Here is a 115,343-nt window from a genome sequence, read left to right on the forward strand (position 1 = left end):
CCGCGTGCTTCCATGCGCTGACGCCCTCTCGATTTCAACAAAACTGTGCAGCCCAGACATCGCTCAGCCACCGCTCATAGGCCAACCCTCGGTCGTCGTTCGTGACGACGGTCACTGGGACTAGTTTTCGCCCTGCTCCACCTTTCACCGCGCCGTGGAGAAGCCGCGGGTTGCACCACAAGAGGTAGTCGTTTCTCGCAGACTCCACCGCAGAGCCGTGGGCGACGAGTGTTTGCGGAAGGGTCAACCCGATCGCCTCGTGCAGAGAGTTGCAAACCAGGCGCTTGCCAGGAGTGTCACAATCCGCGCACCAACATCTCTGAGTGAGATTGCCGAACTCCGTCAGTTCCCGGATCCGGTCGTTGTCGAAAAAGGCTTCGGCTTCGACCACAGAGAATGCGTATTCGGGTATCGAAAGGCCGAGCGCCGCCCCAGCGGAGAGATATTCGATGCCGAGTATCCGAGCCTGCCGGTATGCAGCCATTATATTGCCGGCGAGCCAGTCACTCACAGCCTTTCGGCTATCCATGAATGATTCGCCGAATCGGCGCCGGAAAGCGTTCCGAAGTATGCCGAACCAATCGTAAAAAGTCGTAATACTTTCCGCGTCACCCGCCTCGGATATGACGAAGCCGCTGTAGAGAATCGTATTGGAGGTAGGCACGGATGCGGGCGAGCTGAATCTCCGGCAGGCGACGTCGAAGCCGGGGCTGTCGATGACGCTCGGCGACAAGAAGGACCGGTGATGCGCGTCGTGGTGCGGAAGCATGTCGCGTGTGGCCCAGCCAGCATGGATCTTGGCGACCAGCGGTTTCTCCACCTCGACCTCCAGCGCCATCCCGGTCTCGCTGCTCACGGCCTGGACGATCGACTGTGCGACCAGCTGTGCCGCCTCGACTGCGGCTTCGGCGCTCAGCCTGGATTCGGAGAATTTGAACAAGATCGGGTCGCCGGCCGTAAGCGAAGAAATCATGCGGCGTAGATCGCGGTCACTCCAAGCCGAGATACTGTCCCGGAGATCCGACAGTGTTGCACCACTGTACTCGCTCCAGATCTGGACTTTTGGTCGGGCTATCGCGTCCATCGTCCTACCGCCATGAGTCCAAGCAGAAATCGAATGGGAAATCGGTACTTCGCAGTCTGATCCCGGCCAGGGATTCCAAATGTGCGGGTACACTGATCGCACCGCACTCGGCTGCGGCCCGCAAAATAGAAACTCGGGTCGCGAGAGCCGTTTCCAAATCCACATCTCCAATGGCGGGAAGATCGATCCTGGTCAATTCCTCGACGCAATGGACAACGTCACCGATGAACCAGATTTCCCGGCCTCGATGATCGACGGTGATATAGACAAAGCTCCCCGGCGTGTGTCCGGGAGCCGGCAGGGCGGAGAAACCGGGGACCGCCAGTTCCTCGCTGAAGCGAAAGCTGTCACGTAACGGCTTCAGCTTCGACTGCGGGACGCGGTCTTGGTCTACGAAATATTCCCAATCTCGGCGGCCGCACCAGTAGACCGCCTTCGGGAAGGTCGGCGTGCCGTCGGTCGCCGCCCACCCGATGTGATCCCAGTGCAGGTGCGTCAGCAACACATGATCGATGTCTTCCGGGCTCAGTCCCTGCGCCGAGAGCTCGTCCAGCAACCGGCCACCGTGGAACGATCCGGATACCACGGGCCCCACCCCGAGATCCACCAAGACCTTGGCGCCCTCGGTGTCCACAAGAAAGGAGCCGATCGAGAGCTCTACCTCCGCGCCGTCGACATCTATCACTCCCCGACCGTCGATCAGCGCAGTCACCATGCTCGCGGCCCGTCAGCCGAATTCGATGGGCCATCGAGTCCGTCGAGCCCCGAGACAGCCAGCACCTTTGTGAGCTGCTCCACCTGACCGAGATAGTGCTTCACCGCATTGTGGATGGACTCCCGCTTGTCTTCACCACAGGTTGCCGCGAGTTCGACGGATACCAAGGAAGGACTGTCGAGAAGCTGGCCGTTCTCCGCCACGATGGTCACATTGGCCTCGCAACCGGCAATGGTGCTGACGGCGTTCGCGATGCGCTGCGCCAGCGCCAACGTGACCTTTCCACCGTGATAGTGCGGGTTCTTGCCGGCAGGCGCCTCGAGGTGACTGACGCGCATAGGAGCGATGACTCCGTTGATCCGATTCCCGCGGCCCACTGCTCCGACATCGCCCGTCGCGATCGCGCTACCCAGGTGAGCCATGTAGACAGCGTCGGAGGTGTCCCTGGTGTTGAGGCGAATTTCGCCGATCTGCCAGCGCCCGGCTTGTGCGATCATCTGCCGCACGTCCTCTTCGACGGCGAGCTTGAACTCGTCGTATTCACGCCGATTCGCCACCCGTTCGGGCACTGCGGGCACGCAGAGCACGACATCCAGTTGCGTCTGCACGCGGGTGGCGAGAACTTTGACATCGGTGCCCGCCGCCATCACGCGGTCACGGTATTGCCGACTCGTCAGCACCGACTCGATCTCGACTACAAGGTCTTCCAGAGGCGACCGCGGCGAGTAGGCGACACCGATAACGGAGTCGTTCGACCTGCGAACCCGCGCAGATGAGCCCGGCCGCGATGGCCTGAACCACTCGACGGGCCGACCCGAACCGACGTAGTCGTTGGTCCGAACCTCGACGCTGCAAGCCGTGGGGGTGTATCCCACGAGGCCCTCCGCCAGGACATCGTCTACGGCACTCCTGGCAAGTGCATCCAGCGGAACATCCAACTCACCGACTTTGCGGGTTGCTTTTCCGACCACCACGGCCCGGATCGGCGTGATCATCTCACTCGAGCCGAATTCGTTCTTTGATTCCCCGCCGATCAGCATGCACTTGTCGACCCAGTGGTTGAGATCTGTGCCGATGTGCTCCGAAGCCCAGGCGACGTAGCGGGTAACGAATGCCTCGGCGAACGCGTCCGACAACGTATCGGGATGACCCTTACCCTTCCGCTCCACTACTTCAACCGGCGCTCGCTCCGTGCTCCGGATAGCAGATTCGGAAATAATTATCCTCATTGACCTTCTCCTCGATGACTCACAAGCGGTGAGTTGGAGCGCTGATCGCAGGCAGTTCCACTTCGTCAACGCACCATGCGGTGACCGGAAGCGCGGCGCCCACGCTGGGTGTACTACTCGCCGCCGGCCGTTGCCGGCCGATCATCGCCTTCCTTCGGTTCCTGCCCGCCCAATTTCCGGGTCTTTCCGAACGAGAGTATGTCGGCGTCTGTGAACTCCGCGGCTTCGCACAGGAGAACGTTGACGGGAAGATCCAGTTGGTGACTCGCCAGGTCACCCCGCTGCTCTCGCAACAAGTCGGCGGCTTCGTGCTGATCGCGGACGCTCGCTTCATCTCCACAGAGGTTGAGCAGCCACTTGTTGCCGAAGGCAACATGTGTCACCTCATCGAAAACCATGAATTCGAGCATCTCCGCAGAACGTACATCCAACGCTGACTTGAAATCATGCGTCTTGAAAAGGAGTGTGTCTACTCCGATCCATTCCCCGATACGCTGATTGATGGCAAGACGCATGGGCAGCGGCTGATCCAGACTCATCTCCCACATCTTCATATCGCCTCGCGTCATCCCGATGTGCCCGCCCAGCTCCACGATTCTCGTAGCGAGCATTTGAGCATGCCGGGACTCATCCCAGCACTGCCTCGCCATGTCGATGACGAAGTCCCACGGCATGCTGCGGAACCTCGCAATGTTGTCGGCGCATATCTCCAGCGCAGGCAACTCGACCGAGATCAACGATCGGTGGAAGAAGGACGCGGCATAGTCACGTGGGCCGCTCCGGTTCTCGTTACGGACCCGGTCGTCTTCCGCTCGTTGGGCCTGCACGCTCCGCCCCGTACGGCCCGAAACCGCAGCGATGTGATCAGCTCGCGCTGGATACGAGCCATCTCGACGCTTCGTAACAGTGAAGCTCGAATCCCGCGACAGTGCGGTGACAGTTTCGAGCTGCGTGCGAACGGTGGCCAGAGTTCTATCGAGTACTCTCCTGGATGGCTCGTCCCAGAGCTGCCAACTCACGTCTGCGATTCGCGTAAGCGTATCCACAGCTGTCCGGATGAGTAGGAGTGGATCGATGGGAACTTCCATCGGATCCCATTCATCCAGATCCGAGATAGCCGGTGCGGCTGGGCTGCCTAGAAGATACAGCCTGGCCGCTATCTCCGAGACGGCGAGAGCATCTTGGTAGAGCAGGTCGGCAAGAATACATTTGAGATCGAGTTCGGGCTCCCGCAAAATTGCTTCCGCAAGACATGCCGTCACCTCGATCATGGCGTCCCGAGCACGAGTAAGACGTTCGCGCGCGTCTACGATACCTGGAGTCTCGGCAGGCAGGACCGACTCGACTTTCATGATCTCCCCGTATCACCATCAGGCTGGCTTGCGACAAACCGAATACGCCGCTCAGTGCATTCCGGCATACGCCCCCCTTTTTTCTCGTGCAGGAAGATCATCGTCGTGCAGCCCGGCGATATCCGTCGGCGACTACTGAAGACCCACCCCGAAACCAACAGCACTTGACGACAAGGCTAGAACCGTCGCTGAATCGAGGTCAATGATCTTCACGCAATTCCATGACGTCGCCGCAGGACAACAGTGTCGACGTCATGTCCGGACCGGACAAGATCCCGCACAAGCTCCCGGACGGAGATCTCCGCAGCTGCACGAGTAGCGTATCGGCCGGCGCCTTCGCCACCGAGTCCGGCGATACCGCCGAAGGCTTGCGTTCCAATGGAATGGCGATGTATCCTGGCGACAAGGGACATAGTGGGGGTTAACTAATCACGGAATTCGCTGCAAGACCATTGCGCCTGGCGTGCGTTTGCTCGCCCGGATTCCGAATAATTGCGCTCATACTCGGTAATTAATTCGAGGACTTCTGTTACTTCCGCGGAGGTTTCGCGACCAATGCGGTCACAGCCACCTGATCCCGATATGAAGAGAAGGAGGTGAAAGAAATGGAATTCGAGTTCACGAAGGTCGACATCCGGACTCTGTCCGATGCGGACCTCGACGACATCGTCGGTGGCGGTTCCACCGTCCAGAGCGGTGTTGCCTTCTAATCGACCCCGCTGATCGGGCAGTGCGGTGAGCTGGGTCCGCGTGGCTCGGCCACCGCACTGTCCCGGCGACGACCGGTGCTCATCCTCAAAGAACCTGCTGGCAGGACTCGGTGCTCCCGCGAATCCGCACCGACTTCGATGAAACGGGAAGACTGCGGTGTCGAGAACTTCTGGTCCATACGACGAGTACCACTTCGGTGTGACACCCGGACAAGCCGACGTCCTTCTACACCATATGGACCAGCCGCATCTGAGCGTACCCATCAGCTGCCGCTATCTCCTTCGCGGGACGCTGGACGAGACGGCCCTCGCCAGGTCTCTCCGGTACGCCATCGACACCAACGGCGCGTTGTCCGCCCACTTCGGGCGCGATGGGGAGACATTCGTCCAATCCATCAGCCACGACAGCGATTCGAGCGCAATCTCGCTTCTCGATGTCGGCGAAACCGACCTGGAGACACTGATTCGCTATTGCGATAGTTTGATCCATTCTGATGCGGCAAGGTGGGACCTCTGGAACGAACCCCCGGTTCACTTCCGGCTGATACGCGCCGGGGCCGATACTCACATGCTACTGCTGACGTTCCAGCATGCCGTCGTCAACGCCCGTGGCGTTGCCCAGGTCGAGAACGACCTGTTCACCGCATATCGCGCCCTCGTCGACAACGGCAACCTACCGGTCATCACTCGCGCCGACTACCGGAAGGCGGTCGAATCCACGTACCCGACCGCCGCGTCGGCGGCAGCTGATCTCGAATTCTGGGAGCAGGCGGTCGACCGGGAGATCGATTCGATCCCGAACACGGAGACACCGGCGACCGATCGTCCCAGGAGCATTCATCGAATCACTCTAGACCGTCGCACGCCCCTCTCCGGGCCGACGCGGGGAATCCATGACGTGGCCCTGATGCTGGCGAGCTTCACCGGCTTCGTCGCGGATCGATGCCGGCAGGAGCGAGCCGAGCACGTGACCGCCGATGTGCACTTCGAACACCTCAGCGCGCGATACCGCGATGTCGTCGGCATGTTCTCGGTTATTCGTCCGGTCACGATAGACCTGCACGCGAATTCGTGCCCGACGCCGGAGTCAACACTCGACGCACTGTTCGCGACTATGCGGCACAAAGCCGTCGACAGTGCAGTTCTCCGAAACATGGAGCGCGACAGAGGTATTGAACGTGGCCGGTTTCCCGACTTCAATTACATACGGCACCGACCCGCGCAACACACGGTCCAGCTCGGCGATTGCCTCGCGGAACGTGCCTGGTATGCACCACGACGATCGGGTGGGAGGCCCGCCAGCATGCAGATCTACGACGGCGGCGGAACACTCACCGTTGTTCTCGGTACGGATTGTTCCATCTTCCCTGAGGAAATTGTCGTGCATTACTTGGAGTCTTTGAGGGAGATTCTATGAAAATAGAAAGCAGAGGCTCGAGGCAGGCCTTCTTGTGGTCCCCGTGGGAAAGTGCTCGGCGGGCACCGAACGAAGCCGGCATAGTAACCGGCAACGACGTCGTGACCTGGCAAGAGTTGGTCCACATGACAGAAGCATGCGAACGACGACTCAGAGCGGCCGGTGCCGACAGCACCGATCTTGTGCTTACCGTCGGCCCACCAGGCCCTGCCACCTTCTCGACTATTCTGGCGTGTCTGCGCGCAGGAGCCGGAGTTCTCCCCACCACCGGGCACCAGTGGTTCATGCGCGAAAAACAATTCTCCGAAGAAGTCACGTTGAGTTGGGACGGCACCGATATGGTGCGTCACCGCCGCTCCGGTGCGGCCAGAAGCGGAGTGGAGAACGGATACATCGCGTACTTCACATCCGGTACCACCGGGTCACCGAAGCTGGTCAGGCAAACGCCACGGCGTGGGAGATATCGCGGTGTCGCAGTAGTCGAACGATATGGCGCCGGGCCCGCCGCCGGACCGCATCTCATGGGCAATCCGACTTTTCACCTCGGCACGCTCGGACCCGCTCTCTACTCCTTGCAAGCGGGGAGCTGCGTCGTCGTATTGGACAAATGGTCGGCTTCGGGTTTCCTGCACTCAGCGGCGGAACACCGGGCGTCGAGCGGCTTCGTTTCCGCAGGAGACATCTTGGACCTCGTCACAGCACCGGGGCCCGTGCCCCCGGACCTTTCGGTCTTACTACACGGCGGGAGCCACGTGCCGATTTGGCTGAAACGAGCCGCAATCGAAAAGTTCGGCCCGGGACTCATAGAATTCTATGGGACGTCCAACGGCCCAATCTCAGACATCTCCGGAGCCGAATGGCTCGCGCATCCGGGGTCCGTGGGCCGCCCGTATCGAGGAATCACCGTTCAGGTGGACGATACTTCCGGAGTCGGCCCGTTGCGGATAACGCATCGTCGCGGTAACAGCAGAGAAGCTTTGGAGGAGCGAACCGGTGATGTGGGATTCATCCGAGATGGGTTTCTCTACATTGTCGGACGTGACAACGAATCCGCTCGTATTCCATACCTTAGGAAATTGATTTGCGAGGTGGATGGAGTGGTCGAAGCGGTATTGTTTCAAGGCCATGGACAAATCATCGGCGCAGTCGAGGCGACGTCCGAAACGGCCGCCCGGGAAGTAGATCGCATACTTGCCGCGGAATCCGGAGAAGTCGTGCTCAAACACTTTCCTCCGTATTCTCTGCCACGTACGCCATCGGCCAAGGTCGCCTTGCGAGAAGCCCATGCCCTGTTGTCGGCAGATGCCGAACCGGCGCCGGCCTCGCCGAACGGAGAAAATCATGGATCATGACCATTATTTGTCGGCGGTGCTCTCTGCAGTCGAAGGTGTATTGGAGCGATCGGCACGGTCCACCGACGACTTCTTCGACATCGGCGGCGACTCCGTTTCGGCGGTCGAGCTGCTGAACATCTTGGAAGTGAATCTCAAACTGCGGCTGACCCTGCCGGATATCTTCGATGCCAAGTCACTGGACGAGATCGCGCTCGCACTGGAACGGCGCGCCACCCTCGGAACGACACGATGAGAAACGACCAGGTAGCAGAACCGATCGAGACGCAAGAGCCGCGGAGGGGCAGGTTCCGCCAAAACGCGGTTTTCGGACATCCTGAGCACGGTGCCTTCGGCCCCGCCGCCTTCGTTCGGGGACGCGATCCCCTCGGCCGTCGTACCGGCTCTTGGCGGTTCAGCTGGAGAAGGCCCCGGATTCCTTACCGTCCGCAAGTGGAGTACGCGGACTGTGGTCCCGCAAGTCTGCAGATGACGCTGGCCAGCCGGGGCATCCACGTCACACTGCAGACGCTTCGGAACGAAGTCGGCGGCGGAAGAAACGGTTCCTCAGCCTCGAGTCTTCTCAGAGTGGCCCGTCGACACGGGGTAGACGGGCGGGGCGTTCGGACGAACCTGGCGGGACTGCGACATCTACCGACAGGCAGTATCCTTTTCTGGCGGTTCAATCATTTTGTAGTTCTCGAACGCGCGGCACGATCACATCTCGTCGTTGTTGACCCGGCCGTAGGCCGACGGCGTATCACCTGGAAACAAGCCGATGCCGATTTCACCGGTGTGGCGATCGAATTTCCTGCTGTGGAAAGCGACTTCCGAGCCAACCGCGGGCTGCTCAACGGTCTTTCCAACGTAGGTTTCGCTCTGCGATTCATCCCGCGAACCGGTATGTGGGTCACAGCCGCGCTGGTGTCCGGCCTCCTCTTGGCTTTCAATTTGATATTTCCACTGGTTTTGGGTCGATTAGTTGCGCATGGCGGTAGAACTATCGGTTCCGACGGGGCTCTGACTCGCTACATCGTCGCAATCGTCGCCAGCGTCGTAGTGTACGGCCTGCTGCAACTTTGGCGGTCTCGTCTCATCGTCTCGATCCAGAGTCGCCTGGAATCACATATTTCACAGTTGGTGATGGCCCGACTGCTGCGCCTGCCATTGGACTACTTCTTGACGCGTAGCCCAGGCGACCTCGCCTATCGCACCCGGTCCGCAGCGCGATTGAAGCAATTAGCATCGGTGACGACGCTGAGCGGTCTGCTCGACTCCGTCATGGTCCTCGGCTATATCATGGTGATCACCTACGACGCGTGGTGGCTCGCTCTGACGCTGCTGGCTTTCACCGGTATTTTCCTCATTGTCGTCGCCATCACATGGCCCCGTCAGCGTGAACTGTCGGTGGACGCCGTCGAATCGCAGATCAAGACTTCGTCATCCGCACAGGAGATGCTGGAGAACATCGTCACCGTGAAGTCGCTCGGTGCGGAGCGCGCTCTGCACGCGAAGTGGTCGGGCTTGTTCGCCGCCGAGATTTCCGCAGGCACGCGAAAGCGCCGTCACACCGGAACCATTACTGCCGTAATGACCACCCTGCAATTCGCCGCACCTCTGGTAGTACTACTAGCCGGTCTGCTGTCGGCCGATCCTACCGGAAATGACCTGTCGAGAGCCGTCGCGCTGGGTTCGGTTGGCGTCGGCTTGTTCGTGTCATTGTCGAACATATCCCATGCCGTGTCGGCCTTCGTAGATGTCATGCCTGAATTGAGCCGTATCAATGACATTCTCACGCATCCGGCCGAGCTTGCCTCGGCTACGGTCGTCGATCTGAACGTACCGCCTTGCGTCGAGATGGCCCGGGTATCGTTCACCTACCCGGGATCGGCCCAACCGTCTTTCGAAGACATCTCTTTTTCCATCGCCGGTGGCGAATTCCTTGCGATCCTCGGACGCTCGGGGTCGGGCAAGTCGACTGCGGGCATGCTGCTCGCCGGTTTGCTGATGCCTTCCTCTGGCACGGTGACGATTTCCGGTGAGAGCCTGGCAGAACTGGATTGTTCGGACTATCGCAGTCAGGTCGGATACGTCGACCAGCACAGTGGACTCATCGCGGGCAGCATCCTTGAGAACATCAGGATCGGAAACGAGAATTCGACATTCGATGAGGTTCGCGAAGCCGCACGATTGGCGGTGATCGATGAATTCATCTCCAGCCTTCCCATGCGTTACGAAACTATTCTCGGCTCGGGAGGCTCGGGTATATCCGGGGGTCAGCGACAGCGGATAGCTTTGGCACGGGTGCTCGTACGAAAGCCGACACTATTGATCCTCGACGAGGCGACCAGTGCAGTCGATCCAGAAACTGAGCGGCTCATCTTCGATAACATCAAGCGTCTGGGTTCGACCGTGATATCAATCGGACATCGTGACGCCGTCGCGGCCGGTGCCGATGTGGTGCTCCGGATGGATGGCGGCTGCGGGATACTGGATGACCGAAAATCCGGCCGCGGCAAGGAATGAAGTCGCACTCCCCGTCTCACACCTTTCCAAGTAGGCCGGTTGGGGTAGACCGGTGATCCACCGTCCCCGTTGCGGCGAACTGGTGGGTGAGCTGCATCAGGTGCTCACAGCCGGGCAGCGTGAGTTGCTGGAGTTGCTGTTACCGAATCCGAAGGGCGGACGCAGGGGGCTTGGTGCCGGCGCCAGGTGCGACTCGTTGTCTAGGCTATGAACCGGTGGATCTTGCGGTCGGGTGCTCGCGCGTGGTGGGTTGACGAGAGTTCACCTGCTCCACGACCTCCGTGGTCCCGGTGGCCAGTCCCCGATAACGCGACCACCCGGAAGTGGAGCCCGGGTTGTTTCGTCGGTTTCAATCGATCCCACAGCCCACCGGTTGGTGGGTGTGGGTGCAGGCCGCAGCGTACTCGGCCGGTGTCCGGTAGCCCAGGGCTGAATGCCGGTGCCGCAGGTTTGTGCTCGGTTTTGAAGTCACCGATTACCACGCGGGCCTCGCGCAGGGAGGTCCAGTGGTTGCGGTTGAGGCACTCGGTGCGCAACCGGCGGTTGAACGACTCGATGTAGCCGTTGTTCCACGGCGTGCCGGGCGGTATGTAGGGGATCCCGATCCTGTTGGCGCAAAAGCGTTGCAGTGCTGTGGATGTCATTTCCGGGCCGTTGTCGCACCGCAGCGCCTTCGGGACGCCCGGGTGGTGAACACCCGGGCGAGTTCGGCGACGAGTTTCTCGCCGGTGATCGAGCCTTCCACCAGATGCAGCAGCGACTCCCGGGTGTGTTCATCGACCATCGACGCGATCTTCACCGCCCGACCATCGACAGTGGAGTCGAACTGGAAATCCAACGCTCACACCGTCTTCGGTGCGTCTGCGGCGACCGCCGGCACCGACGAGGACCCGAGGCGTTTGCGTCGGTGATGCGCCCGCACCTGCAGGCCCTCCTGCTTCCACAACCGATGCACCCGTTTGCGGTTGACCCGGTGACCTTCGTCGAACCGCAACGCCGCCCACGCCCGACGGAACCCATGACACGGGTTCTTCCTGGCGTATTCGCGCAGCCATGCCCTGGCGCCGGCGTCGGGATCGCCCGGGGTCTGGGCGAGCGGCAGCCGCCGGAACGTGGACGGATGCACCCCGAGGACCTTGCAAGCGAACCGTTCGGACATGGCCTTGACCTGCAAAAGCATGCCCACCGCCCGCCGCTTGGCCGCCGGACCTAGAAGCTTCCGCGAGCGATCTCCCGCAACGCGTCCTTCTCCAGCTCGGTCAGCCAGCAACCGCTTGAGCCGGGCGTTCTGCTCCCGCAACTCCTTGAGTTCTTTGGCGGCGTCGGTGTCCATTCCGCCGTACTGGCGCCGCCAGTTGTACAACGTGGCCGCAGAGATCCCCGGCTCAGCGGCGATCTCCTCGCCCGAAGCCCCGGCGGCAGCCAACTCGTCGGCACGGCGCAGCTTCCGCACGATCTCTTCCGCGGAATGCCGCTTACGTCCTGCCATGGTTCTCAGTGTCCTTTCCAGGCCCTCACCAGGGCCAACAGGACTCTAAATCCGGGCGGTCTCATTTCATTGGGGACAGGCCACCGGGATTGTCGGTGCTGTTCACGCAGGCCGGGCGACTCGCCGATGCTGGAGGCGGTAGCGGTACCCCGCCTCGAGGGGCGCCAGCCATGGCGCAACCCACAGGTGCTGGCGGCCGACAAAGCGTACTTCTCAGCCGCCGATCGGGCGTTGTTGCGGCGCGAACGGACCCGCACCGTCATCCCGGGTGACGTGGACGCCCGTATTGCGGGTGTGTTCGTGCGGGCAGAGCCGCGAGGGTGGGCGAGGGCGTAGTGACGGGATACTGGCGCCGGTGGAGCGGAAGAAGTCCTGGCATCTGGCGGGGCGCCGAGTCCCGACGGCTGTCAGCATCTGCTGAACCGGGCGCGGTAGAGTGCCGATGAGGTGCGCGTAGGGTCCGCGCCTATGTGGTCGAGGCGCTGGCTGGCGATGATTTGCGCATACATACCCCTTCGGCTGGTGGTTGTCCCATTCGCGGTGGCGATGACGACAGCTCATCGACGTCGGCACCGTTCGACCCGTTGCGGCGCACCGCTCCGCACGTTCAGACGAGTTGCTCGGTGACTCGCGCCCAGGCTCGCATGAGGTAGCACATCTCGTGGACATAGGAACGGACCGCATGCGACCACGCCTTCGTGTTCCATGCCTCGCACTGGTCCTCGAGCAGGTCGGCCAACTCGACGTACAACGCCGAGTACGACTCGGTCACCGTAAGGCGTGTCTCGGTGAGCCAGGTCGATATGTCCTCGAGGATTCGGATGAACGGTAGCTCTTGATCCAGGTCGTTCAGTAGGTCGTGCTCATTACGCTGGTGGTCGGTCAACGGCTCGCCGAAGGCAACGGCTTCTCCCATCGCCTTGGCGCAGGCTTGGACAAACAAGCCGCTGAAGATGTCAGCGAAACGGTCGATCCGACGCTCACCGACTTGGTAGGCCATGCGAGGAAAGTAGTATGCCGGGATGGCCCGGTGGGCGACAGCGGTGTTCTGACTGTTCACGGGCGCCCACGTATTGGGGCCCAAGACAACGGTTCTCCCGTTGAATGCGGTCGAGACGGGTGCCTGTGCAACCCGGGTGATGGCGTCCACGTCCGGATCACCGAGCCACAACCCGGCGTTGACCGCTATGCGGCATTCCCGGAGCTCCTTGGTGAGATGGGCTCGAGCACGGGAGAAGTACGGGAAACCGCGGACGTAAACGTCGGCCGGATCGGTGTCGAGCATGGTACATGGATTGAACCATCCCGACGAGGAATTGATCACCGAGTATTCTTTGCTGTCTTCGGCGACGATTCGATGTGCGTTCAGGAAGGTTGCATCGTGCGGGAGGTTGTCATCATCGACCGAGATCAGCAAATCCGCGCCGTCACGATACGCGATCAGGTACCCGATATTGCGGCGGCTGTCGGACCGCCGAGCAACGAGGCATTCGCCGCGCACTGATCGCAGGAAGTCTTCTTGTTGCGTCATCGAGGGGCACAGGATGTTCATACCGGCGTCGATGGCCCGACCGATTCGGTCGTACAGCACGGTCGGCGTATTATCGTCCGGAATCACGATGATACGAGCAGAATTTTCTCTCATGATGTCTGCGTAGTCATCGATGAAATCGCCGGATCCGATGGTGGTCACCACGATGTCGATCTTCATGTCTGTCATCTCACTGTTCCATGCAAGCTTCTGGTCCGGTATATCAAAGACGATCGTTCCAGAATTATTTTCGGCGCGTTGGTATATATCTGCCTGCGGACGGTCTGCTGGATTTGTGCCGCTTCGAGGGCACGCATCTCACTGGACACTGGCGAGGAAACACTGGCCGGGTCCCCATCGAAGCTGGAGACCATCTCCTTGATCCGCTCGACGACTCCACTGCTGCGTATGCTGAATACGAGTTGGAGCCAGTTCGCGGAGTAACAGCGGACACAAGGGTCGCCATCCCGCAGCAGGTCGCCCTCCAACGATTCACCCCACACTATTTCGCGATCGGTCGGACCGCGCCGGATGTGGAAATCTTCGGAGCGAGCACCCCCATCGATATAGAAGTACCATTTCAATATGGCGTAATATAAGGCGATTATATACGGAAAGAAGGTCTGCCTCAGGCCGACGTCAACCACACGGCCGTATAGCAGATATCGATAATTCGGAATTTGACATGCTACCGACGCCATAATGTTGATCGGCAGATCACTGGGCCGCCGTACCGGCAGCACCACCGGGGCGAAGTCCTCGAAGAACACTTCGAGGTCGGGAAAAACTGTGAAGAAAGGGGGAGCAAATCGTCTGACATGCACATAGCTAAGCGGCGTTCCGAACGCACCCTCGAAGCGTCCATCCCCCGATTGGAGTTTCCTGATATCGCGGACGCGCCCACAGAAGGCCTCGTCAGATAAATGCATCACTCGACTGGTATGAAACCAGGGAACCCATATGCGCTCACTGAAAACCGCCGGTACGTCGCTGCGGATACGGTACGGCGATCCGGCACCGCTCAGTACTCGCGTCAGAAGTTTCTCAGCGATAAATCCGTCCGGGCGAAGCTTTAGAACTCGATCGTCCGGTTCCAGTTGGTCCAGTACCGCATTGAGCGACCGAATTTGCGTGTAAGAATTGCCCGGTCCACGGTCACGCATCGGGCGCAATTCTATTACGTTGGCTCCCATCCTGTGCAGCGCTGCCCGGACAGTAGGGTAGGCATCGAGTTCGCCTTTCCAGTCCGCGTAGACCACTTGGTCGCAGACACCGCCGGACAACAAACGCTCACAGGTCTCCAGTGTGCCGAGAAAACGAGCCTCGTCTCGCACCTGCCCGTTGAAGGCTATAACAGTCTTCATACGCAACCGGGGGTGGCATCGGAACGCCCCTCCCCCTCCCCTTTCAGACATGTCCGTATCGCCCCGGGTGTTACTATCCGTTGACGAACCCTTCCATGCGATGTAAGCGCCGACCGATTAACCTGCCGAGAATTCCGAACGCGTGCTGGTATTTCGGCTCCCAACGCCGAGCCGCAGTAGCCGTCACCGTTTCCATACACCGATAATCGACGGCCTCTACGACAATCGCACGCGACTCGTCATCTCACGACTAACGATAGCCCTGGGCATAAAAATGCCTTGAATACAGCCCCTTTCGACTACGCCAGGAAAACCGAATCCGGCGATCATCTCGCTATCGACAGCTTAAGTCACGCGCATGTGACCCGCAATCAGGTCTGGTATGCCGAATGGCATGTATGCACGTCATCGACGTCGGCATAAGCGTCCGGTCCGGACATTCCCATGTCGCGGACCGGGGCCTGTTCACCCGGCAATGGGTAACGCAGGCCGCTCCGCCTCTAGCCACTCGGTTAGACGTGGCCAGGTGAGGACCAGGTCATGACTCAGGCACACGTAGTCCGCAGCGATCGCGACCAGCCTCGACTGAATGAGCTTTTCGAGGACCGCCGCACGAGCGGGAGATTCACCGACGATGCCGCGCAATTCCGAATGCGGGACTCTGCGCCGGGTTTCGTCGGCGTCTCGACGAACCGATATCAGAGCGAGGATGATTCGCTTGGCGTGCGGGCGTTCGGTCACCGAGAGCTCCTCCCAGACCGTGTCAGCCGCGCTGTGCAGCACGCCTTCGACACCTCCCACCCGACGGTAACTGGCGACGGTGAGCCGGGTGGCTTCGCGTTCCGTCCATATGGCGTGCATAGTGGCCGACAAGATCGATAGGGTACTCACCTCACCGTGGCCGTGCCGCCGCCTAGGCGAAATACTGCCGACGATCGCCGTGAGCAATAGCTCCTCGACACCTGGCTCGATTTTGATACCGTGCCGCCTGGCCGGCTCTGTGATCACGGTCCGCAATTCATCCAATTCCAAAGCGCCGAGCTGGTATCCACGGGAGGCGAGCGTGTCGGCAAGGACCGGAAACTTGCCGCAGCCAGCGACGCAATCGGCACGCAGTGAGAGCATCACGACCGCGACCTCGGTGAGCGAGAGCAGAAGTCGAAGCACAGCTGCCTGGGTATCATGATCGAGGCAGGGCGAGGTGAAGATCTCGAATCCGTCGATGATCACCAGCTGACGAGCGGATCTGTGTCCCTCCGGATGCTCTGCGTCCTCCCGGTGGAGCTGGATCGAACGCGCAGCCACAGCCTCGAGCGAGCTGACCGGGTCGTCACCTAAATGAGTCGTGTGCACGCTCCAGCGCCATGTTCCGGACGACCTCAACGCAGGCGCCAATCCTGCTTCGAGCAGCGAAGTCTTGCCGGTTCCGGTGGCTCCGATCAAAGCGACAAGCCTTTCGCTTCCCGTAGCGTTCACCGCCGCATGAACCAGCGCGATTACGTCCTCGACCGCACGGTCCCTTCCGGTGAAATCCGCTTTGTCCGCGTGTGTGTAGTGCGCCGTGCCTCGGAACGGCGAGCCCGCGGCCGACGATGCTCGACGCATTTTTGCCGGTTGGGCGTGCTTCCACAGTGCCTTCCATGCCTTCAGGCTCACGAGGTCCGGCTGGACTCTTTCCTTACGCCGACGGATGTGATCGATGAGGACCAGCAGTACCGGAAGCAGGACCTCGAATCGGGCAGGCACGTTTCGTCCAGTTTTCCAGTCGCTGATCCGCTGGGCAGAGACAGGTCCGACGTGCTGGGTGCTCTTCACAGAGTGTGCTCGCTGCCGTGCTGATGCCGCCAACACCCGCAACGGTGGGCTTCCAGCCGCATTGTAGAGCGCAACGAACTGGCGCTCGAACTCCGCACGCGCTGTGGCGCTGCGCGAGGAAATGGTGCCTTGACCGGCTTCGGTGATGATCATCTGACCCCCGTTGTCCTCCGACGATCGCTGCGTGACAGCGACCGTCTCCCTCCTACTAACTGATAAGACGTCTCCAGTCTCCGAACGGTTCCCACCCGGTGCGCGAGATTCGCAAATTCGCGCCGGCCGGACCCCGGGGCGGAGTCGTCAAGGCGCGCGCGGTCCCGACCCGCCGCGCAACAACGGTCCGCTGCTACCACGTCGTGCGTACCTGAGGCCGGGGCGAAGGAGCAACGCAAGGACATCGAGGTCCGACTACGACCCCGGCATGGGAAGACAAGACGGACTCTGTGCCGCCGAACAGTGCGAGATCCTGGGTCGACGGGAATCGCGGGCCAGCGAGTTCGCCGGGCGAGACCGCTCGCCCAGCTTCACGAACAGCGGACTTCACTCAGCCGCGCAGTCGGCACCACAGAGGACCGAGTATCGGACTTTCCGCACTATGCGAGAGGATGCCGTCCCATCGGAAATGGCGGCCGAAGAACACCTGTGACTCACAGGTTCAAAGAGTGGGCCTCAAGCATCTCCGTCAGTTTTATACATCAGTGCGGGACCACGGTAAGAGCTAATGGCGATTGTGAGTACGAAGTTCACGATCAACGCGCCGATGGGCACGAACGCCATGCCCTCGCCGAACGCCTCCCCGGTGGCCGCCGCCGCGCCACCACCTTGGGGAGGCGGGCCACCAATTGGTGGTAGTTGACGATGACCGGCACCACGATCGCGACGACCAGTCCCATCGTCGGCAGCAGGAGCGCGAGGTCGCCGTTCAGGGCGCGCAGCGCGGCCTCGATCGCGTAGGCGACCGAAGACACCGGGTCGGCCATCACGGCGAAGGCGAATGCGAACAGCAGCACAGGGCGGCTGTGCATCAACTGCGGCAATTCGGTGTGCACGTTAGCGGCTGACCTCATCGACGGGCAGCGCGCCAGACAATCCCACTGCGACGAGCACGACCGCATTCTTGCTCGCCGTCGAGCAGATGCGCCGCGCAGGGCGGCGCATCGATTCGGTCCGACTGGCTACCGCTCGTCGGGGTCCGTGACACGCTGTCCTGATCCGCGCTCAGTGGGTCTCTGGTCTGGGGATACGGATGCCTGCGGAGCGGAGCTTGGTTTCGACCAGCGCGAGCGCCCGGGCGGCGGCTGATCCTTGCTCTTCGCCATGGTGGGCGATCAGCCGATATCGGGTCGCGGCCTCGGTGCGAGCTTGCAGGCCGGTCACGATTTGCAGATGGACGGGGTTGGCGAGGTAGTGGTCGGCCATCGCGGTGGCGAGTTCGTCGATGCGGGGGTCGTCCGGTTCCCACGCCGCGGCCTGGGCTGCGCGTTGTATCAAGGCGACGTATCGGGGGTCGTCCAGGGCGTGTTCGAGGTGGGTGAGGTAGTCGTCGAAGCCTTCTGGGACCAGGGCTCTGGCCAGCACCCAGCCTTCCCTGGTGGATGCCACCTCGTCGGCGGGGAAACCGAGGTCGGGCATGCGCTGTAGCAGTGCCACCGCGCGGTCTCCCAGCAGCGCACGGTCACCATCGGCGAGCCGGCGCAGTGTGTCCCGCCGCGCGATCAACTCCTCGATCCGTGCGGTGAGCTGCTGCTCGGCGTCGGCGAGTGCGGTGGCGAACGAGGTGGCGTCGGCGTCGAGCATGGCCCCGATCCCGGCCAGCGGCACCCCGGCGGCGGCCAACGTCCGGACCTGTACCAGCCGCAACAACTCCGCCGAGCCGTACCGCCGGAAGCCGGAGCTGTCACGGTCCGGCTCGGCGACCAGGCCGAGCTTGTGGTAGTGCCGCACTGTCTTTACGGTGACGCCGACGAATGCCGCTGCCTGCCCGATCGTGACTCCGTTCCTCATCTGCTCAGCCTTCCTCATCAGATGAGGTTCAACGCGAAGGCGGTGGTGCCGAGCGTCGCCACGATCGAGGTCACGCCGACGTGCATCCCGATCGAGAGCCGGACGTCCTTGTGCCGCCATGCAAACCAGTACCCGGGCAATGTGAAGATCACCCGCGATACGAATACCCACGGCGACCAGAAGTGGTAGAGCGCGAACAAGACCGTGTTGAATACCGGCGCCCAGCCGCCCAGGTGGGCGATTCGGGGCAGCAGGAAACCACGGAAGTACAGCTCTTCGATCAGCGGCAGGGAGAAGCCGGTCAATGGCAGGCAGATCACCATCGTGGCGAGCAGCGTCGAATGCGAGTATCCCGGCAGCTCGAGGTAGGTATTGTTGCCGCTGTCGCTGGTGTTCGCGTACGGGAGCCAGGTGAAGTAGTCCTTGAAGAAGTCGTTCAGCGGTGCCAGCGCGAACCCGAGCACCATCATCCACGCGATGAGTGCGATGACCATCGCCTCCAGCTTCCCGCGCGGGACGGGTCTGTTCGTGTAGCGCAGTACGCCGTGCAGCGAGAAGCGGCCGTTGTGGCGGCGGCCCAGCCACAGCAGCCCTGACAGCACCGGCATCAAAATCAGGCTCAGGGCGATCGCCCAGCCCAGGAAGGCCGGATAACCGATGACCTCGACAAACGGTTGACCGATCAGCAGGTAGACGGCGACGATCAGGCCACCGGGGACAAGATGCAACACGACCGACAGGGACAGGGAGTGGCGTTCGCCCAGCAGTCGCTCGACCATTCCGTTCGGTGGCACGTTTTCCAAGGTGTGCATGACAAGGTTCCTCGAACAGTTAGTGAATGGGATATGTGGAATGAGCCGGAAGTGTCGGCCCGCCCGGCCCGAGCCCGGTGGACAGGAGAGGGGACCGGGCCACACCGAGCCGGTCGGGTTCGGTGTGGCCCCGATCGCGCGCTAGTTGGCGGGATCTGTCCGACCGCCGCCGAACACCTGGTGGAGGAGCCTTTGCTGTGCGTTCTGGAACGGCACGCCGATGGACATGACGGAGTCGTCCACACAAGTCAGCGAGGCGGTCATGGTCTTGGCACCGTCGGGTGTGCTGTACATCAGCGTCGCGTAGCCCGCGTGGCCGCCGTTGTGAGTGATGACGGTGCCGACGTCGGGACCCAGATCCCGCACGAACACACCCAGGCCGTAATCCATGGTCGCGATCCCCGTCGGATGCGGTGTGCACATCTGGGCCAGCAGTTCGGTCGGCAGCAGTTCACCACGCAGTAGTGCGGAGATGAACGTGTGCAAGTCTCGGGTGGTCGAGATCATGTCACCACCGCAGGGGTTCCAGGAGGGGTTGTGGCGAGTGACGTCGACGATCTGCTCCTCGCCATCCTCCTCGTACCGGTAATAAGCATGGGCGTGCGGCTCGGGGATCTCCGACGATGTCTCCGGCACCACGGTGCCCGACAGCCCGAGCGGGCCAAGGATCCGCTGCCGCATCTCCTCGGCGAAGGACCGGCCGGTGACCTTCTCGATCAGCAGCCGCGCCAGCACGTAGTTGGTGTTGGAATAGCTCCAGCCCGTCCCCGGCGCGAAGCGGGCCGGCTTCGACAGCGCCAGCTCCACCAGCTCCTGCGGTCGGTAGGTCTTGAACCGGTTGTCCACCCATTCCTTTCCCAAAGGGGTGCCCGGCGCGGGGATCCCGAGCACCAGGGCGCCATCCTCGTAGAGCTCGCCGGTGAAGTTGAAGACCCCGCTGGTGTGCTGCAGAAGCATCCGCACCGTGATCCGCTCATCGAGACCGAACTCGGGCAGGTAGTCCGCCGCCGGTGTGTCCAGCCCGATCTTGCCCTCGGCCACCAATTGCAGCACCAGGGTCGCGGTGAAGGTTTTGGTGTTGCTGGCAATCCGGACATGCCCGTCGATCGGCGGCGCAGCGTCCCCGCCCAGCTCGGCCACCCCGGCGCTGCCGACCCACTCACCCCGCTCATCGTTCACGCGCAATGACACCCCGACGAACCCGGATTCGACGATCTCCTCGATCACCTTCTGCAGCTCCGGGCGCGGTTGCCCGGCAACAATATTCGGCACGGCGGGCTCGCTGTTCGCACCGGCTGTTCCGGCGGTGTCGAGGGCGGCAGCGACCTTGCGGGCCATCTCGGCCGTTACGGTGCTGGGCTTGTCCAGCTCGACCTGGGCGGCTTCGAGGGCGAGGAAGATGGTGTCGCGGAAGTTGTCGGCTTCTGCCGGCGCTTGTTTGCCGAGCAGTTTCATGGCCGCGCTCAGCGCCGGCAGTACGCGGTCGGCGAGTTCGGCGACGGTGTTGCCCTTCAGTTCGATGTCCTTGACGTTCGCGGCGAGCACGTGCCCGACCAGACCAGTCGCTGAGGTCAGCGCGATGGTGGCGTTCGTAGCGACCCTGCGGGGCGAGCCGGTGGCGGCGGCCATCAGCGACACGGCACCGTACGCAGCGGTCCGCAGGGTGCTCTTGTCCTGAGCGGAAAGGGTGATCGACACGGTGGTGCACTCCTGGAAATCGGTTTCGTCACGGTCGGCTTCGTGCCGCTGCAATGAGCGTCCACCCTGACCCAAGGTCAACTTCAATCGTGATCTAGATCACTTCTCTGAGTGTTGTGACAGCTGCGGGCGGCAGTCGCATCTCGCAAGCGTCCAATGGTGCCCCCAAGGCCATGAGCCTGCGCCGAGCGCCGGGTACCCGTCGGATCTGGCCGAGCAGATCGAGGTCTCGCGCCAGATCTGTTGTAATCACCTGGCCCGTTTGCTCGGATGCGGACTTGTCGTCGCGCCCCCGGAGGGCCGACGCGCCCGCTGGTTCGTCACCGCGCGGGCGGCCTGGACAAGGCTACGGCCACAGGCGCTGCCTGAGCGCGCTGATGGTCGTATCCGTCCCTGCCACAGTACTTTCCACGCGGACGCGAAAATTGGCCAATGCAGGGTTCCCGGGAAGAAATGTCCTCCCACCCGGTAGATAAGAGTTCGCTTCTCAGACGAACCCGCCACGAGTTGAACGCACCGGCCACGAGAAGGCTGGCGACGATCAATTCAATTCGCACACGGGCAAGCCGACCCCCTGGCGCTATGAGCCATCTCGGCGCGCTCACCGATGCGGCCCCCTGCCATAGACCGGGGGTCGGAGGATCGAATCCTCGTACTCCAAACGACAGAAAGGCCAGGTCATGCCGACGGGTGAAGAGGTGGCAGCCCCTCATGTCATCAATTAGAGATGACCGTGTCATCACCACAACAGGACAAAATAGACATCAGACAGCCAGAAATGCGTTCTAGCTGGTGTTATAGCAAGTTTGAATGGTGGGCCTAGGAGGACTTGAACCTCCGACCTCTTCGTTATCAGCGAAGCGCTCTAACCGCCTGAGCTATAGGCCCGTAGTGGTGTTGTTCGCGTGAACAACAACGTGTAGAGACTACACAACAGTTCTCCGATGAACCAAAACGGCTGGTAGACGCCCTGTGCTCAACGAAAACGGCCGGCACCCGACCAATGGTGGCGGGTACCGGCCGTCCGTAATGCCTGGCCTTGCTAGTCGGGGTCGGCCAAGGTGACCTGGATACCGCCGACGAGATCACAGCACTGGTTGTAGATGAAGGTGCCGACGGTGCCGAGCGCGGTGAACAACACGACGTTGATCAGGCCGATCACGCCCGCGTAACCGAACACGGTGCCCGCGTCGATCAGTCCCACCGAGCCGCTGTCCTGCGACACCATGTCGGTGAACGTGTTGTTCAGCCGCTCCCACACGCCCATGCCCTCGAGCACGATGTAGAGCAGGCCGACCGCGAGCATCCACACGAAGAACATCGCCACGCTGATGACGAGCGAGATCTTCAGCGTCGACCAGGGATCGATACGCCGAATTTGCACCGTGGCCCGCAGCGGCTCCCCGGAGGCGACTGCGGCGACCGCGACCGGAACCGCGGGCGAAACCGGCCCGGCCTGCGGAACTCCTGCTTCGTTCGGCGGCAGCGGGTGCCGGATCTCGGACAGGTCGGGCATGTCCTTGATCAGTTCCGGGCGCGCGATGCTGCGGGTGGGCCCGTCGATGCCGACCGACTTCACCATGGCCGCTTCCTTGCGCGCCGCCTTGGCCGCCAGGTCGGCGGTGGTGCGTGCGTTGGACGTGCCGCCGCCGAGACCTCCACCGCCGGAGTTCGGGCGTCCGGTGACCGGCGCCTGGCCGGGACGGTACAGATTGGACTGCGGCTCCCGCTGCGGCAGCTGCGCCCACCCGTCCTGGTACGGCGACTGTTGTCCGCCGTTGCCCGCGGCGCCGACCGGTTGCTTGTCCTCGCTCTCGGGCGCGGACTGCGGGGCCTGGTGGTTGATCCGCGCCGTCTTCTGGTCGAACCGGTCCTGGCCGTCACCGCCGAGCGCCTGCTCCGGCGCACCCTGCTGCGGCGCACTCTGCTGCGGCGCACCCTGCTGCGGCGCGAAATCACCCTGCTGGTCGCGGATCTCGCGCTGCTGAGCGTTCGGCTGGTTGCCGCCGGGCTGGTTGCCCGGCTGCCCACCCGGGTGCCCACCGGACTGCGGCCCGTTCGGCTGGCCCGGGTGACCACCCGGCTGCACGCCACCGGGGTGACCGCCGGCCTGGCCACCACCGGGGTGACCGACCGGCTGGCCGCTCTGCTGGCCGCCGCCGGGCTGACCGTTCTCGGCCGAGGCGACCGGCCGTGGGATCGGCCGCGGCGGGATCGGTGACGGTGCGATCCGCTCGGTCACACCGTTCGTCTGGTGCCGCTCGTCATTCGGCTGATTCGGAGTGGTCAATGGGAATCCTTGGGTCCGTTCGTTGCCGCCGCTGATGGGTTACTTCTCGGAGGAGTCGGTGTCGCCGCCACCGGAGACCTGATCGGGATCGGGCTCGTCGGCATTGCGCGCGATCGCAAGCAAGGTATCGCCCTCCGCGAGGTTCATCAATCGCACGCCCTTGGTCTGTCGTCCGGCCTTGCGAACCTGCTTCGCCGCCGTCCGGATCACGCCGCCACCGGAGGTGATCGCGTACAACTCATCGTCGTCGTCGACGATGAGCGCCCCGACCAGGGTGCCACGTTTCGCGTCGAACTGGATGGTCAATACGCCTTTACCGCCGCGGCCCTGCGCGGTGTACTCCTCGATCGCGGTCCGCTTGGCGTAGCCGCCGGAGGTGGCGACCAGCAGATATGTGCCGTCCCGAACCACATTGAGCGACAACAGTTCGTCGCTCTCGTTGAACCGCATGCCCTGGACACCGGAGGTGGCGCGCCCCATCGGCCGCAGCGCCTCATCGGTGGCCGAGAAGCGGATCGACTGGCCGAGCGCGGAGACCAGGAGCAGGTCGTCGTCGGCCGAGCAGAGCACCACGCCGACCAACTCGTCCTCGTCGCGCAGGTTCACCGCGACGATGCCGCCGCTGCGGTTGGAGTCGAAGTCGGTCAGCTTCGACTTCTTCACCAGGCCGTTCCGGGTGGCGAGCACCAAGTATGGCGCGTCGTCGTAGGACTTGATCTGGATGATCTGGGCGATCTTCTCGTCCGGCTGGAAGGCCAGCAGGTTCGCCACGTGCTGGCCGCGCGCGGTGCGGTTGGCCTCGGGCAGTTCGTAGGCCTTGGCCCGGTACACCCTGCCCTTGTTCGTGAAGAACAGCAGCCAGTCGTGCGTCGAGGTGACGAAGAAGTGCTTGACGATGTCGTCCTGCTTGAGCCCTGCGCCCTGCACGCCCTTGCCGCCGCGCTTCTGGCTGCGGTAGAGGTCGGTCTTGGTGCGCTTGGCGTAGCCGGTCTCGGTGATCGTGACGACCACGTCCTCGCGAGCGATCAGATCCTCGTCGGCCACGTCGCCGTCGGCGGCGATGATCCTGGTGCGCCGATCGTCGCCGTACTTGTCGACGATCTCGGCCAGTTCGTCGCGGACGATCGCGCGCTGGCGCTCCGGCTTGTCCAGGATGTCCTTGAGGTCGGCGATCTCGGCCTCGATCTTGGCCAGCTCGTCGATGATCTTCTGCCGTTCCAAGGCGGACAGGCGTCGCAGCTGCATATCGAGAATCGCCGTCGCCTGGATCTCATCGATCTGCAGCAGCTCCATCAAGCCGAGCCGGGCGGTATCGGTGTTGGCCGAACGGCGGATCAGGGCGATGACCTCGTCCAGCGCGTCGAGTGCCTTGACCAGGCCGCGCAGGATATGGGCCCGCTCCTCCGCCTTGCGCAGCAAGTAGCGGGTTCGCCGGACGATCACGTTCAACTGGTGCTCGACGTAGAGCCGGATCATCTGGTCGAGCCGCAGCGTCCGCGGCACGCCGTCGACGATCGAGAGCATGTTCGCGCCGAAGCTCGTCTGCAGCTGGGTGTGCTTGTAGAGATTGTTCAGCACCACCTTGGCGACGGCATCGCGCTTCACCGTCACCACGATCCGCATGCCCACGCGGTCGGAGGACTCGTCGTGGATATCGGAGATGCCCGCGATCTTGCCGTCCTTCACCTGCTCGGCGATCGAGTTGATGAAGTTGTCGGTGTTGACCTGGTACGGGAGTTCGGTGATGACGATCGTCGTCCGGCCCCGGTTGTCCTCTTCGATCTCGACGACGCCGCGCATCCGGATCGAGCCACGACCGGTTGTGTAGGCGTCGTGGATGCCCTGGCCGCCGACGATCAGGCCATGGGTGGGGAAGTCCGGGCCCTTGACGCGCTCCATGCACGCCGCCAGCGTGGCTTCCTCGTCCGCGTCGTAATTGTCCAGCGCCCAGTAGATCGCCTCGGCGAGCTCGTTCAGGTTGTGCGGAGGGATGTTGGTCGCCATGCCGACCGCGATGCCGTTGCTGCCGTTCATCAGCAGGTTCGGCACCCGGCTCGGAAGCACAACGGGTTCCTGGGAACGGCCGTCGTAGTTGGGCGTGAAATCGACCGTCTCATGGTCGATCTCCCGCAGCAGTTCCATCGCCAGCGGGGTCAGGCGGCACTCGGTGTACCGCATCGCGGCGGCGCCGTCGTTACCGCGGGAACCGAAGTTGCCCTGGCCGTCGACGAGCGGATACCGCAGCGACCACGGCTGGGCCATGCGGACCAGGGTGTCGTAGATCGACGCGTCACCGTGCGGGTGATAGTTACCCATGGTCTCGGCGACCGGGCGGGCGGACTTCACGTAACCGCGGTCCGGGCGGTAGCCGTTGTCGTACATCGCGTAGAGCACGCGCCGATGCACCGGCTTGAGGCCGTCGCGCACATCGGGCAGCGCACGGCCGACGATCACGCTCATCGCGTAATCGATATAGCTGCTCTGCATCTCGTTCTGGATATCGACCGGTTCGATACGGTCGCCCGCACCGCCATTCGGGGGCAGCGTGGTCTCGGTCATGCGGTCTCCTTACCGGGCCTGGCGTGAACAGGGCTGGGTGAACTCACGCCGGCTATACGTCGAGGAAGCGAACGTCCTTGGCATTGCGGGTGATGAAGCTGCGACGCGCCTCGACGTCCTCGCCCATCAGGACCGAGAACAGTTCGTCGGCAGCAGCCGCGTCATCGAGCGTCACTTGACGAAGCACCCGCACCGCGGGATCCATGGTGGTCTCCCACAGCTCCTTGGCGTTCATCTCACCGAGGCCCTTGTAGCGCTGTACGCCGTCGTCCTTGTTGATCTTCTTTCCGGCGGCGAGCCCCGCTTCGAGCAGACCGTCACGCTCGCGATCGGAGTAGGCGAACTCCGGATCGCTGCGCTGCCACTTGAGCTTGTAGAGCGGCGGCTGCGCGAGATACACGTGCCCGTGCTCCACCAGCGGGCGCATGAAACGGAACAGCAGCGTGAGCAGCAGCGTGGAGATGTGCTGGCCGTCCACGTCGGCGTCGGCCATCAGCACGATCTTGTGGTAGCGCAGCTTGCTGATGTCGAACTCGTCGTGAATGCCCGTACCGAAGGCGGTGATGATCGACTGGACCTCGTTGTTCTTGAGAACCTTGTCGATACGCGCCTTCTCGACGTTGATGATCTTGCCGCGCAGCGGCAGGATCGCCTGGTACATCGAGTCGCGGCCGGACTTCGCCGAACCGCCTGCGGAGTCACCCTCCACGATGTAGATCTCGGACTTGCTCGGATCCTTGGACCGGCAGTCGGCCAGCTTGCCGGGCAGACCACCCAGGTCGGTGGCGGACTTGCGCCGCACCAGCTCGCGCGCCTTGCGCGCGGCGACGCGGGCCTGCGCCGAGGAGACCGCCTTGTTGACGATGGTCTTCGCGTCGGCCGGGTTCGCCTCGAACCAGTGCGTGAGGTGCTCGTTGCAGGTGCGCTGCACGAACGACTTCACCTCGGTGTTGCCGAGCTTGGTCTTGGTCTGGCCCTCGAACTGCGGCTCGCCGACCTTGACGCTCACGATGGCGGCCAGGCCCTCCCGGATGTCGTCACCGGTGAGGTTGCCGTCCTTCTCCTTGATGAGCCTCTTGTCTTTGGCGTACTTGTTGACCACTGTGGTCAACGCCGCGCGGAAGCCCTCTTCGTGCGTGCCGCCCTCGTGCGTGTTGATGGTGTTCGCGAAGGTGTGTACCGACTCCGAGTAGCCCGAGTTCCACTGCATCGCGACCTCGAGCTCGTGGCCGGTGCCCTTGCCGGTGAACCCGACGACCGAGTTGTGGATCGGCTGCTTGGTGCGGTTGATGTGGCGGACGAAGTCCTCCAGACCGCCCGGGTAGTGGTAGGTCCGAGTCTTCACCTTGTGCTCGGCGGGCGCGGGGCCCTCCTCGGCGTGCTTGGGCGCCTCTGCGGTTTCGCTGACCACCTCGTCGGTCACATCGGAGTCGCTGACGCGCTCGTCGGTGAGCTTGATGGTCAGTCCCTTGTTCAGGAACGCCATCTCCTGCAGCCTGCGGGCCACCGTCTCGAAGTTGTAGGTGGTGGTCTCGAAGATCTCCGGATCCGCCCAGAAGCGGATGGTGGTGCCCGTCTTCTTGGTCGGCTCACCTTGGATCAGCTTGCCGGGGATGGCGTCCTTGTAGGTCTGGCTCCAGTGGTAGCCGTCGTGGTCGATCTCCGCTTCCAAGCGGCTCGACAGCGCGTTGACCACGGAAATACCGACGCCGTGCAGACCACCGGACACCGCGTAGGAATCCGAGTCGAACTTGCCGCCCGCGTGCAGCTGGGTCATGACGACCTCGATGGTCGGTATGCCTTGGGCGTGCATCGCCACGGGAATGCCGCGGCCGTCGTCGACCACTTCGACGCCGCCGTCGGCCAGCAGCGTGACCTCGACCTTCGTCGCGTACCCGGCCATCGCCTCGTCGACGGAGTTGTCGACGACCTCCCAGATCAGGTGGTGCAGACCACGCTCACCGGTGGAGCCGATGTACATGCCCGGACGCTTGCGAACCGCCTCGAGCCCCTCGAGAACCTTGATGGAGGAGGCACCGTAGTCCTGCTTCCCGGTCGTTCTGGTCGAACCCGATGCGGTGGAGTCTTTGGCAGCCACTGGTCGGTAGCTCTCCTTACTTGCTGATCCCGGCATAGAGCGATCGGACAGCACGCGTCGACCCTGGTCATTCTCTCGAGAATCAGGGTCCACGCGCGGACTGTGCGGAACGCGCCGAAGGTATCGCCGCTAGTTACGTCACCATCCTACTGGTACACCCAACTTACAACCCACTTCCGACACCCCTCACAGCGCCGTGGATGCGAGAAATCGGAATTCGGCGACTCGGTTCCGCCTCCCGCTGGTTTTGATCCATCAGAAGTGGCCTGAGAGATGCGTCGGCGGGTCACCGGCCCGGATCAGCGCGGGGCGTCGACCCGAGCGATGAACGCGGCGGTGTGGCGCGCCAGCTCCGCGGGGTGGGAGATCGGCGACCAGTGCCGCGCCGGGATCTCGACCCGGGTCAAACACGGCACCCACCGATCGGCCTCGGCGTTCGCCACGGGCCGCACGGCGCGGTCGCGAGTGGCGACGATCAGCTGGACGGGCACCTCGATCGGACGAGGCCGCGGGTGACGCAGGTGAGGCCGGATATTCGCGCGGTAGAGCTTCAGACTGTTGAGCATATCGGTGCGCAGCGTCGGCGCCGTTTCCACCAGTGCGGGGTCCATGCCATCGAAGAACGCGAGGAAACGCGGCCAGCGGCCGGAGAGCACCCGCAGCACCGGATCCGGCAACTTGGGGATCTGGAAGGCCACGGTATAGGCCGAGGCCACAGCTTGGGTCAGCGCGCCCCGCAGCCGCGCCGCGGTGAGCGGACCACGCAGATAGGCGCCGAGAAAGTCCAGGTTGGGGCCCGACACCGAGGTGAAGGACGCGATCACCGATGCGGCGTCCGCGGCGGCGACCGCTTCCCACCCGATCACCGATCCCCAGTCGTGCCCGAGGATGTGCACCCGTTCGCCGGGCGCGACCGCGTCTATGACCGCGCGGACATCGGCCGCGAGTTCCTCGATCCGATAGTCCTCCACCGCTGTCGGCGCCGAGCTGCTGCCCACGCCTCGGTTGTCGAAGGCGATCACGCGATGGCGGCCGCCGAGCCGGGCCGCAACCCGGCTCCACAGCAGATGGGTATCGGGCCAGCCATGGATCAGCAGAACCGGCACACCGTCGGGGTTGCCGCATTCGTAGACCGCGAGCTCGACGTCATCCCGGCGAACCGTCCGAGTCGCGCTCGCCGGAAACGGACCGACCGCCGTGGTGATCGTCATCGAAAAGTCTTTCTGCCCGCACGATTCCGGTCCGGCGTCGCGAGCTGCTCGGTGCGACGTCGAACCGGGGCGTTCCACGTGAAACGCCACTTTCGGAATAAACGTAACACCAAGTATCAGATACTGCTCGCGATGGTCATCCGTAGGTGTCGCGCGGTCCGCGACCTCTGATATGGCGTTCACCCTTGCGCCAGCTCGGCGCTGCAGGACCCGAGATCTTCAGCGAGGTCACCACGCCATGGCCGACCGCGGCATTGATCTTCGCCAGGATCTGGCTCTGCAGCATCCGCAGCTGCGTCGCCCACGCGGTCGACTCGGCGGAGATGCTCAGTACGCCGTCCTTCAGGGTGATCGGTGTGGCGTGCGCGGCGATGTCCTCACCCACCACTCCCGCCCAGCGGCCGAAGACCATGCCCTCGGCCACCTTGGTCGACCACCCGCGGTTCTTGGCGATGGAGCCGGTCAGCCTGGACAGCGGCTGTGGATCGCGCTCGTCGGGGCCGGCGCCGGACCATCCGGTGCGCCTGCGGGCGCCGGGCCGCAGCCTGCGCTGAGGCGAGGAACGCCCCTGACCGACAGCCTTGCCACTCGCCCGCGCCGCGGCGCGCGCTTCCTCGAGGGCGCGCCGCGCCAGGTCGATGCCGCGCAGTTCGGGCTCCGCTCCTGCGGATTCGGCGGGGCCGGGCTCCGCGGGCTGATCGTTCATCGCCCCGCTCCCTCCGCAGTCGGTAGTTTGTCCCCAGTTTCGATCAAGTTGTCCCCAGCCGTTTCCCGAGGTTGCCAGTACCGGGAATCGTGCGCGCCGCACACCCGGCTAGCCGGAAGAACGATCTGTTCACCGCCCAAATCGCCGGATTCCCGACAAGTCCGGTCGCTTGCTCAGCTGTTGCTGAAATAAGTTACACAGGAGCGGTCACCTCTGACCGGGCGAGTTTTCCACAGGTGTTGGGGAATCGGTCTCAACTGGGGAGAACTCGATCGGTAGCACCGACGACTGGTCACTGTAGTGGACCGGAGCGGCGCATGTGGATGCTGGGATCACCTGTCCACTCCCCTGTGGATGATTACGGCGCCCGCGACTCCGTCGAACCGGTGACCGGATCACGTTCGCTCTCGATCGTCGGTTGCGTGGCCTCGGCGTTCTCCCGTTCGCCGCCGAGATCGTCGCTGCCCGACGGGTTCTCCGCGACGATCCGGGAGACGCGGCCGTCGGGACCGCCCGCGGTTTCCACCCGCAGCGGCACTGCGGCGAGTTCGGCGGGCACGTCCTCCGCCACGGCCGCCGTGATCAGCACTTGCTCCGCGCCGGCCGCGACGGCCGCCAGCGCGGCGCGGCGCCGTCGGTCGAGTTCGGCGAACACGTCATCGAGCAGCAGCACCGGTTCGGCGCCGGTGGCGCGCAGCAGTTCGAACGCGCCCAACCGCAAAGCCAAGGCGAACGACCAGGACTCGCCGTGGCTGGCGAACCCCTTGGCGGGCGAATCCCCCAGCATCAGGTCCAGTTCGTCGCGGTGCGGACCGACCAGGCACACGCCGCGCTCGAGTTCCCTCGGTCGCGCGGCGGCGAGCTCGCGCAGCAGGATCCCCTCCAGCTCCTCCTGGTCCTCCGGGCGCGGCGCCCTGGCCGGGTCCAGGAACTCCGGGGGCAGCGCGGCGCTGCGATAAGCGATCGCCGCGGGCCGCGACTCCGGGGCGATCGAAGCATAGGACCGAGCCAGATACGGCGCGAGCTCGTGCACCAAGCGCAGCCGCTGGGCGAGCAGAACGGACGCGTGCGCGGCGAGGTGCCCGTCCCACACGTCGAGGGTGCTCAGATCGGTCTTGGACCGAGCTTGCCGCCCAGCCGTTTTCAGCAGTGCCGAGCGCTGGCGGAGCACCCGGTCGTAGTCGCCGCGAACCGCGGCCAATCTGGGGAGGCGGGTTGTGCACAACTCGTCCATGAATCGACGGCGCTCGCCCGGGTCGCCGCGCACCAGCGCGAGATCCTCCGGCGCGAACAACACGGTTTGCAGTATCCCCAGGACCTCCCGCGTCCGGCGGACCGGTGAGCGGTTGATCTGCGCGCGATTGGCGCTGCCCTGGTTCAGCTCCACATCGATGCGGAGCTCGCGGCCGGTGTTGACCACCGTGGCGCCGACCCGGGCCCGCTCGGCCCCGGTGCGGATCAACGGAGCTTCCGAGGCGACGCGATGCGAACCGAGCGTGGCAAGGTAGCCGATCGCTTCCAACAGGTTTGTCTTGCCGTTGCCGTTCGACCCCAAGAAAACGGTTCGACCTGGGGATAATTCGAGTTCCGCATACTCCCACGAGCGGAAGTCACGCAGCGACAGAGTTCGGACGAACATCCGCTATCGCGCCCCTGCCTGGGCCGAAGCGGACATTCCCGCCGATCGGTACATCGCCGCCGCCCTGCGCGGATGCCCTACGGTGCGCCGCAGCCCTGTGGAACACCTGTGGATAAAGTGCGCCCCCAACTGCGCGTAAACCGATTTCTCCGACGTCGCTGGGGAGTTTCCAGCGGCATCACCGTGCACCCGCGCTGGATCACGCGGCGCGGATCCAGCCGGAACCAGGTCATGCACAGGCGATCAGCCCGGCAGCCGGACCGGCATCAGCAGATAGATGTACGGGCTCGACAACGCCGCGAACGTTCCGGAGTCGAGCACCTCGGGTTCTTCGTCGGAGGCGGGCAGCAGCACCGCGGGCCTGCTCGGCGTGGTGAAGCCGAAGGTGACACGGTCGGAGTGCAGGGCGGACAAGCCGTCGATGAGATAGCCGGGGTTGAACGCGATGGTGAGCGATTCACCGCGGAAATCGGCCTCCAGCCACTCCTCGGCCCGGCCTGCGTCGTCACCGCCCGCGGACAGCAGCAGGCCGTCGGCGGAGAACTCCAGTCGCACCTGCGCGCCTCGTTCGGCGACCAGCGCGACGCGCTTGATCGCTTCGGTCAGCGCGGCGACGGCGAGGGTGGCGATCGAGGTGTGCTCCTTGGGGAGCAACTGGCGAAACTTGGGGAATTCCGCGTCGAGCAGGCGGGTGGTGGTCCGGCGGCCCGCGTTCACGATGCCGAGCAGGCCGTCCGACCCCGCACCGGTGCCCAGGGACAGCTGAACGGGCGCGTCGGAGGGCCCGAGCGTCTTAGCTGCCTCCGAGAGCGTCCTGGCCGGAATGAGCACCGAAGTCTCGATGTCGGCGCGCGCGGGCTGCCACTCGATGTGCCGGACGGCGAGGCGGAACCGGTCGGTCGCCGCGAGAACGACCTTGGATCCCTCGATCTCGACGCGGATACCGGTCAGCATCGGCAGGGTGTCGTCACGGCCCGCGGCGACGGCGACCTGCCCGACGGCCTCGGCGAAGACATCCACACCCAGTTCACCGGTCTGCTGGGGCACCTCGGGCAACTGGGGATAGTCCTCGACGGGCATGGTCGGCAGCGAGAACTTCGCGCTGCCACAGGTGATCAGCACGCGGGTGCCGTCCACGGAGACGTCGACGGGCTTGTTGGACAGCGCCTTGGTGATGTCGGCCAGCAGACGACCGGAGACGAGTACCCGGCCCGGGCCCGCGACCTCGGCCGCGACCCGCACCTGCGCGGAGACCTCGTAGTCGAAACCGGAGACGGTCAGGCCGTCCTCGTCGGCGACCAGCAGCACACCGCCGAGCACCGGAACCGGAGGCCGGGACGGCAGGCTGCGCGCCACCCAGGCGACGGACTCGGCGAAATCCTCGCGGGCGACCCGAAACTTCATGCTTGCAAGCTCCATCGCCCGATCTGTCCTCTCCCGGTTCCGTGATCTGTTGTCGGCTCGTCAGTGTCGGTGCTCGAAAGGGTCCTGCCGAATCGGCCGCCTTCGCAGTCTGGCACAGGCGACAGACATCAAACCGTACCCGCGCGAGCGACGTGCACCTAGCCCGACCCTCCGGCGCCATGAATAGGCGAGTCCTGAGCGCGGACGAGCGGGCGGAGCACGGGGACCGAGTCGGGGGCATACCGCGGGCACGGACGACGGACGACGGTCCGGCTTCGGCACTCCTGGATCCCCTGGCGTCCTTGCCCGGAAACCGGGACCGCCGGCGAAGGCGCGGTGTCCGACCGACTTTCCACACACCCTGTTTTGAAGAGAGATCTCTAATGAGAAGAACTGAAGTAGTAGTAGGCGCTGTGGATTCTGTGGACTGCGCCCGAATCCGCAGCTCAGGGGGCGTGGTGGCGTGGGGATGGCCATGGAGTGTCTCGAGGATGAACGCGAGGGGTCTGTGGAGGTTCCGCAGTTGTCCCAGATTCATCCTCGAGTGGTCCTCGAGTTGTTCCACCGGATTCACCCGGTTGTTCACACATGTGCACGGAATCGTGGACAGCTCGAGGAATCCTCGAGGACTCCACACGGACTCCTCGAGGATTCCACAAGGCCCGATCCGGACAGGTCCCAGGTCAGCGCCTGTGCGCAAACATGCCTGGGGAAACTGTGGAATTCGCCCTGTGAGTGGACTCGAGGAGGCGATCACCGCGCCCTGTTAGCGGATCGGTGGACAAACCAGTGGATTCCTCGAGGACTCCACAAGGATTCCTCGAGGAATCCACAACCCACAAAAAAGCACCGCCCCAGGTCAGGGGCGGTGCTCGGGTGTGGATACCGCTCAGCGAGAGCGCTGCTTGATCCGGGCTGTGAGTTCCTGCACCTGGTCGTAGACGCGGCGCCGCTCGGTCATCTCCTTGCGTACCTTTTTCTCCGCGTACATCACCGTGGTGTGGTCGCGGCCGAACGCCTGGCCGATCTTCGGCAAAGACAGGTCGGTCAGCTCGCGGCACAGATACATGGCGATCTGCCTGGCTTGGGCCAGCGGGCGAGCCTTACCGGGACCGGTGAGCTCTTCCAACGTGGTGTTGAAGTACTCCGCCGTGACGGCCATGATCGTGGCCGCGTTGATCTCCAGCGCCGCGGTGTCCGGCATCAGGTCGCGCAGCACCACTTCGGCCAGCGGAAGATCCAGGGGCTGGCCGTTCAACGAGGCGAACGCGGTCACCCGGATCAGCGCGCCCTCCAGCTCGCGAATGTTGCGCTCCACCCGGCTGGCGATCAACTCCAGCACGTCGTGCGGCACATCGAGCCGGTCCATGCGCGCCTTCTTGCGCAGGATGGCGATGCGCGTCTCCAGCTCCGGCGGCTGCACATCGGTGATCAGTCCCCATTCGAATCGCGTCCGCAGCCGCTCTTCCAGCGTGGCCAGCTGCTTGGGGGGACGATCCGAGGAGACGACGATCTGTTTGTTCGCGTTGTGCAGCGTGTTGAAGGTGTGGAAGAACTCCTCTTGGATGCCTTCCTTGCCCTCGATGAACTGGATGTCGTCGACCAGCAGGATGTCGGTCTCGCGGTAACGGCGCTTGAACGCGACCTTGCGGTCGTCGCGCAGGCTGTTGATGAAGTCGTTGGTGAACTCTTCGGTCGACACGTACTTGACCCGCATACCCGGGAAGAGACGCTGCGCGTAATGGCCCGCCGCGTGCAGCAGGTGCGTCTTGCCCAATCCCGAGGCGCCCCAGACGAACAACGGGTTGTAGGCGCGGGCGGGGGCTTCGGCGATGGCCACGGCCGCCGCATGCGCGAAGCGGTTGGACGCGCCGATGACGAAGGTTTCGAAGGTGTACTTCGCGTTCAGGCTGGCCGAGGACGTCGACGGAGCGGGCGATTCCTGCGACTTGGCGAAGTAGGTGGGCCACGAGTTGCGGACGTTCACCACGGGCTCGTCGTCATGATCGCCGCGCTGACGTTCGGCGACCGGCGCACGATCCGGTACGTGAGCCGGTCCCGAGTCGTCGTCGGTGGTCTCGCGCAGCGGTGCACGGTGCGGGCCGCGCGCACCGCCCGGCGACGGTTCGGGGTTGAACAGTGACTCCTGCCCCGGCGGGATGGCGGACTCCCGGCGCGGCGGAAGTCCGGGTTCGCGGCGCGGTGCGGCGTCCGGCCCGGACATCATGGGCAGCTCGGCCGTCGTGGAGTACTCACCGTGCTGTGGATAGTCGGTATGGGCGTACTCCGGCTGGCGATACTCCTCCGGCGGGGCGAAGTCCTGCCCGTAGTCGGCGCCGGGGTAGTCGGAGCTGTCGTTGTAAGGAGAAGCCGCGGGGAAGTCGGCGGCGGGTTGTGCATAACGCGGCCCCGGGTACGCGTCGCGGCCGGGGAATTCCGAACCGGGGTAGGAGGCGGGAGGCCGGCCTTCTCGTGGGCGCTCGGGCCTGCTCGTCATCCGCGCGTGCCGTGGGGTGTTGCTCTGGCGGTCGACGGTCGGGGTGGTCGGGGCGGCGATGCGGACGCCGAGTCCTTCCACCTGGGGGCCGAGCCTGCGGCCGAGGGAACGGAGGATGGGCTCGCGCAGATCCCGTTCTATGGCCTCCTGAGCCAGCGACGAGGGCACCGAGAGCAGGGCGAACCCCTGTGCGACCGTCAGCGGCTTGACCAGTTTCAGCCAGGCCTGCTGCGCCCGGGTGACCGGAGGGATGGCGCCGTCCGGCGATCCGGTGGTCAGCTCGCTCACAACCTCGGGCCATACCGTGGCCAGCACGTTCTGCTCGTCGTCCATGCAGTTTCCTCCCCGGAGTAGGTCGATAGGAGCAGACGGCCGGGGCACGCGTGGAATGTGATGCTCGGGGGTGGTCCCGTGATCCTGCGTACGTCCGTAACCGGTTCGGACGCTGTCCGGGTCCCCCATCAGGACAGCGGCGTGGGCACCGTCGGCCCTACGAATATGCCACTCCAGGGGTCTTTCCACACAATTATCCACAGATGTGGAGAACCCTGGGGAGCTGTGAAACGCGCGCATGCGCGGAAAGAGCAACGCTGCGACCTGCGGTTCTACAGCAATCGTCTGGCTACGTACTTTAGTGGCCAGGCTTACGCGATGGCTAGGGGTGTGGACGAACTCACGGGGACGGCCGGAACGCCTGACTCCGGACGACCGATTCCACCTGGTCGCCGGGGCCGCGGGAAGAGGGGGTCGAGTTTGACCCGTCCCGGACCGATCAGTACCCTCGTACAGTCACCCCTTGGTGCGGTGGCGGTCTTGTGCTGACCGCGTTTAGGTCGTGATCGACCGACTGTGCGCCAGGACCGACGCGCGCCGATGATGACCAGACCTGCGATTCATTCGCGCAATATACGTATCACCGACAAGCTTCGGGCACCACCTGGTGCCCGCCTACTCGAGGAGTGTTGACCGTGGCCAAGGGCAAGCGGACGTTCCAGCCGAACAACCGTCGTCGGGCGCGGGTTCACGGCTTCCGCCTCCGGATGCGCACCCGTGCGGGTCGCGCCATCGTCTCGGCGCGTCGCCGTAAGGGCCGCGCCTCCCTCACTGCCTGATCCTCGCTCTCGGACGCTCGGGTGTTGCCTGAGCCGTATCGGTTGCATCATCGTGCCGACTTCTCCCGGACGGTGCGCCGCGGCCAGCGAATCGGGAGGCGTGATCTGGTCGTGCATGCGCTCGCACACGGGTATGACGGAGTTGTGGGCGCGAATGGACGACATGATCAGATCCCGGACGACCTGCTGGTCCGCGTAGGCGGGCCGCGGTTCGGGTTGATCGTCAGCAAGGCGGTGGGCAACGCGGTGATTCGACATCGCGTTGCCCGCCGCCTGCGTCATATGTGCGCCCAGGTGGTCGACGAACTGCCGCCAGGGACCGATGTCGTGATCCGTGCGCTTCCGGGCGCCGCTACGGCTTCGTCGGAGGACCTGCTGCGCCAGGTACGCACCGCGCTGCGCAAGCTCGGCCTCGCCGCCGAGACGGGCGTGTCGACGGGCGGCCGGGCATGAGCCTTTGGGCGAAGATCGCCAGACTGCCCGTGAACGTGCTGATCTTTTCGATCGAGCTGTATCGGACCTACGTCTCCCCCACTCGCATGCCGGTGTGCCGTTTCACCCCGACCTGTAGCGAGTACGCGGTTACCGCACTGCGCACTCGGGGCCTGTTCATCGGGCTCGGACTGACGGTCGTGCGCTTGGCCAAATGCGCGCCCTGGCACCCTGGTGGGTGGGACCCCGTCCCGGAGCGGAAGCGGAGCACATCCCGCGCCGAGCCGGCGGACGGGTCAGCGACCGACGCGGCGACGCAGGAACCGAGCCTGCCCGCCGAACCGCGGTCGGAGCCGAAGGCTTGTAAAGGATCGCCGCACGCGGTGATCGGCGACACGAACGACGGGAGTGCATAGAGCCGTGCTCGACTTCATTTATTACCCGGTGTCCTGGATCCTCTGGTTCTGGCATCGGGTCTTCGGGTTCGCGTTCGGCGCGGACAACGGTCTCACCTGGGCGCTGGCCGTGGTGTTCCTGGTGTTCACCTTGCGCCTGGTGCTCTACAAGCCGTTCGTCAAGCAGGTGCGCACCACCAAGCAGATGCAGGAACTGCAGCCGCAGATCAAAGAGCTGCAGAAGAAATACAAGAACGATCGCCAGAAGATGGCGGTCGAGATGCAGAAGCTGCAGAAGGACAACGGCTTCAACCCGCTGATGGGTTGCCTGCCTATCCTCGCTCAGGTCCCGGTGTTCCTCGGACTCTTCCATGTGCTTCGCTCGTTCAACCGGACCGGCCACGGCCTCGGTCAGCTCGCGATGACGCCGGAGCAGAACGCGAACACCGCGAACTACGTCTTCAGTGCGGCCGATGTCCAGTCCTTCCTGAGCGCCCGTATCTTCGGCGCGCCGATCTCGGCGTTCATCACCACACCCGTCAACGAACTGCAGGCATTCGCCAGCTACGGCGGCGTACCGAGCAAGCTGAGCATCGCGCTCGTCGCAATCCCCCTGATGGTCATCGCGGGTCTGGCAACCCACTTCAACGCCCGCGCGTCGGTGGCGCGGCAGACGCCGGAAGCCGCGGCCAACCCGCAGGCCGCGATGATGAACAAGCTCGCGCTGTGGGTGTTCCCCCTCGGCGTGCTCGTCGGTGGCCCGTTCCTGCCCATCGCCATCCTGCTGTACTGGGTCTCCAACAACATCTGGACCTACGGGCAGCAGCACCTCGTGTTCGGTCGCATGGCGAAAGAAGAAGAAGCCAAGAAGCAGGCGAAGCTGGAGCAGCGCGCGCAGAACGCGCCGAAGCCCGGTGCCAAACCGGTCAACGTGAAGAAGAAGCCGGCATCCGCCGCCGCGGCCGACGCCGGGTCGGACGAGGACACTGCTGTCGCATCGACGAATGGCACCGCGAAGCCGTCGAAGCAGGCCGCGGGTCAACGCCGACCGGCCGGCCAGAAGCGGCCGGGCAACCGGGGTAGGGCGAATCAGAAGCGCAAGCGCTGACGACCGATCGGTGGGCTGACCCGCCCACCTCGACCGCTGAGCAACCCTTGATCGCGAATACCGCCCGGCGGCGATTGCCCGGCGCGCGCGATGAGCAGATGAAGGAAATCAAATGACTGTTGAGACCGACGGAGGGGATGCCACCGTGGCGACGACGATGGCGAACGCCGAGGCGGACACCGGCGATGTCGTGACCGATGCCGAGGAAGCGCTCATCGAGGAAGGCGAGATCGCCGGCGATTACCTCGAGCAGCTGCTCGACGTACTGGACTTCGACGGCGACATCGATCTCGACGTGGAAGGCGACCGTGCGGTGGTGAGCATCGACGGCGGACGTGATCTGACGAAGCTCGTCGGACGCAACGGCGAGGTGCTCGACGCGTTGCAGGAGCTGACTCGTCTCGCCGTCCAGCAGGCGACCGGCGTGCGCAGCCGACTGATGCTGGACGTTGCAGGGTGGCGGGCCAAACGGCGGTCCGAACTGAGCGAGCTCGGAGCGGCGGCGGCGCAGCGAGTGCTGGACTCCGGCGAGCCGGAGTCGCTCGCGCCCATGACGCCGTTCGAGCGCAAGATCGTGCACGACGCGGTGGCCGCTGTGGAGGGCGTCAGCAGCGAGAGTGAAGGCGTGGAGCCGAACCGGCACGTGGTGGTCGTTCCCGCCTGACCCACGGCATCTCCAAGCGGGCGGCATGTTTCGCGGCCCGGACGGGTAGTGGTTGGATAGGGCCTCTGGTCTTCGGACCGGGGGCCTTGTCCGTGTCCGGAGCCCGATTGCTCGCTCGTAGATCGACCCGAGTTCGGAAGGATGTTTCACGTGGAACGAGATCTCGGTGGAGCCGCCGCGGTACCCGCGGAGCTGGAGCCACCCGCGTCGGCGGCCACCGTCTTCGGCGACCGACTCGATCTCGCGCGTCGATATTGCACGGCGCTCGCGACCGCGGGCGTGGAGCGCGGCTTGATCGGCCCCCGCGAGGTGCCCCGCCTCTGGGATCGCCACATCCTCAACTGTGCAGTCCTCGGAGAGTTGATCGCTGAGGGAGCCTCCGTGGTCGACATCGGCAGTGGCGCCGGCTTGCCCGGTATCCCGCTTGCGATCGCGCGGCCGGACCTGCGGATCACCCTGGTCGAACCATTGCTGCGCCGAACCGTGTTTCTGAGCGAGTTCATCGAATCGGTGGACTTGGATGTAACCGTAGTGCGAGGACGGGCCGAGCAGTCCGGTGTGATGAAAGAAGCCGGTGGCGCGGACGTTGTCACCTCTCGTGCGGTAGCCCCGCTCGGCAAACTCGCTCAGTGGTCACTCCCCCTCCTACGCGACCACGGGCACATGCTCGCACTCAAAGGTTCCAGCGCAGCAGAAGAACTGGAACGTGATGGCGCCGCGCTGGCGAAAGCCGGAGCCGGCAATGCGGTCGTGCTGCAGTGCGGTGTCGGCCTGGTGGCCACGCCGACAATGGTGATCAGCGCCGAGCGGCTCCCCCGCGCCGAGCGCAGTTCCCTGCGACGGGCCGAACGCGCGGTCGAACGCGAAGGTCGAGCAGGGCGGACGGAGGCGAAGGAGCGCGGGCGCAAGCGTGCGGTGCGCAAGGCCAAGTAGAAGCTTCGATGCCGAAGGTTTCATGCCCGACCTAGGACGTGGGCGCGTTTCGTCACTCTGACGAAATGATGAAAGTCGCACACGGGCAAGCGGATATGTTCGCTACCCGGAATCCCACCGTCGGCCGCGCGAAAACATCATCCAGGCGCGCCGAGTCGCCCGGCGGTAGATCCGTATCAGGCAGGCGCGCCCCGCATTCGCGCGTCGTCCGCGTCGAGTTCGACGTGGCGGATCCGCGCGGGCTGTGGACTGTTCGGCCTCGAACACCCCGCGTCGCGCGCCACACGTTGCTGGCATACGGATATCAGCCCGTTCCCCCCGGAGGGAGGCGGCAACAACAGGACCGCGTCTGGCGGCGACCGACTGTCAAGGATCTGTTCGACGCAGTGGCGAGGTCGCTTCGTCGTCGGCGTTGCAGGCCGACATTACGACGATCCGGCCGACACCGCATGTTCCACTGGTTGGGGCGACGTCAAGTCGAAGGGCTACCGCCTCCGTATGTTTCACGTGAATCCGAGCCAGAACACGCGGTTCGTAGTCAGCACGCTTGACCATCCCGATGTTTCACGTGAATCACGGTCGGCTTCTTATTGGGCCACGACGCGCCGTGCGTTGTAGCCGCCGCTCGCGGCCGGGTGAGGTCGGAAGGACCATCTTCGGCGAGAGGGTCGGGCACGGGGAGGAGCCGGTGCGATCATCCACCGCGCGACGGTTAACGGAGTCCTCTGCTCCTCTGAAGATCACGGTGCGGCAAGAGACTTGCCGCTTCTAGGAGCGCTGTGCGAACGAGCCTCCGGTGCCCTCTTGCATACGGGCGTTAGCCGAGCGTGACTGCGTGTGCCTCGCGGCGCCCAAGCCAGTCCGTGAAGTAATTGGATAGCGCCCTCGCGTCATGCTGGGTTGCGGAGCAGAACGATCGAGTGTTCTACGCGCGGGGTCATTCCAATTGCGCCGCCCGACTTGGTTCGCGCCAACGGCGAACATGCGGAGCGGCGAGGTGAGTGCGCACAGGCGAAGGTGAGTGCGCGCAGAGTGGATGTGTGCGGCGGCGCAGATGAGAGGAGTGCGCGAATAGCGATAGCGGGGCGCATTCGCGAGGGGCGCAGATTGGTGAACCGCGCAGAAGAGTCAAGCGCGCAAGGCGTGGCGTACGAAAAAGAAGGAGCAAGGCGCGCCAACGCAGTAGATGTGTACGGAACGACAGAGGGCACAGACGAAGGCGAAGGCACGGAACGGTGGAGACGCGGACGTGGTGGGCACGAGAGCCGAGGGGGCACGCACGAGCTGAGCGCGCGGAAGGGCGGAGAGCGCGGAAGGGCAGAAGAACGGAAGAGCGTGAGAACCGAGGCGGGGACGAGCGGTGGGCACGGAAGAGCCGAGGGGCGCGCGAGAACTGAGCGCGCGGAAGAGCCGGGAGGCGCGAGAACTGTGCGCGCGGAAGAGCCGGGAGGCGAGTGAGAGCTGAGCGCGCGGACGAGCGGTGACACGGAGGAGCCGAGCGCACCGACGAGCGGAGAGCGCGGAAGAACTGAGCGCGCGGACGAGCGGAGGGCGCGGAAGAACTGAGCGCGCGGACGAGCGGGAGAGCGCGAGAATTGGGCGCGCGGACGAACGGTGGACACGGAAGATCCGAGCTCACGGACGAGCGGAGGGCGCGGAAGAACTGAGCGCGCGGACGAGCGGGAGAGCGCGAGAACCGAGAGCGCGCATGAGCGGAGATCGCAGAAGGTGAAGAGCGCGCACGAGTGAAGAGCACGCACGAGTGAAGAGCGCGCACGAACGAAAGGCGCGAAAGGCCGGAGGGGCGGTGAGTTTGGAGGGGCAGCGATGGGGGCAGTGGGGTGGACATACAACACGGGCATGATGCGGCTGTGCCCGCGATAAGCAGGTCTTCGTAATGGACAGGCGGTTGGGCCCGAGGTGGTTCCCCCTCCCCTGAGCAAACGCCCACGCTGGAGAATGGTTATCTGCCGGTGGCGCGACCAGTGCACCGAGTCGCGAGCGGTGGGCCATCTGCGGGCGCTGCGTGCGCGAGCTTGGAGATTGCACACGATGATTCACGTGAAACATCGGCCGCGGTGATGAGCAGACGGCCGAACCGCGTGGCTGATAAGCCCTTCAACTCGGGTCGCCAGCGGCCGATCTTCCATTGGCGATGCGGCTGCGTATGCTCCAGCTTTCCCGGCGGAGCGCTTCTCCGGCTCTGCCGCACTAGATCGCTGCCGCATCCCAAGCGGAACGCCGATGGGCTTAGTGCGGCGCGCGCGGAACACTCGACCGCTTCCGCTCAGCAGCCGCGGGATGACGCGAGCGCGATCCAGGCACCCGGCGCCGATGCACTGCCGAGGCATGGTGGAATCCCCTGTCCGTGATCGCCATCGGCCGCTGCAACGTTCATCGCCTCGTCGTCCGCCCCACCGTGCCAAGCGAGCCCATCCCATGGCACGAAGAAGCAGCCGCTGGACGGAGGACGTTCGTCGAGGCGCGCCGGAAGCAGGTCGGCCAAACCGTCGCTGCGACCCAGCTGTCCGGTCTTCGATGCTCAGTCTCGCCACGTCAGGGCGAACCGTCCCGCCCCCTGGTTCGCGGCCAATGTTTCATGTGAAACAGCGCGCGTGGCGGAGTGAAATCGTGCGGATTTGCGTGTCGCTTTGCGCCTCGCCGCGATTCAGCTTTCTTAAACCGCTCAGTGCTGGCAAGCTAGTGTCCGTCGGGCGTGAGCGTAGGTGCCACGGAGGGATCTGGTTGTCACAGCGGCGAGGAGCTCCGCTCGGTCGATCGGGCGCCGCGGACCCGGTTGTGCATCGTGTTCGATCCGACAAAGGCTGTTGCTGGCACGGCGCCGATCTGTCCTATCGCGCGTACGTGTTCTGAAGTTTCTCGGGTTAGGAGCTGTCTATGTCGAGCGGTCCGGCGAATGTTTCACGGGAAACAACGTCGCGCGTGCCGGGGATGCTGGACTCCAGCAATTTCGACGCGGAGGCATTCGGAAATACGCCGTTCGGGCACATCTCCCCTAGTGAGACCCCGATCGCTGCCGAAGCGCAACGTGCAAGTCAGGTCCTCCATCCAGGAAAGGTGACTGTGCCGAAACCGCACGAGCAACGCATCATCACCATCGCCAATCAGAAGGGCGGGGTCGGGAAGACGACCACCACCGTGAATCTGGCGGCTGCCCTGGCGCATCAGGGGATGACGGTTCTCGTGATCGATCTCGACCCGCAGGGCAACGCCAGCACCGCCCTGGGTATCGAGCACCATTCGGGCGTCCCCTCCAGCTACGAGTTACTCATCGGCGAGGTCTCGGTGAGGGACGCGATCCAGACGAGCCCGCACAGTGAGCGTCTTCTGTGCATCCCCGCGACCATCGATCTGGCGGGCGCCGAGATCGAACTCGTGTCGATGGTGGCCAGGGAGGGTCGGCTGAAAGCCGCGATCCAAGAGGCGAACATCGCCGGTTACGACATCGATTACGTGATGATCGACTGCCCGCCTTCCTTGGGTCTGCTGACGGTGAACGCGCTCGTCGCGGCGAAGGAGGTGCTGATCCCGATCCAGTGCGAGTACTACGCGCTGGAGGGCGTCGGTCAGTTGCTCCGCAATATCGGACTGGTGCAGGCGCACCTGAATCCGGAACTTCACGTCTCGACCGTGATCCTCACGATGTACGACGGTCGGACCAAGTTGGCCGACCAGGTCGCCGAGGAGGTCCGCGGGCACTTCGGCGATGTCGTGCTGCGGTCGGTGATCCCACGCAGCGTGAAGGTGTCGGAGGCACCGGGTTACGGCATGACGGTGCTCGATTATGATCCAGGCTCCCGGGGCGCGATGAGCTACCTGGATGCCGGACGCGAGATGGCGGCCCGCGCGGTCCCGCGTGTCGCCGCGACGAAGTCGGCGGAGTGACTCGGCGGGCCGGGTCGACGCCCGGCACAGTCCGGTTTGGTGGCGGAACGAGGAAGGGGTCGGTAGACCGATGAGTCAGGCGAAGAAGGGTGGGCTCGGGCGCGGTCTCGCCGCGCTGATTCCGACGACACCGACGGCCTCTCCGGGCCTCAGCAGCGCCGCTGCGAGTGTCATCGGTCTGGATCCGGTCGGGCCGCAGCCCCCTTCCACCTATCTGCATCGGGTACCGGATCCGGCCGACGACGCCGAACTCGAGGCCGGCGGAGCCATTTACCGGGAGATCCCGCCGGAGCAGATCGAGCCGAATCCGAAGCAGCCGCGCACGGTCTTCGAAGAAGACGCCCTAGCCGAGCTGGTGCATTCGATCCGCGAATTCGGTCTGATGCAGCCGATCGTGGTGCGCCGGACCGAGCCGGGCGTGGACCGCTATCAGCTGGTCATGGGCGAGCGGCGCTGGCGAGCGTGCCAGGAAGCGGGCCTGGCCACCATTCCCGCGATCGTCCGGGAGACCGCGGACGAGTCGATGTTGCGCGACGCCCTGCTGGAGAACATTCACCGGGTGCAGCTGAACCCGCTCGAAGAGGCGGCGGCCTACCAGCAGCTGCTGGAGGAATTCGACGTCACCCACGAGGAATTGGCCGCGCGAATCGGCCGCTCTCGACCGGTCGTGACGAATATGATCCGTCTACTGAAGTTGCCGATCCCGGTGCAGCGCCGGGTCGCGGCGGGCGTACTGTCCGCCGGGCACGCGCGAGCACTGCTCGGTCTCGAAGCGGGTGCGGACGCTCAAGAGGTGCTCGCCGCCCGAATCGTCGCCGAGGGACTCTCGGTCCGGGCCACCGAGGAAGCTGTCATGCTGGCGAACCGAGAGCAGGACGCGGCCGCGCCCTCTCCCGTCGTCCGTCGCAAGCCGATCGAGATGCCGGGCCTACAAGCCGTGGCCGATCGGCTGTCCGGCTCCTTCGACACCCGGGTCCTCGTGAGTATGGGCAAGCGCAAAGGCAAGATCGTCGTCGAGTTCGGGTCGGTCGAAGACCTCGAAAGGATCGTCGCCCTGATGGAGCAGAGCGCGCCCCAGGTGTGACAGAAGTGACGAAATTAAACTTGTGGTTTCGATAGGTGCGAGTTACCGGCCGAAACGTCACTGTGACGGCAGGGTTTCGCGCGGTCGTGGAGCGCGCATCGCTCCCGGCGAAGCAACACAAGTTCTTTTGACCAACAGCACAGCGACATGGAATGAGGCGGGTTCCCCTTGATCGCTTATTCTTGCTGGCGAGCAAACTTTGATGCGACGTGAGCGTGGATGAATCGGACAGCTGGAGGCTGAGCAGAGCGGTGTCGACCAGCGTCACAGCACTAACCCTCGGCGGACTGGAAAAGCTTCCCGCGCATGCGCGGCGCTGTGTCTTCTGGGAGATGGACCCCGCGGTGGCGGAGGACTCGCGCAATTTCAGCGATCCGGTGTTCGAGAAGGAAGCCTGGCTGTCCACGGTCATGCTGGAGTGGGGTTCGTGCGGACAGGTGGCGAACGTCGACGGCAGCGTCGCCGGCTGTGCCTTCTACGCACCGCCGAGGGTGGTACCTCGGGCCGCGCTCTTCCCCACCTCCCCCGTGAGCCCGGACGCGGTGCTGCTGACCACGCTGCGGGCCGAATTTCCGTATCAGGGTGGCGATGTAGCCCATCGCCTGGTCCAGGCCGTGGTAGCCGATCTGGTGCGCCGTGGCGTACGCGCTCTGGAAGCGTTCGGCATCCGTACCGACCCGGCGACGCAGGCACTCGCGGAGCGATCCGGCTCGATGACATTGCTCGAGCGGATCGTCGCACCGATCAAGGGGGCGGGTGCGACGACCGAGTGCTCGCCGGAGAGCTGCATGGTCGACGCCGACTTCTTGGAGGATGTCGGCTTCGAGGTCGTGGCCCAGCATCACCGATTCCCCCGCTTGCGGTTGGAACTCGACTCCGACCACGGCTGGAAGGAAGATGTCGAACGGGCGTTGGATCAGCTGCTCGCGGCGGCATCGATGACCGCGCCGACCCGCATCGGGGCGCGCTGACGGAAACGCCGAAACGCCCCCCGCCGAGAGTCGGAAGGCAGGGGGCGTTTCGTTGCGAGAAAGCCGAGGCTACATACGGTCCGCGGCGGCCAGTTCTTCGGCCAGCAGCTCAGCGAACGTGTAGGTACCGGTCGGCTGGTCGTCCTGCCCGAGCAGGTACAGCCGCTTCACCGAGATCAAGATGGCTTCGGCGATCACGTCGCGCATACGCGGGTTGGTGAGCACCGAGGCATCGTATTCGTTGGTCAGATAACCGATGTCGACCTGCACGGTGGGCATCTTGGTGAGACGCAACAGATCCCAGGTTCGCGCATGGGTTCGGCAGTCCTGCAGAGAGGTTCGGGCGACGACCTCCCGCTGGATGAACCCGGCCAGCACCTGCCCGATCATGGACACCGAGCCGTGCGAGTTGCCGAAGTAGAACCCGGCCACACCGTTGGCCAGCGGGCTGGGGTTGGTGGCGCAGCGCAGCGAGATCATCAAGTCGGCGTCGAAGGCGTTGGACGTGTCCGCGCGTTCGGCGTCGGTGGGGTTGGCGCCCCACGGACGCGACAGGAAGGTCTCCATGCCCGTGGCCGCCATCCGCCCTTCCAGACGGCTGGCCAGGTCCCACAGGATTTCCGACTCGTAGACCTCGCCGTATTCGGAGGGCACGGCGCAACCCTTGTCGGGACCGCCGAGACCCGGATCGATGACGATCCGCTTGCCCGTCAGCTGGGGCCCCGCCCGATGCACCACCTCTTCCTCGGCGATCCGGTGCGGATTGCCTCCGGTCACCCTGGCGCCGAGCAGATCCAGCGAGCGCAGGGTGTCGGGACCGCAGATGCCGTCCGCGGACAGCCCGATCTCCCGTTGGAAAGCGGTCAACGCGTCATGGGTGTGCGGACCGAAGTAGCCGTCGACGCGGTGCACGTAGAAGCCGAGGTCCTGCAGCCTGCGCTGAAGCGTGGCCACGTCGTCGCCGTACAGCGGCGCGGACAACTGGTAGATCAGCGTGCGCGCGCCGAGCCGGTAGGACGCTTCCTTCAGTGCCCGGTAGGTGGCCGGGCCGACCACGCCGTCGACGAGCAAGCCGCGATGCTGCTGGAATGCGCGAACCGCGGAGTCGAGGTGGTGGTCGAAGGAGACCTCGGTGTCCTTCCAATACTCGCGTGTGTCCGCGTGGTCGGTAGCGATATGCGCGTGTAGGAAACCAAGGCTTGCCAGGGTGCTCCGAACCTCTGCTACGGCTGGACCGGAATCGCCGTGACGAAGTCGGTGCATGCGTGAGAGCCCTTTCCTTCCGTCAAACCCGCGGGTACCCACTCATGCGATGGGATACACCTTCGCACGACCGGAACGTCGGTCGATTGTCTCAGACCCGGACCGGGTTTCAACAATCCCCGGGTCCAGGCATCGTACGGCGCGTCGTCGGATCGCGCCGTCAGATGACGTCTTCGAGTTCGCGCAGCAGAGCCGCTTTGCCCTTCGCCCCGACGATCTGCTTGACCGGCTTACCGCCGCGGAACAGCATCATAGTGGGCAGCGAGAGGATCTGATAATCGCGTGCGGTGCTCGGGTTGGCGTCCACGTCCACCTTCGCGACGGTCAGCTTGTCCGCGTACGCGGCCGCGATCTCCTCCAGGACGGGCGCGACCATCTTGCACGGTCCGCACCAGTCCGCCCAGAAATCGACGAGGACGGGCTTCTCACTCAACAGCACGTCGTCGGCGAAGGACGCGTCGGTGACGGTGACCGTGTTGGCGGACTCGGGCATGGGTGTTCTCCTTGCGATACAGCGAGATGAAAGGTGTTGCTCGTTCGCGCGAGCTCAGTTGGCGGGGACGGTGACCGACTCACCCGCGTGGGCGAGGGTGTTCGAGGTGATGTCGCCCTGGTCGGCCAACCAGCGCTCGGCGTCGATGGCCGCCCGGCAGCCCGTGCCCGCGGCGGTGATCGCCTGGCGGTAGGTGTGGTCGACGAGATCGCCGGCGGCGAAGACGCCGGGGATCTCGGTGGCGGTGGTCGGGTGCTGCACCAGTACATAGCCCTCGTCGTCCAAGGCGACCTGGCCCTTGACGAGTTCGCTGCGCGGGTCGTGGCCGATCGCGACGAACAGGCCGGTGGCGGCCAGCTCGGAGGTCTCGCCGGTCCTGGTGTCGCGCAGGGTCAGGTGGGTGACGCTGGTCTCACCGTGCACCTCTACCACTTCGGCGTTGAGCGCGAACTTGATCTTCTCGTTCGCCTTCGCCCGCTCCAGCATGATGCGGGAGGCGCGGAACTCCTCGCGGCGGTGCACGATGGTGACGCTCGCGGCGAACTTGGTGAGGAAGGTCGCCTCTTCCATCGCGGAGTCGCCGCCGCCGACCACCACGATGTCCTGGCCCTTGAAGAAGAAACCGTCGCAGGTGGCGCAGGCGCTGACACCGCGGCCGAGCAAGCGCTGTTCCCCCGGAACGTTCAGGTAGCGTGCGGCCGAGCCCATGGCGAGGATGACGGCGTAGGCCTCGAAGGTCTCCCCGCCGACGACGACCTTCTTGATCGGGCCGGTCAAGTCGACGGCGTCCACGTCCTCGGTGCGGATATCCGCGCCGAACCGCTTGGCCTGCTCGCGCATCTCCTCCATGAGATCAGGGCCCATGATGCCGCCGCGGAAGCCGGGGAAGTTCTCGACTTCGGTGGTGGTCATCAGCGCGCCGCCGAACTGGGTCCCCTCGAACTGCAGCGGTTGGAGCTCGGCACGGCCCGCGTATACGGCGGCCGTGTAACCGGCGGGTCCGGAGCCGATGATGATCAGGTCGCGAACTGGCGTGCCGGTGTCGTTTCTTTGCTCGCTACGCTCGCTCATGGGGCCCTTCCGGGAAAATTCGATCGGACGTGTCGGTCAACAACAGGGTAATGGCTGTTGTTCCCGGCTTGTCCGGGTCACACCCGTGTGCGTGGCGCAGATCGCAAGGTCAGCCGATGTCCTGCAATGCCTTGCGCTGTGGATCGCCGGTGCCGCAGCCGGTGCCGACCACCAGCGCGGTGATCTTGGGCGGTTGCGGGCCGTTGAGCAGGATGAGCACCGCGTTGCCGCCCTGGAATCTGATGTCGGTCGACCCGAGCACCGTGCGGTCGAGACCGTTCGCCCGGACACAACGTTCGAGCGCTTCCGGGCCCGCCAGCGATCCGGTGACGTTGTGCCTGCCGAGCGCGCTGAGGGCCATGGTGGCGGTGAGATCGTCACCCCAGTCGTCGTTCCCCGGGGTCGGTTGTGCCGTGGGCGCGGGGGCATCGCCGTCGAAGGACGTCGAGAACCAGGCACCGACGCCCGCCACCGTGACGATCGCCGCGGCCGCCGCCGCGAGCCAGCGGGATCTGCCGCGCCGATACTCATCGAGAACCACCGGCGCGGTTCCGGAAACCTCTGCTGCCGCAGCGGATTCGCGCGTCCGGGCGGGGGAAAGCTGGTGAGCCGTGGCGTTCTCCGCAGGAGTCTCCTCGGGCGGTTCCAGTTCATCGATGAACAGAGCGAGCCGGGCCGTCACGTCCTCCGGCATCGAATGGACGATGTGCTCATCCCGGCCGAGAGCACGCAACGCGGTGGTGACCTCGTCCAACGCGTCGAGGTACCGCGCTGCCTCCGGGTCGCGCGAGACCGCGGGCCACAGCTGCTCGCGCTGCGCCGATGTCACATTGTCGGCATGAAGGTCGGCCAGCAATTCGGGCGTGAACGGGGGCTGCGGCACGGACCGGGTAGCCATCGCACCTCCGTTGTTCGCATCTGACATCGCGGGGATCCCCTCGCCGACGGGACCTGCCTCTGAATCGTTCAGTGGTTCGTCACTATTAATGACGCATCCCAACTACCTCCGGTTCCCCGGATCACGCAGATAATCCAATTGCTCTTTCAACCGCTGCCGCCCGCGAGCGCACCTGCTTTTGATCGTTCCCTCCGGTACACCCAGCAACGCGGCCGCCTCGGCCACGCTATACCCCTCCACATCCACCGCGACCAACGCCGTCCGCTGCTCCGGCGGCAACGAGAACAACGCACGGTCGATGACCATCGACATCTCCACCGCCGCCATCTCATCGCGCTCATCCCTCGGCTCGGGCATCGACTCCGGCGACAACGACAGCGCGCGCCTGGTCTTGTTGCGACGAATCCGATCCAGGCACGCGTTCACAACAATCGCATGCAACCAACTACGCACCTGGGACTCCGCACGAAACGCCCCCGCCGTGCGATGCGCCGACAACAACGCATCCTGCAACGAATCAGCAGCGTCCTCACGCGTATACGACGTGCGCAACGCCGTCTGCCACAGATGATCGTTATGCCTGCGCAGCAACTCGGCGAACGCATGCCGCCGACCACTCACATGCGCCCGCAACAACTCCACATCGGTGCACTCACCGAGCACGAGGGAACGCTCGTGACACATCACCGGCCGCGACGCCCCCCTGCCCAGCTCCTCGTTCACTTCGGACGACAATGCCAACCCCTTGGACGGCCCTCACGGCGGCAACGGCATGGTTGACCATCACCGAGATCTCGCAGCATCCAGGGCCGAAACGCCCGCACCTGGAACTCCCCTGCTGAGAGCGCTCCAAGATCATATCGTCCGTAACGTTTTGGCAGCAACCAAATGAGCGGCCGGAGTACGGCGGAATACGCGACGATCAACGTCGCGCAACGAGTGGCCCGCACGAAGGAATGTGCGGCGGAAGCAGAGCCGGGCTAGGGCGCGGCGTCGAAACGGATGTCGGCGATAGCCGTCTGGAACTGTCCTCCGGAATTCCCCAGTCCGGTGATCCAGACGAGAACGTAGCGTGCGGCTTGGTCGGCGCGCACCGGGATGTCGGTGACGCCGTTGTCCAGCCGGGCGGAACCGATCAGCTGGGTCTGATCCAGCGTCGGCGAGCCGGTGGGCGAGGTGCGGATCTCCACCGACGTGCCCGCGCTGGCCGAGTTGATCGAGACATTCGTGAGCTTGGCGGGGGCGGGCAGCGTGGCCAGCAGCCCGACCCCCTTCTTGAGCGCCGGGAACTGCTGGAAGTACTGATCGGTGCGCCACTGTGTGCCCGGATCGTTGTCCAGCACCGCCTGGACGTTGGCCACGCCGTCGGCGGTGCCCTCCGGGGAGAACACCGACACGCCGGTCACCGGAACCGGCACACCGGTCGACGTGAGGTTCGGGCCCGCGGCCGCCGGCGTAGGAACCGGCTGGTTGTTCGTGGTCAGGCCGATATTGCGCTGTTCGTTCAGCGGTGCATCCGAAGCGCTCGGCGCGAAGAAGCTGACCATCCACCAGATGACGACGCCGACCACCAGCGCGGCGAGGATGCCGAGGCCGACCATGATCCACATCATCCGCTGCGAGCGCTCGCGTTCGGCCGCGAGCAGTTCGGGATCGGCGAGCGAGTCGTCCATGTTCGCGGGCGCGCGCTGGCCGAGCCGGAGCACCGGAATGAAATCGGTCTTCTGATCGACCACCGACGCCTGTTCCAGCACATGCTGGACCGTCGCCGCCGTCCGCACGCCCTTGTTCGACTCCAGCGAGCGCACGGCGACCGCGGAGATCTCGAACGGCACCTCGGGACGGATCTGGCGCGGCTCCACCGGAGTGCCGTCCGGGCCGAAGTCGGCGAACCGGAGTCCGCCGACGGTCGCCGCGGATCCGCTGACACCGCCCGAGCGGATCGGCCAGCGGGCGGTGATCAGTGCGTACAGCATCGCGCCGAGACCGCGCACGTCGGACTGCGCGTCGGAGTCGGAGAGGGTGCCGGGGAAGGCGAGCACCGCATCACCCGCGGCGCTGATGCGCACCCGGTCGGGATGATCGATGGACAGCGAGCTACCGCCGCGGTGAGCCAGCTCGGCCGCCGAGGCGAGAGCGCGGATGGCCCGCGCCGCGCCGATCGGCGAGGGCACCGTCTCGGCCATCTCGCGCAGCGAGCGACCCGGCGTCCATTCCGCCACCACGATGCCGCCGGAGCTGCCGCGCACGACGTCCAGAACGCGGGCGAGGCCCGGCGAGTTGATCCGGCCGAGGCGCAGCGTCCGGGACAGGATCGCCTGAGGACCGTCCTGCCCGGAGTTCTCCGTCGCCTTCTGGTCGGCGTCGACGAAGGTCAGCGCGACCTCGCGATCGAGTTTGATATCCAGCGCCTGCCAGAATTTCAAGCCGCGGGCGCCGCCGTGGCCCGCCAGCAGACGGTAACGCCCGCCTGCCACCGAAGCGCCTGGAATAAGCTTGGGGCCGCGCGGAATCCGCCGTGCACCCAAGTTCTCGCCGCCCATCGGCGGCATCTCCGGCGAGCCGACCGGGATCATCCCGGTGTCGTACATCGGATCCCTTGGCGGCAGCTGATTCTCCTGCGGTCTCGCCGCGTCCTGTTCCGGCGGAGCCGTACCCGGCTCCTTGTTCGCGTACGCGGGATCCAACGGCTCCCCCGCGGTCGGCGGTACATCGGTGGACAGTCCGCCGGACGTGGTCGCAGAAGAATCGGCGGCCGGGACGCCGCCCACCGCGTCGTCGCTCACCCTCGGTCCTCCTTCGCCCTGATATGTCGAGGTTCCGGCGAATTCGCCACTTGTGCTTCTCTGCCGAACAGGGTACGGGAACTCACCCATGCCGGTGCGGTCAACGGCATCGGCTCTGATTACCGGCAGCACCATGGTCTGGGCGTCCATGTACGGATCGAACCGCGGGTACGCCAAGTAGGGGTCGGGCCTGCGGAGCACCTGCGTGACATAAGGATCTTCGACCGGGCTCTCCAGGTCGAGATCCGGCGCGGGCGGGGTCCAGCCGAGCCGCCGGGAAATGGCCACGGTGATGGCCACGATCTCGGGGATTCCGGCGAGTCGCATCAGGCCGAAGGCCACCGCGAACATGACGACCGCCGTGATCGCCACCCGGATCAGCGAGCCCGGGCCGTGGAAGGACGCGGTCAGCCGATCCAGGCCGAGTACCCGATCCACGATCCACATCACCGCGCCGCCCGCGAGTGACGCAAGCACGACACGGGTCACTGTGCGGCCGACGTTGGCCATCCGGAGATCACCGAGGCTGCGGTGCAGCAGCCAACCACCCACCACGGCGCCGACCGTGAACCCGAGGCCGTTCGCGACGCCGAGCGCGATCACCACGTGCTCGGCGTCGGTGACCACCGGGGCCAGCGCGGAGAAGACGATCTTGGCGGCGGTGATGCCGAGGATGATCCAGGTCGGAATCCACGCCTGCTCCCTGGCGTAGAACACCCGCAGGTGGATCAGCACCAGCGAGTACGGGATCAGCGCGAACGCCGACCAGCTGACCGCGAGGCCGAGGCGTTCGGCGTCGGAGCCGAAGTTGCCGTAGCCGTAGAGCGCTTGCCCGACCTGGGGACCGGCCAGCGTGAGGAAGGTGACCACGGGGACCAGCGCGATCATGGTCAACCGGGTGGCGGCGGAGAGATCGTCGACCACCGCGGGCGTGTCGTCGGCGGCGGCGTTGCGGCTCAGCCGCGGCATGATCGCGGTGAGCACCGTGACACCGAGGACGCCGTACGGCAATTGCAGCAGCAGCCACGCGTTGTTGTAGATGGCCGGACCCGCCGCGTCGGCATGCGACGAGATCCGCGTGGCGAAGACGAAGCCCGCCTGGCTGATCAGCACGTACAGGATGATCGCCGCGCCCATGCCGCCGAACTGCTTGAGGCGAGCGTCGACCCCCCACAGCGGGCGCAGGTCGATGCCCGCCCTGCGGATGGCCGGAAGGAGGCTGACCGCCTGCACCACCACGCCGACCGTGACGCCGACGCCGAGCACCAGCAGCTTCGGATCGCTCATGCGGACCGGATCCAGTGTGATCTCGCCGGGCATCAGGACGTACAAGCCGAGCACCGTGAGCACGACCACGTTGTTCAGCACCGGCGCCCATGCGCCGGGCTTGAACATCTGCCGGGTGTTCAGGATCGCGGTGAGCAGCGCCGACATGCCGTAGAACAGGATCGCGGGCAACAGCAGGAACGCCAGCGCGGTGGTGAGCGCGGTGTTGACCTTGCCGTCATCGGACAGGAAGACATGGGTGGTCAGCACCGGCGCCGCGGCCGTCGCCAACAGCGCGGCGGTGGCCAGGACCACGAAAGCCGCGGTAACCAGGCGCCGGACGAACGCCGCACCACGGTCCGGATCCTCCTGCTCCGCGCGCACCAGCGTGGGCACCACGATGGCGGTGAGCACGGCGCCCAGCACCAGTTCCGCGATCATGTTCGGAATCTGGCTGGCGACGGTGAACGCGCTGGCGATGGCAGGGCCGAGCACCGTCAGCAGCATCAGTTGCTTGCCGAAGCCGGTGATCCTGCTGATCAGCGTCGCGAACGCGATCGATCCCGAGTCGCTGAGTAGCCGCGAGTTCGCGCTCTGCTTCGATTCGTCCGCCTTCGGCGGCTCCGCGGTGTCGGTGGCCGCGGGCCACTCCCTGGTCCGCGGGCGATCCGGTCCGGCGGGGTCGTGCCGGACCGGGCCTGCCGGCCGTTGCCGCGGTGGTGCTGGGAACTGCTGTGGCTGCGGCGGGGCGTAGCGCGGCGGCGGCACGCGGTCGGACTCCGGCGTCGCGACCGGGATCGGCCCGGAACGGGGCGGACGCGGCGCGGCGGGGATCGGACCCGACTGCGGGGGCCGGGGCACCGCGGGGATGGCGCCGGAGCGGGGCGGACGCGGCACGGCCGGGATCGCGCCGGACTGCGGCGCGCGTGGTGGCGCCTGCCGAGGAGCGCCGCCGGGAGGGCCGGAAGGCACAGGTCCCGGGCGAGCCGGACCGGGCGGAACCGGTCGCGGTTGACCGGGCCCGGCCGGTGGCGGCGGAGCGGGATACTGCCGTGGGTTCGGGTTGGGCACCGGGCCGGGGCGCGGCGGTGGCGGCACGGGCGGCCTCGGCTGCGCGCCGGGCGGTGGCGGCGGAGGCGGAGGCATGCGCTGACCCGGCCGCGGCTGCGGTGCGGCCGGAGGACGACTGATCCGCGGCACCAGCGGTGCCTGTTCGTCGTTGTATGGACCGCCGTTCACGTCCGGATGGTCGGCTTCGGCCGGAGCCGGGCCACGTTCCCACGGCGCGACCGGCGCTCGGCGCACCGGCGGCCCGTCGAACCGGTCGCTTGGTCGAGGGCGATGAGCCGATATGTCATCGTCGCTCATCATGCCTCCTGTACCAGCCGGGATATCCGCACCCCCATCGGTGCGGTGAGCCGCGGCTCGCCGCAAAGTTTCGCCGTGGTCGGCGAACATTCTGTCAGTGGCCCCCGTCCGGGCCGGACCGGCTCGGGAACACCGTGATTGTCCTCCACCGTGCCACACGACACCGCACTGCACCACATCAATGCAGGTAGCAGCGGTTTTCGTAACCCGATCGAGCCGGGATCGCTCACCGCGTCTCCTGCAACTGCTCCTGCTCTTGTTCCTGCGCCCGCAGCACGCGCAGGCGCGCACGCCGATAGCGGTTGACCCGACGCCTGGTGCCCGGATCGAAACCCTCGTCGGCCGGATCCGGCTGTCCGCGGAACCGGCGCCACAAGCGGCGACCGGCCAGCAGGAGCAGCAGGAGTGCGGCGCATCCGGTAATTATCGCCAACGCCTTGCCGTAGGCATTCGAACGCACCGAGACCTGGGTGGGATTGCCGAGCGCGACGCCCTCCGGCGTGGTGAGCGAGATCGGAATGACCAGGTTGCGGCTGTCGCTCACCTCGGTCGGGACCTGGAAGGAGCGCGACCCGTTCGCCGGGAGTTGCTGTTCGCCGGGATCGGTGATCTTCGTCTCGGCCGGCGCCTCGATCCGGAATCTCACCCGGATGGCCACCGGCAGGTCGTTGCGCGCGACCAGCAGCAGTGGGCTCTGCTCGGACGCGAGCGTGTACACCCCGCCCGGCGGTAGCACGGTGACCGAGCGGTAGAGCTTGTCCATCGTCCGTGTGTTCTGGTCCAGCCGCCGCTGGGCGAATGTATCCGGCGGCGCCGCATCGTCGGCACGCCGATCGGAGAGGCTGAGCACCCGCAGCAGATCGTCGCGCAGCGGCGTCAGGAAGTCGTGCGGCGTCGGTTCGGCCTCCGGCACGTCCACCAGCGCGCGCATCATCTCGGTGATTCGACGGCTCTGCTCGCGCGCGGGCGGCAGGAACCGGTCCGGCACCGCGTCCTGCGCGGCCTGCGACAGATAGTCCAGCGCGTAGGGCTGCGGGTCCGGCGGCAACGCCACCAGATCGTGGAACGGACGCGCGGTGGCGAGATTGCCGCGCAGCAGCTGGTCGACCTGACGCAGCAGCGCGGTCGCCTCGTCCCGGTTGGCACCCCACTGTTGTGGCGGGACCAGCAGCAGCGAACGGCTCGCCTCCGGGTGCAGCGCGCTCCACGAGATCGCCCCGAGAGCATCCTGCAGGCGGGCCGCACGCGAGTCGTTGGTGACGTCGTAGCGGACCCGGGACGGAGTGAAGGGCGGGGTGGGCGGATTGGAGCCCACCGCGGCGAGCGCCGTCGCGGACCAGATGTCGAAAGTCACCGCGTGCAGTGCCGGGTCGGCGGCGGGAGCGGGTGAACCCGCGGCCGGCGGACTGCCCGGTACCTGCGGTGCTGGTACCGGGGCGGTGGGCTGGATCGCGGTGATCTCGGGCAACCGCACCACTTCGGGACTGACCGCGTCCGCGGTGGCTCCGGCCTCGCTCGCACCGGCCGTGGTCTGGTGGCTCTCACTGCTCGACTGCGCCCAGTCCACGCTGTCCTGCGGAACCGCCGCCGTCGAGGCGAGCACTGCGGTGCTGAAACCATGGCTGCGCAACAGCCGGCCCGCGCCTTCGTCGATGCTGCCGGAATCCGGCAGGCCGACCCCGCGCACCGACCGGGTGGAAAGGATGGAGTCGATGATCTCGGCCGGTTCGCTGATCGCGCGCGCGGACAGCGCCGGATCGTTGACCGCGGCCAGCGCGGTGAGATCGACCTGCGCGAACGGCAGCGCCACGGTGCACATCGATCCGGCCAGCGCGCGCAGCCGGTCCAGCCAGGTCTGGGCCTGTTCGGCGCCCGCGCCCGCCCTGGTCGCGCCGTCCGGATCGGACGGGCTGGCCAGCACGCGGTAACCCCTGGTCATCGCGCGCACGGTGAGCAGCAGGTCGGGGTCGACGGCAAGGCACACGGCCGAAGCCAGATCGGCGTTGCGGCCCGCGCCCGGGCTCAACGTCCCCTCCAGCGCGGCAAGCAGTTGATCGAGACGCCCGCCCTTGCCGAGCGAAGCGGCCAATTCGTCGTCGGTGAGCTCCACCTTGCCGTCCACGCTGCCCGGATGGCCCCCGACCTGCCTGGGCCGGTCGGCCAGCGGCCACAGCAGCGTCGTCGCCACCGGGGCGTGGGTGGGCGCGGTCACCGACGGGGCCTCTTCACCCGCGACGGGCGGCACGCCGAGCACCGGGAGCAGGAACCTGGCGTCGTCGAGCCTGGCCTGCGTGCCGTAAGCGGGTTCGCCGTTCACGTTCAACAACAGCGGGTAGACGCCCGGTTCCGTGATGCCCAGCGACGTGGCGCCGCTCTCGGAGCGCAACGGGATGCTCAGCGTGAACTGCTTGCGCTGCCCCGGATTCAACCGCTGCGCGACATCCTCGAAGTCGCCGTTCACGTCGTAGTTGACCTCGTCCAGGCGCAGCGTGGCACGCAACCCGGCAGGCGCGGTGATCGCCGCCGCCCGCTGGACGCGGATGCTGACGTCGTCCACCACACGGTCGCCGATATTCGTGACCGTGCCCGAGACCGTCAACACCGAATCGCTGCCGGTGGTCACCGTGGTCGGCGTCACCGAGTCGAGAGACAGCTTCAGGAATTTGGGATTCGTAGAGGTGCCGGACCCGGTAGGTTGCGCTGCGGCCGAGGCGGAATCGAGCAGTGGCAGCGTCGTCACCGGGCCGATGATGGTCAGGACCGCCACGAAGATCCGGAACAGTCCACGCGTCATCGCTTGCCGGTCTCCATCCGGTCGATCAGCTTGTTCGCCATCTCCGCCAGCCGCCGCTCGTCGGCGTAGGCCAGCCGAGAATCCAATTCACTCAACGGGACCCAGGCGACCTGGGTCACTTCAACGTCGGCGTCGGACAGTTCACCACCGACCGAACGCAGCAGATAATGATGCACCGTTTTGTGTACCCGCCGACCATCGGTCACGAACCAGTAATCGATGCTGCCGAGTTCGGCGACCACGACACCGTTGATGCCGGTCTCCTCGGCGACCTCGCGGATCGCGGTCTGCTCGGCGGTCTCACCTTCTTCGATATGTCCCTTCGGCAGCGACCACAGTAACCGCCCGCGGCGATCAGTGCGTCCGATGAGTGCCGCACTGCGCGACTCCCGAGGACCGTCCAAGCCGTCGACGACGAGTCCGCCCGCCGAGGTCTCCCGCACCGTACGCATCCGCGGCTTGGCGGCATTGGCGGCATTGGCGGCCGAACCGCGGCGCCGAGGCTGGCGGCGTCGACTGTTCGCACGATCGGCCGGAGACACCTGGCAATCCTACTGTGTTGGATTGGCCGCGCCTCCGCGCGGCGTGTTCGCGGCCCCCTTATGGCTCGCGTTCGCGCGACCGCCGCTTGCTCCTTCGTCGCGTACGCGGCGGCCGCGCAAACGCGAGCCGGGCCGCGAACGGAACATGCTCGGTCTCGCTTCGCTCGAAACCGGGAGTCGAGGTGCGCTGGGCGCATCGGTATCGGCGTTCGGGACATGGGGCGCGCCCGCTCGGCGCGGACGTCGAGGGCGACCGGTACTGGTGGTTCGCGGGGGAAGCGGTGGCCCCGCTTACAGCTGGCTGTTCGTAAGGCGGACGACCTGGGGTTCAGAGCGCAGACACGCTGGATGCTCGGGGTGTACGGCCACTGGATGGCTCGCGGCCGGGCGCGGCGGGCCTTCGCCTTGTTCGAGATCGGCGGGGTGGTGCGGAGGATCGGCAGGCGAGGGTGCGCGGCGCTCACGGCGGCTGATCGTGAGTCGATCCGCGAATCGTGGTTCGCCTCTGGGCGGTGACCACTGGGTGCTCTGTGGCGGGATGGCGGCGAGCGTTGTTCTTCGGCTCTGCGCGGCGCGTTGGGGGGTGGATCGCGAGGGTGGTTGCGCGGTCTTCGGATGCCGCTGGCTGGGTTGATGTCGTTGTCCTTATATATCTGGGCTGCTGCGGGGGCCTGCGGCGCGATAACCGTTGTCGTGGCTCGGTAAGCTGCTGCTTCGTGGTTTCGCCGAAGTCGCAGGACGCTGCGCTGGATAGACGTACCCGATTGCTCGCCGCCGCGGCGGTGACGCTCGGGGGGCTGGCGGATGTGCTGACGCCGCTGGGTGAGATGTTCGCGGCGCGGGGGCACGAGCTGTACCTGGTCGGCGGGAGCGTGCGGGACGCGGTGCTCGGCCGGTTGGGGACCGATCTGGATTTCACCACCGACGCGCGGCCGGAGGTGGTGCAGGACATCTTGCGCGGGTGGGCCGACCATCTGTGGGACACCGGCGGCCTGGCATTCGGCACGGTCAGCGCGTCGAAGGCCGGGCAGCAGCTGGAGATCACCACCTTCCGCGCCGACAACTACGACCGGGTGTCGCGCAACCCCCAGGTGACCTTCGGCGACTCGCTCGCCGAAGACCTGGTGCGCCGGGACTTCACGGTGAACGCGATGGCGGTGAAGATCGGAGCGGACGGCGCGCTGGAGTTCGTCGATCCGCTGGACGGCATGACCTCCCTGCTCGAAGGCGTGCTGGATACGCCTGCCGCGCCGGAGGATTCGTTCAACGATGATCCGTTGCGCATGTTGCGCGCCGCGCGATTCGTCTCCCAGCTCGGCTTCGAGCCGCATTCCCGGGTGCGGGCCGCCATCACCGCGATGGCCGACCAGATCGACCGCATCACCGCCGAGCGGATCCGGGTCGAGCTGGACAAGCTGATCGGGGGCGCGCATCCGATCGACGGCATCAACGTCATGTGTGAGACCGGGCTGGCGCAGCGGGTGCTGCCCGAGGTGCCCGCGATGAAGCTGGAGATCGACGAGCATCACCAGCACAAGGACGTCTACTGGCATTCGCTCACCGTGCTGGAACAGGCGATCGACCAGGAGGAGGGCGACCCCGACCTGGTGCTGCGCTGGGCCGCGCTGCTGCACGACATCGGCAAGCCCGACACCAAGCGCAACGAGCCGGGCGGCGGCGTCAGCTTCCACCACCACGAGGTGGTCGGCGCGAAGATGGTGCGCAAACGGATGCGTACGCTGAAGTACCCGAAGCAGTTCACCGAGGACGTCGCCCGGCTGGTGTTCCTGCACCTGCGCTTCCACGGTTACGGCAAAGGGCAGTGGACCGACTCCGCCGTCCGCCGCTACGTCACCGATGCCGCGGAGCTGCTCCCCCGCCTGCACAAACTCGTCCGCGCCGACTGCACCACCCGCAACAAGCGCAGGGCCGCCGCGCTGCGCGCCACCTACGACGAGCTTGAGTTGCGGATCGAGCGGTTGCGCGAGCAGGAGGATCTGGCCAAGGTCCGCCCGGATCTGGACGGCAACGCGATCATGGAGCTGCTCGGCCTGCCCCCGGGGCCCGAGGTGGGCCGGGCCTGGCGCCATTTGAAGGAACTGCGGCTCGACCGTGGCCCGCTCGATCGGGACGAAGCCGAGGCGGCGCTGCTCGAGTGGTGGAAGACGCAGAGCTGAACAGGTCAGAAGACGATCAGGGTGGTGCCTGCCAGGATCGCGGAGCGCATCTGGGCGAGATCGAACGACCCGGAGATCTCCGGCAGTTCGACGCGGAATCGGATCAGGTCGTCCTCGCGATCGGCGCGCACGATCCGCGCGTCCTTGGGCAGGTGCTCGAGCGGTAGGACGGGAACGTCGATCATGCGTCGCGGAATGCGGACGCCGAACCAGGTGGCCCGGCGTATCTCGATGCGCAGGCGGTTATCCGTGACCGACGCGTCCACCAGGGCGGTGACCAGCCGTCGGCGGTGCCTGGCTCGGATCAACCCGCTGCGGTGCACGTCGAAGTCCCAGTCCAGCGGCTGGGTGTTGAGCCACCCGGCCAGCGCCGCCGTGGTGACGGTGCCGACGAGGTCGAGCCGGGCGGTGCGCACTTTGGTCGGCACGCCCGGAATCAGGCGGACGCCGTGGGCGATCACCGTGACGGACTCGATCGGATGATCGTCCCAGCTCAGCCGCGACAGCACCGTCTTGGTCTGGAAATGCGCGCCGCGGCGGCGCACCTTCAGCACCTGCAAGGTGGCATGCAGGTCGTGGCCGAGCAGTGTCGCGCTGACCTCTTGGCCGCCGAACCGGCTCAGGATGCCCTCGCTGAGCATGGTCATCAGCACGTCGGGCAGCAGCGCCGTGACGGTGCCCGCGCCGAGGTCGGCGACCGGATCCATCCAGGCCGTGCTGAGCGCGACCCACTGCTCCAGCCAGGATTGATCGAACAGGCGCTTTCCGAGATCGACGGCCCGCAGCGGCGACCAGGACTTCGGATCGAAATACGTGGCCATGATTGGAACGAGCGTACTTGGCGCGGGGGCTCGAACCGGCGCGCTGTGACCCAGGTCGCGTGGAACGAGTGTCCTTGCCCGGGGCAAGGCTCGAGCACGAGAATCGAAGGGCCGTCTGTCACGCACTGCTGGGAGGACGCACATGGCGCTGGATCTGAACAGTGATCTCGGCGAGGGCTTCGGACCGTGGACGATGGGTGACGACGCCGCCATGCTCGACATCGTCACCAGCGCGAACATCGCCTGCGGATTCCACGCGGGTGACCCAGCGATCATGCGCAGGACCTGCGCGCTCGCGGTGCGCAAGGGCGTGCGGATCGGCGCCCATGTCGGTTATCGCGACCTGGCCGGTTTCGGTAGGCGAGAGATCGCCGTCGCGCCCGGAGAGCTGCGCGACGAGGTGCTGTATCAGATAGGCGGTCTCGACGCTTTCGCGAAAGCCGCCGGGGATCGGGTGCGCTACGTGAAACCGCATGGCGCGCTCTATCACTCGGCAGCGCGCGATCGGGAACTGGCCGACGCCGTCCTGGCCGCGATCACGGAGTACGACCCGCGGCTGGCCCTACTCGGCCCGGCAGGCACCCACTTGGAGACGGCAGCGGGGGCCGCCGGAGTGCGCTTCGTCGGCGAAGGTTTCGCCGACCGCGCCTATACGGCCGAGGGCTCGCTGGCGCCGCGCGGTACGCCCGGCGCGGTGCTGGAGCCACGGGACGCGGTCGCCCAAGCGATTTCGATCGCCGAGTCGGGAGCCGCGCGGACGGCCGACGGCTCCGGCGAGGTCGCGGTGCGCGCCGCCAGCATCTGTGTGCACGGTGATTCGCCCGCGGCGGTGGAGATGGCCCGGCGCATCCGGGCCGCGCTGGACGAAGTCGGCGTGCCGGTGGAGCCGTTCGGCTGAGGCAGGGACATGAAGACGAAGGGCACGGTGACGCACGCGCAGCGGCAGGCGGCCGAGGAGGCGATCCGCGCGGCGGGTGATCGGGCGCTGTTGATCACCCCCCAACGGTGTGCGGTGGTCGCGGAACTCGTGACCGCGCTGCGGGAGCGTCCGGTACCGGGTGTGCAGGATCTGCTTCCGGCCGCGGAAACCCTATTGCTGACACTCGATTCACCACGCGCCGCGGAATCGGTCCGCCGGGCGCTGACGACGCTCCTGATCGCATTGCACGCCGAGGGGCCGACCGCTGTTTCCCGTGGAACATCGCGCGCTTCGCGGGCCGAGCCGGTGTCGATCCCGGTGCGCTACGACGGGGCCGACCTCGACGAGGTGGCCCGGATGCTGGAAGTCACGACCGCGGAGGTGATCGCCGCGCATACCGGCACGGTGTGGAGGTGTGCTTTCGTCGGATTCGCGCCGGGATTCGGCTACCTGGAATCGCCCGACGGCCGGTTGTCCGTTCCGCGCAGAGCGCAGGCGCGTACGTCGATTCCGGCGGGCGCGGTCGCACTCGCCGGTGGATACAGCGCCGTGTACCCGCGGAGCACACCCGGCGGGTGGCAGCTGATCGGCACCACCGACCTCAGGATGTGGGATGCCGAGCGCGATCCGCCCGCGCTGATCCGAGCGGGCGCCGCGGTTCGCTTCGTCGACGCGAGGGACGGCCGATGATCGTCGTCGAGCAGGTCGGTCCCCTGGCGACCATCCAGGATCTCGGACGGCCGGGCTGGTTCGACTCCGGTGTCGGTCCCGCGGGGGCGGCGGATCGCGCGTCCCTGCGGCTGGCCAATCGGCTGGTCGGCAACCCGGAGGGGCACGCGGCCGTCGAAGTGCTGCTCGGGGGCCTCGCGCTGCACGCGGAAGAGCACGTCATGCTGGCGGTCACGGGCGCCCCCGCGCCCACCACGGTCGACGGCAGGCCGGTCGGTCACGCGAGTGTGCTGGAACTCGAACCGGGACAAACCCTCCGGCTGGCCTACGCGTCCGTCGGCCTGCGCAGCTATGTCGCGGTGCGCGGCGGCATCGACGTACCGGAGACGCTCGGTTCCCGCAGCCGCGACACCATGTCGGGCTTGGGCCCGGAGCCGTTGGAGAAGGGCGATCGCCTTCCGATCGGGCCGTCTCCGCACACGATTCCGGTCGTGGACGTCGCCCCGGTCGCCGACTTGCCCGCGGCCGTCGTCACCGTACGGGCCGTGCTCGGTCCGCGCGACGATTGGTTCACCGACGCCACGGTCTTGTTCGAGGGCGAGTGGGAGGTCTCCACCGATACCGACCGGATCGGCGCCCGATTGGCACGCCGCCGCGGCCCACCGCTGACCCGCAAGGTCACCCGCGAACTGCCGACCGAGGGCATGGCACTCGGCTCGATCCAGGTGCCACCGAGCGGACAGCCGGTCGTCTTCCTCGCCGATCACCCGGTCACGGGCGGCTATCCGGTGATCGCGGTGGTCCTCGACGCCGACGTCGACGCCATCGCGCAGACCCGGCCCGGTCAGCCCGTCCGGTTCATGCGGGTGGGCTGACCACGCTTCGCGCCCGGCTGGAGCCGGGCGTGCATGAGATACACGTTGTAGCTGTCCCACGCCGAGAGCGTGAAGTACAGGTCCTCGCCGGTCGACCACGGATGGATGAATCCGCCGTAGGACTTCGGATAGTCGGCGGTGGACACCAGCGGGATCGCGTCCGTCCACGCCCCCTGCGGGCTCGCCGCGGCACGCAGCACGATCGCGCCCCGGGCGGAATCCAGGTAGACCATCTGCCACTGCTCGGTCTCCCGGTCGTAGCGCACCGAGAGCTCGCTCGCCATACCGAGGATCAGAGGGGTGGCTCGATTCTCGGCCGCGGGCGCCCAGCTGCCGCCCACCCAGTACTGATAGGCGGACCTGTTCAGGATCTGGCGTTTCGGGACCCGGGCCAGTGCGATCGTGCCGATCCGTCCGTTGGGTGTGCCGAACATGTAGACGTAGTCACCGTGCGGCACCATCGCCGCGACCTGGAATTTACCGAGACCGAACAGGTTCTCCCATTTGGCATGCTGATCTTTCTTCCAGGTGCGTCCGCGGTCGTCGGAGTAGGCGATGCCGCCGTAGTTGGTCCACCACAGGCCCGGGATGCGGCTCCACCTGTTCACCGACATATAGCTGAGGTACTGCCGGTTCCCGACGGCGAACCCGGAGGTCGGGATGGTGGTCGTCTCCCAGTTCTTGATTTTGCGGCTGCCCAGGATCTCCGCGGCGTGGCAGCGGCTGTCCTGCGCGAAGGTATCCAAGGTCAGGCCGTCGGACAGCTCGCGGTCGGTGCTGAAACCGATGACGTTGCTGCGCCAGTCCTGGTCGTCGTTGCCCGCGCCACCGACACCCCAGCCTTCGCCGAAGGTGTCGCCGAAGACGACGGCGACCTCACCGGGCGCGGTCTCCCACATCAGGCCGAGATCCGTGCCGTCGACCTGCCAGCGCATGTCGGTGCGGTTCGCCGAACCGTGCCCGGTCACCTGCTCGACCAGCTCGACCGACTCGACCGCAGGCGCGGTCACCGGCGCCGTGAGCGGACCCGGTTCGGCCGGATGGACCACCTCGGGTGGCGCCGGTTGCGGCTCCTCGCCGGGACCACCGGGCACCGGGACCGGAATCGGCTCGACCTCCGGTTTGAACTCGACGCGCGGGAGTTTCACCGGCGCACCGGAACCGCTGCCCGAACCGGATCCCGAGGCGGAGCCGGAACCACTGCCCGAATCGGGCACCGAGGCGGAACCGGAGGAACCGGTTCCCTCGTCGGTGCCGGTCTCGGGCGTCGGGCTCGGATCGGGATCGGGTTCAGGATGCTCGGGATAGTCCCTGATGTCCGGGCACGGGTTGTCGCACGGGTTCTCCGGCAGCGGGTCGGGGACGATCCGCGTGTTGTCCTGCGGCGGATCGGGCACCGGAACCGGCGTGAGTTCCGGGATCGGCACCGGGATGTCGATCTGCGGCGGTAGCGGCGGCGGAGGCGGTTGCGAGGGATCGGGCTCGCGAGCGAGCGGGTCGAACCCCACCTCACCGCAGCTGTTCACCGGAGGCGGCGCCCACGGGAACGGCGCGCTCTGTGCGGTGGGCAGCGGCACGATGAGGACGCCGACGAGCAGCGCGCCGAACAGGACCGGTGCACAGGGGGTTTTGATTCCGCAGGTGCGCATCAGGTCGGCCCGGCCGCGGTCATCACGCGATCGGGCGCCCGGTGACGGACCGAGTTCCCCACGCGCCCAGCAGTTCTCGTACCGCATCGGGGGTGTGCACCGGAAAACCCATGTCGTATCGACTCCTGTCGGTCGGCCGCTGACAGGTCAACTTACCGGAACAACCACCGCGAACGGGGGACGGCGAATCGAAAAAGCGCCGCGTGATGGAACCCGCGCCGTACCGCGCGCGTCCAAGAACATATGAACGAGATCGAGTACGTGTTCGGTACCGGTGACGGACCCGTGCACGTCTGGGCCAGCCAGGCCGACCTGGAACTCGGCGACACTGGCGCGGCCGACGCGGTGCGGCTGGACTTCGACGGGGACGGCATCGCCGATGACGCTCTGTGGGATCCGGCGGGTTCGGGCCGCGCCGGCATCGCGGCGCTGGATCTCGACGACGACGGTGTGCCCGACCATTTCTTCACCGATCCCGCCGGCCTCGGCACGTGGAATCACCAAATCACCGGCCTGCCCGGCGATGCGGCCAGCGAGCCGCTGGACTGGATCGTGCGCACGGAGGCGGACGTGCCGGATCGTGCGCTCGGCGATGCACGATTATCGGAGGCACAGGCGACTTCCGATTCCGCGGCCGCATCGCCCGGCGACTCGGCGGCCGAGAGTATGCCCGAGCACCTGACGCACCGACTGAACCGTGGCGTGCGCAACCTCGGCGACGAACCTTTCATCAACTGATCGTCCGGCGGCGCGTGTTCAACGCGATGGCCGCGATTCCGGCGGCGTAGGCGGCGGCACCGGTCAGCACCACGATCGCCGATCGACCGTCGTCCGGAATGATCAGGGCAGCGGCCGCGATCGCCAGCACGAACGTGATGTTGAAAACCGTGTCCTGCAACGCGAACACCTGACCGCGGCGGGCGTCGTCGATATCGATCTGCATGGTCGCGTCGCCGGTCAGTTTGATCGTCTGCCCGGCGAGTCCGAGCAGGAAGGCGCCGGCCAAGAGGAGTTCGTGGGCGCGCTCCACCGCGGCGCCCGAATCGGCGAACGCGATCGGCGTGACCAGCGTCAGCTGCACCAGCATGGCGGTGATCAAACCGGCGACCACGGTGCGCGCCCGTCCCAGCCGGGGAATGAGCAGGGGCGCGACAACGGCCGCCACCAGCATGCCCGCCGCGGTGGCGGCGATCGCGACGCCGAAACCGACCAGACCACCACTGAGGCCGGTGCCGTCCACCGGGGCCTGGCGCAGCACCAGCACCATGATCAGCGTATTCACGCCGAAGACGATCCGGTGGGTGCCGATGCCCAACATCGCCGTCGTGACCGCTCTCGATTCCCATACCGCCGTGGCACCGGTACGCAGGCCGGTAGCGATCGCGTGCACGGTGTTCTCGCCCTTCGCCGCGTCGGGCGCCGGACCGAGCACCCTCGGCCGGAAACCCGTTGCCAGCGCCGCGCCGATCAGCGACCCGGTCCCGCTGATCGCGACCGCGACCGCCGAGGCGAAGTCACCCGCCCCAATCAGCCCGATCACCCCCACCGCCACGGCCGCACCCGCGCCGGCACACCCGGAGGCGATCGTGGCCAGCACCGAGTTCATCGGCACCAGCCAGGCCTGCGCCAGCACCCGTGGCAGCGCGGCCGAGACGCCCGCCAAGACGAATCTGCTGACGCCCACCACCGCCAAGGCCAGCAACAGCAGCGGTGTCTCGCCGACTCCGGCGAGCAACCCCACGCCGACCAGCGCGATCAGCACCGCGCGCAGCACGTTGGCCACCAGCAGCACGGCCCGCCGGTCCCAGCGATCCAGCAGTGCGCCCGCGTACGGTCCGATCAGCGAATACGGCAGCAGCAGCACCGCGAAGCCCGCCGCGATGGCCAGCGGATCGGTCTGCCGCTCGGGGTTGAACAGGATCGCGCCCGACAACGCCGCCTGGAACATCCCATCGCCGAACTGCCCGGCGAAACGCACCACGGCCAGACGCGACACGCCCGGGCTTTCCCGAAGTGTGGCGCGCAGCCCACCCGGCCGTTGCTCCGCGGGAGTGAGGCCTTCGGCGTGACCAGTCGACACGTCCGCGAGCGTACTGCGTTCACCGACGACGCCGCGCAACCGCGCGTCGGCCGCGAACAATACGGCGCGCGAGTCAGACCCGGTCGACCAGCGAGCTCACCGTCGCGCGCATGTCCGGCGCCATCGGCAGCTCGTCGAGGGCGCCCGCGTCGATCCAGGCGAACGCGTCGTGCTCTCCTGGCGCGAGGACGACATCGCCCGGCTCGGCCTCCACCACGAAGCTGTATTTCCGCACTTTCGACTTGGTGCGGGTGGCGTAATCGAATCCACCGAGGAAGTCGAGCACGGCGCGCAGCCGCAGGCCCGTTTCCTCCAGCAATTCCCGCTCGACGCACTCGGCGAAAGTCTCCCCCGATTCGACTCCTCCGCCGGGCAGTTCGTACATACCGCCGTGATAGTCGTCGGCGACCCGGCGCACCACCAGGAGCCGCCCTTCGCGGAACACCGCGACGCCGACCACGAAATGCGCGATGCCGTCGCGGCGCGCTTCGCTGCGGAGTTGCTGCTCGATCCGGGTCAGGTCATCGGATTCCAGCACGTCGTTCCCTCCGGTCGGCGTTGTGGCGCTTGGCAATCGGGGCCGGACGACGATATCCGGCGAGGTCGCCCGACGTTTCGACGTACCGGTTGGTTCTGCTCGCCTCCCGTTCACCTTCCGGTCGCTCGCGTAAAATGCCGAGTGCGGCACAATTTACTAGGAATGCGGAGTACCGCGGCGGAAGTGCTCCTACCCTGAATGGCGATCGGTGCACGGTCCCGAGAGGAGGACCATGATGTCCACACTCACGACACCACACATCGATGTCCACCGTGGCGGCGACCGTATGAAGACGCGGGTCTCCTGGCTGGATTCGAAGCATTCGTTCTCCTTCGGGGAGCATTACGATCCCGACAACACCCACCACGGCCTGCTGTTGGTCAACAACGAGGACGTCGTCTCGCCCGGGCAGGGTTTCGACACCCACCCGCACCGGGACATGGAGATCGTCACCTGGGTGCTCGGTGGCAGTCTGGTGCACCAGGACTCCCTTGGCCACAGCGGTGTCATCTATCCCGGGCTGGCCCAGCGGATGAGCGCGGGCACCGGCATCCTGCATTCGGAGAAGAACGACTCGTGGCGGCTGGACGGCCGCATCTCCGAACACGAGGAACCCGTGCATTTCGTGCAGATGTGGGTCGTGCCCGACGAGCCGGGTCTGACTCCGGGCTACGAGCAGCTCGAGATCGATGACGAACTCGCGGGAGGCGGTCTGGTCACGGTTGCCTCGGGCTTGCCCCGATACCGGGATAGCACCGCCATCGCCATCAACAGCAGTCATTCGGCGCTGCATGTGGCGCGCATGGCCGGCGCGGAGCCGGATGCCGAGCCGGTCATCGATCTGCCCGATGCGCCGTACCTGCACTTGTTCGTGGCGCGCGGGGAGGTGGACATGGAAGGAGTCGGCCCGCTCTACGAGGGCGATGCGGTGCGTTTGACCAGGTCGGGCGGCCAGCGTGTGGTGGCGCGACGGCCTTCGGAAATCCTGGTCTGGGAGATGCACGCGCGGCTGGGCGCCCAGTAGCCGGTTCGCATTAACATCCGTCCGCGGGGCGCGCGATCAGTAGGCGACGGCCGCGCCGCCTCGGACCACCTCGTCCGGACCGAGCATCGCGAGGCACCGACGGAGAGGAAGTCCATGTCGCAATATCCACCCCCGCCGCCCGGCCACTACCCGCCGCAGGGTCAGTACCCGCAGCCACCCGGCGGCCAGTACCCCGGTCAGCCCTCCTACTGGCAGGAATCGCCGAAGGGTCGAGGTCTGGCGATCACCGCGCTGGTTCTCGGCATCCTCGCGTTGCTGTTCTTCTGGACGATCATCGGCGGCTATGTCTGCGGCATCTTCGCCGTCATCCTCGGCATCGTCGCGATTTTCAAGGCCCGCGCCGGCACCGCGGGTGGCATGGGGATGGCGATCGCCGGTGTCGTGCTCGGTGTGCTGGGCATCGTGGGCGCCGTCCTGCTCACCGTCGTGGGTTACAGCTTCTTCGTGAACTCGGGTGGCAAGGACTTCGTGGACTGCGTGAACAAAGCGGGCGACGACCAGTCCAAGATCGAACAGTGCGAGCGCGACTGGAACGAGAAGCTGCAGGACAAGTACAGCATCACGCTCACTCCGCCGCCCGCGCCGACACCCCGGTAGCCGCGGCGCACGCTCGGGTCGTGGCGATCACCTCGGCGAAGTCGCGGCGGAAGTCGCGGTCGGGCGCCACGACCCAGGTTCGGTAGCCGCCGTGCTCGTCGGCAGGTGACGGCAGTACGAGGTGGCTGCCCGGCAGTGCGATCGCGGCGCAGATCCGGAACAGGTCGGCGAACAGTCCGGTGTCCAGGTACGAGTTGTCGGTGGGGCCGGTCAGGAAGGTCCATCGGTTCGCGCGCGGATGCGCGATGATCGGTCCCGGCCGGGGCTCGGGCCCGGCGGTCAAGCGTTCGCGCACCCGGCGACCGAACTCGGCGGGCATCACGACCGCTCCGACCGAGCCGACTTCCAGCATGATGCGGCCGAGCATCGGGTCCACGAGGCCGTACAACCCGTTGTTCTCGCGATAGGTACGGCAGCGAGCGAACGCGTCCTGGATCGACGGGAAGTCCGTGGACGCGAGATGCCTGCCCGATTCGATGCGCGATGTACTCATGTCGAACAACCTCGCCTCGCTGTGGTGGACGCGTGCTCGGAAGAAACGATCGCTGCCATGACCCTAGCCCTGGGCAAGTCGCTTGACAATAGTCACCCGGAGCGCGCGTCGGCGTGGGCGTAGCATCCTGCCCATGGCACCCCTCTCGCCCACCGTTGCCCGCTGGGAGCTGGTGCTGCGGTTGCGTGAACTGCGGGAACAGCGGGGGTTCGACTCGGCGGGCTTCGCCAGGCGAGTGGGCTTCACGCCGGCGAACTGGTCGCACGTGGAGAAGGGCAGACGGGTACTCACCACCGAGACCATCGGCCCGGTGCTCGAACTGCTCGAGGTGGAAGCCGAGGAGCGGGCGGAGCTGCTGACCCTGTTGGAGGCCAGCAAGCAGCGCGGATGGTGGGCGAAGTCCTCGGCGTTGATCGGACCGGAACTGCAGCGGCTCTACGGCATGGAATACGGCGCGCAGAGCATCCGCAGCTACGACAGCCTCGTCGTGCCGGGCTTGTTGCAGACCGAGGACTACGCCCGCGCCCTGATCAGTGCCGATGTGATGATCCGTCCGGTCCAGGTCGAGCAGTTGGTGGCGATCCGGATGCGGCGCCAAGAGCGGCTGCGCGGCGCGGATCCGGTGGAACTCACGGCGGTGTTCGGTGAGGGCACGCTGTTACAGCAGACCGGGGGTCCGGATGTGCTGCGCGGACAGCTGAACTACCTTGCCGCGTTGATCGAGGAAGTGGACACCGTGGAGGTGCGCGTGATCCCGTTCGCGGCCACCGCGGGCGCGGTGCTCGGCGGCTCCAGCTTCCACCTCATCGACTTCGCCGGTGAACAGCTGCCCACGTTCGGCTGGGTGGAGAGCGCGGTGTTCGGCGGCGCCGTCGAAGACCCGGATCTGGTCCGCGATCTACGCTTCGCGTACCTGCGCGCGGTGGACCAGTCGCTCTCACGAGCGGAGTCATTAGCGCTGATCAGACGCTATTCTCGCGTGTAAAATCCTGCCCATGGCCATCACCGCACGGCCGGCACGCACCGGCTGGTTCACATCGACCAGATCGAACAATGGCAACCAATGCGTCGAGGTCAGGTTCGAGGGTGATGCGGTGCTCATCCGTGACAGCAAATATCGCCGCGACCCGGCGAACCGCCCCGGCGACGAGCCCGTCATCACCGTGACCGCGGCCGAGTGGACCGCTTTCCTCGACGCCGTGCGCACCGGCGGGCGATCGAACGGCGAACTGCGCGCGCACCCCGCCGCCGGCGGTCACACCGCACTGCGTCACGGCGGAATCACCCTCACCTACACCCCTGAGGAGTGGGACGCCTTCCTGCTCGGCGCACGCGACGGCGAATTCGATCGCATCGTCGTGCCCGCCTGATCTCCCCTGCTCGCCACCCCCCGGGCCCGCCGTGCCCGGGGGCCGACTCACGCTTGTCGGCATACTGGACACCGTGACTTCCGAACTGACCCGTCCTTCCGGTATCGACCTGTCCCACCTCGACGAGGACGTGCGGGTGCAGGACGATTTGTTCGCGCACGTCAACGGCAAATGGCTGGCCGACTATCAGATCCCCGCCGACCGGGCGGTGGACGGCGCCTTCCGCGCGCTGTACGACCAGGCGGAGCTGGACGTGCAGGCAATCATCCAGAACGCCGCGGCCGCCGACGCCGAGCCGGGCAGCGAAGCCCGCAAGATCGGTGACCTGTACTCCAGCTTCATGAACACCGACGCGGTGGCCGCCGCCGGGCTCGCGCCGATCGCGGCCGAGCTCGCGGCGATCGCCGAGGTCGGCGACAAGGGGACTTTCGCGTCGCTGCTCGGCCGGTTGCAGCGCACCGGCGTCGGGGGCGCCGTCGGCGTTTTCGTCGACACCGATGACAAGGACTCCAACCGCTATCTGGCGCACGCCACCCAGTCCGGCATCGGCCTGCCCGACGAGTCGTACTACCGGCAGGACGAGTTCGCCGAGATCCGCGCGAAATACATCGCGCACATCAACCGCATGTTCGCCCTGGCCGCCGCCGACCCGCAGGTCGCCGGGCTGCTGCCGGAGGATCTCGGCACCGTCGGAGAACGCGTCTTCGAGCTGGAGCGCAAACTGGCCGCCGGGCACTGGGACGTGGTGCGCCGCCGGGACGCCGAACTCAGATACAACCTGACCACCTTCGATGCGCTGGTCGCCGACAACCCCGAGTTCGATTGGGCTGCTTGGACTTCCGCCCTGGCCGAAGGCGCGGACGCGGCAGGCCCCGAGCTGTTCGCCGAGTCGGTGGTGCATCAGCCGGATTATCTGCGTACGTTCGCGCGGCTGTGGGCCGACGAGCCGCTCGCGGACTGGCAGGCATGGGCGGCATGGCGAGTGCTCCGCGCGCGGGCGCCGTATCTGACCGACGAGGTGGTCGAGGAGAACTTCGACTTCTACGGCCGCACGCTCACCGGCGCCGAGGAGAACCGGGAACGCTGGAAGCGCGGGGTCGCGCTGGTGCAGAGTCTGCTCGGTGAGGCGGTCGGCAAACTATATGTGGCCGAGCATTTCCCGCCCGAAGCCAAAGCGCGCATGGTCGGACTGGTGGCCAACTTGCAGGAGGCCTATCGCCGCAATATCGCCGAGCTGGAGTGGATGGGCGAGGGCACCAGGCTCGCCGCGCTGGCGAAGCTGGAGAAGTTCACCCCGAAGATCGGCTACCCGGACAAGTGGCGGGACTACTCGGGCGTGGTGATCGACCCGGCCGATCTGGTGGGCAACTACCGCAGAGGCTATGCGGCCGAACACGATCGGGATCTGAAGAAGCTCGGCGGTCCGGTCGACCGGGACGAGTGGTTCATGACCCCGCAGACGGTGAACGCCTACTACAACCCCGGCATGAACGAGATCGTCTTCCCGGCCGCCATCCTCCAACCGCCGTTCTTCGACATGAACGCCGACGACGCGGCCAACTACGGCGGTATCGGCGCGGTGATCGGCCACGAGATCGGGCACGGCTTCGACGACCAGGGTTCGAAGTACGACGGTGACGGCAACATGGTGGACTGGTGGACCGACGAGGACCGCGCCGAATTCGGCAAGCGGACAAGGGCACTGATCGATCAGTACGACGTGCTTTCCCCGAAGGACCTGCCGGACGAGCACACGGTGAACGGCCGGTTCACCATCGGCGAGAACATCGGCGACCTCGGCGGCCTCTCCATCGCGCTGGAGGCGTACAAGATCTCGCTGGGCGGCGCCCCCGCACCGGAGATCGACGGGCTCACCGGCCTGCAACGGGTGTTCTTCGGCTGGGCGCAAGTGTGGCGCACGAAAGCCCGTGCGGAGGAAGCCGTCCGCAGGCTCGCCACCGATCCGCACTCCCCGGCGGAGTTCCGCTGCAACGCGGTCGTGCGCAACATCGACAGCTTCCACGAGGCGTTCGACCTGAAACCCGGTGATGCGCTCTACCTGGATCCCGCTGAGCGTGTGAAGATCTGGTGATTCGCCGAGCCGGGGCGGTCGCCAGCGGCCGTCTCGGCTCGGACGGTCGAGTGCCGCGGGACAGCCGGTCACCGAGCCGCACCTGAAAGCGGCGGTCGACTCTCGCGACCACTATCCGAATACAGCGAAAGCCGAACATCACGATCGACTACTGCGAGTCTTCGATCGTAATGTTCGGCTTCGCGCCGATCCGGGGTTACCGAATCGTCAGTTCCAGTCGCCCAGGCCGTCGCTCGCGCTGAGCGTGCCGCCCTGGGTGTTCTGCACGACGACCGGGTCGCCGCGGCGCGCGTTCTCGAAGAACCACTTGGCGTCCTCGGTGCTGACGTTCAGGCAGCCGTGGCTGGCGTTGGACACGCCCTGCTGCGCGACCGACCAAGGAGCCGCGTGCACGAAGATGCCGCTGTTGGAGATGCGGGTGGCGTACTCGACCTCGAGCTTGTAGCCCTCCGGGTCGGTGACCGGCACGCCGTAGGTCGACGAGTCCATGGTCATCTTGCGCAGCTGCTCGCCCACGATGTAGGTGCCGTTCGGCGTCTCGTGCTTGGGCTTGCCCATCGAGGTGGGCATCTCCTTCACCACCTCGCCGTTGCGGGTGATGGTGATGGTGTGGGTCTCGTCATCGGCGGTGGTCACGAAGGCGTCGCCGATGCGGAAGGAGCTGGTGGTGCCGCCCGCCTGGACCTGCACGTCGGTGTTGTCCGGCCAGAACTCGTCCGGACGCCAGCGCACCTGCTTGTCACCGCGCCAGTAGAAGTGGCCGGGGGCGGCCTTCGACGAGGTGATCTGGATGGCCTTCTCGGCGGTGGCGTGGTCGGTCACCGGCTCCTTGAAGGTGATGATGATCGGCTGCGCGACGCCGACGACCTCGCCGTCGGCGATGTTGATCGAGGGCGGGGCGAAGTTCGCCTGCGGCGCGGGCTCGGTGGCCGCGGCGGCCGATCCGGTGCCGAGACCCGGGATCGGTTCGGCGTGAGCAGGCGCGACGAGCAGAACACCGGCCGCCGCGATCGCGGCGGACAGCAGGGCGCCCTCACGCATCCGGCGGGTCAGCCGCGCTCCCTTGCGGCGAGCAGGCAACGATCCGGTGTGCAAAGCGACATGCATAGGTTTCTCGTCCATTCCATCTCTCGCGCGCACGCGTAAGCGCGCGTGGCGAGATCTTTCATTTCAGCGCGGAGCCAGAAGAGCGCCCCACTGGTATCGACGGCCCGACCCGTCGTCCATTCCTACCGTCCCGGCGCGCCCCCTAGCCACCGGCGTTTCAGAGTGATACAGCAACCGTGCTCGTTGTGGCCTGAGTCACAATCACTTCCTTTGGGTATCGGTGCGGGCAAACCTCCCGGTCACGACGGAACGGACAGCATCGGCGCGGAGCCGACGAGCGTGTGAAAGTTGGTTCACCGCAAACCAGTTAGTGACCAAGCTCACTGGTCACCTCGAACGAAATCGGGCGATGCGGACCGGTCGCGATGTTGTGCGGAACCGAGCGCGGGACGCCTCTGCGCGCATATCGCGGGGGCAGCCGCAGGCTTACCCGCCCGAGGATGGTGGCCAGCGCGATCCGCAACTCGTAGTCCGCGAGGGCCGCGCCGACGCAGCGCCGGTGGCCGCCGCCGAACGGGGCGAACTCGAACGGCCGGTAGCGGCGCTCGGTGAAGCGACCTGGGTCGAAGCGCCGCGGGTCCGGCCACACCTCCGGATCGGAGTGCAGCAACGGCACCGCGATCCCGACGGTCTCCCCCGGGGCGAGCGCCACTCCGCGCAGCGCGAAAGGCTCGATCAGGCGACGCAGGACGATCGGAACCGGCGGGTGCAACCGCAGCGTCTCCTGGCAGACGGCATCCAGGTAAGGCAGTGCGGCCGGCTCCGCCGGGCTCGCCTCCGGGCCTGCGTCGCGCAGCTCCCGCCGCAGCCGCGCCAAGACCTCCGGCGCGCGATGCAGCCGGAACAGCGCCCAGACCAGGGTTGTCGCGGTGGTCTCGTGCCCGGCCACCAGCAAGGTGCGTACCTGCTCGCAGAGCTCGTCATCCGCGGCGGCGTCCGGGTACGCGGACAGCAGCACGTCGAGCACGTCGCCGGGCTGTGCGGCGACGTGCCCGCGCCTGCGCGCGATGTCGGCCCGGATCAAACGATCCAGTCGTTCGCGCGCGGCGCGAAACCGTTCCCAGGGTCCGTGCCCGCGCAGTCCGTGCCGCAGCGCGGGTACCAGGAGCAACGGCCCGGAGAACGCGGTGAGGAATTCCGTCACCGCGGTGGCGTACTCCGCTTGCCGCCGCGGGTCGCACACGCCGAACACCGCCGTGGTGATCACCCGAAGTGTGAGCGCACGCGCCGCCGCCCGCGCGTCGACCCGCGCGCCCGCCGCCCACACCTGACCGCTCTCCCCGGCCATCTCGCGCAAGGTGGCTTCCCGGATGAGCGCGCCGTACTCCCGTATCCGTGCGCTGTGGAAGGCGGGGGCGAGCAGCGCGCGGTCGCGGCGGTGGCGCGGCCCCGAGGCCAGGATCAGCGACGCGGCGCCGACCATCGGTTCGATCGGGTTCGGCCGCGGTGGCTCGGAGAAATCCGCCGGTGAGCGAAAGATCTCCTGGGCGCCGACGGCCGTCCCGGTGAACAGCACGGCGCCGAATCCCGGAAAACGGACATAGAACGGATCGCCTTCGCGCGCTCTGCGCCACCGGAAGTACCGGTCGAAATCGATCCCCGCAGCCACGGCGTGCAGTGCGGTCGAGCGCGGCACACGTGGTCCGGCGCGGTGGTCACCCGTATCGGCTCGACGCATGCGCACATCCATATCGAGAACTACGAAGCCGCCGCCGGAGCGGTTCGACGCTAACCCGGGGCCTGCTTGTGCTTGCGCACCGTGGTCTGCGCCGTCGCAGCCAGCCGCGCGAGCCTGGCATCGCCGAGTGCGGTCACCATGCTGCCGAGCCCGTTGGTCACGAACGCGATCGACATGCCGAGATCCGGGTCCGCGTACGCGCCGGAGCCGCCCACGCCGTAGTGGCCGAACGCATGCCGCGGCTGCTGCTTGGACATCAATACCGGGCGGTGATAGCCGAGCGTGAAGGTGATCGGCAGACCGAGCACGTAATCGCGGCTGTGGGCCGACTGCGCCCGGCCGATCGTCGCGATCGTCTCCGGCGCCAGGAACCGCACGACCTGCTGCGAGTGGCCGGTGTAGACCACTCCGCCATTGGCCAGCGCGCCGTACATCCGCGCCAGTGCGCGCGCCGAGAAGACGCCGTTCCAGCCCGGCATCACCGCGTCGTGCACCCGGGGGTCGCGGACCAGCTCGTCGAAACTCTCCGGCATGCCCGCCTCGGCGAGCCCGCGCACCGGCCGCACCCAGGACAGCACCGAGGAGGCGGTGTTCCAGCGGATGCCCGGCGGCCCGAGCGGTCGGAAGATCTTGGCGATCCGGTGTCGCTCGGACTCCGGGACGCGGAACCAGTACTCGTCCAACCCGAGCGGCTCGGCGATCTCGGTGCGCAACACCTCGGTGAACGGTGTGCCCGTCGCCCGCTGCACGAGTTCGGCGACCAGCCAGCCGAAGGTGATCGCGTGGTAGCCGGAGGTGCGGATGCGCCGGGGGTCCGGCGGGCTGTCGGCCAGCGCCCGGACCACGGCGTCGTAGTTCAGGATGCCTTCGCGGCCTGGCACCAGGCCGCGCACCCGGTGCAAGCCGGCGCGGTGACAGAGCACGTCGCGAACCGTGATGTCGTCTTTGCCGTGCGCGGCGAACTCCGGCCAGTACTCGGCCACCGGGATGTCGTAGCCGATCAGACCCCGTTCGGCCAAGCGGTGGACAACGGTCGAGGCGACGCCCTTACCGGTGGAGAAGGTCAGCGCGACGGTATCGCCGTTCCAGCGCCGCTCCTTGTCCGCCCAGCCGGCCCAGATGTCGACCACGGGCCTGCCGTCGAGGTAGACCGCCAGCGCACCGCCGCCGCGCGCGGGTTGGGCGAACAGGCCGAAGAATTGATCGGCCAGTCGGATGAAACGCGGGTCGACCAGCATCTCGCGCGGTGCCGCCAGCTTGTCGCGGGCCGAATCGGCGGGCTCGAAGTCGTCCGCCGCCATTGCCGAAACCATGGGGTCACCTCCTGACCGCCGTTATCCGGGCTGGTCAACCAGGGTAACCCGTTCAGTGGGTCTGCCAGAGCCCAAAAGGGGTGGCAAGGCACGCGTCGCCGCTGTCGGCGTTCCACGCGAAGGCCGCGACGCCCAGACAGACGACCGACTGTTCGGCGGTTTCCACCCCCGCTCGCGATCCTTCGAGTGCGATCGAGATCGCGAACGTCCGTGCCGCCGGGTCGTCGTTGGTCGAGGTCAGCGCGACCGCGTCCGGGCCGAGGCCGACCGCGACCGGAACTCCGCCCGCGCCTTCGCTGGCACCGACGCCGCCCGCCGCACCGATGCCGATGGCCGTGGCGCCGAGGGTCGCGTTGGCGTAGCCGACCCCATCGATCCCGCTGGCCCTTGCCGAGCCGTAACTGTCGGTCGCCGCGCGGCAGGCCGTCTCCCCATCGATGACGGTGATGTCGGTCCCGTGGTCCGATCGGCAGTGCACGTCGGCAGCGGCCGCCACCCCCGGAACGACGAGGGAGCCTCCGATCGCGGCGGTCGAACACACGATTGCGCTGATCAGCTTCACCCGGGGACTCCTCTCGGACCAGAAATCCCACCATACCCAGACTTGTTGGCAGCGGTTCGTTTCCGCCTTCGGCTCGACGTGCGCTCGGTCCATGGTGTATTCATGGCGTGGTATTTCAAGCACAGCCAAGGCAACTTCGGATCACGGGGGCGTGAGTTCGCCGGCGTTACAGCTCGGGAGGACTGTACGTGTCTCGTCAACTGACCTGGGGGCGTCTCGCCTTCGCCGGATTCGCCATCGCGGCGGGATTGTCGCTGGTCGGCTGTAGTTCCACGATCAGCGGTACCGCCCAGCCCGCCGTGGACAACGGGACGATCGACGCGGTGTCGGTGACCAGCACGCCGAAACCGTCGTCGGGCAAGCCCACTCCGAGCACCAGCAAGCCGACGACGAGCAAGCCGAGCGGCAATACCGACTTCGACGCGAACGTCAACGACTGCGTGAAACTCGGCGGCACCACCACCAACGCCACCATCGAGAAGGCGTCGTGCGGCAGCCGTGAGTCGAACTACAAGGTGATCGACAAGAAGGCGAAGAGCTCGCAGTGCAGCAGCGACGCCGACAACTACTACGCCGAGACCATCAACGGCATCGAGCAGGGTGCGCTGTGCCTGGACATCGATTGGGTGGTCGGCGGCTGCATGGATGTCGGTGGTGACGACCCCAAGCGCATCGACTGCGCCGGCTCGTCGCCGTCGAAGGGCGTGAAGGTGGTCAAGATCCAGCAGGGCGCCGATGACGTCAGCGTCTGCGGCAGCGGCACCGGGTACGTCTACGACAAGCGCCGCTTCGTCGTCTGCGTCCAGGAACTCTGACCGGGACTTCCCACCGCCTGCGGGCCGCTAGGTTGGGGTGGTGAGCACCACCGAGCTACCGCGGCTGCAATCCGGCACGGGTCGCTGGATTCTGCTGGCCACCATCCTGGGCTCGTCGGTCGCCTCGCTCGACGCGACGGTCGTGAACATCGCGCTGCCGCGGATCGGCGAATCGCTGGATACCGATGTCGCCGGGCTGCAGTGGACGTTGAACGGGTACACCCTGACGCTCGCCTCGTTCATCCTGCTCGGCGGCTCGCTCGGCGACAAGCTCGGTCGGCGCCGGGTCTTCGTGTGGGGAACCGTGGCGTTCGCGCTGGCGTCGGTGTTGTGCGGCGTCGCGACGACCATCGAGATGCTGGTCGCGGCCCGGATCCTGCAGGGTGTCGCGGGCGCGATGCTCACGCCGGGCAGCCTGGCGCTGATCTCCTCGTCCATCGATCGGCGCGACCAAGGCGCGGCGATCGGCCTGTGGTCCGGTTTCGGCGGCGTGGCGGGCGCGCTCGGGCCGTTCCTCGGCGGCTGGCTCATCGAGGTCGCGGGCTGGCGGTCCATCTTCTTCCTCAACGTTCCGCTGACCCTGGTCGTCGTCCTGGTCGCGCTGCGGCACGTGCCCGAGAGCCGCGATCCCGACGCCGCCGCCGAACTCGACGTGCCCGGCGCACTGGTGGTGGCCCTGGCGCTCGGTGCGCTGACCCTCGGACTGATCGACACCATGCCTTCACTCATCGTGGCCGGTGTCGTGCTGCTCGGAGCCTTCGTTGTGATCGAGCTGCGCAGCGATCATCCGCTGGTGCCGCCCGCCCTGTTCGGCTCGCGGGTGTTCACCGCGGCGAATCTCGTGACGCTCGCGGTCTACGCCGCCCTCGGTGGCGTGTTCTTCCTGCTGGTGCTGGAACTGCAACTGGTGGCCGGATACTCGCCGCTGATGTCCGGGGTCGCGACCGTGCCGGTCACGGTGATCATGCTGGCGCTCTCCGCCCCCGCCGGACGTTGGGCGCAAGTGCACGGGCCGCGCATCCCCATGACCGCCGGACCGCTGCTGGCGGCGGCGGGCCTGGTGCTTCTGCTGCACATCGGACCCGAGACCAGGTACTTCGTCGATGTGCTTCCGGGCGTCCTCGTGTTCGGGCTGGGGCTCGCGGTGCTGGTCGCGCCGCTGACCGGCGCGGTGCTGGGCGCGGTGCCCGCGAGCGAGGCCGGCATCGCCTCGGGGGTGAACAACGCCGTCGCGCGCACCGCGCAGCTGCTCGCGGTGGCGGCGCTGCCCGGGGTCGCGGGCATCTCGGGTGCGCTTGGTGATCCGGCCGCCTTCGACGACGGCTTCGCCACCGCGATGTGGCTGTGTGCCGGGCTGCTGGTGACCGGCGCGGTGCTCGCCGCCGTGCTGCTGCGTCCTGAGCGGCACGCGCCCGCGTTGGACAGCGTCGACTGCATGCCGCAGTGCGCTGTCGCGGGTCCGGCGGTGGCGCCGGCTCCGAGCGAAAATTAAGCGGCCCGAACGGATCGCTCCGCTCGGGCCGCAAGTCGAAAGTGTGGTCCGCTCAGATCGGGACGTAACCCGTGCCGACGCCGCCGCGTGCGTTGATGTCGGCCACGATGGCGCTCATGTTGGTACCGACCTCAGGACCGAAGCACGCGAGGGCCAGATAGGCGTTGACCATGCCCACCAGCGTCGTCCCGACGACCACCGGCGCACCGGAGTCGCCTTCCACCACGCACATCTGGCTCCAGGTCTCGACGTTCGTCCGGAAGACGTCACCCCAGGCGATACCACAGGTGTTGCCGGTGGTGCGCCCTTCCTTGCACACGATCTGCGGGAAGTTGGCCGGTGCGCCCAGCCCGGTGATGGTGACATTGCCGATCCGGTTCACCGGGGTGATCTTGCCCGGATCGAACTGGATGACGGCGTAGTCCAGGTCGTGGTTGGAGTAGGCGAACCGGCCGATCACGCCCGCCTCCCGATCGGCTTCGGCGTAGACCTGCGCGCCCGGGTCGCCGCAGTGGCCCGCGGTCAAGCCGACCAGACGTCCCGCGTTGTCATGGCCGACAGTCGTGACCGTGCACTCGAACTGGTTGTCGATGATGATGCCGGATCCACCGCCCAACACCGGCGGGCCCGTTTGGGCGTTCGCGGCCCCTGTGCCCGTGCCGAGCAGCGCCGCGCCCAGGGCGACGGCGAAGGCGGCGTTGGCCACCTTGGCGAGTTTGCTGAACATGTCCCTCCAGACGTCGGAAGCCCGCACGATATCAATCTGTCGCACCCATCGTGTCAGTAAACGATCTCGGGCGCGTCACCACTACGGGGTTGTCCCCACTGCTCCGCGCTTCAACCCTATTTCGTACAACTGAGATGGAATGTATCTTACGCGCCTAATAGCATTCGGCTATCACAATTGTGAAAAGCCTGTGGCCGTTAGTGTCCGAGTGATAGTAAGGAGCAGTTGTGTTGGTCTCCGGAAACAAATCTGATTTTCGATGAGAATTATCCAAAGAAATTAGTCGAATCGCCGTTGCGGATCCCGGATTCGTGCAGCTGGGCTGTAGCTTGTGCCAGAGCTCGGGCCGCCGTCTTTGGGCTCGTTCCCAATGTTCCACGGCTTAACCATTGCTTTCCGGCAGCGGTGAGCGACATCTATGACTGCGATCACAAGGGGATGGTGTGTTCTGCACTACTCCGTAGTAAGGTGCGTCAAGCAAACGAGTCGCCGGGGCAGCCAACCGGCGTCGAGGAGGATTAGCCAGTGCAGTCGACCGAGAGTCCACCATCAGGGTCACGGTTCAGTGGTGCGGCCGATTGGACGAGGTCTTACTGGCAGGATCATCCGAAGCGTTCGCTGGAGACCTTCGGCAGGCAGATCACGATGGGCTTCGCGGCTGTCGCCGAACTGTTCGTCTCGATTTTTCGCAGGCGCTTCCCCTTCGCCGAGTTCGTCCGGCAGTGCGCGTTCATGGCCAGCGTCTCGGCGGCGCCGACGCTGCTTGTCGCCATCCCGATCGGCGTCATCGTCTCCATCCAGGTCGGATCGGTCGCCGGCCAGGTCGGCGCCACCTCGTTCATCGGCGCGGCCAACGGCCTCGGCATCATCCAGCAGGGCGCCCCGCTGGTCACCTCGCTGATGATCGCGGGCGCCGTCGGCTCCGCGGTCTGCGCCGATCTCGGCTCGCGCACCATCCGCGAGGAGATCGACGCCATGAAGGTCATGGGCGTCGACCCCATGCGCAGGCTGGTCGCTCCGCGGCTCGGCGCGGCGATGCTGGTGAGCGTGCTGCTGTGCGGCTTCGTCGTCTTCGTGGGATTCCTGACCGGCTACATCTTCAATATATTCGCGCAGAACGGCACGCCGGGCTCCTATGTCGGCACCTTCTCGTCGTTCGCCGTGACCACCGATCTTCTTGTCGCGCTGGTGAAATCGCTGATTTTCGGTCTGTTGGCGGCAATCATCGCCTGCGATACCGGATTGAACACCCGCGGTGGTCCCGGCGGTGTCGCGAACTCGGTGAATTCCGCGGTGGTGGGCTCCACCATCATGCTGTTCGGGGTGAACCTCATCATCACCCAGGTTTACAACGCACTATTCCCGTCACAGGTGGTCTGAGCCGGTGTCATCAACCTATGTACCGCCGCTGCTGCGGCCTCTCCAGACGATCCGGAAATCGGCCCAGGCGCCGGTCGATTGGCTCGCCAGGCTCGGCCACCAGGTGTTCTTCCTGTTGCGTTCGATCGGCTCGATTCCGCTGGCGCTCAAGCACTACCCCAAGGAAGTGTGGCGCCTGCTCTCCGACGTCACCTGGGGCAACGGCAATCTCGTCGTCGGCGGCGGCACCATCGGCGTCGTCGTCATTCTGAGCGCCTTCGGCGGCATGACCGTCGGCATCCAGGGCTACAACTCGCTGAACCTGCTCGGTCTGAGCCCGATCACCGGCGCGATCTCGGCGTTCGCCACGACTCGCGAACTCGGCCCACTACTCGCCACGCTGGCCTTCGCCGCTCAGGCGGGTTGCCGGTTCACCGCGCAGCTCGGCGCCATGCGCATCTCCGAGGAGATCGACGCGCTGGAGTCCATCGCCATCCGGCCGCTGCCCTACCTGATCAGCACCAGGATGTTCGCGGCGATGATCGCCATCATCCCGCTCTACTGCCTGGGCCTCACGATGGCCTACGTCTCCTGCTCGCTGACCGTGCAGCTGATCGGCGGTACCGCCGTGGGCACTTACCAGCACTACTTCTATCAGTTCCTCGTCCCGGCCGACGTCGTCTATTCGCTGATCAAGGCGATCCTGTTCGTCGCGATCACCACGTTCATCCAGTGCTACTACGGCTTCTTCGCCTCCGGTGGCCCCGAGGGCGTCGGCGTGGCCGCGGGCCGCGCGATCAAGATGTGCATCATCGCGGTCGTTTTCGCGAACCTGTTCATGACATTGGCGATCTGGGGCGTCAACCCCGGCATCCGGATCTCGGGGTAGACACCAGATGATCATCGATCCCAGTGGGCGCGGGCCCACGATGCGGCAGCTGTTCATCGCGGGCGTGTGCGGTCTGGTCGTGTTCGCGCTGGTGCTCAGCTTCCTGATGCTGCGCTACAAAGGGTTCTTCCAGGAGAAGGTCAATGTCACCGCGAACCTGACCACCACGGGTGACGGTCTGCCCGAGCAGGCCGACGTCAAGTTCCGCGGCGTGCTCGTCGGCGCGGTGAAGACCGTCGACGTCGCGGCCAAGGGCGAACTGCAGAAGGTCCGGATCGAGATGAAGCCGGAGTTCGCCGACGACATCCCGGCCAACGTGACCGCTCGCGTGGTGCCGAGCAATCTGTTCGCCGTCACCTCCGTCGAACTCGTCTTCAACGGCCCCGCCGACCAGTACCTGCACGAGGGTTCGGTCATCGAGGAAGACCGCAGCAAGGGCACCATCGCGTTGCAGGACACGCTCACCACGGTCCGCAACATCCTCGACAAGATCGATCCGGTGCAGTTCGGCCGGGTGCTGGGCACCCTGTCGCAGGCGCTGGACGGCAGCGGCCGGGTGCCCGGCTCCACCGTCGAACGGCTGGACCGCTGGCTGCTGGCCGTGGACGAGTCGATTCCCGATCTCGGTGCGCTGCTGGGTGACTTCTCCGCATCGTTCAACGCGCTCAACCAGTCCGCACCCGAGCTGGTCGACGTGCTCGGCACCTCGGTGCAGACCGCGCGCACCATCGCCGACCGCCGCGGCGAGCTGGTCGCGTTGATCACCGGTACCTCGGGCACCATCGACACGGTCAACGACCTGTTCGCCCGCAACCCGAACGTGGGCATCGAGGTCACCGCGGGCACGAACGACATGTTCGGCGCACTCGCCGCGGACCCGGACGCGATCACCAGGAGCCTGCTGAACCTCAGCGAGACCATGCGCCGGATGGACACCACGTTCAAGTGGGGCCCGCAGAAGCAGCAGGTCTGGGACGCGGGCATCACCCTCACGCCGTACCGGCCCTACACCGTGGCCGACTGCCCGCGCTACGGCGACATGGTCGGGCCGAGCTGCTTCACCGCTCCCGCCGTCGCCGACGTCGGCGAGCTGCCCGAACAGCTGAAGCCGCGCGCGCTCGCGTCGGCCGCCGGGCTTCCCCCGGTCGTGCCGATGCCCGGCCTGCCGCTGATCCCCGGCGTCACCACGCCGGACCCGAACCGCGCCACCGCGGCCGCTCCCACCGGCGGCGCACCCGCTCCGTTCGCGGGCACTCCGCTCGAGGGCCTGTTCCCGATGCTGCCGCCGGGTCTGCTCCCGCCTGCCGCGGCTCCGGCGCCCGTCGCGCCGGCCGCCGCCCCCGAAGGCACCCCGTCGGCGGCGCCGATCTCCTACCGGGGTGACTCGGCGATCACCGCACTGCTCGGCCGCAAGCCGACCACCTCCGAATATCTGCTGCTGAGCTCGATTCTGAAGGGCGGAACCATGCAGGTGTCCGACAACGGTGCCGGACGATGAGCATTCGCAAGCCGCTCATCGGCTTCACCATCTTCGCCATCGTGTCGATTCTGGTCACGGTGGTGGTGTGGAACACGCTGGCGCGCATCGTCAACGGGGACACCTACACCTACTCCGCGACGTTCTCCGACGTGCTCGGTTTGCACGAGGGCGACGACGTCCGCATGGCGGGCGTGCGGGTGGGCAAGGTCGAGAAGATCGAGCGGGGCCGCGACGCGAATCTGAAGAAGTCGGTCGCGAAGGTCACCTTCGTCGTGCAGCGCGACCAGACGATCTACAACGACACCAAAGCGCTGGTCCGCTACCAGAACCTGATCGGTCAGCGGTACGTGGCCCTTGCTCCCGGCAAGGCGTCGAGCCCGGCGCCGTTGAAGAACAACGGTTCCATCCCGATCGATCGGACCGAGCCGTCGTTCGATGTGTCCGGTCTGCTCAACGGATTCCAGCCGCTGTTCCAGGTGTTGCAGCCCGAGCAGGTCAACCGGCTGTCGGAGACCTTCATTCAGGCATTGCAGGGCGACGGCGTCTCGTTGAGCGCGTTCATCGTGCAGGCCGCCCAGCTGGCCACCGACTTCCAGCGCAGGGACGCGATCCTGTCCGATGTGATCACCAACCTGTCGGGCGTGATGTCGGGGTTGGCGAAACGAGGTGATGAATTGGAGACCCTGGTGACCCAGACCCGGGCCTTGATCGGCGGGCTGTACGAACAAGGGCAGTCGTTGCTCGGCTCGACCGAGCAGATCGCGACCGCGACCACGTCGCTGGTCGGCATGATGGATCGGATCCAGCCGAGCCTGCGCACCGCGCAGAACTCCACCAGCGCCGCGTTGACGCTGTTGCTGGACAACGGCGCCAAGCTCGATCAAGCGGCGATCGACCTGCCGAACGTCCTGTCCGCGGCGGGCAGGCACACCTCGGAGGGCGGTTACGCCAACGCCTACCTGTGCGGGCTGGACTTGTCGCTCTACGGTGTCCTCTTCCCCCGTGGTCTGTTCTCGCAGATCGGTGGCACCTCGCACTCGGCGGTGTGCCGCCCATGATGACGAAGCTCAGGTCCAGGTTCGAAAGCAACCGGTTCTTCTGGTTGGGCGTCATCGGCGGTGTCCTCATCGTGGTGCTGCTGGTGGTGTCCAGCGTCTACAAGCTCCTCGGCGTCGGCGAGCAGTCGATCAAGGCCGAGTTCGTGCAGGCCGCGGGTATCAGGGTCGGCGACAAGGTGAACATCGCGGGGGTGTCCTCCGGGCGCGTGGTCGACGCCGAACTCGAGGGCAGTCACGTGCTGCTCACGTTGAGCGTCAGCGACGACGTGAAACTCGGCCCGGACGCGCGCGCATCGATCAAGATGGCCACGCTGCTCGGCGCCAGGTACGTCGACCTCGAGCCGGGCGACGGTTCGGGCCTGAGGGGCAAGCGGATCCCGGTGTCCAACACCACGGTTCCGTACAACCTGGCCGACGTCGTGCAGGTCGGCACGCCGAAGTTCGAAGCGCTCGACACCAAGAAGCTGGCCGACTCGCTGAACCTGATCAACGAGCAGATGAACGGCTCGCCCCAGCTCACCGCCCAGGCGCTGGACAGCGTCGGTGCGCTGGCCAAGGTGATCGACAGCCGCAAGGCCGAGGTGGACACCCTGCTGAAGGACTTGGACCGGGTCACCCGGATCCTCGGCGACAACCGCAACAGCATCCTGCTGGTGATCACCCAGGGTGAGGCCATCGCCAATCGGGTGATGGAGCGCCAGGCGCTGCTGCGCCAATTGCTGGACAACGTCGCCGCGCTGACCAAGCAGCTGGAGGCGATCGGCGCGGAGAACAACGATCAGCTCGGCCCGACCATCCAGCAGCTGAACACCATGGCCGAGGGCCTGCAGAAGAACAAGGACAACCTGGATCGGATGCTGTCGATCATGCCGCCGACCCTGCGTTACCTGGCGAACTCCTGGGGCGGCAGCGGTCCGTACGGCGATGTCGGCCTGCCGTGGCTGTTCCCGGACAACTGGTTGTGCTTCGCCCAAGTCATCGAGGGGTGCCAGGGATGAGATTCCGCACGGGCTTTCCGCTGAAGACCGTCGCGAAGGCGTTCATGATCAGCGCCGCCGCGCTCACGATCGGCAGCTGTTCGCTGCTGCCGAGTTCGGTGAACAACGCGCTGGGCACCACCCTGCAGTTCACCGCGGACTTCGACAACATCGCGGGCATCTACGAGGGCAATCCGATCACGGTGCTCGGGCTCGACGTCGGCAAGGTCGACAAGATCGTGCCCAAAGGCACCCTGATCGAGGTGCACATGTCCATCGACAAGGACGTGAAGATCCCGAAGGACGCCATCGCCGCGATCATCTCGCCGTCCATCGTGACCGACCGGCACATCGAACTCACCCCGGTCTACACCGGCGGCGCGACCTTGGCCGACGGCGCGCACCTGCCCAAAGCAAGGACCAAGACGCCGGTCGAGCTGGACACGATGATCAAGACCATCGATCAGTTCGCCGCCGCGCTGAAGCCGGAGCCGGGCCAGGAGGGCATCGGCCCGCTGTCGGGCCGGGTGCTCTACCCGATGCTCAACGGCAACGGCGAGAAGATCCGTGACACCCTCAACGCGCTGTCCAGCGCGTTGAAGGTCGGTGTGGACAACAAGGACGCGATCTCCAGCATCATCATCAAGCTGAACGACCTCACCACCATGCTGGCCGAGAACGACCAGTCGGTGCGCGATTTCAGCAACCGGGTGACCCAGATGACCGGCCTGCTCGCCGATCAAGCGCCCGGTCTGCAGGCCACGCTCGATCAACTCCTCGCCTTCCTGCGCAACACCAGCACCACGCTGACGCAGTACGAGAGCCAGTTGTCCGGCACGATGACCGGCCTGACCAACGTGACCCAGCAGTTGCGCGACAACGCCTACGGCCTCACCGAAGTCGCCGACCTGGCGCCGATGGTCATGCAGAACGTCGACAACATCATCAACCGCGAGCACGGGTACGTCCGGCTGCACGCGGTGATCGGCACCGCGCTGTCGGGTGAGATCGTCAGCCTGTTCTGTGAGCGCATCCAGATGAAGGCCGACGGCTGCCGTACCGGAAACATGCAGGACTTCGGACCCGACTACGGGCTCACCGCCGCACTGCTCGGACTGACGAAATGACGTACCGAATGACGATCAAGGCACGCAGGACGCTGGTCGCCGTCGCCGCGGTAGCCGGTGTGGCGGTCACCTCCGGCTGCGGGCTCACGGTGGAGAAGCTGCCGTTGCCGAAACCGGGTCAGGGCGGGGAGACCTACACGATCCACGCGGTCTTCGAGAACGCGCTGAACCTGCCCGACCAGGCGAAGGTGAAGATCGGTGGCTCGGATGTCGGCGTGGTCACCGACATCAAGACCAAGAACTTCCAGGCCGTCGTGGACTTGACCATCCGCAAGGACATCGAGTTGCCCAAGGGCAGCACGGCGGAACTGCGTCAGGCCACCCCGCTGGGTGATGTGTTCGTCGCGGTGTCCAAGCCCAAGACCGAGCCCGGCGCGGACATGCTGCACGACGGTGACACGCTCACCCTCGACAGCACCTCCGCGGGCGCGACCGTCGAGCAGCTGCTCATCTCGGTCTCCATGCTGTTCAACGGTGGCGGCATCGCCAGCCTGTCCAAGCTGGGTTCCGAGCTGGACTCCATCGTCGGCGGCCGCGGCGAGCAGCTCGCCCACCTGATCACCGAGATGACCGGCGTGGTCGGCAGTCTGAACGACAACTCCGCCCGGGTGGACAGTGTGCTCGGTGAGTTCAGCACCCTCGCCAACACCATCGAGGGCAGGCGGTCGGAACTGGGCGAGGTGGCCGACACGCTGCCGCAGATGATCGGCGCCATCGCCGAGAACAACCGAGCCCTCGGCGATCTGCTCGCCAAGTTGTCCACCGCCAGCGCCGCCCTCGGCGATTACGCGAACACCTCGACCGAGAGCTTGAACGGGCTGCTGGAGAACACCCACCAGCTGATGGACGCGATAGCCAAGACCGGCGACGGCTTCGGCGTCCTGCTCGATCGACTGCGGGTGCTGCGGCCGAAGGTCGACGCGACCTTCCGCGGCAGCAGCTTCGCGGTGTACGCGACCGCGACCAATCTGGACATCAGCGCGCTCACCGATCCGCAGCACGGCAAGCTCCAGGACCTCAACGACTTGCAGGACTTCGCGGGCAGCCTGATCCAGGTGCTGCAATTGGTGCAGGGCCGGGTGGGAGGACAGCGATGACCTCGGCGCGCAAACTGTTCGGAAGCAAGATCTTCCTGTCGAACGTGGGCTTGGTGCTCGTGCTGCTGGTCGGCGCGACGTACCTGCTGCTGAACGTCATGCGGGTGAACCCGCTGCGGTCCGACTACACCGTCACGGTGAATCTGGACCGTTCCGGCGGTCTGCAACCCGGCAACGACGTGACGTTGCGCGGGTGGCGCATCGGCAAGGTGACATCGATCGAGCTGACCGATCGCGGCCAGGCCATCGCCGCCACCGCGCAGATCGAGTCGAAGTACAAGATCCCGGTGGACACCCAGATCGCGGTGCAGGCCCTGTCCGGCGCGGGTGAGCAGTACATCGACTTCCGGCCGAATGCCGAGCAGGGGCCGTTTCTGGCCAACGGCGCGGTGATCAAGTTCGATCCGGACAGGATCCACACTCCCACGCCGGTGTGGTCGGTGCTGGACAACTCCAGCGCCCTGATCGCGCAGATCAACCCGGAGCACTTCCAGGTCATCCTGAACGAGCTGGACATCGCGCTCAGCGGCGGCCCGGATCAGCTGCGCGGCCTGGTCAACGGGATCAGCCTGGCGACGGCGGGCCTGGACTCGTTGCTGCCGCAGACCACGAACCTGATCACCAACCTGCGCACCATCGCGAGTACCACGTCCAACGCACAGCCCGACCTGGCCACGCTGACCCGCAACTCCGGCGTGCTGTTCGAGCAGTTCAACAACGCGAACGCGGAATTGCAGCGCGTGCTGGACCAGGCGCCGGGCCAGCTCACCAGCCTCGGCGCGGTGGTGGACCGGACGGCCGATCCGATCACCAGCCTGGCGACCAACTTCCAGGCCATCACGAAGGCGGCGCAGCTGCGGCTGCCCGCGCTGCGCGCGCTGTTCCCCTCGCTCGCGCTCGGTGGCGAGGCGCTCGGCGTCCCGGCGCACGACGGCGAATTCCACGCGATGATCGACATCTGGCCGCGGCCGTTCTGCACCTACAACACTCCGAAGATGCGCAACGAGGTCGTGCAGGACGGCACGATCCCGATGTGGAACTACTGCGAGAATCCGCCGCCGGGTCAGCAGATCCGTGGTGCCGCCAACGCGCCGCGGCCCGACGTGCCCAACAACGGCGCGCACATGCCGCCGGGTGTGGATCCGAACGAGCGGACCCTGCCTCCGGTGCGGTGAGTCGTACCCGGCCCTGCGGTCCTCCCGTCGGGCGGGCATACTCGCCGGTGAAACGCGTAAGGTTCGCTGCCGCGGGCCGCTGAAGCCAATCGGTGCGCACCGATGCGCGCCGGGAAAGTGCAGGTTCTATCGATGTCTACCGACGACGCCGAGACCGACAAGGACGCCGAGACCACGGCCGCCACCTCCGACAAGGGCACCGACGCGGTATCCGGGAAGTCGGAGGACGCCGCCGGCGCGGCGAAGCCCGAGCTGTCCAAGGCGGAGAAGGCAGACAAGGCCGAGGCCGGCGCGAAGCCGGCCGCGAAGAGCGACTCGCCCAAGGCGGCGGCCTCCGCACCGTCCGGCAAGTCCACCTCGATTCCGCTGGTGGCCGCGTTCGTGGCCGGCGTGCTCGCGGTCGCCGCGATCACCGCGGTGGTGGTGTTCTTCTTGCAGGGCAAGGACCGCGGCGACAAGCTCGACGCGATCCGCGACTCCACGAGCGCCGCGTGCACATTCGGCAAGGACGTGTCGGTCTACGACTACTCGAAGAACCTGGACGACTACTTCACCACGGTGAAGGCGGGCTCGACGGGCGAGTTCCTCAAGGAGTTCGACGACGCGACCAAGGCGCTGAAAGACGCCATGGTGCAGGCACAGGTCAAGTCCTGGGCCGACGATGTGCAGTGCGGCTACCAGGCCGGTGACAAGACCTCGGCCAAGGTGCTGGTGACCCTCACGCAGTATCGGACCAACTTCACCCAGGCCAACCCCGAGCGTCAGTTCGTCGTGGTGATCGCCCAGCTGCAGAAGTCCGGCGACAAGTGGCTGGTCGAGAAGCTCGATTCGCCGATGCTGAAGGGTGCCGGTACCGGTCTGCCCGGCGCTCCCGCTCCGGGCGCGCCGCAGCAGGCGCCGTCCGGCCAGCCCGCGCCGCAGCCGGGTAACTAGCCGAGCGCCTCCGGCGGTGGGCCGAGCCACCACCGCCGGAGGTCATTCGGGCGGCCTGCGACGATCCGGCGGATCAGAACAGCGTCAAAGCCTGTGGCGCCGACGGCGCGGCCGCCTTCCCCGCGGCCTTGTCTTTCGGCGCTTCCGGCGCCGTCGACGCTTCCTCCACAGTCACCGCGAGCATTTCCACGGTGTTCGCCTCGGCGACAGCCGCGGTGACCGCGGCCTGCCGAGCCGCTTCTCCGGCCAGCGCGTCGGCTTGCTCGTTGAAGTAGTTGCCGACATGACCACGGACCCAACGGAAGCGGACCGGCCCCGGCCTGCTCGAGATGGCCCGATCGATCTGCCGGACGAGTTCGACATTCTTCACCGCGCCACCGGTGGACGTGCGCCAGCCGTTGAGCCGCCAGCCCGATACCCATTCCGAGGCGCATTTGATCGCGTAGAGCGAATCGCTCTCGATGAGCAGGGGTTCGGACCCTGGATGGGCGACGATCGCTTCCAGCACCGCGCGCAACTCCGCGACCTGGTTGGTTCCGGACGCAGCTCCCCCGCTGGCGGAGGAGCCCTGATGATTGACCCAAGCCCAGCCGATGGCGCCGCCGGGATTGCGGAGGCAGGATCCGTCGGTGCTCACGATGATCATGGCTGGCACCCTACGCAATCCGACCGACAAGATCGGTACCGTGGAATTCCTCTATCTCCCTCCGTAACCGGGCCTCCGTACGCCGCAGCGCCGATTTGACCGCGGCGTCCACCAAGCCGGTGCTCAGGCGCCCGACCACTCCGCGAGGTGGACTGTACTCCGCCTCGGAGGTCAGCACCGAGCGCCCGTAACCGAGTGGGTCGAAGCGCAGCCGCAACGTGCCGGAGAACCGTCCGCGCAGCGTATAGCCGATCACCGCGTTGTGGCGGTGTTCGGTGATCTCGCAGGTGGAAGTCGGTTGCCAGATCGCGAAGCGGGTGGTGGTGGCGAAGACCGCGCCGAGTCCGCGGTCCTGGTCGCCGGTCGGTACGAAGTCCGCGATGCCGAACATCCAATCCGGTACGAACAGATGGTTGTCCGTATAGCTGAAAGCGACCTCGACGGGCGCTCCGACGTCACTCGCGTACTTGATGTGGCCCATAGGCCCTCCCTGTCCCACGACTGGCGTTAAAAGTACTACAGCTCTCCTCTTTATTCGAGGGCTCTGCGGGATTTCGTCCGTTATTTCGCCAGGTTGCGACCGAATGGTTGCTTGGGAGGAAGGTCGTTCGCGCCGTCCTCAGAGCTGGTCGACAAGGTGCTCCGCGATCGGCATGGCCGAGGTCGCCGCAGGTGAGGGGGCGTTGAGCAGATGAACCGAGCGCTCGGTGCGCTCGATCATGAAGTCGTGCACCAGTGTTCCGTCCCGCAGCACCGCCTGGGCGCGAATGCCCGCCTCGCGGGGCCGCAGATCGGCGAGCGTCAGCTCCGGACAGTAGCGGCGGCACTGCTCGAGGTATCCGCGCTTGAACAGCGAGTTGCGCAGTTCCCGCAGACCGGTGCGCACATTCGCCTTGGCGACGCGATGGAATCCGGTGAATCCGAGGACTTCTCGCGCGTCGCGCAGGTCGACACTGCCTTTGCGGTAGCCCTCCCTCGACAGTCCGAGCACGGCGTTCGGCCCCACGGTCAGCGCGCCGTCGATCGTCGGGCTCAAATGCACGCCGAGGAAAGGCAATCCGGGATCCGGGATCGGATAGATCAATGTGCTGACCAGACCGTTTCGCTCCTGCGGCAGCTGGTAGTACTCGCCGCGGAAGGGAACGATGCGAAAGTCGGTGCGCAGCCCGGCCGCCCGCGCCATCCGGTCGGCTTGCAGGCCCGCGCAGATCACCGTGCGGCGAGCCGTCCACGAGCCGGCCGGTCCCGCGGCGGTCACGGCATCCGAAGTCTCGGTGAGCGTGGCGACCTCGGCGCCGAGCACGAATTCACCACCCGCGCCGCGGACTTCCTCGGCGAGCGCTTCGGTCACCCGGGTGAAGTCGACGATGCCGGTGTCCGGGACGAAAAGGGCCCCCACGCCGGTGACGTGCGGTTCCCGCCGCGTGAGCTCCGCGGCGTCGATCAGTTCGACGGCCACGCCGTTGGTGATCGAGCGTTCGTGCAGCGCGAGCATGCGTTCGTATTCGGCGTCGTCCGTAGCGACCAGTAGTTTTCCGCAGACGCGGTACGGAATGTCGTGGGCGGCAGCGAATTCCTTGGTCCAGCGAGCGCCCCGGCGGCACAGCGTGGCCTTCAGGCTGCCGGGCGGATAGTAGATGCCGGAGTGGATGACTCCGCTGTTGTGGCCGGTCTGATGGGCGGCCAGCCGCTGGGTTTTCTCCAGCAGCACCAGGCTCGCACCGGGATTGCGCGCCAGGATCCGGTGCGCGGTCGCGACGCCGACGATGCCGCCGCCGATGACGCAGAAGTCGTAGGCGCTCATGCCGAGCAGGGTAAGCGGTAGCTCACATGACGGTGGAATCCGCTCCGCCGTGCGCGGGGGCGGGCGCGCGTTCGGTGGTCCGCTGTTCGAGGTCACGGCTGGGTGCGGGCGTGGAGTGCCGGTTCAAGCGCAGGTCGTGCTCGCCCAGTCGCGGATCGGAGAACGCCATCCGCACTTCACCGCTGTGGGTATCGAGGTCGGTGCGCATCGTGGTCACGGCCGGCATCTCCGACGTGGGGCCGGAGGAGCGGAGGTAGCCCGGCAGCATGATCAAAGCGTTGGTGTCCACGGTGACCGAGACGGTGTCGTCCTCGACCTGTGCGACCTGCGCGCCGACATAGGCATCGCCGAATCGCACCTTGCCGCCGACAGGTGTGGGAGCGGGCCGCGCGGTAGGCGAATCTACGTGCGGCGCGGTGGTTTCCGGCTTGGCGGTGTCCGGCTCGGCCGCACGCGGAACCGAAGCAGCCGCGGGCAGGACGAAACTGGTGCCGGTCAGTACCGGATAGGGGGTGTACCGGCGGCCATGGTCGGGCTCGTCCGGGGCGGGCGGAGTGACCGGCGCGGCGATCCGAGTCGCCGGGCGCTGCATATCGGCGATCTGCTGTACGACATACGCGCCCGCCACGACGGTCAGGCTCAAGCTGGCGGCACCGGCGAGCACGATGGCGGCGTGCCGCGCGACCTGGGCAGGTCGATGTGCTGTCACGATGCGTTCCTTTCGCTGCGACGCTGCTCCCCACAGCGACCAGCACCGTGGGAAGCTGTACGCCCGTCCAGATTACCTGTGGGGTCGGGCGGGGTGTCGCATCGAAGAGAGCAGGATCACAGTCGGCGCGGCGAAAGGTGGCCGGTCGGTGCTGGTCCGGGCAGCGGACGGCCGGGGCGGGCTCGATCACCGGCTGTGTGTCGCGGTGGATCGGCGGCGTGCGAATGGTCTCGTGTGGGAGCAGCGGGCAATCCGGGAAAGGCGCGGCATCGCCTGGCGTCGCCGCGCCGTAAACGGCGTCGATGTTTCCGTGAACGCACCGACGGGTAAATAGTCGGTAGCTGGCGAGCGCCATTCTCGACTGCCACTCGAGACACCCGGCCAACGGCGTCCGGCCGTCGACATGAACACGGCGCACCCAAGTGTGGCGCTCGCCCGCTCCGAAGCGTCGTCGACGGGCCGGGTGTAGGCGGGTCAGGCGAACTGACCCGCTGCCCTTCCCGCGCCGGTCGGACCAGCGAAAGCCTGTGCGAGAGTGAGCCATTCCGCGGCGTCGTCGCCGTGCGTCCCGAGCGCCAGATCGTCGGGATGGCGGCGTTGGGTCACCAGCATGCAGAAATCGAGCGCCGGTCCGGTCACGCGCTGTTCGGCGTCTTCCGGACCCCACCCCCAGATCGTGCGATCCGGGGCGGTCAATTCGACCCGGAATTCCGCTGCGGGCGGCGTCTTTCCGTGCACGGTGTAGGCGAAGTTCCTGGTGCGCACGCCGATATGGGCCACGGTGCGCAGCCGCGCCGTGGGCGTGCGGTGTACGCCGAGGGCATCGGCCACATCCTGCCCGTGCGCCCAGGTCTCCATGATGCGGGCGCTGATCATCGACGCGGCGCTCATCGGCGGACCGAACCAGGGCAACTTGACGCCCGCGGGCGCGGCGCGCAGCGCGGCGATGAGCGAGGCGCGTCCACGCCGCCATCGATCCAGCAGCTCGGCGGGCGGTTCGGTTGCGGCCTTCTCGGCGGCTTCGTCGACGAACGTGAGCGCACGTGGCCCCGCTTCGGTCAGCAACTCCCCGAAGCGCGCGGCATCCGCGGTGGCGATCGTCGCGATCTCGTCGGTCCAGGCCAGATGGCCGATCTGATGGGCGATGGTCCAACCGGGCGCGGGTGTGGCGCGAGCCCACCCCTCGGGCGCCAACGGGCCGACGAGTCGTTCGAGGTCCGCGCATTCGTCGGCGAAGTCGCCGAGCAGCGCCTCTAGGTCAGCCATCAGTTCCCCTGCCGCTACCGGGCGCACCGCCTCGTGCGCCGCCGGGTCCAGCATCGCAGCGAGACCAAAAAAAGGCAAGCGTGCTTGTTTTATATCGGCCGACGCGGGCCCGCTACCAGCCGAAAATCAGCAGGTGGGCGGCTCCCACCACGAGCCCGAGGACCGCGCCGTGCAGATACAACAGCCACGCGTCCTGTTCCACGGACGCGTAGAACATCTCCATGAACTCCCCCGGCGTGAGCCGCCGCAACTTGCGCGCCGCGAATTCATCGATGGTCTTGGCCTGCTCCCGGTTGAACTCCTCGTCCTCGACCAGGGTCGGGGCCAAGCCGACCGCCGCGCCCGCCGCGCCCACCGTGAGGTTGTCGAACTGGCGGCGTCCGAGGGCGGCCCGCACCAGTGTGGTGGTCGGGCCGAGCTGACGATTGATCTCGTCGGCGATCAAGCGCTCCAGCAGCTGCCTGGTCTTGTCCCCGTTCGGGCCCTCCAGCAGTTCCTTGGACAAGTTGGGCAGCGTCAGCACCTGGTAGGCCAGGATGTGTGCCAGATCGGTGGCCGCCTGCGGCTGCCGTTTCGCCAGCAGCGCTTGCTTCCACAGGTACTTGTACCTCGGTTGCGGGTCGCCCGGCTCGAAGACCATCTTCACCGCGATGACGTTCACGATCACACCGATCGCCGCCGAGGCGAGCAGTACGATCACCCAGCCCGGCACCCAGCCCAGCACCGGAATGTTCTGGTGCACATGCATGTACAGCGCCAGCAGCACGCCGAAGGGCGCGCCGAGCAAGCCGACACGGACCATGAACCGCAGCTCGGGCGCCGCGATGGTGGTGGTGAGGTCCTTCAGGATGGTCGGATTGTCCTCCAGGTAACGGATCACGAAGCCCTTGATGCCGATCAGCTGGTCGACGTTGTCGCCGAGCGAGGCGAACGCGCGACGCGACAGGGCGGGCAGTTCGCGATCCACCCGCTGGTAGATCAGCTGCTTGGCGGCGCGCGGCACGGTGCGCCACAGGTCCGGGTTGTCCCGGTACATCAGCTCGTCCACCAGCGGTCGCACCTGCTCCCGCGCCAGCACCGCGATGTAGTCGGCGATACCGTCGAGATCGAGTTCGTGGATGAAGTCCTTCGGACTGCCGATCCGCATCAGCGCCTTGTCCACGCAGATGCTGGCCATCTTCTCCGCGCGTGCCGGGATGAAGCCCTGGAAGCCGAGGCGGCGGCCGTCGCCGGAAAATGTCGGCAGCACCTGGACCCGGCGCGGGAAGTACGGGTAGAGCACGTGCAGGCCGGGAATGCGAACGCCGCGAAACCGGATCGGCCAGAACAGCATCAGCACGCCGGTCCAGTTGGTCAGCCAGCCCGCCAGCGCGCTGAAGATCGGAAACGTGATCAGGTCGACCACGAACTTCGGCTGCCCGGTCAAGCTCTCCCAGTCGATGAACACGCCAGCGGCGAGCGACGACATCGATGGGACTCCCTAAGCCGATCCGGCGGTACCGCCGGTATGAGATACCAAGGTCCCCACGTTCTCATTGCCTTGGACGAGGTGTCAACGCGAAGCGGGACTTCGCCGTCAGCGAACGGACCGGTCGGGGTGGAACAAACCCGAACACCCCGGGGTTGAGTAGGCATCGCTCAACTTTTGGAAGGGTCGAAGACGTGACTACACCACAGAACCTGCCGGTGCTGTTCCTGACCGATCCGATCGTGCTGCCGGGCATGGTCGTGCCCATCGAACTGGACGAATCGGCGCAGGCCGCGATCGATGCCGCACGGGCCGCCAAGACCGAAGCCGTGCTGCTCGCGCCGCGGTTGAACGAGGGCTACGCCACCTACGGTGTGGTCGCCACCATCGAACAGGTCGGCCGTATGCGCGGCGGAGCCCCGGCGGCCGTCCTCAAGGCCGAACGGCGCGCCAAGATCGGGCACGGGGTGACCGGCCCCGGCGCCGCGCTGTGGGTCGAGGCAGAGCCGGTCGAGACACCCACCCCCGACGGCCGCACCAAGGAACTGGCCGCGGAGTACAAGAAGCTGGTCGTCTCGGTGCTGCAACGCCGCGAGGCCTGGCAGATCATCGACGCGGTCAATCAGCTGACCGACCCGTCGGCCATCGCCGACACCGCGGGCTACGCCCCGTACCTGACCGCTGACCAGAAGCGGGAGCTGCTCGAGACCCCCGACGTGGCCGAGCGGCTCACCACCCTGATCGAGTGGACCAAAGCGCACATCGCCGAGGCCGAGATCAGCGAGAAGATCAGCGAGGACGTTCGCGAGGGGATGGAGAAGAGTCAGCGCGAATTCCTGCTGCGCCAGCAACTCAACGCCATCCGCAAGGAACTCGGCGAGGACGAGCCGGACGGCGCGGACGACTACCGCACCCGCGTCGAGCAGGCCGATCTGCCCGGCAGCGTCCGCGAGGCGGCGCTGCGCGAAGTCGGCAGACTGGAGCGCGCCAGCGATCAGAGCCCGGAATCGGGCTGGATCCGGACCTGGCTGGACACCGTGCTGGAGCTGCCGTGGACGGTGAAGACCACCGACAGCACCGACGTCTCGGCCGCCCGCGCGGTCCTGGACGCCGACCACCACGGTTTGGACGAGGTCAAGGACCGCATGGTCGAGTACCTGGCCGTCCGCGCTCGCCGCGCCGCCCGCGGCCTGGAGGTCGTCGGCGGACGCGGGTCCGGCGCGGTGCTGGTGCTGGTCGGTCCGCCCGGCGTCGGCAAAACCTCGCTGGGTGAATCCGTCGCGCGCGCCCTCGGCCGAAAGTTCGTCCGCGTGGCCCTGGGCGGCGTGCGCGACGAAGCCGAGATCCGTGGGCACCGCCGTACCTACGTCGGTGCGCTGCCCGGCCGCATCGTCCGCGCCATGAAGGAAGCCGGATCGATGAACCCGGTCGTCCTGCTGGACGAGATCGACAAGGTCGGCTCGGACTTCCGCGGCGACCCGGCGGCCGCCCTGCTCGAGGTGCTGGACCCGGCGCAGAACCACACCTTCCGCGACCACTACCTGGATCTGGACCTCGACCTGTCCGACGTGCTGTTCATCGCGACCGCGAACGTCATGGAGACAATCCCCGGCCCGCTGCTGGACCGGATGGAACTGATCACCGTCGACGGCTACACCGAGGACGACAAGGTGGCCATCGCGCGCGACTTCCTGGTGCCGCGGCAACTGGAGCGCAACGCGCTGACCGCCGAGGAGGTCACGATCAGCGAGGAGGCGCTGCGCGAGATCGCCGCCAACTACACCAGGGAGGCGGGCGTTCGGCAGATGGAACGACTGGTCGCCAAGGCGCTGCGCAAGGCGGCCACCCGGCTGTCCGAGCGCGTAACCGTCCCCGCGGCGGCGGGTTACGACCCGGACCTGGGCTACGAGGTGGATACCGACACCTTGACGATCGGTCTCGCCGACTTGAAGGACTACCTGGGTCGCCCGCGCTTCACCCCCGATTCGGTCGAACGCACGGCCGTCCCAGGGGTGGCCACCGGTCTCGCCGTGACCGGCGCGGGCGGCGACGTCCTCTACATCGAGGCGAATGCCGCCGAGGGGGAGCGCTCGCTGACCCTCACCGGTCAGCTCGGCGACGTCATGAAGGAGTCCGCGCAGATCGCGCTGACCTACGTGCGCTCGCACCTGGAGGAGATCGGCATCGAGCCGACGGTGCTGGATCGCAACATCCACATCCACTTCCCGGCCGGCGCGGTCCCCAAGGACGGCCCGTCCGCGGGCGTCACGATGGTCACCGCCCTGGTGTCGCTGGCGCTGGGACGGCAGGTGCGATCGGACGTCGGCATGACCGGTGAGGTCACGCTGAACGGACGGGTGCTGCCGATCGGCGGCGTGAAGCAGAAGCTGCTCGCCGCCCAGCGGGCCGGATTGAAGACGGTGTTCATCCCGGCGCGTAACGAGCCGGATCTGGACGACGTCCCGGCGGAAGTGCTGGCCGCGCTGGATGTCCGCCCCGTCGCCGACGTGGCCGACATCCTCGCCTACGCCATCGAGCCGGTGGCCGAACCCGCGTTGGGGCCTGCCTTCGCGGCTACTGCCTGACCTGGGCTGGAACGGCCGGGCACGGAAACTCCGTGCCCGGCCGTTCGCATGCTGCCGAGCGGGCGGACAGACCGTTGGTCAGCCGCCGGTATTCGCACCGGTCAGATCGGCTTCCGCGAGCCGGGTGGTGCCCTGGGCCACCGCACAGAGAACGGGTTCGCGGCCCGAGCTTTCCGCGTAGATCTCGCAGTGGGCGACCGCTTGGCGGCGCGTCGCGCCGGTGACAGCTGCCTCGACGCGCAAACGCTCGCCCGCGGCGGGGCGGAGGTAGGTGATGGTGACACCGCCGGTGAGCACATTCGCGCCGAGCACCGTACCGGCGGCGAAGGTGAGGGCGTTGTCGGCGGCGTAGGCGAGCACGCCGCCGTGCACGTAACCGAATTGCTGGGTCAATTCGCGGCGGAGGGGGATGACCAGGGTGGCCGCGCCGTCGCCGAACGCGGTGATCTGGGTGCCCACCAGTGTGGCGAAGGGCTGCGCGGCCAGTATCTTCTCGGCGCTGTCCAGGTCGAGGGCGATGGTTGTCGTCATCGGGAGACCTCCGCTGCGGCTCGGGTGCGATCGGCGGCGAGGGCGAGCCAGGCGGCGTCGGCGAGTTCGCCCGCGACTTCGGCCGGGCCGACGCGCATTTCGCCGCCCAGCCACTGTCGCGTGTATTCCTGCGCCGGGCCCAGCCACAGCGCGTAGACCAGATCGATCGGAAGATCACGCACCGTCCCGTATCCGGCGTGCGTGCGCCACCACCGCGTCACGTCGGAAAGGAAGCGGCGATTGCTCTCGCTCTCGCGCACCCCTGGTGGACGCGCGGAGGTGAGCACGGTTGCGCGGTATTGATTTTCGCCGACCCACCGCAGGTGCTCGCGCACGCCCTCGGTGACGCCCGCGCGCGCGTCGGTGCTGTCGCCGACCGCTGCCCAGAAATGCTCCTGGTAGTCCGCGAGCGCGTTGGCCCACACCTGCCGGTACAGGTCGGCCTTGTCCGGGAAGTGGTGATAGAGCGCGCCGACGCTGGCGCCCGCCGCGGCGCGGATCTGCGTCAGCGTCGCGTCGAGCGCCCCGTGCTCGGCGAACTGTCGCTCGGCCGCCAACAGCAACCGATCTCGAATCTTCATAACCAGAATTTAATTCTGTTCTGTGATCAGCGCAATGCGCGATGTCGCAGCACTGGGGTAAGAACGGGGTGTGGCCAGATGGCTGTTGCACGTCGATCTCGACCAGTTCCAGGCGGCGGTGGAGTTCCGCCGCCATCCGGAACTGCGGGGACTGCCGGTCATCGTCGGCGGCCACGGCGATCCCACCGAACCGCGCAAGGTGGTGACCTGCGCGTCCTATCCGGCGCGCGCGTTCGGCGTGCGGGCCGGGATGCCACTGCGCAGCGCCCAGCGCAAGTGCCCCGAGGGCGTGTTCCTTCCGCTCGACATGACCGCCTACGAGGACGCCTCGGACGAGGTCATGGCGCTGCTGCGGACGTTTCCGGGACGGGTCGAGGTGTGGGGCTGGGACGAGGCGTTCCTCGCCGCCGACACCGACGACCCGGAGGCCCTCGCCCAGCGGGTGCGCGGCGCCATCGCCGGACTCGAACTGACCTGCTCGATCGGCATCGGTGACAACAAACTCACCGCCAAGCTCGCGACCGGGTTCGCCAAGTCGGCGGGCAAGTCGTCGGCCGAGCCCGACGCCGGTGCGGGCGCGGCGGCGGGCGTCTTCCGGCTCACCGCCGAGAACTGGACCGAAGTGATGGCCCATCGCCCGACAGATGCGCTGTGGGGTATCGGCACGCGCATCGCCGCACGTCTGGCCGAGCTGGGCATCCGAACCGTCGGCGACCTGATGGCCGCCGACCGGCATCGTCTCGCCGCGGAATTCGGGCCGAACACCGGGCCGTATCTCTGGGTGCTCGGCCACGGCAAAGGCGATACGGACGTCACCACCGAACCGCGAATACCCGTGGGCCGCAGCAAGTCCGAGACGTTCCCGCACGACCTGACCGATCCAGGCGAGATCCGCGCGCAAGTGGCGCGGCTTGCCACCGAGGTCGCCGAGGAGATGGCCGCGGCGGGCCGGATCGGCATCCGGGTTTCCGTGACGGTGCGCACCAACACCTTCTACACCCGCAGCAAGCAGGAGAAACTGCCCGAACCGACCATCGACGTCGCGCGGATCGCCGAGACCGCGCTGCGCATCATCGAACGGTTCGACCTCGACCGCCCGGTTCGTCTGCTCGGCGTCCGGCTCGAACTCCTGCCGCAGTAGCTCCCGGACCCGTCCGGACCCTCGTATGCTCGTGCGCATGGAGTTCTGGGCGATGGTGGCACACGAGACGGACAGCGGGATCGTCCTGACCCGGCAGCAGGTCAACGAGGATTTTCTCGGGCCGGGCGACGTGACGATCAAGGTGCACTACTCGAGCGCGAACTACAAGGACGGTCTGGCGATCACCAAGGGCGGCGGGGTGGTGCGCAACTACCCGATCGTGCCCGGGATCGATCTCGTGGGCGAAGTGGTCGAGTCTGCCGACGACGATTTCGCCCCCGGCGACCAGGTGATCGCGCACGGATACGACATCGGGGTTTCGCACAACGGCGGCTTCGCCGAATACGCCAGGGTGCCGGCCGAATGGGTGGTCAAGCTGGCGGACCTGAGTCCCCGTGACGCGGCCTCGCTCGGCACCGCGGGGTTCACCGCGGCCCTGAGCGTGCAGGCCCTGCTCGATCGCGGCCTCACCCCGGACGCGGGCCCGGTGCTGGTCACCGGCGCGACCGGCGGGGTCGGCAGCGTGAGCATCGACATCCTCTCCGGCCTCGGCTTCGAAGTGATCGCTTCCACCGGCAAGACCGACGCGAACGATCTGCTCAGCGAGATCGGCGCGAACGAGGTGATCGGCAGGTTGCCCGAAGACCCGAACGCCAAGCCGCGGCCGTTGACCAAAGCGCGGTGGGCCGCGGCCGTGGACAGCGTCGGCGGCGCCTCGCTCGCCTATGTGCTGAGCGCCATCGGATACGGGGGCGTGGTCGCGGCCAGCGGGCTCACCGGCGGAGCGGAACTGCCCACCACGGTGATGCCGTTCATCCTGCGCGGCGTCGCGCTCGAGGGCATCGACTCGGTCAACCTCCCGATCGAACGTCGCCGCGAGGTATGGTCCCGGCTCGGCAAAGAGCTTCGCCCGCAGCACCTGTCGTCCCTGGTGAACCACGCTCCGATCACCGAGGCCGAGAAGGTGTTGCGCTCCATCCAAAGCGGCAGCCATCGCGGGCGCACCGTTATCGGCGTCCTCGGCGAATTCTGACCCGCCGGTTCTCGGTGTACTTCGGCAGGGCTCGGACGAATCCGCACCCGGCGGACGCATGGTCGTAGGACCGACGAAGCCCGGCTCGAACGAATCGAGCCGGGCTTCGCTGATCGGTCTCACGCTGCGAAGGACTACGCGCGGTGATCTTCGCACCGTGGATGGCCCGCGAGCCGAACACGCCGCGCGGGGGAAGACGCTGCCACCGTCGCGGGCACTGATCCGATACGGTTCTTCGGCAAGCATGTGATCGCACCGGCCGAGAGGCGAACTTCGTTGTCCGCGAATCTGTTCTGGCGTTCGATGTCGATAGTGGCGGTTACCGCGCTGCTCGCCGTGCCCACATACAGCCGGGCCGATCCGGTGGCCGACCCGCAGCCGAACAGCTCGGACCGGTTCTATCACCAGACGCTCGAATGGAAGCCGTGCGGCGTCGAGAATCTGGACAAGGCCGGGGGCGAGTGCGCGAACGTCCAGGTGCCGCTCGACTACGCGCGGCCCGGCGATCGCACGATCACCCTGGCGATCTCCCGGGTGAAGGCGAGCGATCCGGCACGGCGGCGGGGAATCCTGCTGTCCAATCCCGGCGGTCCGGGCGGCCCGGGACTGGACAGTGTCGATCTGCTCGGTGATGTGCTGTCGCCGGACGTGCTGGCCAGCTACGACCTGATCGGGATGGACCCGCGCGGGGTCGGCGAGTCGAGCCGGAGTCCGCGGTGCGGGTGGCCGGTCGGCGAGATGATCCGGTCGGCGGGCCTCGACCCGCTCGGCTTCGTGCACGACACCGTCCAATCCGCCGGCATGGCCGCCACGTGCGTGGTTCGCGATCCAGAGCTGGTGCGGCAATTCACCACTCGCAACACGGCGCGGGACATGGACGTGGTCCGAGCCGCCTTGGGCGAGCAGAAGGTCAACTTCTACGGCTTGTCCTACGGCACGTATCTCGGGGCGGTGTTCACCCAGATGTTCCCCGAGCGCAGTGATCGCATCGTGCTCGACAGCGCGATCGACCCGGACCGGTACTGGGAGGGCTTGGTCCAGGACTGGGGTCCATCGGACGAGATCGCGCTGGACGATTGGGCGGTGTGGGCCGCCGCCCGGGACGAAGAGTTCCGGCTCGGTGCGACGCCGCAGCAGGTGCGCGCGAAGATCGAGGAGCTGGTCCGCGTCGTCAATCGCACGCCGATCGTCGTCGATGACTTCGCGATCGACGACCACTGGTTGCCGTTCATCCTGCACTCCTTGCTGTGGAACTTCCGGTTGAACGAACCGTTGGCCGCGACGGTGCGCGAACTCGCCGACGACGCAGGCGGTCCGCCCACCGCCTCGCGCACACCGCGGTTGCGCGCCATCGTGGCGGCGCTGCGGGACAACGAGAACTCCGTCCTGGCGCAGATCGCCTGCGGTGATGTCGGCGCACCCATCGATCCCACCTGGTACTGGCGCAACATCGAGGAGAGCCGGGCCACGCAACCGGTGTTCGGCGCGCTGGCGGGCAACATCCAGCCGTGCGCTTTCTGGCCTCGGCCGGTCGAACCGCCGACCGTGGTCCGGAATGCGGTGCCCGTGCTCATCGTGCAGGCGGCGGGAGATCCGCGAACTCCCTACGCCCACGCCGTCCGGCTGCACGAGTATCTGTCGGCGTCGCGGATGGTCACGCTGGAAGACGTCCGCATCCACATGACCTTCCGGCCCGAGTTGAGCAGCTGTGTGAACCACGCGATCAACGCCTACTTCGGCGCGGGAACCCTGCCGGACACCGACACCACCTGTACCGCGGACCGGACGGCGAGCTAGAACGACGGGGTCAGGCCGCCGCCGTAACCGGCTCCTCGGCGAACTGGGTGCGGTACAGCTCCGCGTAGCGGCCATCGGCGGCCAGCAGTTGGGTATGCGTGCCGCGCTCGATGATCCGGCCCTCCTCCAGCACCAGGATCTGGTCGGCGGCGCGGATCGTGGACAGCCGGTGTGCGATCACCAGCGCGGTCCTGCCCTCCAGCGCTTCGGACAGCGCCTCCTGCACAGCGGCTTCGGAGGTCGAATCCAGTGACGCCGTCGCCTCGTCCAGGATCACCACGCGCGGTTGCTTGAGCAGCAGGCGCGCGATGGTCAGCCGCTGCCGCTCACCACCGGAGAGCCGGTAGCCGCGCTCGCCCACCACCGTCTCCAACCCGTCCGGCAACGACGCGACCAGGTCGCGCAGCCGGGCGCGTTCCAACGCGTCCCACAACTCGTCCTCCGTGGCCTCCGGGCGCGCGAGCAGCAGATTGGCCCGGATGGTCTCGTGGAACAGGTGCCCGTCCTGGGTGACCAGGCCGACCGTCTCGCGGATCGATCGGGTGGTCAGCTCGCGCACGTCCGCGCCGTTCAACCGCACCGCGCCGCCGTCGACGTCGTAGAGCCGGGAGACCAGCTGTGCGATGGTCGACTTGCCCGCACCGGACGAACCGACCAGCGCGATCAGCTGACCGGGCTCGGCGCGCAGCGACACCTCGTGCAGCACCTCCACCCCGCCGCGAGTGTCCAGATTCGCCACGTCCTCCAGCGAGGCCAGCGACACCTTGTCGGCCGACGGGTAGCCGAAGCTCACCGCGTCCAGCTCCACCGCCACCGGACCCGCGGGAACGGGCTTCGCGCCCGGCGCGTCCTCGATCAGCGGCTTCAGGTCGAGCACTTCGAAGACGCGCTCGAAGCTCACCAGCGCGGCCATGATCTCCATCCGGGCGCTGGCCAGCGCGGTCAGCGGGCTGTAGAGCCTGGTCAACAGCAACGACAGCGAGACAACCGCGCCCGCGTCCAACTGCCCGCGCAGCGCGTACCAGCCGCCGAGCCCGTACACCAGGGCGATCGCCAGCGCCGACACCAGCGTGAGCGAGGTGACGAAAACGGTTTGCAGCATCGCGGTGCGCACGCCGATATCGCGCACCCGGCGGGCCCGCAGCGCGAACTCGCCGGACTCCTGCTCCGGACGGCCGAAGAGCTTGACCAGCGTCGCGCCCGGCGCCGAGAACCGCTCGGTCATCTGGGTGCTCATCGCCGCGTTCAACCGCGCCGCCTCCCGCTGCATGTCCGCCAAGCGGTTGCCCATCCGGCGCGCCGGAAACACGAACACCGGAAGCAGAACCAGCGCGAGCAATGTGATCTGCCACGAGATGCTCAGCATCACCCCGAGTGTCAGCGCGAGGGTGACGAGGTTGGCCACCACGCCGGACAGGGTGTCGCTGAACGCGCGCTGAGCGCCGATGACGTCATTGTTCAAGCGGCTGACCAGTGCGCCGGTCCTGGTGCGGGTGAAGAAGGCGACGGGCATCTTCTGGACGTGATCGAACACGGCGGTGCGCAGATCGAGGATCAGCCCCTCGCCGATTCGTGCCGACATCCATCGGGTCGCCAACCCGAGCCCCGCGTCGAACACCGCGAGCACGCCGATCACCAGCGCGAGGACGACCACCACCCGCGGCGCCGCGCCGCCGACGATGTTGTTGACCACCCGGCCCGCCAGCACCGGCGTCGCCACGGCGAGAACCGCGGACACCACGCTGAACAGCAAGAACGCACCGATCCTGCGGCGGTGCGGCGCCGCGAACCGGATGATGCGCCGGGCGGTGGCGAAGCGGAACGGCCGCTGTTCGAGCGGCGCGTTCGCCCGCCGGTACATCTGGCTCCACGCCACGGATTCGATGCTCACGTTGCTCTCCCTCTCGCTCCCCACCCATCCAAGACCTGGCCACCGACACTAGGACCTCAACAATGGTTGAGTTCAAGTCGATTCCGGACGCACGCCGTTTCCGCCGAGAGCGAAACCGGCCGTAGCCCGAATCTCGGTCCATCCCGGCGGTCACTCGGACGCGAGCCACAAGGGGCCGCGAACACCGAGCACCGCGGGCGCTGGGAAAATCAACACTGTGAACCGGATGGCGGCGCTGCGCGGCACGATCGCGGGTGAGGTCGACACCTCCGAGCGACGGCGCGCGGAGTACTCCTCGGACGCGTCGAACTATAGGGTTCTCCCGGCCGCCGTCGTCTTTCCCCGCACCGACGAGGACGTCGCGATCACCCTGGAATTCGCCCGCGATCACGGCCTGCCGGTGACCGCACGCGGCGCGGGAACGTCGGTGGCGGGCAATGCGATCGGTCCCGGACTCGTCCTCGACTTCAGCAGGCATATGAACCGGATCGTGTCGATCGATCCGGCCGCGCGCGTGGCCACCGTGCAGCCGGGCGTGGTGCTGTCGGAGTTGCAGCGGGCGGCTCGTCCGCACGGGCTGCGCTTCGGGCCGGACCCTTCGACCCAGAATCGCTGCACGCTCGGCGGCATGATCGGCAACAACGCCTGCGGGCCGCGCGCCGTCGCGTGGGGCCGCACCTCCGACACCGTGCGCGAACTGCGCATCCTGGACGGCACCTGCACCGAACGCGCGTTGACCGCCGACCTGTCGGCGGTGCCGGGTCTCGCGGAATTCGGCCGGGCCAATCTCGGCGTGCTGCGCACCGATCTGGGGCGCTTCGACCGGCAGGCGTCCGGGTACGGCTTGGAACATCTCCTTCCCGAACGGGGCGCGTCGGCGGCGAAGGCGTTCGTCGGCAGCGAGGGCACCTGCGGCCTGCTGCTGGAGGCGACGGTCGACCTGGTCGCGCTGCCCGCGGCCACCGTCCTCACGGTGCTCGGCTACCCGGACATGGCCACCGCCGCCGATGACGTCGCCGCCGTGCTGGCCTGCGCGCCGATCGCGGTCGAGGGCATCGATGCGCGGCTGGTCGACGTGGTCCGGGCGCACCGGGGGCTGGTGCCCGAACTGCCGCGCGGCGACAGTTGGCTCTTCGTGGAGACCGCGGGCGAGACGCAGGCCGACGCGCTGGCCGTCGCACAGCGGCTGTGCCGGACGGCGGGGACGGTGAACACCCGGATCGTCACCGATCCCGGGACTGCCGCGGCGCTGTGGCGGATCCGGGCCGACGGCGCGGGGCTGGCGGGGCGCACACCCGACGGGCGACCGGCGTGGCCGGGGTGGGAGGACGCGGCCGTCCCACCCGCGCGGCTGGGCGCCTATCTGCGCGATTTCGCGGCCCTGACCCACGACCACGGCGTCGACGGACTGTTGTACGGGCACATCGGCGACGGCTGCATCCACGTTCGCCTCGATCTCCCGATCGCCGACGCGCCACGCCGTTTCCGTGCCTTCCTCTTCGACGCGGCGGAGCTGGTCGTGCGGCACGGCGGTTCGCTCTCCGGCGAGCACGGCGACGGCCGGGCCCGCTCCGAGTTGCTCTCGGTGATGTACTCCCCCGCGGTGCTCGACGTCTTCGCCGGCTACAAGGCGCTGTTCGATCCGGGCGACGTCCTGAATCCGGGTGTCCTGGTCGCGCCGCGGGCGATCGACGCGGACCTGCGCCTGGCGGGGGTTCCCGATGTCCGGCCGTCGGGCGGCTACGGGCTACCCGAAGACGACGGCGATCTGGGCGTCGCGGTCCATCGCTGCGTCGGCGTGGGCAAATGCCGCGCCGACGGCGGTTTCATGTGCCCGTCCTACCAGGCCACCCGGGACGAGAAGGACAGCACGCGCGGGCGGGCGAGGGTGTTGCAGGAGGTGGTGCGCGGCGCGTTGCCCTGGTCGTCGGAGGCCGTCGCCGAGTCGCTCGACCTCTGCCTGTCCTGCCGGGCGTGCCGGTCGGACTGCCCGGCGGGCGTGGACATGGCCACCTACAAATCGGAGACGCTGTATCGGCGCTACCGCCATCGGCCGCGCCCGATCGACCACTACTCGCTCGGCCAGTTGCCCCGGTGGTTGTCCGTGGCGAGCCGGATGCCGCGCGTGGTGAACGCGCTGGCCGGGCGAGTCACACTGCGGCGCGCCGGTTTACGAGCGGCCGGCATCGATCCGCGCCGTGACGTGCCGCGCCTGGCCCCGCGCGGTTTCCGCCGGATCTGGCGTGATCTGGACGAGGGGGCCGCACTGGCCGAGTCGTCCTACGCGCCGGAGGAACGGGGTGGTTGCGGCGAGGTGATGCTGTGGATCGACACCTTCACCGACGCGTTCGCCCCGGAGATCGCCCTGGCCGCGGCGCGGCTGCTGTCCACCATCGGCTACCGGGTCCGGATTCCGGAGCGACGCGTCTGCTGCGGACTCACCTGGATCAGCACCGGTCAGCTCGACGGCGCCCGTAGGCGGTTGCGGGCCACATTGAGCGCGTTGGAGCAGCACGTGGGCGCGGGCGGCCTGGTCGTGGGACTGGAACCGTCCTGCACCGCGGTCCTGCGCGCCGACCTGACGGAATTGCTGCCGGACGACCCGAGATCGGCCCCGACCGCCGCCGCGGTGCGCACCTTCGCCGAATTCCTCGCCGAACAGCCGACCTGGCGTCCGCCGAAGCGAACCGGACAGTCGGTGGTCGTCCAGCCTCATTGTCACCAGCATGCGATTCTCGGATTCGATGCCGAGCGCCGATTATTAGCCAGCATGGGAGTCGGGGTGACGGAAATCACCGGATGTTGCGGGCTGGCGGGAAACTTCGGAATGCAGGAAGGCCATTACGACATTTCGGTGGCGGTGGCCGAGAACGGCCTGCTCCCCGCGCTGCGCGCCGCGGGCGAGGACGCGATCTTCCTCGCCGACGGCTTCTCCTGCCGCACCCAGGCCGCTGCCTTGGCCGGGCAACAGGCGTGGCATCTCGCGCAGTTTCTGCTGGGCCAGTGATTCTTTCGCACGCGCCCGCCGAGCGATCCGGGCGGGCGCGCCGCGTGCGTCAGCTACCGAACGGCAGGGTGCCGGGCGGGATCTGGTAACCCGAGCTGCCCGCGGAAACCCCGCCCCAGGCGTTGAGCAACCAGTTGAGCAGATTGGTGATCATGAGAACCTCCGTCATTGCTACAGCCAGCTATTTGCCGAACGAAATCAATATCGCCGTCAATCTCGTTCCGTTACATCGGATTGCGAAACGATAATAATGCACGATAGATATAGAAAGACTTCTGGTGTGGTCCAGATGATAATCGTGGTGTCCGGCGGAGGGTGCTGCGACGCCGCGCGCCGCACCGGGCAGAATGAGTCGGTGCGCAGCGTGACGGTCGAGCCGGAAGCGAGCCGGACGGTGACCACGGATCGGCCGATCGATCTGGCGTGCACGCTCGCTCCGCTCGGCCGTGGCACCGGCGACCCGTGCCACCGGGTGACCGGTGACGGCGCCCACTGGCATGCGTCCCGGCTGCCGACCGGGCCGGTCACCTACCGGCTGGCCCAGTCCGGCCCGTGCGCTGTGCGGGCAGGGGCGTGGGGGCCCGGGGCGGCGGAATTCCTCGCGGGTCTCGAGCACATGCTCTGCCTGGACGAGGACGTGTCCGCGTTTCTCCCGGATCACCCGAAGCTCGCCGATGCCCACCGCCGCTTCCCCGGCCTGCGTATGTTGCGCACAGGCCTGGTCTTCGAGGCTTTGGTGCCCGCGGTGCTGGAGCAGAAGGTGCACACCGTCTCCGCACGGGCGTCGTGGCGGAAGCTGGTCCGGCAGTACGGCGAACCGGCGCCGGGTCCAGCGCCGGACGGAATGCGACTCCCGCCGGACGCCGACACCTGGCGGCGGATTCCCTCCTGGGTCTACCACCGGGCCAATGTCGGGCCGCAGCGCGCCCAGACCATCGTGCGTTCGGCTCGGATCGCCGAGTCGCTGGAGCGTGCCGCGCGTGCCGACCCGGCCGAGGCGGCACGCATGCTGCGCAGCGTGCCCGGTATCGGGGTATGGACCGCCGCGGAGATCGCGCAGCGGGCTTTCGGCGACGCGGACGCGCTGTCGGTCGGCGATTATCACCTCGCCGCCGCGGTCGGCTGGACTCTGCTCGGCCGTCCGATCGATGACGAGGCGATGGTCGAATATCTGGAACCGTTGCGTCCGCACCGCTATCGAGCGATTCGCCTGCTCGAAGTCAGCGGCCACTTCCACAAACCGAAGTTCGGCCCTCGCACCGCCCTGACGGACCATACCTGGCACTGAGTCACATCTTTCACATGTGCCCCGTAAGAAACCATTTTTCTACAATTTTGCACATTCTTTATCAGTCGCAGCGGCCCGCGGCGAAGCGAAACTAGAGCTCGTCGCGCCACACTCGGCCATCGCCGCATTCACATCGGTACGCGAGCGGGAGCCGTGGTCAGATCGCAGGGGCTTCGGTATGGCGCGCACCTCATCGACGAACCACACAACTGCAGGGGGTTGTCAGTGGAGCAGAGGCCACTCGGGGATACACCACGGTCCAGATGCCAGTTCTACCGGCGGGAATGTGATCTGCCCGCCATTGTCGACCCACCCGGACTCGGCCGGATCGTGCTGCGTGCCGGATCGGTGTGGGCGTTGACCATGCCGAGCAGCCTGGGACAGGCGGTCAAGGCGCATATGCAGAGCAAACGCATCCGGGTCGGCCCCATCCTGGCGCACCCGCGCTCGAATCGATGGACCTTCTTGATCGCGCCGGACCTGCCCGAAAACGATACGCGCCTGTTCGCGGAATTGTTCCGGCTGAACGTGTCGGTATCCCGCACCGGATCGACGATCGCGCTGCCATCCCCGACCGCGTCGGTCGGCGCGATCCGATCGTGGATCGTGCCGCCGCGCAACGGGTTTAGACCGTCCGGGCGGGAGGTGGTCGCGGCCATCCGCGCGTGGGCGGATCCGGCGCCGCGCCGCCGTTGATGGCAGGCGGAGCACGCCGCGAGGACGCGCCGGGAAATCGTGGCCGGTCGGGATACCGGCTCGATTTTCGGCAGGCTGTTCGCCCTACAGCGCCGCTCGGCGGCGGTAATATCGGGCCGCGCGTGAGTGCGTCCAGCGGGGAGTGCTGGGTTCTCGGTCCGTACACGTCTGCCGCGGCAGACAACGAAGGAGTCCAATTCGTGAGCATTCAAGGCAACGCGAACATAGACCTGACCGGCGCCACGTGGCGGAAGGCCGGAGAAGGGCCGGGAGACGACAGCGTCGAGGTGACGCTACTGGCAGACGGCCATGTGGGAATGCGCAACGGAAAGGACCCGGACGGGCCGGTGTTGATCTTCACGCCCGGCGAGTGGGCCGCCTTCACCGCAGGCGTGCAAGACGGTGAGTTCGACCGGCCGCGATAAGGCGCGGCGGCTTCCGAAGATCACGGAACGACGCATATTCGGCAACGAAAAGACGTTTGCCTGGTTCCGAGACGGGTAGCCCACTCTCTGTGGACCGTGGGCTCAAGAGTTCCCATCCCCGACACAAGAAATTGCGGCCGGATGATTGGGTGGAATGGCTGATCGTCGCGCTGTTGTTCGCAGTGGCGGCGGTCGGAGTCTTCGTCCTCACCCACTCGCTGCTGTCGGCGTTGTTCGTCGGCCTGCTGGTGTGGATCGTGGCCCTCGGTGTCGTGGCCATGTTGTAAGGGTGCGCCGACCGGCCGGGAATCGCCCCGGCCGGTCCTCCCCGCCGCTAACGGCGAAACAGCTTGTTGCCCAGCCAGACCAGTGGATCGTATTTGCGGTCGGCCACCCGTTCCTTCATCGGGATCAACGCGTTGTCGGTGATCTTGATATGTTCCGGGCATACCTCGGTGCAGCATTTGGTGATGTTGCACAGGCCGAGCCCGTGCTCGTCCTGGGCGAGCTCGGTCCGGTCGCCGACGTCCAGCGGATGCATCTCCAGCTCGGCGATCCGCATCAGATAGCGCGGCCCCGCGAACGATTTCTTGTTCTCGTCGTGATCGCGTACCACGTGGCAGGTGTCCTGGCACAGGAAGCATTCGATGCACTTGCGGAATTCCTGGGAACGCTCCACATCGACCTGTTTCATCCGGTACTCACCCGGTTTGAGATCGGCGGGCGGCGTGAACGACTGGATCTCGCGGGCTTTCTCGTAATTGAACGATACGTCCGTCACGAGATCCTTGATCACGGGGAAGGTGCGCATCGGCGTCACCGTGATCACTTCGTCCTCGGTGAAGGTGGACATCCGCGTCATGCACAGCAGGCGCGGCCGCCCGTTCACTTCGGCCGAGCAGGAACCGCACTTGCCCGCTTTACAGTTCCAGCGCACGGCCAGGTCCGGTGCCTGGGTGGCCTGTAGCCGGTGGATGATGTCGAGCACCACCTCGCCCTCGTTCACCAGCACGGTGAAGTCGTGCAATTCTCCGCCGTCGAGATCGCCGCGCCATACGCGGAATTTGGCGTCGTAACCCATCGTTACGCCTCTCGCTCCGTCGAATGCCCGGCCGCGGCCGGGTGCCCGGCGAGTTCATCCGGGGTGTAGTACTTCTCGAGCTCGCCGAGATCGAAGAGGGCGAGCAGGTCCGATCGCATAGGTTGCTGATCCTTGCGCGTCACGGTGACGCCCGGGATCGGATCGCCGGCCGTGCTCGGATCCACCGCGCAGACCAGTAGTTTGTTGCGCCAATCGGGATCCATCGACGGGTGGTCGTCGCGGGTGTGCCCGCCGCGGCTCTCGGTCCGCAGCAGCGCCGCGTGCGCCACGCATTCACTGACCAGCAGCATGTTCTGCATATCGAGGGCGAGATGCCAGCCGGGATTGAACTGGCGGTGGCCTTCCACGGTCACCTGACGGAACCGGGCGCGCAACTCGGCGAGCTTGTCGATAGCCTCACGTACTTCGTGTTCCTTGCGGATGATGCCGACCAGGTCGTTCATCGTCTGCTGCAGATCGGTATGCAGGGTGTACGGGTTCTCGCCCTTGCCGTCGGCAGGAGGATCGAACGGAGCGACGGCGGCCTTCGCGGCCTTCGTGACGTCGTCCTCCGAGACCGACGGCCGCGCGCCGAGCTGCTCCACGTAGGCGGCGGCCCCGAGCCCGGCCCGGCGGCCGAATACCAGCAGGTCGGACAACGAATTCCCGCCCAGGCGATTGGAGCCGTGCATGCCGCCGGAGCACTCGCCCGCGGCGAACAGTCCCGGCACCGTGGCCGCGCCCGTGTCCGGATCGACCTCGACACCGCCCATCACGTAGTGACAGGTCGGCCCGACCTCCATCGGCTCCTTGGTGATGTCGACGTCCGCGAGTTCCTTGAACTGGTGGTGCATCGAGGGAAGCCGCCGCACAATCTCCTCGGCGGGCATCCGGGAGGCGATGTCGAGGAAGACGCCGCCGTGCTCGGTGCCGCGCCCTGCTTTGACCTCTTCGTTGATGGCGCGGGCGACCTCGTCACGCGGCAGCAGATCCGGCGTGCGGCGTGCGGAGTCGTTGTCGCGCAGCCATTGGTCGGCCTCTTCCTCGGTCTCGGCGTACTGCCCTTTGAAGACCGGCGGAATGTAGTCGAACATGAACCGCTTGCCCTCGGTGTTCTTCAGCACCCCGCCGTCACCGCGCACACCCTCGGTGACCAGGATGCCCTTCACGCTGGGCGGCCAGACCATGCCGGTCGGGTGGAACTGCAGGAACTCCATGTTGATCAACGTCGCGCCCGCGCGCAGCGCCAGCGCGTGGCCGTCACCGGTGTACTCCCAGGAATTCGAGGTCACCTTGTACGACTTGCCGATGCCACCGGTCGCCAGCACCACCGCCGGGCTCTCGAACAGGACGAAGCGGCCGGATTCGCGCCAGTAGCCGAACGCGCCGGAGATGCGGTCGCCGTCCTTGAGCAATTCGGTGATGGTGCATTCGGCGAAGACCTTGATGCGCTTCTCGTAGTCACCGGTCTCGGCGAAATCCTCCTGCTGCAGCGAGACGATCTTCTGCTGCATCGTGCGGATGATCTCCAGGCCGGTCCGGTCACCGACGTGAGCCAGCCGCGGGTAGGTGTGGCCACCGAAGTTGCGCTGGCTGATGCGGCCGTCGGGCGTCCGATCGAACAGCGCGCCGTAGGTTTCCAGTTCCCACACCCGATCGGGCGCTTCCTGGGCATGCAGTTCCGCCATGCGCCAGTTGTTCAGGAACTTGCCG

At 66.6% G+C, this 115,343-nt stretch carries 92 protein-coding genes, 1 tRNA gene and 2 pseudogenes (2 of these 95 cut by a window edge); 44 read left to right on the forward strand and 51 right to left on the reverse strand.

The window, feature by feature from the left end; all coding sequences use genetic code 11:
- The 5 genes from ACZ6DL_RS08360 to ACZ6DL_RS08380 form a co-directional block, all read right to left on the reverse strand.
- Positions 1 to 14 carry the beginning of a cupin domain-containing protein gene (locus tag ACZ6DL_RS08360; RefSeq protein ID WP_466049946.1) on the reverse strand. It extends 850 nt beyond the left edge of the window, so the window shows 14 of its 864 coding nt (coding positions 1–14); the start codon lies at positions 12 to 14; its stop codon lies beyond the left edge, outside the window.
- A 20-nt stretch (positions 15 to 34) separates the two neighbouring features.
- On the reverse strand, positions 35 to 1,084 hold the full coding sequence (locus ACZ6DL_RS08365; RefSeq protein WP_466049947.1) for a hypothetical protein: 1,050 nt from the start codon (positions 1,082 to 1,084) through the stop codon (positions 35 to 37).
- 4 nt (positions 1,085 to 1,088) lie between these two features.
- Positions 1,089 to 1,799: an MBL fold metallo-hydrolase gene (locus ACZ6DL_RS08370; RefSeq protein ID WP_466049948.1), complete on the reverse strand. Its 711-nt coding sequence runs from the start codon at positions 1,797 to 1,799 to the stop codon at positions 1,089 to 1,091.
- Positions 1,793 to 3,028, reverse strand: a complete 1,236-nt coding sequence (locus ACZ6DL_RS08375; RefSeq protein ID WP_466049949.1) for a methionine adenosyltransferase — start codon at positions 3,026 to 3,028, stop codon at positions 1,793 to 1,795. The genes ACZ6DL_RS08370 and ACZ6DL_RS08375 overlap by 7 nt, the downstream gene beginning before the upstream one ends.
- A gap of 113 nt (positions 3,029 to 3,141) precedes the next feature.
- On the reverse strand, positions 3,142 to 4,380 hold the full coding sequence (locus tag ACZ6DL_RS08380) for a DUF455 family protein (RefSeq protein WP_466049950.1): 1,239 nt from the start codon (positions 4,378 to 4,380) through the stop codon (positions 3,142 to 3,144).
- Between the two features lie 945 nt (positions 4,381 to 5,325).
- On the opposite strand from ACZ6DL_RS08380, the gene ACZ6DL_RS08385 reads away from it, so the two are divergent.
- The 4 genes from ACZ6DL_RS08385 to ACZ6DL_RS08400 all read left to right on the forward strand — a co-directional run bounded on the left by ACZ6DL_RS08385 (position 5,326) and on the right by ACZ6DL_RS08400 (position 10,364).
- Positions 5,326 to 6,507 (forward strand): condensation domain-containing protein, encoded by a 1,182-nt coding sequence (locus tag ACZ6DL_RS08385; protein ID WP_466049951.1) that lies wholly within the window; start codon positions 5,326 to 5,328, stop codon positions 6,505 to 6,507.
- Positions 6,508 to 6,845: 338 nt separating this feature from the next.
- Positions 6,846 to 7,859: an AMP-binding protein gene (locus ACZ6DL_RS08390; protein WP_466050476.1), complete on the forward strand. Its 1,014-nt coding sequence runs from the start codon at positions 6,846 to 6,848 to the stop codon at positions 7,857 to 7,859.
- Positions 7,849 to 8,094, forward strand: coding sequence for an acyl carrier protein (locus ACZ6DL_RS08395; protein WP_466049952.1), 246 nt, complete (start codon positions 7,849 to 7,851; stop codon positions 8,092 to 8,094). Before ACZ6DL_RS08390 ends, ACZ6DL_RS08395 begins: the two co-directional genes overlap by 11 nt.
- Positions 8,091 to 10,364, forward strand: coding sequence for a peptidase domain-containing ABC transporter (locus ACZ6DL_RS08400; RefSeq protein ID WP_466049953.1), 2,274 nt, complete (start codon positions 8,091 to 8,093; stop codon positions 10,362 to 10,364). Before ACZ6DL_RS08395 ends, ACZ6DL_RS08400 begins: the two co-directional genes overlap by 4 nt.
- Before the next feature lie 349 nt (positions 10,365 to 10,713).
- On the opposite strand, the pseudogene ACZ6DL_RS08405 reads toward ACZ6DL_RS08400, so the two are convergent.
- From ACZ6DL_RS08405 to ACZ6DL_RS08440, 8 genes and pseudogenes are all read right to left on the reverse strand, one after another.
- Positions 10,714 to 11,853 (reverse strand): annotated as a pseudogene (locus ACZ6DL_RS08405) (IS3 family transposase).
- A gap of 607 nt (positions 11,854 to 12,460) precedes the next feature.
- Positions 12,461 to 13,573: a hypothetical protein gene (locus ACZ6DL_RS08410; RefSeq protein ID WP_466049954.1), complete on the reverse strand. Its 1,113-nt coding sequence runs from the start codon at positions 13,571 to 13,573 to the stop codon at positions 12,461 to 12,463.
- The gene (locus ACZ6DL_RS08415) at positions 13,570 to 14,748 is read right to left on the reverse strand and encodes a hypothetical protein (RefSeq protein ID WP_466049955.1); all 1,179 of its coding nucleotides are present in this window, start codon (positions 14,746 to 14,748) and stop codon (positions 13,570 to 13,572) included. Before ACZ6DL_RS08415 ends, ACZ6DL_RS08410 begins: the two co-directional genes overlap by 4 nt.
- Before the next feature lie 465 nt (positions 14,749 to 15,213).
- The gene (locus tag ACZ6DL_RS08420) at positions 15,214 to 16,716 is read right to left on the reverse strand and encodes an nSTAND1 domain-containing NTPase (RefSeq protein ID WP_466049956.1); all 1,503 of its coding nucleotides are present in this window, start codon (positions 16,714 to 16,716) and stop codon (positions 15,214 to 15,216) included.
- 596 nt (positions 16,717 to 17,312) lie between these two features.
- Positions 17,313 to 17,630: a hypothetical protein gene (locus ACZ6DL_RS08425; protein ID WP_466049957.1), complete on the reverse strand. Its 318-nt coding sequence runs from the start codon at positions 17,628 to 17,630 to the stop codon at positions 17,313 to 17,315.
- A gap of 151 nt (positions 17,631 to 17,781) precedes the next feature.
- Complete coding sequence (locus ACZ6DL_RS08430; RefSeq protein ID WP_466049958.1) at positions 17,782 to 18,567, reverse strand: MerR family transcriptional regulator; 786 nt, start codon at positions 18,565 to 18,567, stop codon at positions 17,782 to 17,784.
- 17 nt (positions 18,568 to 18,584) lie between these two features.
- Positions 18,585 to 19,379, reverse strand: a complete 795-nt coding sequence (locus ACZ6DL_RS08435) for a lysostaphin resistance A-like protein (RefSeq protein WP_466049959.1) — start codon at positions 19,377 to 19,379, stop codon at positions 18,585 to 18,587.
- A gap of 141 nt (positions 19,380 to 19,520) precedes the next feature.
- A complete protein-coding gene (locus ACZ6DL_RS08440; protein WP_466049960.1) occupies positions 19,521 to 21,008 on the reverse strand; it encodes a serine hydrolase domain-containing protein in 1,488 nt (495 codons plus the stop codon).
- A gap of 262 nt (positions 21,009 to 21,270) precedes the next feature.
- Between ACZ6DL_RS08440 and ACZ6DL_RS08445 the strand changes: the two are divergent.
- Positions 21,271 to 21,393 (forward strand): annotated as a pseudogene (locus ACZ6DL_RS08445) (transcriptional regulator); the annotation flags it as partial.
- A gap of 495 nt (positions 21,394 to 21,888) precedes the next feature.
- Here ACZ6DL_RS08445 and ACZ6DL_RS08450 read toward each other — a convergent pair.
- From ACZ6DL_RS08450 to dnaA, 9 genes are all read right to left on the reverse strand, one after another.
- A tRNA-Ile gene (locus ACZ6DL_RS08450) sits at positions 21,889 to 21,965 on the reverse strand.
- A 154-nt stretch (positions 21,966 to 22,119) separates the two neighbouring features.
- Positions 22,120 to 23,367 (reverse strand): DUF3566 domain-containing protein, encoded by a 1,248-nt coding sequence (locus tag ACZ6DL_RS08455; RefSeq protein WP_466049961.1) that lies wholly within the window; start codon positions 23,365 to 23,367, stop codon positions 22,120 to 22,122.
- 39 nt (positions 23,368 to 23,406) lie between these two features.
- Positions 23,407 to 25,926, reverse strand: coding sequence for a DNA gyrase subunit A (gene gyrA, locus ACZ6DL_RS08460; RefSeq protein WP_062966896.1), 2,520 nt, complete (start codon positions 25,924 to 25,926; stop codon positions 23,407 to 23,409).
- A 52-nt stretch (positions 25,927 to 25,978) separates the two neighbouring features.
- On the reverse strand, positions 25,979 to 28,024 hold the full coding sequence (gyrB, locus tag ACZ6DL_RS08465; RefSeq protein WP_466049962.1) for a DNA topoisomerase (ATP-hydrolyzing) subunit B: 2,046 nt from the start codon (positions 28,022 to 28,024) through the stop codon (positions 25,979 to 25,981).
- Positions 28,025 to 28,323: 299 nt separating this feature from the next.
- Positions 28,324 to 29,235, reverse strand: a complete 912-nt coding sequence (locus tag ACZ6DL_RS08470; RefSeq protein ID WP_466049963.1) for an alpha/beta fold hydrolase — start codon at positions 29,233 to 29,235, stop codon at positions 28,324 to 28,326.
- Positions 29,236 to 29,371: 136 nt separating this feature from the next.
- On the reverse strand, positions 29,372 to 29,941 hold the full coding sequence (locus ACZ6DL_RS08475; RefSeq protein WP_466049964.1) for a DUF721 family protein: 570 nt from the start codon (positions 29,939 to 29,941) through the stop codon (positions 29,372 to 29,374).
- Positions 29,942 to 30,299: 358 nt separating this feature from the next.
- On the reverse strand, positions 30,300 to 31,580 hold the full coding sequence (gene recF, locus ACZ6DL_RS08480) for a DNA replication/repair protein RecF (RefSeq protein ID WP_466049965.1): 1,281 nt from the start codon (positions 31,578 to 31,580) through the stop codon (positions 30,300 to 30,302).
- Between the two features lie 243 nt (positions 31,581 to 31,823).
- Positions 31,824 to 32,999 carry a DNA polymerase III subunit beta gene (gene dnaN, locus ACZ6DL_RS08485; protein ID WP_466049966.1) on the reverse strand — a complete coding sequence of 392 codons (1,176 nt, stop codon included), beginning with the start codon at positions 32,997 to 32,999 and terminating at the stop codon, positions 31,824 to 31,826.
- Between the two features lie 874 nt (positions 33,000 to 33,873).
- Positions 33,874 to 35,814 (reverse strand): chromosomal replication initiator protein DnaA, encoded by a 1,941-nt coding sequence (gene dnaA, locus ACZ6DL_RS08490; protein WP_466049967.1) that lies wholly within the window; start codon positions 35,812 to 35,814, stop codon positions 33,874 to 33,876.
- Positions 35,815 to 36,449: 635 nt separating this feature from the next.
- On the opposite strand from dnaA, the gene rpmH reads away from it, so the two are divergent.
- The 9 genes from rpmH to ACZ6DL_RS08535 all read left to right on the forward strand — a co-directional run bounded on the left by rpmH (position 36,450) and on the right by ACZ6DL_RS08535 (position 46,086).
- Positions 36,450 to 36,593 (forward strand): 50S ribosomal protein L34, encoded by a 144-nt coding sequence (gene rpmH, locus ACZ6DL_RS08495; protein ID WP_006550910.1) that lies wholly within the window; start codon positions 36,450 to 36,452, stop codon positions 36,591 to 36,593.
- A 21-nt stretch (positions 36,594 to 36,614) separates the two neighbouring features.
- Positions 36,615 to 37,046, forward strand: coding sequence for a ribonuclease P protein component (rnpA, locus tag ACZ6DL_RS08500; RefSeq protein WP_466049968.1), 432 nt, complete (start codon positions 36,615 to 36,617; stop codon positions 37,044 to 37,046).
- Positions 37,043 to 37,441 (forward strand): membrane protein insertion efficiency factor YidD, encoded by a 399-nt coding sequence (gene yidD, locus ACZ6DL_RS08505; protein ID WP_466049969.1) that lies wholly within the window; start codon positions 37,043 to 37,045, stop codon positions 37,439 to 37,441. Before rnpA ends, yidD begins: the two co-directional genes overlap by 4 nt.
- A gap of 4 nt (positions 37,442 to 37,445) precedes the next feature.
- Positions 37,446 to 38,528: a membrane protein insertase YidC gene (gene yidC / locus ACZ6DL_RS08510; RefSeq protein WP_466049970.1), complete on the forward strand. Its 1,083-nt coding sequence runs from the start codon at positions 37,446 to 37,448 to the stop codon at positions 38,526 to 38,528.
- 157 nt (positions 38,529 to 38,685) lie between these two features.
- Entirely contained in the window at positions 38,686 to 39,192 is a 507-nt protein-coding gene (locus tag ACZ6DL_RS08515; RefSeq protein WP_466050478.1) for a Jag family protein, read from the forward strand.
- Between the two features lie 141 nt (positions 39,193 to 39,333).
- Positions 39,334 to 40,125 carry a 16S rRNA (guanine(527)-N(7))-methyltransferase RsmG gene (gene rsmG, locus ACZ6DL_RS08520; protein ID WP_466049971.1) on the forward strand — a complete coding sequence of 264 codons (792 nt, stop codon included), beginning with the start codon at positions 39,334 to 39,336 and terminating at the stop codon, positions 40,123 to 40,125.
- 2,952 nt (positions 40,126 to 43,077) lie between these two features.
- Positions 43,078 to 44,031, forward strand: coding sequence for a ParA family protein (locus ACZ6DL_RS08525; protein ID WP_040871376.1), 954 nt, complete (start codon positions 43,078 to 43,080; stop codon positions 44,029 to 44,031).
- A 70-nt stretch (positions 44,032 to 44,101) separates the two neighbouring features.
- Positions 44,102 to 45,115: a ParB/RepB/Spo0J family partition protein gene (locus ACZ6DL_RS08530; RefSeq protein ID WP_466049972.1), complete on the forward strand. Its 1,014-nt coding sequence runs from the start codon at positions 44,102 to 44,104 to the stop codon at positions 45,113 to 45,115.
- Positions 45,116 to 45,366: 251 nt separating this feature from the next.
- Positions 45,367 to 46,086, forward strand: a complete 720-nt coding sequence (locus tag ACZ6DL_RS08535; protein WP_466050480.1) for a GNAT family protein — start codon at positions 45,367 to 45,369, stop codon at positions 46,084 to 46,086.
- A gap of 69 nt (positions 46,087 to 46,155) precedes the next feature.
- On the opposite strand, the gene ACZ6DL_RS08540 is transcribed toward ACZ6DL_RS08535, so the two are convergent.
- The 8 genes from ACZ6DL_RS08540 to ACZ6DL_RS08575 all read right to left on the reverse strand — a co-directional run bounded on the left by ACZ6DL_RS08540 (position 46,156) and on the right by ACZ6DL_RS08575 (position 58,567).
- Positions 46,156 to 47,349: an N-acetylmuramoyl-L-alanine amidase gene (locus ACZ6DL_RS08540; RefSeq protein ID WP_040871373.1), complete on the reverse strand. Its 1,194-nt coding sequence runs from the start codon at positions 47,347 to 47,349 to the stop codon at positions 46,156 to 46,158.
- 160 nt (positions 47,350 to 47,509) lie between these two features.
- Complete coding sequence (gene trxA / locus ACZ6DL_RS08545) at positions 47,510 to 47,842, reverse strand: thioredoxin (RefSeq protein ID WP_040871372.1); 333 nt, start codon at positions 47,840 to 47,842, stop codon at positions 47,510 to 47,512.
- Between the two features lie 54 nt (positions 47,843 to 47,896).
- A complete protein-coding gene (gene trxB / locus ACZ6DL_RS08550; RefSeq protein ID WP_357131449.1) occupies positions 47,897 to 48,913 on the reverse strand; it encodes a thioredoxin-disulfide reductase in 1,017 nt (338 codons plus the stop codon).
- A gap of 109 nt (positions 48,914 to 49,022) precedes the next feature.
- Positions 49,023 to 49,811 (reverse strand): hypothetical protein, encoded by a 789-nt coding sequence (locus ACZ6DL_RS08555; RefSeq protein WP_466049973.1) that lies wholly within the window; start codon positions 49,809 to 49,811, stop codon positions 49,023 to 49,025.
- A gap of 102 nt (positions 49,812 to 49,913) precedes the next feature.
- Entirely contained in the window at positions 49,914 to 50,495 is a 582-nt protein-coding gene (sigM, locus tag ACZ6DL_RS08560) for an RNA polymerase sigma factor SigM (protein ID WP_466050482.1), read from the reverse strand.
- A gap of 296 nt (positions 50,496 to 50,791) precedes the next feature.
- On the reverse strand, positions 50,792 to 55,231 hold the full coding sequence (locus ACZ6DL_RS08565; protein WP_466049974.1) for a murein biosynthesis integral membrane protein MurJ: 4,440 nt from the start codon (positions 55,229 to 55,231) through the stop codon (positions 50,792 to 50,794).
- Between the two features lie 226 nt (positions 55,232 to 55,457).
- Positions 55,458 to 58,025, reverse strand: a complete 2,568-nt coding sequence (locus tag ACZ6DL_RS08570; protein ID WP_466049975.1) for a DUF6049 family protein — start codon at positions 58,023 to 58,025, stop codon at positions 55,458 to 55,460.
- Positions 58,022 to 58,567 (reverse strand): NUDIX hydrolase, encoded by a 546-nt coding sequence (locus tag ACZ6DL_RS08575; RefSeq protein ID WP_357041030.1) that lies wholly within the window; start codon positions 58,565 to 58,567, stop codon positions 58,022 to 58,024. Before ACZ6DL_RS08575 ends, ACZ6DL_RS08570 begins: the two co-directional genes overlap by 4 nt.
- Before the next feature lie 716 nt (positions 58,568 to 59,283).
- Between ACZ6DL_RS08575 and ACZ6DL_RS08580 the strand changes: the two genes are divergently transcribed.
- On the forward strand, positions 59,284 to 60,744 hold the full coding sequence (locus ACZ6DL_RS08580; RefSeq protein WP_466049976.1) for a CCA tRNA nucleotidyltransferase: 1,461 nt from the start codon (positions 59,284 to 59,286) through the stop codon (positions 60,742 to 60,744).
- A 5-nt stretch (positions 60,745 to 60,749) separates the two neighbouring features.
- Here ACZ6DL_RS08580 and ACZ6DL_RS08585 read toward each other — a convergent pair whose 3' ends face one another.
- A complete protein-coding gene (locus ACZ6DL_RS08585) occupies positions 60,750 to 61,565 on the reverse strand; it encodes a hypothetical protein (protein WP_466049977.1) in 816 nt (271 codons plus the stop codon).
- Positions 61,566 to 61,707: 142 nt separating this feature from the next.
- Here ACZ6DL_RS08585 and ACZ6DL_RS08590 point away from each other — a divergent pair, with 142 nt between their 5' ends.
- The 3 genes from ACZ6DL_RS08590 to ACZ6DL_RS08600 are packed head-to-tail and all read left to right on the forward strand — an operon-like array spanning position 61,708 to position 64,028.
- Positions 61,708 to 62,463: a LamB/YcsF family protein gene (locus ACZ6DL_RS08590; protein WP_466049978.1), complete on the forward strand. Its 756-nt coding sequence runs from the start codon at positions 61,708 to 61,710 to the stop codon at positions 62,461 to 62,463.
- A 9-nt stretch (positions 62,464 to 62,472) separates the two neighbouring features.
- Entirely contained in the window at positions 62,473 to 63,174 is a 702-nt protein-coding gene (locus ACZ6DL_RS08595) for a 5-oxoprolinase subunit B family protein (RefSeq protein ID WP_466049979.1), read from the forward strand.
- Positions 63,171 to 64,028 carry a 5-oxoprolinase subunit C family protein gene (locus tag ACZ6DL_RS08600; protein ID WP_466049980.1) on the forward strand — a complete coding sequence of 286 codons (858 nt, stop codon included), beginning with the start codon at positions 63,171 to 63,173 and terminating at the stop codon, positions 64,026 to 64,028. The genes ACZ6DL_RS08595 and ACZ6DL_RS08600 overlap by 4 nt, the downstream gene beginning before the upstream one ends.
- Here ACZ6DL_RS08600 and ACZ6DL_RS08605 read toward each other — a convergent pair.
- Entirely contained in the window at positions 63,998 to 65,677 is a 1,680-nt protein-coding gene (locus tag ACZ6DL_RS08605) for a DUF4185 domain-containing protein (RefSeq protein ID WP_466050484.1), read from the reverse strand. The genes ACZ6DL_RS08600 and ACZ6DL_RS08605 overlap by 31 nt on opposite strands.
- 243 nt (positions 65,678 to 65,920) lie before the next feature.
- Between ACZ6DL_RS08605 and ACZ6DL_RS08610 the strand changes: the two genes are divergently transcribed.
- Entirely contained in the window at positions 65,921 to 66,415 is a 495-nt protein-coding gene (locus ACZ6DL_RS08610) for a hypothetical protein (RefSeq protein WP_466049981.1), read from the forward strand.
- Here the strand turns inward: ACZ6DL_RS08610 and ACZ6DL_RS08615 are convergent.
- Positions 66,408 to 67,757 carry an MFS transporter gene (locus ACZ6DL_RS08615; RefSeq protein WP_466049982.1) on the reverse strand — a complete coding sequence of 450 codons (1,350 nt, stop codon included), beginning with the start codon at positions 67,755 to 67,757 and terminating at the stop codon, positions 66,408 to 66,410. The genes ACZ6DL_RS08610 and ACZ6DL_RS08615 overlap by 8 nt on opposite strands.
- Before the next feature lie 73 nt (positions 67,758 to 67,830).
- The gene (locus tag ACZ6DL_RS08620) at positions 67,831 to 68,295 is read right to left on the reverse strand and encodes an NUDIX domain-containing protein (protein WP_466049983.1); all 465 of its coding nucleotides are present in this window, start codon (positions 68,293 to 68,295) and stop codon (positions 67,831 to 67,833) included.
- A 235-nt stretch (positions 68,296 to 68,530) separates the two neighbouring features.
- On the opposite strand from ACZ6DL_RS08620, the gene ACZ6DL_RS08625 reads away from it, so the two are divergent.
- On the forward strand, positions 68,531 to 69,319 hold the full coding sequence (locus ACZ6DL_RS08625) for a pirin family protein (protein ID WP_466049984.1): 789 nt from the start codon (positions 68,531 to 68,533) through the stop codon (positions 69,317 to 69,319).
- A 114-nt stretch (positions 69,320 to 69,433) separates the two neighbouring features.
- Positions 69,434 to 69,937, forward strand: a complete 504-nt coding sequence (locus ACZ6DL_RS08630) for a DUF4190 domain-containing protein (RefSeq protein WP_466049985.1) — start codon at positions 69,434 to 69,436, stop codon at positions 69,935 to 69,937.
- Here ACZ6DL_RS08630 and ACZ6DL_RS08635 read toward each other — a convergent pair.
- On the reverse strand, positions 69,906 to 70,430 hold the full coding sequence (locus tag ACZ6DL_RS08635; protein WP_040871356.1) for a hypothetical protein: 525 nt from the start codon (positions 70,428 to 70,430) through the stop codon (positions 69,906 to 69,908). The genes ACZ6DL_RS08630 and ACZ6DL_RS08635 overlap by 32 nt on opposite strands.
- A 133-nt stretch (positions 70,431 to 70,563) precedes the next feature.
- Between ACZ6DL_RS08635 and ACZ6DL_RS08640 the strand changes: the two genes are divergently transcribed.
- The 3 genes from ACZ6DL_RS08640 to ACZ6DL_RS08650 all read left to right on the forward strand — a co-directional run bounded on the left by ACZ6DL_RS08640 (position 70,564) and on the right by ACZ6DL_RS08650 (position 73,892).
- The gene (locus tag ACZ6DL_RS08640; RefSeq protein ID WP_063050333.1) at positions 70,564 to 71,415 is read left to right on the forward strand and encodes a Scr1 family TA system antitoxin-like transcriptional regulator; all 852 of its coding nucleotides are present in this window, start codon (positions 70,564 to 70,566) and stop codon (positions 71,413 to 71,415) included.
- Between the two features lie 10 nt (positions 71,416 to 71,425).
- Positions 71,426 to 71,800 carry a DUF397 domain-containing protein gene (locus tag ACZ6DL_RS08645; protein WP_466049986.1) on the forward strand — a complete coding sequence of 125 codons (375 nt, stop codon included), beginning with the start codon at positions 71,426 to 71,428 and terminating at the stop codon, positions 71,798 to 71,800.
- Between the two features lie 73 nt (positions 71,801 to 71,873).
- Positions 71,874 to 73,892, forward strand: coding sequence for a M13 family metallopeptidase (locus tag ACZ6DL_RS08650; RefSeq protein WP_466049987.1), 2,019 nt, complete (start codon positions 71,874 to 71,876; stop codon positions 73,890 to 73,892).
- 207 nt (positions 73,893 to 74,099) lie between these two features.
- Here the strand turns inward: ACZ6DL_RS08650 and ACZ6DL_RS08655 are convergent, their stop codons facing one another.
- The 4 genes from ACZ6DL_RS08655 to ACZ6DL_RS08670 form a co-directional block, all read right to left on the reverse strand.
- Positions 74,100 to 74,999 carry a L,D-transpeptidase gene (locus ACZ6DL_RS08655; protein ID WP_393231686.1) on the reverse strand — a complete coding sequence of 300 codons (900 nt, stop codon included), beginning with the start codon at positions 74,997 to 74,999 and terminating at the stop codon, positions 74,100 to 74,102.
- A 307-nt stretch (positions 75,000 to 75,306) separates the two neighbouring features.
- On the reverse strand, positions 75,307 to 76,677 hold the full coding sequence (locus tag ACZ6DL_RS08660; RefSeq protein ID WP_466049988.1) for a cytochrome P450: 1,371 nt from the start codon (positions 76,675 to 76,677) through the stop codon (positions 75,307 to 75,309).
- Between the two features lie 50 nt (positions 76,678 to 76,727).
- Positions 76,728 to 77,915 (reverse strand): serine hydrolase domain-containing protein, encoded by a 1,188-nt coding sequence (locus tag ACZ6DL_RS08665; protein ID WP_466050485.1) that lies wholly within the window; start codon positions 77,913 to 77,915, stop codon positions 76,728 to 76,730.
- A 127-nt stretch (positions 77,916 to 78,042) separates the two neighbouring features.
- On the reverse strand, positions 78,043 to 78,552 hold the full coding sequence (locus ACZ6DL_RS08670; RefSeq protein WP_357041072.1) for a DUF6764 family protein: 510 nt from the start codon (positions 78,550 to 78,552) through the stop codon (positions 78,043 to 78,045).
- A gap of 188 nt (positions 78,553 to 78,740) precedes the next feature.
- Between ACZ6DL_RS08670 and lppU the strand changes: the two genes are divergently transcribed.
- Both lppU and ACZ6DL_RS08680 read left to right on the forward strand, forming a co-directional pair.
- Complete coding sequence (gene lppU / locus ACZ6DL_RS08675) at positions 78,741 to 79,367, forward strand: LppU family putative lipoprotein (RefSeq protein WP_466049989.1); 627 nt, start codon at positions 78,741 to 78,743, stop codon at positions 79,365 to 79,367.
- A gap of 40 nt (positions 79,368 to 79,407) precedes the next feature.
- Entirely contained in the window at positions 79,408 to 80,859 is a 1,452-nt protein-coding gene (locus ACZ6DL_RS08680; RefSeq protein WP_466049990.1) for an MFS transporter, read from the forward strand.
- A 52-nt stretch (positions 80,860 to 80,911) separates the two neighbouring features.
- Here ACZ6DL_RS08680 and ACZ6DL_RS08685 read toward each other — a convergent pair whose 3' ends face one another.
- Positions 80,912 to 81,586 carry a S1 family peptidase gene (locus ACZ6DL_RS08685; RefSeq protein ID WP_040871286.1) on the reverse strand — a complete coding sequence of 225 codons (675 nt, stop codon included), beginning with the start codon at positions 81,584 to 81,586 and terminating at the stop codon, positions 80,912 to 80,914.
- A 525-nt stretch (positions 81,587 to 82,111) separates the two neighbouring features.
- On the opposite strand from ACZ6DL_RS08685, the gene ACZ6DL_RS08690 reads away from it, so the two are divergent.
- From ACZ6DL_RS08690 to ACZ6DL_RS08730, 9 genes are all read left to right on the forward strand, one after another.
- Entirely contained in the window at positions 82,112 to 82,966 is an 855-nt protein-coding gene (locus ACZ6DL_RS08690) for an MlaE family ABC transporter permease (RefSeq protein ID WP_040871285.1), read from the forward strand.
- 4 nt (positions 82,967 to 82,970) lie between these two features.
- A complete protein-coding gene (locus ACZ6DL_RS08695) occupies positions 82,971 to 83,834 on the forward strand; it encodes an ABC transporter permease (protein ID WP_357041085.1) in 864 nt (287 codons plus the stop codon).
- Between the two features lie 7 nt (positions 83,835 to 83,841).
- Positions 83,842 to 85,332, forward strand: a complete 1,491-nt coding sequence (locus ACZ6DL_RS08700; RefSeq protein WP_466049991.1) for an MlaD family protein — start codon at positions 83,842 to 83,844, stop codon at positions 85,330 to 85,332.
- Positions 85,329 to 86,372 carry an MCE family protein gene (locus tag ACZ6DL_RS08705; protein ID WP_357041091.1) on the forward strand — a complete coding sequence of 348 codons (1,044 nt, stop codon included), beginning with the start codon at positions 85,329 to 85,331 and terminating at the stop codon, positions 86,370 to 86,372. The genes ACZ6DL_RS08700 and ACZ6DL_RS08705 overlap by 4 nt, the downstream gene beginning before the upstream one ends.
- Complete coding sequence (locus ACZ6DL_RS08710) at positions 86,372 to 87,370, forward strand: MCE family protein (protein WP_466049992.1); 999 nt, start codon at positions 86,372 to 86,374, stop codon at positions 87,368 to 87,370. Before ACZ6DL_RS08705 ends, ACZ6DL_RS08710 begins: the two co-directional genes overlap by 1 nt.
- The gene (locus ACZ6DL_RS08715; protein WP_466049993.1) at positions 87,367 to 88,476 is read left to right on the forward strand and encodes an MlaD family protein; all 1,110 of its coding nucleotides are present in this window, start codon (positions 87,367 to 87,369) and stop codon (positions 88,474 to 88,476) included. Before ACZ6DL_RS08710 ends, ACZ6DL_RS08715 begins: the two co-directional genes overlap by 4 nt.
- 8 nt (positions 88,477 to 88,484) lie before the next feature.
- A complete protein-coding gene (locus tag ACZ6DL_RS08720) occupies positions 88,485 to 89,573 on the forward strand; it encodes an MCE family protein (protein ID WP_391461154.1) in 1,089 nt (362 codons plus the stop codon).
- Entirely contained in the window at positions 89,570 to 90,748 is a 1,179-nt protein-coding gene (locus ACZ6DL_RS08725) for an MlaD family protein (protein WP_466049994.1), read from the forward strand. The genes ACZ6DL_RS08720 and ACZ6DL_RS08725 overlap by 4 nt, the downstream gene beginning before the upstream one ends.
- Positions 90,749 to 90,880: 132 nt before the next feature.
- A complete protein-coding gene (locus ACZ6DL_RS08730) occupies positions 90,881 to 91,681 on the forward strand; it encodes a hypothetical protein (RefSeq protein ID WP_466049995.1) in 801 nt (266 codons plus the stop codon).
- A 73-nt stretch (positions 91,682 to 91,754) separates the two neighbouring features.
- Here the strand turns inward: ACZ6DL_RS08730 and ACZ6DL_RS08735 are convergent, their stop codons facing one another.
- The 6 genes from ACZ6DL_RS08735 to ACZ6DL_RS08760 all read right to left on the reverse strand — a co-directional run bounded on the left by ACZ6DL_RS08735 (position 91,755) and on the right by ACZ6DL_RS08760 (position 97,574).
- The gene (locus tag ACZ6DL_RS08735; RefSeq protein WP_063050315.1) at positions 91,755 to 92,327 is read right to left on the reverse strand and encodes a ribonuclease H family protein; all 573 of its coding nucleotides are present in this window, start codon (positions 92,325 to 92,327) and stop codon (positions 91,755 to 91,757) included.
- Positions 92,328 to 92,337: 10 nt separating this feature from the next.
- Positions 92,338 to 92,808: an SRPBCC family protein gene (locus tag ACZ6DL_RS08740; protein ID WP_040871272.1), complete on the reverse strand. Its 471-nt coding sequence runs from the start codon at positions 92,806 to 92,808 to the stop codon at positions 92,338 to 92,340.
- Between the two features lie 138 nt (positions 92,809 to 92,946).
- Positions 92,947 to 94,131, reverse strand: a complete 1,185-nt coding sequence (gene lhgO, locus ACZ6DL_RS08745) for an L-2-hydroxyglutarate oxidase (RefSeq protein ID WP_466049996.1) — start codon at positions 94,129 to 94,131, stop codon at positions 92,947 to 92,949.
- Positions 94,132 to 94,153: 22 nt separating this feature from the next.
- Positions 94,154 to 94,840 carry a hypothetical protein gene (locus tag ACZ6DL_RS08750; protein WP_466049997.1) on the reverse strand — a complete coding sequence of 229 codons (687 nt, stop codon included), beginning with the start codon at positions 94,838 to 94,840 and terminating at the stop codon, positions 94,154 to 94,156.
- Positions 94,841 to 95,314: 474 nt separating this feature from the next.
- On the reverse strand, positions 95,315 to 96,106 hold the full coding sequence (locus tag ACZ6DL_RS08755; protein ID WP_466049998.1) for a TIGR03084 family metal-binding protein: 792 nt from the start codon (positions 96,104 to 96,106) through the stop codon (positions 95,315 to 95,317).
- Positions 96,107 to 96,218: 112 nt separating this feature from the next.
- On the reverse strand, positions 96,219 to 97,574 hold the full coding sequence (locus ACZ6DL_RS08760; RefSeq protein WP_391461166.1) for a DUF445 domain-containing protein: 1,356 nt from the start codon (positions 97,572 to 97,574) through the stop codon (positions 96,219 to 96,221).
- A gap of 254 nt (positions 97,575 to 97,828) precedes the next feature.
- On the opposite strand from ACZ6DL_RS08760, the gene lon reads away from it, so the two are divergent.
- Positions 97,829 to 100,159: an endopeptidase La gene (gene lon / locus ACZ6DL_RS08765; protein ID WP_466050487.1), complete on the forward strand. Its 2,331-nt coding sequence runs from the start codon at positions 97,829 to 97,831 to the stop codon at positions 100,157 to 100,159.
- A gap of 78 nt (positions 100,160 to 100,237) precedes the next feature.
- On the opposite strand, the gene ACZ6DL_RS08770 is transcribed toward lon, so the two are convergent.
- Together ACZ6DL_RS08770 and ACZ6DL_RS08775 are read right to left on the reverse strand one after the other, a co-directional pair.
- Complete coding sequence (locus tag ACZ6DL_RS08770) at positions 100,238 to 100,690, reverse strand: PaaI family thioesterase (RefSeq protein WP_466049999.1); 453 nt, start codon at positions 100,688 to 100,690, stop codon at positions 100,238 to 100,240.
- On the reverse strand, positions 100,687 to 101,271 hold the full coding sequence (locus ACZ6DL_RS08775; protein WP_466050000.1) for a TetR/AcrR family transcriptional regulator: 585 nt from the start codon (positions 101,269 to 101,271) through the stop codon (positions 100,687 to 100,689). Before ACZ6DL_RS08775 ends, ACZ6DL_RS08770 begins: the two co-directional genes overlap by 4 nt.
- Positions 101,272 to 101,341: 70 nt before the next feature.
- Between ACZ6DL_RS08775 and ACZ6DL_RS08780 the strand changes: the two genes are divergently transcribed.
- The 3 genes from ACZ6DL_RS08780 (at position 101,342) to ACZ6DL_RS08790 (ending at position 105,242) form a co-directional block, all read left to right on the forward strand.
- Entirely contained in the window at positions 101,342 to 102,412 is a 1,071-nt protein-coding gene (locus tag ACZ6DL_RS08780) for a DNA polymerase IV (RefSeq protein ID WP_466050001.1), read from the forward strand.
- 37 nt (positions 102,413 to 102,449) lie between these two features.
- A complete protein-coding gene (locus ACZ6DL_RS08785) occupies positions 102,450 to 103,445 on the forward strand; it encodes an oxidoreductase (RefSeq protein WP_466050002.1) in 996 nt (331 codons plus the stop codon).
- Positions 103,446 to 103,721: 276 nt separating this feature from the next.
- A complete protein-coding gene (locus tag ACZ6DL_RS08790; RefSeq protein WP_466050003.1) occupies positions 103,722 to 105,242 on the forward strand; it encodes an alpha/beta hydrolase in 1,521 nt (506 codons plus the stop codon).
- 10 nt (positions 105,243 to 105,252) lie between these two features.
- On the opposite strand, the gene ACZ6DL_RS08795 is transcribed toward ACZ6DL_RS08790, so the two are convergent.
- Entirely contained in the window at positions 105,253 to 107,133 is a 1,881-nt protein-coding gene (locus ACZ6DL_RS08795; protein ID WP_466050004.1) for an ABC transporter ATP-binding protein, read from the reverse strand.
- Between the two features lie 226 nt (positions 107,134 to 107,359).
- Here ACZ6DL_RS08795 and ACZ6DL_RS08800 point away from each other — a divergent pair, with 226 nt between their 5' ends.
- From ACZ6DL_RS08800 to ACZ6DL_RS08820, 5 genes are all read left to right on the forward strand, one after another.
- Positions 107,360 to 110,140 (forward strand): FAD-binding and (Fe-S)-binding domain-containing protein, encoded by a 2,781-nt coding sequence (locus ACZ6DL_RS08800; RefSeq protein WP_466050488.1) that lies wholly within the window; start codon positions 107,360 to 107,362, stop codon positions 110,138 to 110,140.
- A 289-nt stretch (positions 110,141 to 110,429) separates the two neighbouring features.
- Positions 110,430 to 111,428 carry a DNA-3-methyladenine glycosylase family protein gene (locus ACZ6DL_RS08805; RefSeq protein WP_466050490.1) on the forward strand — a complete coding sequence of 333 codons (999 nt, stop codon included), beginning with the start codon at positions 110,430 to 110,432 and terminating at the stop codon, positions 111,426 to 111,428.
- A gap of 225 nt (positions 111,429 to 111,653) precedes the next feature.
- Positions 111,654 to 112,124 (forward strand): DNA-directed RNA polymerase subunit beta, encoded by a 471-nt coding sequence (locus ACZ6DL_RS08810; RefSeq protein ID WP_466050005.1) that lies wholly within the window; start codon positions 111,654 to 111,656, stop codon positions 112,122 to 112,124.
- A gap of 200 nt (positions 112,125 to 112,324) precedes the next feature.
- A complete protein-coding gene (locus ACZ6DL_RS08815) occupies positions 112,325 to 112,549 on the forward strand; it encodes a DUF397 domain-containing protein (RefSeq protein WP_466050006.1) in 225 nt (74 codons plus the stop codon).
- Positions 112,550 to 112,698: 149 nt separating this feature from the next.
- Complete coding sequence (locus tag ACZ6DL_RS08820; protein WP_466050007.1) at positions 112,699 to 112,836, forward strand: hypothetical protein; 138 nt, start codon at positions 112,699 to 112,701, stop codon at positions 112,834 to 112,836.
- 47 nt (positions 112,837 to 112,883) lie between these two features.
- Here the strand turns inward: ACZ6DL_RS08820 and ACZ6DL_RS08825 are convergent, their stop codons facing one another.
- Entirely contained in the window at positions 112,884 to 113,630 is a 747-nt protein-coding gene (locus ACZ6DL_RS08825; RefSeq protein ID WP_466050008.1) for a succinate dehydrogenase/fumarate reductase iron-sulfur subunit, read from the reverse strand.
- A 2-nt stretch (positions 113,631 to 113,632) separates the two neighbouring features.
- A protein-coding gene (locus tag ACZ6DL_RS08830; protein ID WP_466050009.1) for a fumarate reductase/succinate dehydrogenase flavoprotein subunit crosses the window boundary here: on the reverse strand, positions 113,633 to 115,343 show its 3' portion. The gene runs 230 nt beyond the window's last position; 1,711 of the gene's 1,941 nt are visible here — the last part of the coding sequence; its start codon lies beyond the right edge, outside the window; it ends in the stop codon at positions 113,633 to 113,635.

Source organism: Nocardia sp. NPDC041819, assembly GCF_055590505.1.

Bases quoted from the DNA above. Each gene is read 5' to 3' on its own strand.
- ACZ6DL_RS08470 (WP_466049963.1), bottom strand. From the start codon at position 29,235: ATGACGATCACCACGGCGGTCGGTCCGTTTCCGGCGAGCGCGACTCGG.
- ACZ6DL_RS08700 (WP_466049991.1), top strand. From the start codon at position 83,842: ATGATCATCGATCCCAGTGGGCGCGGGCCCACGATGCGGCAGCTGTTC.
- ACZ6DL_RS08380 (WP_466049950.1), bottom strand. From the start codon at position 4,380: ATGAAAGTCGAGTCGGTCCTGCCTGCCGAGACTCCAGGTATCGTAGAC.
- ACZ6DL_RS08375 (WP_466049949.1), bottom strand. From the start codon at position 3,028: ATGAGGATAATTATTTCCGAATCTGCTATCCGGAGCACGGAGCGAGCG.
- trxA (WP_040871372.1), bottom strand. From the start codon at position 47,842: ATGCCCGAGTCCGCCAACACGGTCACCGTCACCGACGCGTCCTTCGCC.
- ACZ6DL_RS08425 (WP_466049957.1), bottom strand. From the start codon at position 17,630: ATGAGGTCAGCCGCTAACGTGCACACCGAATTGCCGCAGTTGATGCAC.
- ACZ6DL_RS08430 (WP_466049958.1), bottom strand. From the start codon at position 18,567: ATGAGGAACGGAGTCACGATCGGGCAGGCAGCGGCATTCGTCGGCGTC.
- ACZ6DL_RS08715 (WP_466049993.1), top strand. From the start codon at position 87,367: ATGAGATTCCGCACGGGCTTTCCGCTGAAGACCGTCGCGAAGGCGTTC.
- ACZ6DL_RS08595 (WP_466049979.1), top strand. From the start codon at position 62,473: ATGAAGACGAAGGGCACGGTGACGCACGCGCAGCGGCAGGCGGCCGAG.
- ACZ6DL_RS08395 (WP_466049952.1), top strand. From the start codon at position 7,849: ATGGATCATGACCATTATTTGTCGGCGGTGCTCTCTGCAGTCGAAGGT.
- ACZ6DL_RS08660 (WP_466049988.1), bottom strand. From the start codon at position 76,677: ATGCGTCGAGCCGATACGGGTGACCACCGCGCCGGACCACGTGTGCCG.
- ACZ6DL_RS08640 (WP_063050333.1), top strand. From the start codon at position 70,564: ATGGCACCCCTCTCGCCCACCGTTGCCCGCTGGGAGCTGGTGCTGCGG.
- ACZ6DL_RS08775 (WP_466050000.1), bottom strand. From the start codon at position 101,271: ATGAAGATTCGAGATCGGTTGCTGTTGGCGGCCGAGCGACAGTTCGCC.
- ACZ6DL_RS08565 (WP_466049974.1), bottom strand. From the start codon at position 55,231: ATGAGCGACGATGACATATCGGCTCATCGCCCTCGACCAAGCGACCGG.
- ACZ6DL_RS08590 (WP_466049978.1), top strand. From the start codon at position 61,708: ATGGCGCTGGATCTGAACAGTGATCTCGGCGAGGGCTTCGGACCGTGG.
- ACZ6DL_RS08725 (WP_466049994.1), top strand. From the start codon at position 89,570: ATGACCTCGGCGCGCAAACTGTTCGGAAGCAAGATCTTCCTGTCGAAC.
- recF (WP_466049965.1), bottom strand. From the start codon at position 31,580: ATGTTCGTCCGAACTCTGTCGCTGCGTGACTTCCGCTCGTGGGAGTAT.
- ACZ6DL_RS08515 (WP_466050478.1), top strand. From the start codon at position 38,686: ATGGCGAACGCCGAGGCGGACACCGGCGATGTCGTGACCGATGCCGAG.
- ACZ6DL_RS08825 (WP_466050008.1), bottom strand. From the start codon at position 113,630: ATGGGTTACGACGCCAAATTCCGCGTATGGCGCGGCGATCTCGACGGC.
- ACZ6DL_RS08800 (WP_466050488.1), top strand. From the start codon at position 107,360: ATGGCGGCGCTGCGCGGCACGATCGCGGGTGAGGTCGACACCTCCGAG.
- ACZ6DL_RS08665 (WP_466050485.1), bottom strand. From the start codon at position 77,915: ATGCTGGTCGACCCGCGTTTCATCCGACTGGCCGATCAATTCTTCGGC.
- yidD (WP_466049969.1), top strand. From the start codon at position 37,043: ATGAGCCTTTGGGCGAAGATCGCCAGACTGCCCGTGAACGTGCTGATC.
- ACZ6DL_RS08530 (WP_466049972.1), top strand. From the start codon at position 44,102: ATGAGTCAGGCGAAGAAGGGTGGGCTCGGGCGCGGTCTCGCCGCGCTG.
- ACZ6DL_RS08435 (WP_466049959.1), bottom strand. From the start codon at position 19,379: ATGCACACCTTGGAAAACGTGCCACCGAACGGAATGGTCGAGCGACTG.
- ACZ6DL_RS08585 (WP_466049977.1), bottom strand. From the start codon at position 61,565: ATGGCCACGTATTTCGATCCGAAGTCCTGGTCGCCGCTGCGGGCCGTC.
- ACZ6DL_RS08760 (WP_391461166.1), bottom strand. From the start codon at position 97,574: ATGTCGTCGCTCGCCGCTGGCGTGTTCATCGACTGGGAGAGCTTGACC.
- ACZ6DL_RS08630 (WP_466049985.1), top strand. From the start codon at position 69,434: ATGTCGCAATATCCACCCCCGCCGCCCGGCCACTACCCGCCGCAGGGT.
- trxB (WP_357131449.1), bottom strand. From the start codon at position 48,913: ATGAGCGAGCGTAGCGAGCAAAGAAACGACACCGGCACGCCAGTTCGC.
- rsmG (WP_466049971.1), top strand. From the start codon at position 39,334: ATGTTTCACGTGGAACGAGATCTCGGTGGAGCCGCCGCGGTACCCGCG.
- ACZ6DL_RS08655 (WP_393231686.1), bottom strand. From the start codon at position 74,999: ATGCATGTCGCTTTGCACACCGGATCGTTGCCTGCTCGCCGCAAGGGA.
- ACZ6DL_RS08785 (WP_466050002.1), top strand. From the start codon at position 102,450: ATGGAGTTCTGGGCGATGGTGGCACACGAGACGGACAGCGGGATCGTC.
- ACZ6DL_RS08740 (WP_040871272.1), bottom strand. From the start codon at position 92,808: ATGGGCCACATCAAGTACGCGAGTGACGTCGGAGCGCCCGTCGAGGTC.
- lon (WP_466050487.1), top strand. From the start codon at position 97,829: ATGGTCGTGCCCATCGAACTGGACGAATCGGCGCAGGCCGCGATCGAT.
- ACZ6DL_RS08475 (WP_466049964.1), bottom strand. From the start codon at position 29,941: ATGAACGATCAGCCCGCGGAGCCCGGCCCCGCCGAATCCGCAGGAGCG.
- ACZ6DL_RS08710 (WP_466049992.1), top strand. From the start codon at position 86,372: ATGACGAAGCTCAGGTCCAGGTTCGAAAGCAACCGGTTCTTCTGGTTG.
- ACZ6DL_RS08370 (WP_466049948.1), bottom strand. From the start codon at position 1,799: ATGGTGACTGCGCTGATCGACGGTCGGGGAGTGATAGATGTCGACGGC.
- dnaA (WP_466049967.1), bottom strand. From the start codon at position 35,814: ATGGACGACGAGCAGAACGTGCTGGCCACGGTATGGCCCGAGGTTGTG.
- ACZ6DL_RS08555 (WP_466049973.1), bottom strand. From the start codon at position 49,811: ATGGCTACCCGGTCCGTGCCGCAGCCCCCGTTCACGCCCGAATTGCTG.
- ACZ6DL_RS08645 (WP_466049986.1), top strand. From the start codon at position 71,426: ATGGCCATCACCGCACGGCCGGCACGCACCGGCTGGTTCACATCGACC.
- ACZ6DL_RS08365 (WP_466049947.1), bottom strand. From the start codon at position 1,084: ATGGACGCGATAGCCCGACCAAAAGTCCAGATCTGGAGCGAGTACAGT.
- ACZ6DL_RS08735 (WP_063050315.1), bottom strand. From the start codon at position 92,327: ATGATCATCGTGAGCACCGACGGATCCTGCCTCCGCAATCCCGGCGGC.
- ACZ6DL_RS08415 (WP_466049955.1), bottom strand. From the start codon at position 14,748: ATGAAGACTGTTATAGCCTTCAACGGGCAGGTGCGAGACGAGGCTCGT.
- ACZ6DL_RS08705 (WP_357041091.1), top strand. From the start codon at position 85,329: ATGAGCATTCGCAAGCCGCTCATCGGCTTCACCATCTTCGCCATCGTG.
- ACZ6DL_RS08730 (WP_466049995.1), top strand. From the start codon at position 90,881: ATGTCTACCGACGACGCCGAGACCGACAAGGACGCCGAGACCACGGCC.
- ACZ6DL_RS08410 (WP_466049954.1), bottom strand. From the start codon at position 13,573: ATGACAGACATGAAGATCGACATCGTGGTGACCACCATCGGATCCGGC.
- ACZ6DL_RS08525 (WP_040871376.1), top strand. From the start codon at position 43,078: ATGCTGGACTCCAGCAATTTCGACGCGGAGGCATTCGGAAATACGCCG.
- lhgO (WP_466049996.1), bottom strand. From the start codon at position 94,131: ATGAGCGCCTACGACTTCTGCGTCATCGGCGGCGGCATCGTCGGCGTC.
- dnaN (WP_466049966.1), bottom strand. From the start codon at position 32,999: ATGGAGCTTGCAAGCATGAAGTTTCGGGTCGCCCGCGAGGATTTCGCC.
- ACZ6DL_RS08605 (WP_466050484.1), bottom strand. From the start codon at position 65,677: ATGCGCACCTGCGGAATCAAAACCCCCTGTGCACCGGTCCTGTTCGGC.
- ACZ6DL_RS08635 (WP_040871356.1), bottom strand. From the start codon at position 70,430: ATGAGTACATCGCGCATCGAATCGGGCAGGCATCTCGCGTCCACGGAC.
- ACZ6DL_RS08685 (WP_040871286.1), bottom strand. From the start codon at position 81,586: ATGTTCAGCAAACTCGCCAAGGTGGCCAACGCCGCCTTCGCCGTCGCC.
- ACZ6DL_RS08805 (WP_466050490.1), top strand. From the start codon at position 110,430: ATGATAATCGTGGTGTCCGGCGGAGGGTGCTGCGACGCCGCGCGCCGC.
- ACZ6DL_RS08385 (WP_466049951.1), top strand. From the start codon at position 5,326: ATGGACCAGCCGCATCTGAGCGTACCCATCAGCTGCCGCTATCTCCTT.
- ACZ6DL_RS08600 (WP_466049980.1), top strand. From the start codon at position 63,171: ATGATCGTCGTCGAGCAGGTCGGTCCCCTGGCGACCATCCAGGATCTC.
- ACZ6DL_RS08420 (WP_466049956.1), bottom strand. From the start codon at position 16,716: ATGATCATCACCGAAGCCGGTCAAGGCACCATTTCCTCGCGCAGCGCC.
- sigM (WP_466050482.1), bottom strand. From the start codon at position 50,495: ATGTGTCACGAGCGTTCCCTCGTGCTCGGTGAGTGCACCGATGTGGAG.
- ACZ6DL_RS08400 (WP_466049953.1), top strand. From the start codon at position 8,091: ATGAGAAACGACCAGGTAGCAGAACCGATCGAGACGCAAGAGCCGCGG.
- ACZ6DL_RS08610 (WP_466049981.1), top strand. From the start codon at position 65,921: ATGAACGAGATCGAGTACGTGTTCGGTACCGGTGACGGACCCGTGCAC.
- ACZ6DL_RS08720 (WP_391461154.1), top strand. From the start codon at position 88,485: ATGACGATCAAGGCACGCAGGACGCTGGTCGCCGTCGCCGCGGTAGCC.
- ACZ6DL_RS08625 (WP_466049984.1), top strand. From the start codon at position 68,531: ATGTCCACACTCACGACACCACACATCGATGTCCACCGTGGCGGCGAC.
- ACZ6DL_RS08440 (WP_466049960.1), bottom strand. From the start codon at position 21,008: ATGGCCGCCGCCACCGGCTCGCCCCGCAGGGTCGCTACGAACGCCACC.
- ACZ6DL_RS08540 (WP_040871373.1), bottom strand. From the start codon at position 47,349: ATGCACCGACTTCGTCACGGCGATTCCGGTCCAGCCGTAGCAGAGGTT.
- gyrA (WP_062966896.1), bottom strand. From the start codon at position 25,926: ATGACCGAGACCACGCTGCCCCCGAATGGCGGTGCGGGCGACCGTATC.
- ACZ6DL_RS08770 (WP_466049999.1), bottom strand. From the start codon at position 100,690: ATGACGACAACCATCGCCCTCGACCTGGACAGCGCCGAGAAGATACTG.
- ACZ6DL_RS08570 (WP_466049975.1), bottom strand. From the start codon at position 58,025: ATGACGCGTGGACTGTTCCGGATCTTCGTGGCGGTCCTGACCATCATC.
- ACZ6DL_RS08755 (WP_466049998.1), bottom strand. From the start codon at position 96,106: ATGGCTGACCTAGAGGCGCTGCTCGGCGACTTCGCCGACGAATGCGCG.
- ACZ6DL_RS08390 (WP_466050476.1), top strand. From the start codon at position 6,846: ATGGTGCGTCACCGCCGCTCCGGTGCGGCCAGAAGCGGAGTGGAGAAC.